The organism is Bacillus sp. PK3-037, assembly GCF_054161355.1.
Genome location: NZ_CP096408.1, coordinates 2,301,421 through 2,416,763 on the forward strand (window position 1 = coordinate 2,301,421; position 115,343 = coordinate 2,416,763).

General features: G+C 41.8%; 124 protein-coding genes and 3 pseudogenes (2 of these 127 only partly in view). 10 read left to right on the forward strand and 117 right to left on the reverse strand.

What is annotated here, in order from left to right; genetic code table 11:
• Together fabD (M1D69_RS11695) and M1D69_RS11700 are read right to left on the reverse strand one after the other, a co-directional pair.
• Nucleotides 1-1,430 carry the 5' portion of an ACP S-malonyltransferase gene (fabD, locus tag M1D69_RS11695; protein ID WP_458106004.1) on the reverse strand. Its footprint begins 874 nt before the window's first position, so the window shows 1,430 of its 2,304 coding nt (coding positions 1-1,430); the start codon lies at nt 1,428-1,430; the stop codon falls past the left edge of the window.
• A 5-nt stretch (nt 1,431-1,435) separates the two neighbouring features.
• Nucleotides 1,436-2,401 (reverse strand): acyltransferase domain-containing protein, encoded by a 966-nt coding sequence (locus tag M1D69_RS11700; RefSeq protein ID WP_458106003.1) that lies wholly within the window; start codon nt 2,399-2,401, stop codon nt 1,436-1,438.
• Nucleotides 2,402-2,498: 97 nt separating this feature from the next.
• Here M1D69_RS11700 and M1D69_RS11705 point away from each other — a divergent pair, with 97 nt between their 5' ends.
• Nucleotides 2,499-2,642 (forward strand): hypothetical protein, encoded by a 144-nt coding sequence (locus M1D69_RS11705; protein ID WP_458106002.1) that lies wholly within the window; start codon nt 2,499-2,501, stop codon nt 2,640-2,642.
• A gap of 208 nt (nt 2,643-2,850) precedes the next feature.
• Here the strand turns inward: M1D69_RS11705 and fabD (M1D69_RS11710) are convergent, their stop codons facing one another.
• The 3 genes from fabD (M1D69_RS11710) to M1D69_RS11720 all read right to left on the reverse strand — a co-directional run bounded on the left by fabD (M1D69_RS11710) (nt 2,851) and on the right by M1D69_RS11720 (nt 5,546).
• A complete protein-coding gene (fabD, locus tag M1D69_RS11710; RefSeq protein WP_024121471.1) occupies nt 2,851-3,717 on the reverse strand; it encodes an ACP S-malonyltransferase in 867 nt (288 codons plus the stop codon).
• Nucleotides 3,718-4,089: 372 nt separating this feature from the next.
• Nucleotides 4,090-4,764 (reverse strand): MBL fold metallo-hydrolase, encoded by a 675-nt coding sequence (locus tag M1D69_RS11715; RefSeq protein WP_458106158.1) that lies wholly within the window; start codon nt 4,762-4,764, stop codon nt 4,090-4,092.
• A 191-nt stretch (nt 4,765-4,955) separates the two neighbouring features.
• The gene (locus M1D69_RS11720; protein ID WP_458106001.1) at nt 4,956-5,546 is read right to left on the reverse strand and encodes a TetR/AcrR family transcriptional regulator; all 591 of its coding nucleotides are present in this window, start codon (nt 5,544-5,546) and stop codon (nt 4,956-4,958) included.
• A 119-nt stretch (nt 5,547-5,665) separates the two neighbouring features.
• Between M1D69_RS11720 and M1D69_RS11725 the strand changes: the two genes are divergently transcribed.
• Both M1D69_RS11725 and M1D69_RS11730 read left to right on the forward strand, forming a co-directional pair.
• Nucleotides 5,666-6,223 carry a hypothetical protein gene (locus M1D69_RS11725; protein ID WP_458106000.1) on the forward strand — a complete coding sequence of 186 codons (558 nt, stop codon included), beginning with the start codon at nt 5,666-5,668 and terminating at the stop codon, nt 6,221-6,223.
• A 262-nt stretch (nt 6,224-6,485) separates the two neighbouring features.
• On the forward strand, nt 6,486-6,932 hold the full coding sequence (locus M1D69_RS11730; RefSeq protein ID WP_458105999.1) for a YrvL family regulatory protein: 447 nt from the start codon (nt 6,486-6,488) through the stop codon (nt 6,930-6,932).
• Between the two features lie 419 nt (nt 6,933-7,351).
• On the opposite strand, the gene M1D69_RS11735 is transcribed toward M1D69_RS11730, so the two are convergent.
• Both M1D69_RS11735 and M1D69_RS11740 read right to left on the reverse strand, forming a co-directional pair.
• On the reverse strand, nt 7,352-7,828 hold the full coding sequence (locus M1D69_RS11735; RefSeq protein ID WP_458105998.1) for a hypothetical protein: 477 nt from the start codon (nt 7,826-7,828) through the stop codon (nt 7,352-7,354).
• Between the two features lie 163 nt (nt 7,829-7,991).
• Nucleotides 7,992-8,180, reverse strand: coding sequence for a hypothetical protein (locus M1D69_RS11740; protein WP_458105997.1), 189 nt, complete (start codon nt 8,178-8,180; stop codon nt 7,992-7,994).
• An 898-nt stretch (nt 8,181-9,078) separates the two neighbouring features.
• Between M1D69_RS11740 and M1D69_RS11745 the strand changes: the two genes are divergently transcribed.
• The 3 genes from M1D69_RS11745 (at nt 9,079) to M1D69_RS11755 (ending at nt 10,208) form a co-directional block, all read left to right on the forward strand.
• Nucleotides 9,079-9,267, forward strand: a complete 189-nt coding sequence (locus M1D69_RS11745) for a hypothetical protein (protein ID WP_458105996.1) — start codon at nt 9,079-9,081, stop codon at nt 9,265-9,267.
• A gap of 208 nt (nt 9,268-9,475) precedes the next feature.
• Entirely contained in the window at nt 9,476-9,988 is a 513-nt protein-coding gene (locus tag M1D69_RS11750; RefSeq protein WP_458105995.1) for a hypothetical protein, read from the forward strand.
• A 19-nt stretch (nt 9,989-10,007) separates the two neighbouring features.
• The gene (locus tag M1D69_RS11755) at nt 10,008-10,208 is read left to right on the forward strand and encodes a hypothetical protein (protein WP_339237236.1); all 201 of its coding nucleotides are present in this window, start codon (nt 10,008-10,010) and stop codon (nt 10,206-10,208) included.
• 38 nt (nt 10,209-10,246) lie between these two features.
• Here the strand turns inward: M1D69_RS11755 and M1D69_RS11760 are convergent.
• Nucleotides 10,247-10,348, reverse strand: a pseudogene (locus M1D69_RS11760) (peptidoglycan-binding domain-containing protein); the annotation flags it as partial.
• A 138-nt stretch (nt 10,349-10,486) separates the two neighbouring features.
• Between M1D69_RS11760 and M1D69_RS11765 the strand changes: the two are divergent.
• From M1D69_RS11765 to M1D69_RS11775, 3 genes are all read left to right on the forward strand, one after another.
• Nucleotides 10,487-12,334, forward strand: a complete 1,848-nt coding sequence (locus M1D69_RS11765; protein ID WP_458105994.1) for a T7SS effector LXG polymorphic toxin — start codon at nt 10,487-10,489, stop codon at nt 12,332-12,334.
• A gap of 6 nt (nt 12,335-12,340) precedes the next feature.
• Nucleotides 12,341-12,640 carry a contact-dependent growth inhibition system immunity protein gene (locus M1D69_RS11770; RefSeq protein ID WP_458105993.1) on the forward strand — a complete coding sequence of 100 codons (300 nt, stop codon included), beginning with the start codon at nt 12,341-12,343 and terminating at the stop codon, nt 12,638-12,640.
• 118 nt (nt 12,641-12,758) lie between these two features.
• Nucleotides 12,759-13,900 (forward strand): IS3 family transposase gene (locus M1D69_RS11775; protein ID WP_458105992.1). Its coding sequence is split into 2 segments (ribosomal slippage): nt 12,759-13,032 and nt 13,032-13,900, totalling 1,143 coding nucleotides; the frame shifts between segments, so codons are not numbered across the junction.
• 79 nt (nt 13,901-13,979) lie between these two features.
• Here the strand turns inward: M1D69_RS11775 and M1D69_RS11780 are convergent.
• The 15 genes and pseudogenes from M1D69_RS11780 to M1D69_RS11850 form a co-directional block, all read right to left on the reverse strand.
• Nucleotides 13,980-14,087, reverse strand: coding sequence for a phage holin family protein (locus M1D69_RS11780; protein ID WP_458106157.1), 108 nt, complete (start codon nt 14,085-14,087; stop codon nt 13,980-13,982).
• Nucleotides 14,085-14,909, reverse strand: a pseudogene (locus M1D69_RS11785) (terminase large subunit domain-containing protein); the annotation flags it as partial. The pseudogene M1D69_RS11785 and the gene M1D69_RS11780, both read right to left, overlap by 3 nt.
• Nucleotides 14,909-15,442 carry a phage terminase small subunit P27 family gene (locus M1D69_RS11790; protein ID WP_024571571.1) on the reverse strand — a complete coding sequence of 178 codons (534 nt, stop codon included), beginning with the start codon at nt 15,440-15,442 and terminating at the stop codon, nt 14,909-14,911. The pseudogene M1D69_RS11785 and the gene M1D69_RS11790, both read right to left, overlap by 1 nt.
• Nucleotides 15,443-15,513: 71 nt before the next feature.
• Nucleotides 15,514-15,855, reverse strand: coding sequence for a transglycosylase (locus M1D69_RS11795; protein WP_458110413.1), 342 nt, complete (start codon nt 15,853-15,855; stop codon nt 15,514-15,516).
• Complete coding sequence (locus tag M1D69_RS11800; protein ID WP_458105990.1) at nt 15,824-16,198, reverse strand: HNH endonuclease signature motif containing protein; 375 nt, start codon at nt 16,196-16,198, stop codon at nt 15,824-15,826. Before M1D69_RS11800 ends, M1D69_RS11795 begins: the two co-directional genes overlap by 32 nt.
• Before the next feature lie 353 nt (nt 16,199-16,551).
• On the reverse strand, nt 16,552-17,661 hold the full coding sequence (locus M1D69_RS11805; RefSeq protein ID WP_458105989.1) for an AAA family ATPase: 1,110 nt from the start codon (nt 17,659-17,661) through the stop codon (nt 16,552-16,554).
• Between the two features lie 3 nt (nt 17,662-17,664).
• A complete protein-coding gene (locus M1D69_RS11810) occupies nt 17,665-18,450 on the reverse strand; it encodes a DUF6414 family protein (RefSeq protein ID WP_458105988.1) in 786 nt (261 codons plus the stop codon).
• A 208-nt stretch (nt 18,451-18,658) separates the two neighbouring features.
• Nucleotides 18,659-19,201 carry a tyrosine-type recombinase/integrase gene (locus M1D69_RS11815; protein WP_458105987.1) on the reverse strand — a complete coding sequence of 181 codons (543 nt, stop codon included), beginning with the start codon at nt 19,199-19,201 and terminating at the stop codon, nt 18,659-18,661.
• Nucleotides 19,198-19,650, reverse strand: coding sequence for an ArpU family phage packaging/lysis transcriptional regulator (locus M1D69_RS11820; RefSeq protein ID WP_458105986.1), 453 nt, complete (start codon nt 19,648-19,650; stop codon nt 19,198-19,200). The genes M1D69_RS11815 and M1D69_RS11820 overlap by 4 nt, the downstream gene beginning before the upstream one ends.
• 16 nt (nt 19,651-19,666) lie before the next feature.
• Nucleotides 19,667-19,794, reverse strand: a pseudogene (locus M1D69_RS11825) (hypothetical protein).
• A gap of 98 nt (nt 19,795-19,892) precedes the next feature.
• Nucleotides 19,893-20,441, reverse strand: coding sequence for a hypothetical protein (locus tag M1D69_RS11830; protein ID WP_458105985.1), 549 nt, complete (start codon nt 20,439-20,441; stop codon nt 19,893-19,895).
• Between the two features lie 424 nt (nt 20,442-20,865).
• The gene (locus M1D69_RS11835) at nt 20,866-21,030 is read right to left on the reverse strand and encodes a hypothetical protein (protein WP_458105984.1); all 165 of its coding nucleotides are present in this window, start codon (nt 21,028-21,030) and stop codon (nt 20,866-20,868) included.
• 32 nt (nt 21,031-21,062) lie between these two features.
• The gene (locus tag M1D69_RS11840; protein WP_458105983.1) at nt 21,063-21,227 is read right to left on the reverse strand and encodes a hypothetical protein; all 165 of its coding nucleotides are present in this window, start codon (nt 21,225-21,227) and stop codon (nt 21,063-21,065) included.
• Nucleotides 21,224-21,604, reverse strand: coding sequence for a YopX family protein (locus M1D69_RS11845; RefSeq protein WP_458105982.1), 381 nt, complete (start codon nt 21,602-21,604; stop codon nt 21,224-21,226). The genes M1D69_RS11840 and M1D69_RS11845 overlap by 4 nt, the downstream gene beginning before the upstream one ends.
• Nucleotides 21,601-21,732 (reverse strand): hypothetical protein, encoded by a 132-nt coding sequence (locus tag M1D69_RS11850; RefSeq protein WP_458105981.1) that lies wholly within the window; start codon nt 21,730-21,732, stop codon nt 21,601-21,603. The genes M1D69_RS11845 and M1D69_RS11850 overlap by 4 nt, the downstream gene beginning before the upstream one ends.
• A gap of 167 nt (nt 21,733-21,899) precedes the next feature.
• Between M1D69_RS11850 and M1D69_RS11855 the strand changes: the two genes are divergently transcribed.
• Complete coding sequence (locus M1D69_RS11855; protein ID WP_458105980.1) at nt 21,900-22,166, forward strand: transcriptional regulator; 267 nt, start codon at nt 21,900-21,902, stop codon at nt 22,164-22,166.
• A 35-nt stretch (nt 22,167-22,201) separates the two neighbouring features.
• Here M1D69_RS11855 and M1D69_RS11860 read toward each other — a convergent pair whose 3' ends face one another.
• The 94 genes from M1D69_RS11860 to clpQ form a co-directional block, all read right to left on the reverse strand.
• Nucleotides 22,202-22,465: a hypothetical protein gene (locus M1D69_RS11860; protein WP_106020751.1), complete on the reverse strand. Its 264-nt coding sequence runs from the start codon at nt 22,463-22,465 to the stop codon at nt 22,202-22,204.
• 348 nt (nt 22,466-22,813) lie between these two features.
• Nucleotides 22,814-23,050, reverse strand: a complete 237-nt coding sequence (locus M1D69_RS11865) for a hypothetical protein (RefSeq protein WP_458105979.1) — start codon at nt 23,048-23,050, stop codon at nt 22,814-22,816.
• A 42-nt stretch (nt 23,051-23,092) separates the two neighbouring features.
• Nucleotides 23,093-23,290, reverse strand: a complete 198-nt coding sequence (locus tag M1D69_RS11870) for an XtrA/YqaO family protein (RefSeq protein WP_458105978.1) — start codon at nt 23,288-23,290, stop codon at nt 23,093-23,095.
• Nucleotides 23,291-23,330: 40 nt separating this feature from the next.
• Nucleotides 23,331-23,480 carry a hypothetical protein gene (locus M1D69_RS11875; RefSeq protein WP_458105977.1) on the reverse strand — a complete coding sequence of 50 codons (150 nt, stop codon included), beginning with the start codon at nt 23,478-23,480 and terminating at the stop codon, nt 23,331-23,333.
• 186 nt (nt 23,481-23,666) lie between these two features.
• The gene (gene mutL, locus M1D69_RS11880) at nt 23,667-25,547 is read right to left on the reverse strand and encodes a DNA mismatch repair endonuclease MutL (protein ID WP_458105976.1); all 1,881 of its coding nucleotides are present in this window, start codon (nt 25,545-25,547) and stop codon (nt 23,667-23,669) included.
• Nucleotides 25,548-25,562: 15 nt separating this feature from the next.
• Nucleotides 25,563-28,139, reverse strand: coding sequence for a DNA mismatch repair protein MutS (gene mutS / locus M1D69_RS11885; protein ID WP_458105975.1), 2,577 nt, complete (start codon nt 28,137-28,139; stop codon nt 25,563-25,565).
• Nucleotides 28,140-28,270: 131 nt separating this feature from the next.
• Nucleotides 28,271-28,816, reverse strand: coding sequence for an outer spore coat protein CotE (cotE, locus tag M1D69_RS11890; protein WP_024121461.1), 546 nt, complete (start codon nt 28,814-28,816; stop codon nt 28,271-28,273).
• Between the two features lie 255 nt (nt 28,817-29,071).
• Nucleotides 29,072-29,503, reverse strand: a complete 432-nt coding sequence (locus M1D69_RS11895; RefSeq protein WP_024121460.1) for a RicAFT regulatory complex protein RicA family protein — start codon at nt 29,501-29,503, stop codon at nt 29,072-29,074.
• A gap of 1 nt (nt 29,504) precedes the next feature.
• Complete coding sequence (miaB, locus tag M1D69_RS11900) at nt 29,505-31,034, reverse strand: tRNA (N6-isopentenyl adenosine(37)-C2)-methylthiotransferase MiaB (RefSeq protein WP_024121459.1); 1,530 nt, start codon at nt 31,032-31,034, stop codon at nt 29,505-29,507.
• Nucleotides 31,035-31,177: 143 nt separating this feature from the next.
• Entirely contained in the window at nt 31,178-32,356 is a 1,179-nt protein-coding gene (locus M1D69_RS11905) for a glycine C-acetyltransferase (protein WP_458105974.1), read from the reverse strand.
• A 13-nt stretch (nt 32,357-32,369) separates the two neighbouring features.
• Complete coding sequence (gene tdh, locus M1D69_RS11910) at nt 32,370-33,413, reverse strand: L-threonine 3-dehydrogenase (protein WP_458105973.1); 1,044 nt, start codon at nt 33,411-33,413, stop codon at nt 32,370-32,372.
• A gap of 262 nt (nt 33,414-33,675) precedes the next feature.
• On the reverse strand, nt 33,676-33,936 hold the full coding sequence (gene spoVS / locus M1D69_RS11915) for a stage V sporulation protein SpoVS (RefSeq protein ID WP_003154135.1): 261 nt from the start codon (nt 33,934-33,936) through the stop codon (nt 33,676-33,678).
• 199 nt (nt 33,937-34,135) lie between these two features.
• Nucleotides 34,136-34,930: a 2',3'-cyclic-nucleotide 2'-phosphodiesterase gene (ymdB, locus tag M1D69_RS11920; RefSeq protein ID WP_003245138.1), complete on the reverse strand. Its 795-nt coding sequence runs from the start codon at nt 34,928-34,930 to the stop codon at nt 34,136-34,138.
• Nucleotides 34,931-34,991: 61 nt separating this feature from the next.
• Nucleotides 34,992-36,554 (reverse strand): ribonuclease Y, encoded by a 1,563-nt coding sequence (gene rny / locus M1D69_RS11925; protein ID WP_010334309.1) that lies wholly within the window; start codon nt 36,552-36,554, stop codon nt 34,992-34,994.
• Nucleotides 36,555-36,840: 286 nt separating this feature from the next.
• Entirely contained in the window at nt 36,841-38,019 is a 1,179-nt protein-coding gene (locus M1D69_RS11930) for a serine hydrolase domain-containing protein (protein WP_458105972.1), read from the reverse strand.
• A gap of 173 nt (nt 38,020-38,192) precedes the next feature.
• Nucleotides 38,193-39,239, reverse strand: coding sequence for a recombinase RecA (recA, locus tag M1D69_RS11935; protein WP_099042952.1), 1,047 nt, complete (start codon nt 39,237-39,239; stop codon nt 38,193-38,195).
• Between the two features lie 172 nt (nt 39,240-39,411).
• Entirely contained in the window at nt 39,412-40,662 is a 1,251-nt protein-coding gene (locus tag M1D69_RS11940; RefSeq protein ID WP_059352925.1) for a competence/damage-inducible protein A, read from the reverse strand.
• Between the two features lie 18 nt (nt 40,663-40,680).
• Nucleotides 40,681-41,262: a CDP-diacylglycerol--glycerol-3-phosphate 3-phosphatidyltransferase gene (gene pgsA, locus M1D69_RS11945; protein WP_010334305.1), complete on the reverse strand. Its 582-nt coding sequence runs from the start codon at nt 41,260-41,262 to the stop codon at nt 40,681-40,683.
• Nucleotides 41,263-41,311: 49 nt separating this feature from the next.
• On the reverse strand, nt 41,312-42,226 hold the full coding sequence (rodZ, locus tag M1D69_RS11950) for a cell shape determination protein RodZ (protein WP_024121453.1): 915 nt from the start codon (nt 42,224-42,226) through the stop codon (nt 41,312-41,314).
• Nucleotides 42,227-42,244: 18 nt separating this feature from the next.
• Nucleotides 42,245-43,036: a DUF3388 domain-containing protein gene (locus M1D69_RS11955; RefSeq protein WP_024121452.1), complete on the reverse strand. Its 792-nt coding sequence runs from the start codon at nt 43,034-43,036 to the stop codon at nt 42,245-42,247.
• 129 nt (nt 43,037-43,165) lie between these two features.
• Nucleotides 43,166-43,423, reverse strand: coding sequence for a DUF3243 domain-containing protein (locus tag M1D69_RS11960; protein WP_044155842.1), 258 nt, complete (start codon nt 43,421-43,423; stop codon nt 43,166-43,168).
• A gap of 79 nt (nt 43,424-43,502) precedes the next feature.
• Entirely contained in the window at nt 43,503-44,231 is a 729-nt protein-coding gene (gene ymfI / locus M1D69_RS11965; protein ID WP_458105971.1) for an elongation factor P 5-aminopentanone reductase, read from the reverse strand.
• A gap of 51 nt (nt 44,232-44,282) precedes the next feature.
• Nucleotides 44,283-45,569 (reverse strand): EF-P 5-aminopentanol modification-associated protein YfmH, encoded by a 1,287-nt coding sequence (yfmH, locus tag M1D69_RS11970; protein ID WP_458105970.1) that lies wholly within the window; start codon nt 45,567-45,569, stop codon nt 44,283-44,285.
• Nucleotides 45,566-46,843, reverse strand: a complete 1,278-nt coding sequence (gene yfmF / locus M1D69_RS11975; protein WP_458105969.1) for an EF-P 5-aminopentanol modification-associated protein YfmF — start codon at nt 46,841-46,843, stop codon at nt 45,566-45,568. The genes yfmH and yfmF overlap by 4 nt, the downstream gene beginning before the upstream one ends.
• A 239-nt stretch (nt 46,844-47,082) precedes the next feature.
• Entirely contained in the window at nt 47,083-48,291 is a 1,209-nt protein-coding gene (gene bcbE, locus M1D69_RS11980) for a bacillibactin exporter BcbE (RefSeq protein WP_458105968.1), read from the reverse strand.
• Between the two features lie 135 nt (nt 48,292-48,426).
• Nucleotides 48,427-49,152, reverse strand: coding sequence for a GntR family transcriptional regulator (locus M1D69_RS11985; protein ID WP_059292764.1), 726 nt, complete (start codon nt 49,150-49,152; stop codon nt 48,427-48,429).
• 133 nt (nt 49,153-49,285) lie between these two features.
• On the reverse strand, nt 49,286-51,655 hold the full coding sequence (gene spoIIIE, locus M1D69_RS11990) for a DNA translocase SpoIIIE (RefSeq protein ID WP_458105967.1): 2,370 nt from the start codon (nt 51,653-51,655) through the stop codon (nt 49,286-49,288).
• 129 nt (nt 51,656-51,784) lie between these two features.
• Nucleotides 51,785-51,997, reverse strand: coding sequence for a YlzJ-like family protein (locus M1D69_RS11995; RefSeq protein WP_024121444.1), 213 nt, complete (start codon nt 51,995-51,997; stop codon nt 51,785-51,787).
• Nucleotides 51,994-52,731, reverse strand: coding sequence for a translocation-enhancing protein TepA (gene tepA, locus M1D69_RS12000; protein WP_105954253.1), 738 nt, complete (start codon nt 52,729-52,731; stop codon nt 51,994-51,996). The genes M1D69_RS11995 and tepA overlap by 4 nt, the downstream gene beginning before the upstream one ends.
• 115 nt (nt 52,732-52,846) lie before the next feature.
• A complete protein-coding gene (gene rnjB, locus M1D69_RS12005) occupies nt 52,847-54,514 on the reverse strand; it encodes a ribonuclease J2 (RefSeq protein ID WP_458105966.1) in 1,668 nt (555 codons plus the stop codon).
• Between the two features lie 177 nt (nt 54,515-54,691).
• Nucleotides 54,692-55,564: a 4-hydroxy-tetrahydrodipicolinate synthase gene (gene dapA, locus M1D69_RS12010; protein ID WP_024121442.1), complete on the reverse strand. Its 873-nt coding sequence runs from the start codon at nt 55,562-55,564 to the stop codon at nt 54,692-54,694.
• A gap of 30 nt (nt 55,565-55,594) precedes the next feature.
• Complete coding sequence (gene dapG / locus M1D69_RS12015; RefSeq protein WP_024121441.1) at nt 55,595-56,809, reverse strand: aspartate kinase; 1,215 nt, start codon at nt 56,807-56,809, stop codon at nt 55,595-55,597.
• Between the two features lie 90 nt (nt 56,810-56,899).
• Nucleotides 56,900-57,940, reverse strand: coding sequence for an aspartate-semialdehyde dehydrogenase (gene asd, locus M1D69_RS12020; RefSeq protein WP_458105965.1), 1,041 nt, complete (start codon nt 57,938-57,940; stop codon nt 56,900-56,902).
• A gap of 125 nt (nt 57,941-58,065) precedes the next feature.
• Entirely contained in the window at nt 58,066-58,668 is a 603-nt protein-coding gene (gene dpaB / locus M1D69_RS12025) for a dipicolinate synthase subunit B (RefSeq protein WP_069486540.1), read from the reverse strand.
• 2 nt (nt 58,669-58,670) lie between these two features.
• Entirely contained in the window at nt 58,671-59,564 is an 894-nt protein-coding gene (dpaA, locus tag M1D69_RS12030; RefSeq protein ID WP_458105964.1) for a dipicolinic acid synthetase subunit A, read from the reverse strand.
• Between the two features lie 191 nt (nt 59,565-59,755).
• Nucleotides 59,756-60,013: a YlmC/YmxH family sporulation protein gene (locus M1D69_RS12035; RefSeq protein WP_010334291.1), complete on the reverse strand. Its 258-nt coding sequence runs from the start codon at nt 60,011-60,013 to the stop codon at nt 59,756-59,758.
• A gap of 78 nt (nt 60,014-60,091) precedes the next feature.
• Nucleotides 60,092-61,321: a M16 family metallopeptidase gene (locus tag M1D69_RS12040; protein ID WP_458105963.1), complete on the reverse strand. Its 1,230-nt coding sequence runs from the start codon at nt 61,319-61,321 to the stop codon at nt 60,092-60,094.
• Between the two features lie 38 nt (nt 61,322-61,359).
• Entirely contained in the window at nt 61,360-62,319 is a 960-nt protein-coding gene (locus M1D69_RS12045; protein WP_458105962.1) for a polysaccharide deacetylase family protein, read from the reverse strand.
• Between the two features lie 115 nt (nt 62,320-62,434).
• Nucleotides 62,435-64,552, reverse strand: a complete 2,118-nt coding sequence (gene pnp, locus M1D69_RS12050) for a polyribonucleotide nucleotidyltransferase (protein WP_458105961.1) — start codon at nt 64,550-64,552, stop codon at nt 62,435-62,437.
• Between the two features lie 174 nt (nt 64,553-64,726).
• The gene (rpsO, locus tag M1D69_RS12055) at nt 64,727-64,996 is read right to left on the reverse strand and encodes a 30S ribosomal protein S15 (protein WP_003154182.1); all 270 of its coding nucleotides are present in this window, start codon (nt 64,994-64,996) and stop codon (nt 64,727-64,729) included.
• A 156-nt stretch (nt 64,997-65,152) separates the two neighbouring features.
• Nucleotides 65,153-66,103, reverse strand: a complete 951-nt coding sequence (gene ribF / locus M1D69_RS12060) for a bifunctional riboflavin kinase/FAD synthetase (RefSeq protein ID WP_458105960.1) — start codon at nt 66,101-66,103, stop codon at nt 65,153-65,155.
• An 18-nt stretch (nt 66,104-66,121) separates the two neighbouring features.
• Nucleotides 66,122-67,051, reverse strand: a complete 930-nt coding sequence (truB, locus tag M1D69_RS12065; protein WP_458105959.1) for a tRNA pseudouridine(55) synthase TruB — start codon at nt 67,049-67,051, stop codon at nt 66,122-66,124.
• A gap of 84 nt (nt 67,052-67,135) precedes the next feature.
• Entirely contained in the window at nt 67,136-67,489 is a 354-nt protein-coding gene (gene rbfA, locus M1D69_RS12070; RefSeq protein WP_010334286.1) for a 30S ribosome-binding factor RbfA, read from the reverse strand.
• 16 nt (nt 67,490-67,505) lie between these two features.
• Nucleotides 67,506-67,784, reverse strand: coding sequence for a DUF503 domain-containing protein (locus M1D69_RS12075; RefSeq protein WP_003220950.1), 279 nt, complete (start codon nt 67,782-67,784; stop codon nt 67,506-67,508).
• Nucleotides 67,781-69,931 (reverse strand): translation initiation factor IF-2, encoded by a 2,151-nt coding sequence (gene infB, locus M1D69_RS12080; protein ID WP_024121430.1) that lies wholly within the window; start codon nt 69,929-69,931, stop codon nt 67,781-67,783. The genes M1D69_RS12075 and infB overlap by 4 nt, the downstream gene beginning before the upstream one ends.
• A gap of 19 nt (nt 69,932-69,950) precedes the next feature.
• Nucleotides 69,951-70,253 carry a YlxQ family RNA-binding protein gene (locus M1D69_RS12085; protein ID WP_024121429.1) on the reverse strand — a complete coding sequence of 101 codons (303 nt, stop codon included), beginning with the start codon at nt 70,251-70,253 and terminating at the stop codon, nt 69,951-69,953.
• Between the two features lies 1 nt (nt 70,254).
• Complete coding sequence (rulR, locus tag M1D69_RS12090; RefSeq protein WP_010334283.1) at nt 70,255-70,530, reverse strand: glucose-induced regulator RulR; 276 nt, start codon at nt 70,528-70,530, stop codon at nt 70,255-70,257.
• A gap of 13 nt (nt 70,531-70,543) precedes the next feature.
• Nucleotides 70,544-71,662: a transcription termination factor NusA gene (nusA, locus tag M1D69_RS12095; protein WP_458105958.1), complete on the reverse strand. Its 1,119-nt coding sequence runs from the start codon at nt 71,660-71,662 to the stop codon at nt 70,544-70,546.
• A gap of 33 nt (nt 71,663-71,695) precedes the next feature.
• Entirely contained in the window at nt 71,696-72,166 is a 471-nt protein-coding gene (gene rimP / locus M1D69_RS12100) for a ribosome maturation factor RimP (RefSeq protein WP_024121427.1), read from the reverse strand.
• Nucleotides 72,167-72,500: 334 nt separating this feature from the next.
• Nucleotides 72,501-76,814 (reverse strand): PolC-type DNA polymerase III, encoded by a 4,314-nt coding sequence (locus tag M1D69_RS12105; protein WP_458105957.1) that lies wholly within the window; start codon nt 76,812-76,814, stop codon nt 72,501-72,503.
• Between the two features lie 107 nt (nt 76,815-76,921).
• The gene (proS, locus tag M1D69_RS12110) at nt 76,922-78,616 is read right to left on the reverse strand and encodes a proline--tRNA ligase (RefSeq protein WP_458105956.1); all 1,695 of its coding nucleotides are present in this window, start codon (nt 78,614-78,616) and stop codon (nt 76,922-76,924) included.
• A gap of 32 nt (nt 78,617-78,648) precedes the next feature.
• Entirely contained in the window at nt 78,649-79,917 is a 1,269-nt protein-coding gene (rseP, locus tag M1D69_RS12115) for an RIP metalloprotease RseP (protein WP_458105955.1), read from the reverse strand.
• Between the two features lie 6 nt (nt 79,918-79,923).
• Nucleotides 79,924-81,075, reverse strand: a complete 1,152-nt coding sequence (gene dxr / locus M1D69_RS12120) for a 1-deoxy-D-xylulose-5-phosphate reductoisomerase (RefSeq protein ID WP_024121423.1) — start codon at nt 81,073-81,075, stop codon at nt 79,924-79,926.
• A gap of 60 nt (nt 81,076-81,135) precedes the next feature.
• Nucleotides 81,136-81,945: a phosphatidate cytidylyltransferase gene (gene cdsA / locus M1D69_RS12125; protein WP_458105954.1), complete on the reverse strand. Its 810-nt coding sequence runs from the start codon at nt 81,943-81,945 to the stop codon at nt 81,136-81,138.
• Nucleotides 81,946-81,948: 3 nt separating this feature from the next.
• Nucleotides 81,949-82,731 (reverse strand): isoprenyl transferase, encoded by a 783-nt coding sequence (locus M1D69_RS12130; RefSeq protein ID WP_458105953.1) that lies wholly within the window; start codon nt 82,729-82,731, stop codon nt 81,949-81,951.
• A 130-nt stretch (nt 82,732-82,861) separates the two neighbouring features.
• Nucleotides 82,862-83,419 carry a ribosome recycling factor gene (frr, locus tag M1D69_RS12135; protein ID WP_024121420.1) on the reverse strand — a complete coding sequence of 186 codons (558 nt, stop codon included), beginning with the start codon at nt 83,417-83,419 and terminating at the stop codon, nt 82,862-82,864.
• A 1-nt stretch (nt 83,420) separates the two neighbouring features.
• Nucleotides 83,421-84,143 (reverse strand): UMP kinase, encoded by a 723-nt coding sequence (pyrH, locus tag M1D69_RS12140; RefSeq protein ID WP_010334275.1) that lies wholly within the window; start codon nt 84,141-84,143, stop codon nt 83,421-83,423.
• A gap of 145 nt (nt 84,144-84,288) precedes the next feature.
• Entirely contained in the window at nt 84,289-85,170 is an 882-nt protein-coding gene (gene tsf / locus M1D69_RS12145) for a translation elongation factor Ts (protein WP_024121419.1), read from the reverse strand.
• 99 nt (nt 85,171-85,269) lie between these two features.
• On the reverse strand, nt 85,270-86,010 hold the full coding sequence (gene rpsB, locus M1D69_RS12150) for a 30S ribosomal protein S2 (RefSeq protein ID WP_024121418.1): 741 nt from the start codon (nt 86,008-86,010) through the stop codon (nt 85,270-85,272).
• Nucleotides 86,011-86,153: 143 nt separating this feature from the next.
• Nucleotides 86,154-86,657, reverse strand: coding sequence for a Swarming motility protein SwrB (locus M1D69_RS12155; protein ID WP_458105952.1), 504 nt, complete (start codon nt 86,655-86,657; stop codon nt 86,154-86,156).
• 29 nt (nt 86,658-86,686) lie between these two features.
• A complete protein-coding gene (gene sigD, locus M1D69_RS12160; RefSeq protein ID WP_010334270.1) occupies nt 86,687-87,451 on the reverse strand; it encodes an RNA polymerase sigma-28 factor SigD in 765 nt (254 codons plus the stop codon).
• A gap of 22 nt (nt 87,452-87,473) precedes the next feature.
• The gene (gene cheD, locus M1D69_RS12165; RefSeq protein WP_458105951.1) at nt 87,474-87,974 is read right to left on the reverse strand and encodes a chemoreceptor glutamine deamidase CheD; all 501 of its coding nucleotides are present in this window, start codon (nt 87,972-87,974) and stop codon (nt 87,474-87,476) included.
• Nucleotides 87,971-88,600: a CheY-P phosphatase CheC gene (gene cheC, locus M1D69_RS12170; RefSeq protein WP_024121415.1), complete on the reverse strand. Its 630-nt coding sequence runs from the start codon at nt 88,598-88,600 to the stop codon at nt 87,971-87,973. Before cheC ends, cheD begins: the two co-directional genes overlap by 4 nt.
• 18 nt (nt 88,601-88,618) lie before the next feature.
• Nucleotides 88,619-89,089: a chemotaxis protein CheW gene (gene cheW / locus M1D69_RS12175; RefSeq protein ID WP_458105950.1), complete on the reverse strand. Its 471-nt coding sequence runs from the start codon at nt 89,087-89,089 to the stop codon at nt 88,619-88,621.
• Nucleotides 89,090-89,110: 21 nt separating this feature from the next.
• Nucleotides 89,111-91,129, reverse strand: coding sequence for a chemotaxis protein CheA (gene cheA, locus M1D69_RS12180; protein WP_458105949.1), 2,019 nt, complete (start codon nt 91,127-91,129; stop codon nt 89,111-89,113).
• A 5-nt stretch (nt 91,130-91,134) separates the two neighbouring features.
• Nucleotides 91,135-92,202 (reverse strand): protein-glutamate O-methylesterase CheB, encoded by a 1,068-nt coding sequence (gene cheB, locus M1D69_RS12185; protein WP_215510539.1) that lies wholly within the window; start codon nt 92,200-92,202, stop codon nt 91,135-91,137.
• Nucleotide 92,203: 1 nt separating this feature from the next.
• Nucleotides 92,204-93,100 (reverse strand): MinD/ParA family protein, encoded by an 897-nt coding sequence (locus M1D69_RS12190; protein ID WP_458105948.1) that lies wholly within the window; start codon nt 93,098-93,100, stop codon nt 92,204-92,206.
• On the reverse strand, nt 93,091-94,188 hold the full coding sequence (locus M1D69_RS12195; protein WP_458105947.1) for a flagellar biosynthesis protein FlhF: 1,098 nt from the start codon (nt 94,186-94,188) through the stop codon (nt 93,091-93,093). The genes M1D69_RS12190 and M1D69_RS12195 overlap by 10 nt, the downstream gene beginning before the upstream one ends.
• Nucleotides 94,188-96,221: a flagellar biosynthesis protein FlhA gene (gene flhA / locus M1D69_RS12200; RefSeq protein ID WP_458105946.1), complete on the reverse strand. Its 2,034-nt coding sequence runs from the start codon at nt 96,219-96,221 to the stop codon at nt 94,188-94,190. The genes M1D69_RS12195 and flhA overlap by 1 nt, the downstream gene beginning before the upstream one ends.
• A gap of 32 nt (nt 96,222-96,253) precedes the next feature.
• Entirely contained in the window at nt 96,254-97,336 is a 1,083-nt protein-coding gene (gene flhB / locus M1D69_RS12205) for a flagellar biosynthesis protein FlhB (RefSeq protein ID WP_458105945.1), read from the reverse strand.
• The gene (gene fliR / locus M1D69_RS12210) at nt 97,336-98,115 is read right to left on the reverse strand and encodes a flagellar biosynthetic protein FliR (protein WP_024121407.1); all 780 of its coding nucleotides are present in this window, start codon (nt 98,113-98,115) and stop codon (nt 97,336-97,338) included. The genes flhB and fliR overlap by 1 nt, the downstream gene beginning before the upstream one ends.
• 7 nt (nt 98,116-98,122) lie before the next feature.
• Nucleotides 98,123-98,392: a flagellar biosynthesis protein FliQ gene (gene fliQ, locus M1D69_RS12215; RefSeq protein WP_010334259.1), complete on the reverse strand. Its 270-nt coding sequence runs from the start codon at nt 98,390-98,392 to the stop codon at nt 98,123-98,125.
• A 14-nt stretch (nt 98,393-98,406) separates the two neighbouring features.
• Nucleotides 98,407-99,072 (reverse strand): flagellar type III secretion system pore protein FliP, encoded by a 666-nt coding sequence (gene fliP / locus M1D69_RS12220; protein WP_202853053.1) that lies wholly within the window; start codon nt 99,070-99,072, stop codon nt 98,407-98,409.
• Nucleotides 99,065-99,724, reverse strand: coding sequence for a flagella biosynthesis regulatory protein FliZ (gene fliZ / locus M1D69_RS12225; RefSeq protein WP_458105944.1), 660 nt, complete (start codon nt 99,722-99,724; stop codon nt 99,065-99,067). Before fliZ ends, fliP begins: the two co-directional genes overlap by 8 nt.
• Before the next feature lie 14 nt (nt 99,725-99,738).
• Nucleotides 99,739-100,101: a chemotaxis protein CheY gene (cheY, locus tag M1D69_RS12230; RefSeq protein WP_010334256.1), complete on the reverse strand. Its 363-nt coding sequence runs from the start codon at nt 100,099-100,101 to the stop codon at nt 99,739-99,741.
• Between the two features lie 27 nt (nt 100,102-100,128).
• Nucleotides 100,129-101,265, reverse strand: a complete 1,137-nt coding sequence (gene fliY, locus M1D69_RS12235) for a flagellar motor switch phosphatase FliY (RefSeq protein WP_458105943.1) — start codon at nt 101,263-101,265, stop codon at nt 100,129-100,131.
• Nucleotides 101,255-102,253, reverse strand: a complete 999-nt coding sequence (fliM, locus tag M1D69_RS12240) for a flagellar motor switch protein FliM (protein WP_458105942.1) — start codon at nt 102,251-102,253, stop codon at nt 101,255-101,257. The genes fliY and fliM overlap by 11 nt, the downstream gene beginning before the upstream one ends.
• 33 nt (nt 102,254-102,286) lie before the next feature.
• Nucleotides 102,287-102,709 carry a flagellar basal body-associated protein FliL gene (gene fliL, locus M1D69_RS12245; protein WP_458105941.1) on the reverse strand — a complete coding sequence of 141 codons (423 nt, stop codon included), beginning with the start codon at nt 102,707-102,709 and terminating at the stop codon, nt 102,287-102,289.
• On the reverse strand, nt 102,706-102,921 hold the full coding sequence (locus M1D69_RS12250; protein ID WP_010334253.1) for a flagellar FlbD family protein: 216 nt from the start codon (nt 102,919-102,921) through the stop codon (nt 102,706-102,708). Before M1D69_RS12250 ends, fliL begins: the two co-directional genes overlap by 4 nt.
• Before the next feature lie 39 nt (nt 102,922-102,960).
• Nucleotides 102,961-103,755 (reverse strand): flagellar basal body rod protein FlgG, encoded by a 795-nt coding sequence (gene flgG / locus M1D69_RS12255; protein ID WP_458105940.1) that lies wholly within the window; start codon nt 103,753-103,755, stop codon nt 102,961-102,963.
• Between the two features lie 21 nt (nt 103,756-103,776).
• Nucleotides 103,777-104,202: a flagellar hook assembly protein FlgD gene (gene flgD / locus M1D69_RS12260; protein WP_458105939.1), complete on the reverse strand. Its 426-nt coding sequence runs from the start codon at nt 104,200-104,202 to the stop codon at nt 103,777-103,779.
• Nucleotides 104,199-105,665 (reverse strand): flagellar hook-length control protein FliK, encoded by a 1,467-nt coding sequence (locus M1D69_RS12265; RefSeq protein ID WP_458105938.1) that lies wholly within the window; start codon nt 105,663-105,665, stop codon nt 104,199-104,201. The genes flgD and M1D69_RS12265 overlap by 4 nt, the downstream gene beginning before the upstream one ends.
• An 11-nt stretch (nt 105,666-105,676) precedes the next feature.
• On the reverse strand, nt 105,677-106,294 hold the full coding sequence (locus M1D69_RS12270; RefSeq protein ID WP_458105937.1) for a MotE family protein: 618 nt from the start codon (nt 106,292-106,294) through the stop codon (nt 105,677-105,679).
• An 11-nt stretch (nt 106,295-106,305) separates the two neighbouring features.
• The gene (fliJ, locus tag M1D69_RS12275; protein WP_010334249.1) at nt 106,306-106,749 is read right to left on the reverse strand and encodes a flagellar export protein FliJ; all 444 of its coding nucleotides are present in this window, start codon (nt 106,747-106,749) and stop codon (nt 106,306-106,308) included.
• A gap of 3 nt (nt 106,750-106,752) precedes the next feature.
• Nucleotides 106,753-108,069 carry a flagellar protein export ATPase FliI gene (gene fliI, locus M1D69_RS12280; RefSeq protein WP_095713837.1) on the reverse strand — a complete coding sequence of 439 codons (1,317 nt, stop codon included), beginning with the start codon at nt 108,067-108,069 and terminating at the stop codon, nt 106,753-106,755.
• The gene (gene fliH / locus M1D69_RS12285) at nt 108,066-108,818 is read right to left on the reverse strand and encodes a flagellar assembly protein FliH (RefSeq protein WP_458105936.1); all 753 of its coding nucleotides are present in this window, start codon (nt 108,816-108,818) and stop codon (nt 108,066-108,068) included. Before fliH ends, fliI begins: the two co-directional genes overlap by 4 nt.
• Nucleotides 108,811-109,827 carry a flagellar motor switch protein FliG gene (gene fliG, locus M1D69_RS12290; RefSeq protein WP_003231981.1) on the reverse strand — a complete coding sequence of 339 codons (1,017 nt, stop codon included), beginning with the start codon at nt 109,825-109,827 and terminating at the stop codon, nt 108,811-108,813. The genes fliH and fliG overlap by 8 nt, the downstream gene beginning before the upstream one ends.
• A 12-nt stretch (nt 109,828-109,839) precedes the next feature.
• Nucleotides 109,840-111,450: a flagellar basal-body MS-ring/collar protein FliF gene (fliF, locus tag M1D69_RS12295; RefSeq protein ID WP_458105935.1), complete on the reverse strand. Its 1,611-nt coding sequence runs from the start codon at nt 111,448-111,450 to the stop codon at nt 109,840-109,842.
• A gap of 45 nt (nt 111,451-111,495) precedes the next feature.
• Nucleotides 111,496-111,816: a flagellar hook-basal body complex protein FliE gene (gene fliE, locus M1D69_RS12300; RefSeq protein WP_024121395.1), complete on the reverse strand. Its 321-nt coding sequence runs from the start codon at nt 111,814-111,816 to the stop codon at nt 111,496-111,498.
• Nucleotides 111,817-111,826: 10 nt separating this feature from the next.
• Nucleotides 111,827-112,279 (reverse strand): flagellar basal body rod protein FlgC, encoded by a 453-nt coding sequence (gene flgC / locus M1D69_RS12305; RefSeq protein ID WP_458105934.1) that lies wholly within the window; start codon nt 112,277-112,279, stop codon nt 111,827-111,829.
• Nucleotides 112,279-112,668: a flagellar basal body rod protein FlgB gene (flgB, locus tag M1D69_RS12310; protein ID WP_458105933.1), complete on the reverse strand. Its 390-nt coding sequence runs from the start codon at nt 112,666-112,668 to the stop codon at nt 112,279-112,281. The genes flgC and flgB overlap by 1 nt, the downstream gene beginning before the upstream one ends.
• 378 nt (nt 112,669-113,046) lie before the next feature.
• A complete protein-coding gene (codY, locus tag M1D69_RS12315; RefSeq protein WP_174228131.1) occupies nt 113,047-113,826 on the reverse strand; it encodes a GTP-sensing pleiotropic transcriptional regulator CodY in 780 nt (259 codons plus the stop codon).
• Between the two features lie 38 nt (nt 113,827-113,864).
• Complete coding sequence (hslU, locus tag M1D69_RS12320; RefSeq protein ID WP_044155901.1) at nt 113,865-115,268, reverse strand: HslU--HslV peptidase ATPase subunit; 1,404 nt, start codon at nt 115,266-115,268, stop codon at nt 113,865-113,867.
• A gap of 16 nt (nt 115,269-115,284) precedes the next feature.
• Nucleotides 115,285-115,343: the 3' end of an ATP-dependent protease subunit ClpQ gene (gene clpQ / locus M1D69_RS12325; RefSeq protein ID WP_014663962.1), read on the reverse strand. 487 nt of this gene lie beyond the right edge of the window; the window shows 59 of its 546 coding nt (coding positions 488-546); the start codon falls outside the window, past its right edge — the gene reads right to left on this strand; the stop codon is at nt 115,285-115,287.

The following is a 115,343-nucleotide window of genomic DNA, read 5'->3' on the forward strand; positions in this document are numbered from 1 at the left end:
ATATTCTCCGGCGCAGGACTCATAAAGGATTCGGCAACCTCCGGCCTTGAGATTTTCGCTATCATTCGATTGGTACATGTCACTTCACCGTTTGGACGCCGTTTCAATCCTTTGGCGCGATATCTTACTAAAGCAGGCGTGACACTTAGAAATGCGGAGGCTTCCAAATGTCTCACATTATGTTTCAATAAAAGATCAATCATTTTTTCTTCTGATTGGATATGCTTCATATTGTGCACCAGGTTAATGCCATAGGCTTGTCCCTGCCCCAATTCGCCTTGAATAGACAGAATCGCATCCTTAACGTCATTCAGATCCAAACCGCCCGTGCCAAAGAACCCCATCATCCCCGCTTTTGACATCTTTACAACCATTTCTTTCGAAGCAATTCCGCGGTACATTCCTCCTGCAAGATAAGCATATGTAAGTTGATAGTCTTTTTTAAACTCGGCACTTCCTAATGAATGAGCTGTAATTTCAGCAGACATTCGAGCTGAATGGGCGTCAGTTTCTGCTTGTTCATTTTGCTGGCCGGGAAAGGCCTTTTTCTCTGTTGAATCAGCATGATGTGTTAACGGCTCCGCTTCATTTTTTATGCGGGTAATTAAGCCGGTTAACACCTTTCCAGGACCGATTTCTTCAAACTCCATTGCTCCTCTTCCCATAAGAAAACGAATGCTTTCTGTCCATCTAACCGTGCTGTTCATTTGTTGAGACAGGGTCTCTTTCAGCCTTTCCTGTTGATAAGGCTCTGCATAAACATTCGAGATAACCGGAAAAGATAAAGGCGCGAAATGGAATGTTTCTATAAATTGCTTAAATTCTTGTTTTGCTTCATTCATATACCTAGAATGAAAAGCTCCGCTTACGTTTAACGGGTGGAACAGCTTTACATCCTGGATGGTTTCAAAAACAGCTCCCGCTTTTTCAATATCTTTTTTTTGTCCGGAAATCACAATTTGCCGAGGTGTATTCTCATTTGCCACATCAATCGTATGTATATGATGTTCTTCTAATACGGCTGCAACTTGTTCCTTATCTAAACCGATCACCGCAGCCATACCGCCTCCAGTAATCCGTCCCATCAGCTCGCCTCTTTTTTTCACCAGCTTTAAGCCTGTCCCAAAGTCAAATGCGCCTGCTGCAAACAGCGCGTTGTATTCTCCTAAGCTATGTCCCGCCGCAAAATCAGGTTTTTCGCCGGTCTCCTCCAGCTTTTTCAAATAACTGAGTGCATTGACCACGTATAAAGCCGGCTGAGTATATTGAGTATGATTGACATCGAAATAGCCTTTTTCAGTACAGAGTTTTTCGATTGAATACCCAAGTATTTGATCTGCTTGGTCCGTCAAATGCTGATATTGCTCTAAAAGTCCTTGTCCCATTCCTTTTTGCTGGGAGCCTTGTCCCGGAAAAACATATGTAATCATCTTGTTTACTTCCTTTCTAGTTTCTGTAAACGCTCAACCATCTCCAGATTTTTCAGCTCCTGATGAAATGGTGTGATGATTGAATAACAGCGATTCGCTGAATCTCCCGAGATTAATTGTTTAACAAACGCTGCTAAGGTTCCTGAAGGCCCCAAATCAATGAAATGGCACGTATGCTGACTTTCCAAAAAATGAATAGCTTCTCGAAATCTCATTGGTTTTCTTACAGTATCCCAGAAGAAATCGTTATGAATCTCGCGAATGCTGCTTCCCGTTAAACAGGATACCAACGGGATTGAAGGATGTTTAAAAGATTTTGAACTTAATAATTCTTTATATGCATTTTCTGCAGGATCAATAAGGGAAGAATGAAATCCGTAGGATACAGGCAGCGGCTGGCAGAGAATCTCGTTCTCTCTCAGGACATCAGTGATCTGCTGTATGTTTTCACTTTCTCCCGAAATGACAAAGTGCAAATCATAATGAATGGAGGTTAATTCACTATTTTCAAATAGCTGCGGATGATCTAGTAATAGTTGCGGTTTGTCGAGTATAGCCAGCATTTTTCCTTTATCGCAGTATGTTTCGATGACGGCAGCCTGTTCAAGTATGCATTCCAGTATCTCTTTTGCGTCTAAAACACCGGAAGCAGCAGCTGACGCGAATTCTCCCAGACTTGTCCCCAGCACGTAATCAGGCTGGATTCCCTTTTCTGCGAAAACCCGATATAAAGAATACTCAACCATAAAAATAGCGGGGTGCGTATAAAGGACACGGTCAAACGGATCCGATACACGCTTAGCGGGATGATACATTTCATTGACTATAGATATGCCGATTTGCCGAGAAACAATGGCATCCATTTCAAGCATACATTGGCGAAAAACGGTGTTTCCGCTGAATAATTCTTTTCCCATATGATAGTACTGAGAGCCTTGTCCGGAAAACATAAAAACGAGTGGTTCATTCATTTGTATAACCTTCTTTTTTTATGTATTTAAAGGTGAGTTACGGAAATATGATGATGCTGGCTGTGAGAAAAGCCTCGTTATATGGTTTATAACATGAATGGAAAAAATCAATTTCGTTTTGTTGTTCTGGATGTGGAAGCTCGTTAATGAAGTGATGTTGGAAGTATCTGAATTTGATGTGAATCATTTTGGCATCGCCAAAAACATCGACTCGATTATGACTTGGATGTTTTTTAAATAAAGGGCGGTTCTCTTGAAAGGAGAGCGATGGTTTATCGTCATATAAAAACTGACTGCGATAGTGCAAATGTCCGCTAGAGAGCGAACTTTTTTTATCAGCCTCTTTATGTAACAGTATATAAATTCTTTCAGTTTTAACAGTGTCTATCGAATCATGCATCACGTATACTTTAGACCCGAATTTGAGGCCTTTTGGTATAGAAATCGGTTTAGCGTGTCATAGGTTCCGCATCTGTTTCAATGCGGCGGATCAATCCTGTTAACACATTTCCCGGTCCTATTTCCTCAAACTCCATTTGACCTTTTTCCATTAAAAAGCGTATACTTTCAGTCCATTTTACCGAATGGTTGATTTGATCCGCCAGTGTCGGCTTAATTACTTCAGAAGAGTACGGTCTGGCATATACATTAGAAATAACCGGAATAGACAAAGGAGCAAAATGAAAAGTGTCAAGAAACTGTTCAAACTCCTGCTTTGCATGATTCATGTATCTGGAATGAAACGCACCGCTGACGTTTAAGGGGAGAAACATCGTAACGTCTGTTTTGGCTTCAAAGATGGATGCGGCTTTGTCAATATCTTCTTTTTGACCTGAAATCACAATTTGATAAGGAGCATTTACATTCGCGATGTCAATCGCATGTAAATGATGATCTATCAAAACCTCTGAAACCTGTTCTTCATTTAGTCCCATAACGGCCGCCATACCGCCGTTGCTTACCATGCTCATCAGCTCGCCTCTTTTTCTGACAAGCTTTAACCCCGTCTCAAAATCAAAGGCTTCAGCCGCAAATAGCGCATTGTATTCTCCAAGACTGTGCCCGGCAACAAAATCGGGTTTTATGTCTGTTTCCTGTATTTTTTTCAGGTAGCTTAATGCGTTCACTACATATAAGGCCGGCTGAGTAAATTGCGTTTTGTTTAAGTTTGAATAAGGATTTTCTATGCATAGGCGTTTGATAGAATACCCTAAGATCTCATCTGCCTGTGCCGTCAGTTCTTTAAACTCATCAAATAACTCACTGCCCATTCCCTGTTTCTGTGAACCCTGTCCCGGAAAAACATATGTGATCATTCTATTAAAGCCACCCTTCCCCGCATTATAATTACCTGCTGACAGACGTTATAGAAAATATAAGTATTGCCCCGGATAAATAGTAGCATGTTCAAGTTGATGGTAACCTCTGTAAATATTATCCGTCAAGTTAATTTTTCCTACACTTTCCATCGTTTTTTCTCTGCATTTTTCCATAAAGGTATAAAGAATCAGGACACGCTGTAAAACGCAAGAAATTAGACCCGCATATCATTTGTGCCAAAAGATGATGATACATAAGCTTCATTTCATTACTTAATAAAATCAACCCGTGCTTTGTCATCATTTTTCAAAAGGCAAATCTTTCGGTTGCAGAAAGAAAATAGTCTAATAGAATGATTTCGGGAAACACTATTTAAAATCAAAAATACCTCTTTGGTTTTTTCTATTGCGAAATTTCACAAAATATTCTTTTTTATCAATCTGAAAATAAATATTATGTTTTAAAAGCTCACCTATGGTTTGCCCTGGCGCTTGACCAAATGAATGCCCCGGATAAACCCGCACTTCTGGGGAAACGATGGATTTTATCCTCTGGACACTGTCGAACATATCATCTGCGGAACTGCCATGATCTTCACATATCCCGCATCCTTCCGTAAAAATCGTATCTCCTGTGAATATACTTCCTGAAAACAAATAACACATCCCGCCGGCTGTATGCCCAGGGGTAAGCAGACATTGCGCTTTCGTCATTCCTATGCTGATGGTTTCAAGGTCTTGAAGAGCAATTAAGTTTTTGCATCTGAATTGGTAAAAGTCGATTTCTGTTTTCGACATATACACTTGAGGATGAAATAATGCCGAGAGCGGCTCAACAAGATTTACATGATCATAATGAGAGTGCGTTAAAAGAATTGCTGATAAATCAACCTCCAGCTCAGAAAGTTTATTAGTTATTTTACTCAATTCCCATGATGGATCAACAACTATCGCAGATCGGCTTACAATATCTTCAATGATGTAACAATAGTTAGTCCACCTGTGATGAAATGTTTTGATCGTATGTACCGCATAAGTAACCATTTTCACCATTCCTATCAATATGAAGTTCTTTCATTCTCTCTTCCATTCCCACTTTACCAAACGGCATGCGGCTTTTCCATTCTTCAATTCATTCTTGCAGTTACGGCTTGATTCTCATAAAAAAAGTTATTCTTTTTGGAGACTTGTCCATTAAGAATAACTTTTTGGGAGTGACCTATTCACTCTTGGGCTTATTCATCCACGCATATAGATTGTAAATGCTGCATAATCACACGTTTGATCCGTTCTTTATTCACACGGCGAGGGTCAAACATCGCATGTAAAGCCAAGCCATCAATTAAGGCATACAGCCTTTCTCCTTCTATTTCTTTATCAGCATGTTTTTGCAATAAATGAAGCTGGTCCAAGTAGTCAATCAGATTTCGAATTGCTTTGTAAATTTCATCATGTCCCGCATCAAACATATTGTCTTTATGTCTCGCATAAACAGTAAAAGCAAACCATACCTCCATCTCTCTAATCGTTTCAGCATTTGTCGGGACAATTTCAAGCAGTATGTGTAACACTTTTTCTTTAGGCGGCAAATCATGGGCAGCAATTTCATTAATGCGGGCTGTCACCTTTTCTTTCACAAGTTTCATTGCAAAAACAAGCAATTCATCCTGAGTTGAAAAATAATGGCGAAGCGCACCTAACGACAGCCCTGCTTCTTTGGCAATGTTTCTGACAGAGGCCCCCTCCATCCCTCGTTCTAAAATCACCCGCCATGTCGCTTCTGCAATGTGTTTTCTTCTTTTTTCATGGTCAATTTGTTTTGGCATATCTTTATTTTACCAAGAAAAAAATCAAAGAGCAATTTTTATAATACAGTTGTTTTATAAAAATGCAGATGGTAAAATCATATTAAATAATACAACTGTATTGGAAAGAGGGGAACAGATTGAACAGTGTCGCTTGGATGATTGTCTTCTGCGAAATAGGATTTTGGGTTGTAATAGTGTTAGGCCTTGTCGTACGCTATCTATTTAAACAAGATAAATTAGGGCTGCTTCTTTTTGCCTTAACTCCTGTCATTGACCTGATTTTGTTAATAATGACGTCTGCGGACTTATACCGCGGAGCCGTTGCGACTACTGCACACGCGATTGCTGCAGTGTACATCGGCGTATCGATTGCTTTCGGCAAGCAAATGATCCAATGGGCGGATGAAAAATTCCGTTTTTATGTAACAAAGCAAGGCTCAAAACCGCTTGTGCGCTATGGAATGGATCATGCGAAACATTATGCGAAAAGCTTGATCAGACATGTGCTCGCTTATCTTATTGGTGCCGGGCTGCTGGCCGGGATGATTTATTTTATTAATGATGCTGCCCGTACCGAAGCGCTGAGCAGTATTTTAAAGCTATGGACAGTCATTCTGGGCATTGATTGCCTGATCACCGCCAGTTATTTTATCTGGCCGAAAAAAGCGAAAGCTTCAAAAAATCTCAGAAGTTAAAATAAGTCTCACTAAAAAATCCTTTTTCAATAGAAAAAGGATTTTTTCACTTTTGTAAATATATGTTACACTTTATGCAAGTCATCTAGATAAGGAGCTTATATGAAAAAAGCCTCTGCTCTCTCAGTATGCCTGTCCGATTTTCGCTTTTTTCATTAGGCACTTGCCTAGGAGTTCATATCCTGTTTTTATTATTATTTTAGTATATTCGGAAGTGAGTTCCGCTGTATTGTGAATCACTAACATGTAAGGAGTGTAATACGTGAGCCAGAAAGAACACGACACGCCATTTAAAGACTTAAAACCAAGCTCAAAAATAATTGTGATTGTATCCATTGGCCTCCTTATCACAATTGCAGCTGCTGTGATCTTCGGCGGTTATTTCTTCGGCATGAAAGGGCTATTTGCCATTCTCGGCATCACATACGATTCTAATCAAACCTTATTGTTTTTTATATTGGGATGCTTTGCTGCCGGACTGGTTATAGACCCTCTAACAAAAGCCGTTTCTTTGATCATGATCCATTCACTTTCTATCAGAAAAACAGCACTTTTCACATTTGTTTTTTATTTCGTCGCTAATTTCATCACAATTTGTTTAGTAGATTACTTTATGGATTCTATTTATATCCCGGGCGCATTACTCTTTGTCATATCAGCATTTATGGCGTTCACTGAACTAGCATTTGATGATCAGCCTAAAACATAAATCGATAAAAAAACCGCTTGTGGTTGTTTCAAGCGGTTTTATGCTATAGTGACATGTTCGTCGCCTCACTTTCCTATCTGGTCAACGAGAAAGTGTAAAACAATTTGAGGAATGAGGAATGAAACCTGGAATGCAAAACAAAAATCAAAATATGTCTAAAAACTTGTTATTGTTTCATTTCTTTTTGTTGCTGTGTCTAGTGTGCATCATAGCCCCGGCTACGGGTGAGGCAGGATCGGGCAATCAAAGGCGGTTCATATTCTCATAGCCCCCTCACTCTCTGTCCTCATTCGCGAGTGAAGATACATATGATATCTTTTTGATGAATTGTTTAGTCATTTTTAATTCTCCTTCGAATATTTTGTATCCTATTCATAATCTCTCCTTTGCCAATATAAAAAGACACCCAATCGGATGTCTTACTCTCTTTCTACTAGAACGCCTGTAATCACCGGTGTCTCTTCACCTTCTTGCACAGGTCCGTAAGCTGAAACCTTATCACCCTTAGTTAATGTTAAGTAACTCATGTTCATCACTAAATACAAACACTTTTCACCGTCTTCTTTCTGAGAAATTATAAACGAATCTTCATCCGTTACACTCTCGACTGTGCCAGTTATCTTCACAACTTTATCAACTGGTGGATCGTTTACATTTAATTCTTCGTATGACGCTTGAGTAGCAATTTCCTTTACTGTTTCGTTAACTTCTGTACGTGCTGTGTCTGTAGACTCGTCTTTTTGAGTAACACCAGCATCATCTATAGACAACCCATCTGTGTTTGATTCCTTGTTTATTTCATTCTGTTTCGCAGTGTCATTGTTTTTCGTTTCATTGCTGGTTGAACAGCCATCAAGTAATCCAATAGATATCAAAGTAATTATTATGTATTTCATGTAACTCCCTCCATTATAAGAAGAGTATACCTTACATGATTGTTTCAAACTACTTTTTAATAAACAAAAGTTACTCCCTCCCCCATACGTTCCTTTCCTCCGTTCACATCTGCACCTGCATCGCGCAACTACCAAAATAAAAAAGCACCCAGAGGGATGCTTTTTATTTTCTTTTCACATCAAATTGAGTGACAAGTCGCATATTAACATTTGCTATACGCTTACCATCTTCAAACTCATACCAATGTTCACATTCTTGCAATTCTTTTATAAGTGCTTTCTCAGATTCTGCAATTACTTTAGCTGTTCTTACATTTTCATTATCAAACCAAAAAACAACTTCAAATTTCATAAACTTTCACCTCTAGATTTATTATCAGACAAGAGGACTAGAAATGAAACAGTTCGCAAAATTTGTCGAACGATTCCCTTTTAATCACATATTTATTCTTTCTAAGCTGCCACCGTACCGCCAATTGTCTATCCTGAGATTTACCGGACGCAGTTTAAAGCACTTTCACAAAAGCAAAGTGCTTGTACAATTAATTTAAATCCATTAATTTACGTAATTCTTCAGCAGCTTCTTTGACACCTATTTCAACAGCAGTTCTTTTATCAATTTCCAATTTCTTACCCCTTTCTCTTGTTTAACTCTATTTCCTCAGCTCCCCATACGTTTTATACTGTGCAACTCGTCATACTGTTTCAATTCCTTATCGTCTCTGTTTAAAGCCATATCCCTAAAATGAATTACATACCTGTTACTTTTGAAAAATTGACGAAGAATGCAAAGAAAAAGGCCCATCCTTGTTGTTATGGGATGAGCCGGGTTATATTTTGAATTTCTTCATTGCGTCTTAACTGATTCCGATATAACGAGCGTTGTACGCTGGTCCGAGTGGTTAAATATCTCAGTTTGTAAAAGTGATAGCAAATGTTTCCTCAACGGATGGGTTTCAATTTCGTCTATACCTACATAATCAGCTATTGGCTTGCCTTCAACATAAGCAAAGGGTATATTCCCTTCGCCAAACCCGCTACATCACACGTTCAAACATCTTTTCCATCTCATACGTGGTGTTATTTTATATTCCGATATAAACACTCAACCCTAGCGAAAACCTTGGTATTTCAGTGTTTTCTTAGTCCCAACATTTACGATAATTGTAGTGAATTATCATGATTATTCATAAAATATGGGCAAAATCATTTGATTATGATTTTGTCCATTCGTTTTATCAGGGTTGTGAATGAGCGATTTCGAAAGAAATTTATATCAAATCATTGTGAACATGCATTTATATAGAAAGAATCCGACTTTACCAGAACTAAAAAGAAAGACCGGGAAAAGCGAACAAGAAATACGAGAGGCCACAAAAAGCCTGATCCGCAAAGGCGTTCTTTCACGGGATAAAGAAAAGAAAATATGGATTATCTAAAGTCCTGCTCAAGAGTAGGGCTTTTTATATATCGAAGCGATTTTCTCTTAGTCAATATGTCAATTTTAAGTTCATAAGAACACAACTAAAGATATCCTTTTCCATTATGTTCATGATACCTTATTACCGAATTTGTTGTAAATATAGAAAATTATGTATGTTATGTTAGACTCTAATTGCTTAAATATTAAAGGGAAGGAGAACCAAAATGAACAAGGTAATCGGTAGTTTCAAGAGTAAGTTTGCGATTGTTTTGGCGTTGGTTTTAGCTTTAGGTTTTGCAACAATCTTTGGCACTCCCCAAGCTCAAGCTGCACAAGCAAATAATGATTATCAAGACAAAAAAGCAGCTGAACAGTTGGCATTAGCTTTTTATGAAGCGTCTACATTTGACAAAGAGACAAGTAAGTACAGTTTTGATGTTGAAAAAGCTATTGCATCCGGAATCAAATTGGCTGATGCTGTCCAAATGAAAAATTATTTAGAATCGTTGTCACCTGATCAAGCTAAAGAAACATATGATCAACAAGTAAGCGCCATAAAAGAAATGAAAAATAATCCAACAATTGCTCCTATTATTTGGTGGGCTGTGAAAGTTCTTGCTGGTGCTGGCTTAGCTTGGTTAGGTAAAAAACTTTTAGATATGGGTGGATATGAGTTTTGTAAAAGATATGAGGATTATAACGACGTTACAAAGTATGTATGTAAATTTATCGGATAACATCTAGGAGTGATCAATATTGAAAGCATGGTTTGTATATGTCTTTATTGCGACATTGGTGTCAATGCTAATTCAATCAGGATTAGATAAGGCTGGTATGTTAAACTTGAACAACATATGGGCTGATTTTATCAGCTGGATTATCATTTTCTTTGTCGTTTATATTTTGGTTGACTTGGCAGGAAGATTCCTCTTACGCTCGAAAATCGAAAAGCAATAGTTAAAAAATCCCCTCCTATAAGGAAGGGGTTTTCTTTTTCATTTCAATAGCGCTTCCAGTTTTGCTTTTGTAGCTGGCCCGTAAATACCGTCAGCCTTTAATCCATTCATTAGTTAGAAGCGTTTCACTGCGTCATCAGTTCCTAAACAAATAAGTCAGATAGGAAAATTGACACAGATCAAATGATTCATTTCGCACTTTTGAATCACATCGTGTCTTTTTCTTCATTACCCCATGGTAAAATCTAGTTGAAGCTTTTTAAATGAAAGGATATGATCATGAAAGTATTTGAAGCCAAATCACTGCTTTCAGAAGCAGATAGACGCGCAAAGGAATACAAGGAATTAAGAAGTCAGATGGTCAATCTAAAAAAGGCTTTTAAAGCTGTAGCTGATTTAGATGACAGTGAGTTTTCCGGCAAAGGTGCCGACAACATTAAAGCATTTTACCAAGATCACGCAGGTGTAGCTGACAATTGGATTGACTTACTTGATATGAAAATTGCTTTCTTGACAAGCATTTCAGGCGCTTTAGAGGACGCCAGCTTAGCTGATGCATACATAGAAGAATCCTTTTTAGAACATGAGCTGGCTAACGCCTACACAAAATCAAAATCTATTATGTCAGAACAAAAGAAAGCCATGAAAGATATCTTACATGATATTGACGATATCCTTCCGCTTGATTTGTTCTCGACAGAAGACTTCAAAGACGAACTCGCCGATGCGGAGGACAAACGCAAAAAAACAGTCGATAAACTAGGCAACTTGGACGAAGCACTTGTTACTGAATATGCCCAGTCAGAGCCAAACGAGCAATTCATCAAGAAGGACTTCCAAAAGCTTGAGGAATCCACAGGCAAAGGAAAGAATGCCACACCCATCCATTACAATGCCAAAGCTTATCGAGAAAGTGATATACATAAGAAAAAAGGCGATATCGAGAAACAGACTGAAGCTTATTTGAAGATCAAGAAAGATGAAGCGAAAAAACGAGAAATCATAGATTTAAAGAAGAAGCTAGCTGACGGAGTCACGGATCCGGATGAATACTTAGAAATTGCCAAGAAGGTCGGCTATAAAAACCTTACCCATGAACAGCTTGAATTTGTTTCATTTCTTGAACAGCGTAAAGCTTTCATGGATAACGGAAAAGAAGTGTTGCAAATCATAGGCGATGGCGCCAAAGGTGCAATTGTTGGTGTATACGATCTTGCCAAGGATGCCGGTGAAGGAGCCATTCAATTTGGATGGAATATCGGTTGGACAATTGACAACTTAAACAAGGATCCTCAAAAAGTGTTGGATACAGTTCTGGAATACGACTATCAAGCTGCCTTTCAAAGTATGGTTGACACATTGAAGGATGATTGGGACAAAAAAATGATTCACGGGGATGCATATACACGGATGCACTATGTTACTTATTTGGGCGGAAGTCTTCTGTTATTGAAAGGTGGAAAGTCCTCTGTCTCAACAGGATCGAAGGATCTTGCTAAAGTTGGGAAAGCAACTAGTGGCACAATTAAAAAAGGCGGAAAATCTGTAAAACAGTTTGTCAAATCTCCTGTTAATCGGTATACTCCTGCATTAGAAGGAATCCTTCAAGATGCTGAGAAGACCATTAACGTTAAAAATACTCCACTGCTAAAAAGTATTGCGGAAGATAAAAAAGAGAGTTTTCTCAGAAGATCTGAAACTTCTAACAACACGGGTATAGGTAATGTCAAACAAGGTGATAGTACCCCTCTCGCACCTGGCGGAGGATTAGCTGCTCATGAAGCAAAAGGCGGGCATCTAATTGATAGACATATCGGTAAGACTGATGAAGAGTTATTACAGAGACTACAGAAAAATAAGAAGATACGTGCCTCTTCTAGTTTCACTGATAGGCCAACTGCAGAAAGAGTCGCTAATCAAACTTTAACTAAATATAAAAAGGAAATTGAAGAGTGGTTAAATAGTGATATTGACGATACATTACCGTTGCCTTATAGAGGAACCGAAGTTATAGGTAGAGGAGTTCGTAAAGGTTCAAATGAAGTTAAAGATATGACTAACGCTAGAATAGTATTAAGGAAAAATGAAGATGGTAGCTTTATACTAACAGGCTACCCAACGAGGTGATATATAATGATTGAAATTAAAGTTTCTGATCCTGTATTTAGATTTCTCGGTGGACATTTCCACCAAGATATAGAGTCTCCGGAAAATGCCCTTCATAAATATTTAAATGAAGCATCACAAAAACTAAAAGAAAGAGATTTAATAGCACTAACTGAGTTTGTAAATAGTGATTATTCTGAAGAAGATAAGAATGATTTTATTGAGGAAGCAGCTGATGGTATATATTTTCCTGAAGATGATATAACTCCATTGGAATGGCTTAAGCAAGTTACTGAACAAATTAAACAACACCTTAAAACAATATAGTTATAAAAGAAGCCCCTCTCTTCGGGACTGACCCCATAAGATGAGACAAATAAAAAACACCTTCAAGTTTGAAAACGGATCGTTGTTATCCGAAATAAGACTTGGAGGTGTTTTTTGTATGGGAACAAGAATGAGTTATCCGATTGAAGTCAAACAGAAGGCTGTAGAAATGAGATTGGCAGGCGTGCCTATGAAAGAGATCATGCAGGAATTGAATATCAAGAATAAGACGCAGGTTCAGAAATGGGTTAGATGGCATAAAGCTGGAGATACACATCGATTTGAACAGCCTGTTGGTAAGCAATACACTTACGGAAAAGGTCCGGAGTATTCTTCCGAATTAGAGAAACTGCAGGCAGAGAACCGTTATCTGAGACAACAAAATGAAGTTTTAAAAAAGTACAACGAATTGGAAAGGAAGTTGATAGCCAAACGTCAGTCGAACTTGTAGAAGTATTGCACGGCACAATGACCGTACAGAATATCTGTGTTCATTTAGGTATCTCACGAGCGTCTTATTATCGTTGGAAGAAGAACCTGATGAAAGATCATCCCAAGCGCCATTTGGAAAAACAAATCGGCACGTTGTGCCGAGAGCACAAGTATCGATATGGATATCGAAAAATTACAGCTATATTAAAAAAGGAAATGCGTTTTAACCATAAAACGGTTCAGCGTATCATGCAGAAAAATCAGTGGCAGTGCCGGGTTAAGGTGAAAAAGCGCAAGAAGAATGGGCAGCCATATGCCGTGGTTGATAATATATTAGATCGGAACTTTCAGTCTGATCATCCTCTTGAAAAACTAGTAACGGACATCACATATTTGCCTTATGGACAGAAACAATTGTACCTTTCCAGTATATTGGATGTATACAATGGAGAAGTAATTGCTTTCACGATTGGAGATAAGCAGGACACAGACTTTGTCTTAAACACACTTGATCAGCTGCCAACACTGCCTCAGAACTGCGTGTTACATAGTGACCAAGGATCTGTGTACGAGTATCAAAAAGCTGTTAACACAAAAGGCATTACCATGAGCATGTCCCGCAAAGGGACGCCCGCTGATAATGCCTCCATCGAATCGTTTCATTCCTCACTAAAGTCTGAAACGTTCTATCTTAACAGCATTGATCGAACCACGACCGCCATCGTAGAACGCACTGTCAAAGAATACATTTATTATTATAACAATATTCGCATTCAAACGAAACTAAACAGCCAATCACCGATAAGCTATCGGCAATTGGCTGTATAAAAGGTGTTTTGATCCCTGTCTCAAAAACAGGGGTCAGTCCCCTTCTAAGAAGGGCTTCTTTTATTATTTCAATAAGTCTTCAAGTTTCGCTTTCGTTTTCAATTACGTGCAAAGAGTCCGTGATAAATCCTGAAACCTTAACGCCAATCTGAGCTAGGTTCTCCGTGATGGAAAGCCCCTCATTCATAACAAAATAATCATCATTCTCCGTGTCAATGTCTGGATCAAGTATTTTACTTGTATATTGATATTCCCTGAAACACGGCCTTTCCATATGAAAGCCGGCTGTCGTAATAACAGCCATTAACGGGCTGCGGCGGGCGACCATACCACTATCAAGAACATCATAAATTTCACTTGTTTCATGAGCATGATATTCGTCCACTATCCCAATAGATGGGTTTTTCCCGTCCCCTAACTTCCGGGCTTCCCGAGATAAAGGCTGAATGATGGAGTTTGTCTTGTATTTTTTCACTCGCCCATTGGCTGAGGAGTATTTCCCTTTCAGTATGGGCGCATGATGCAGCTGTTCGAGTATGGCTTGATAAACCTCATCGGATTGTTCTCTGGACCAGCCAGCGATAAATACCCGGTGTTTTTCTTGCGTTGGAAAAATCTCGTATGACGCCACTAAAGCAAGAAACTGTGATTTCGCATTTTTCCGGGCCAACTGGATATAAACTTTTCGAAATCGCCGAGCACCGTTTTCTTTTTTATAAAAACCGTAGATATTAGCCGCTATAAAAAGCTGAAAGTCTGTAAGCTCAATCGGCTGTCCTGCAAGAATCCCCTCGACGTGTCTGAATTGCCGCGCCCATTCATAAAAATCGACAACAGCCTCAGCATCAAAATAATAAGGGCAGCCATCATCTGCGAGGCGTTCAACATCTCGAAAAAAGCGTTCAACTGCCCATCTGTGTTTTTTGCTTGCCTTGATTTCACCGGAACGGATTTTCTCAGCGTATGACCATACCCGTTCTATGAGAATTTCGGCAGTAATTTCTTGCATTACATGCGGCCCCCGAACCGTTCTTCCTCTTTTGACTTCGGTTTCCCATCATCTTTTTTCGGGATAACGAGTTTACAGCGAGAGGAAATGGTCAGCCCTAAATCACTTGAAGCTTGCCGGCATTGTTTAAACAACTTGTCTTGGTTTATCAATAGTTCAGAATAGTCATCATTGGGAACAAGTTTTTCTTCTTCTCCTATTACATTCCCTTCATCGTCAAATTTTCTAACGATCACTGTTTTCATCGGACCCCGTTCAAGCAATTGCTCTGTTACTTGCAAATATAATTTCCGGGCAAACAAAAAACGGGCAAGCGCATCAACATCTAAATTCGTCATAATCCCGATGTTTTTCAGCTCGTCCGCTATCTTTTTAAACTCTCTTTTTAAGTCTTTTGGTAAATATGACGGAGCTTTCACTTTGTCGTTTGGTGCCTTTATTTCCTGTGCTCGACGCTCCTCAATCTCTTGCTGTGTCAGGTGTTTCTTCCCTTTCACCAGTAGCAAGTCAACTGGTTGCCGCGGTCTAGCCATTCCCTCACCTCCTTCCGAATTTTCATTTAGGGAATTTTTCAAAATGGGGAGGGGAGCGCGGTCTCCGGCGTTCAACCCTCAGAGATTTTAGGGTGGGGGGTGCTCATTTCCTCTTTCAACTGCAGCATTGCGGCTTCTAATTTCTTTTGTTCTTCTTTGATTTTCTTTGTATACAGATCGAAAGCTGTTTCCTTTTTCATCGTAGCACGAAGAGCAAACAGTTTCTTTACCTTCTGTTGCATACGTCTTATGTCAGCATTGGTATAATAGGATGTATACTCAGTCCGACACCGAGGACACTTGATATAATGCTCACGGATTCCATCATCATGCTTCCTGACCTTCGAGCATCCTTTGACGAGGATCATTGTTCCGCATTCATCACACATGCATGTTTGATGTTCTGTTCCCAAATCCTCCATCCTCCTTCGCTGTCTTCCTGCTATGGCATGGCGCACATAGTGGTTGCCAGTTGCTTGAGTCCCAAAAAAGTTTCATGTTACCTTTATGAGGTTTGATATGATCTACCACTGTTGCCGGCACTCGTCTACCTTCCATCATGCAAGATACACAGAACGGATGCTTTGACAGGTAGCCAAGACGCGCCTGCCTCCACTTGCTGTTGTACCCTCGTTTGGCAGCGGACTCCCGGTATTGATCATAGGCCGGCTTGGTTCGCTTGTGCTGTTCGCAATAGCCCTCTCGTGTCAGGTTAGGACAGCCGGGTTCATTGCAAGGTTTTAATGGTTTTTTCATGAGTAAGACCACGAGCTTTTATATAAAACTTCTCTCAAGGCTTCTCCTAAAGAATATGAATAAAGAATATTATACAAATCATTCTCTGGCAAAGTTAGTCCTCCCAAAACAAAAAACGCCCTCCCGATTGGGAAAGCGAAGTTTTTGCTGATTTCATGCCTATTACCATAATAACTCACCTTATACAAAATAGCGTGCCTTTAAAGTGTCATTTTTCTGCCAAATATGTATGCTGATTCTATCGATTTATTGCACCATCCTTGCCACATTAGCACTTAAATATGTAAATGCAATTTTCTAAAGCAAAAATAAATGCTTATAAAAAAGATTTCACCTTTTCTCAAATAATAATTTTATAACTCTTCAAAAAAATCCTCACATATTTTTCTTGACATAAGGGTCTTCATTTCATTTCTAATGTTTCTTACGTTAGAAAACTTGTATGCTTGTTCTTTAAGGGTATATAATAAGTTGCTTTCCTCTATAATCTTAATTTCATCTTCGTCCCATAGTTTTAGTTGCTGTTCATAGATTCTAGAAATAAGTTGAGATTTCACTTCAGTAGATAGTGGATTAAATTTTATAAACCCATTAAACCTAGAGTATATAGGTTCCCCTAAGTAACTAAGCATTTGTTGTCTTGACTCAAAGTTGGATGTACAAATAATAATTGTGTTTTTTAAGTTCACAGTATAATTTTTATCAACATAAACCCCCTCATCAAACATTTGATAGAAAGCGCTATATATAATGGAATTACACTTATCAAACTCATCTAATAGGATAACGTTTGATTCTCGTTCTAGTAAGTCTCTCCCAAAAGAATTTTTATTTATACTATCTCCTAAAAAGTATTGAACTGACTCGCCAGCCTGTATCATCGATAGTTGTTTTCTGAATAATTTCCCAGCAAATAAACGTTCACTCAAAAAATTTCCGGTCTCTGTTTTACCAACCCCTGCTGGTCCATAAAACATTATGACAATTGGGCTTTCATGCTTTTTAGAAGTTAAAGGATAAATTGTTGAAATAGCATTTTTAATTGCTTCATCTTGTCCCAAAATTTTATCTTTATAATTAATAAACAAATCCGTAATTTGAGATTTCTTAACATGTTCAAATTCATGCTGTTTAATTTCTATTTCATCTTCATTAAAGACACGTTTTAAACCTGTTAGAAAAAAGTTAGGAGGATTCTGAATATAACAATGCTGTAAATACCCATTATATACTAATTGTTTGAGTATAATTGGTAGTTCTCCTAAAAAACCTTCGGTAATTGCAGCATATCCTTCCGAAAAACAAACTAAATCTTTTTTATTATCAAAAATATTTTTTTCTTCTTTATCAATCCCTTTATCAATCCAGTTTACTAGCGTTCTTAATTGAATTAAATTTGTTTCCTCTATACCTTTAATGAATTCTCTTGTGGGACCAAAATAAATAACAATCTTTGCTTCCATTATTTATTCAACTCCTGCCAGAATAACATCAATTACTTCTATTTGGTTTTCTTCTTCTCCATTATTTTGGTTTAATAGTTCCTCAGCTGTTACTCCTATATTTCCTTCTCCATCTGTCGTACTACTTTGAATTTCATTATCAATATCTAGACTCTCAATGGAGCACTTTCCAACAGGTATACCATAGACAGTAAGATTCATCTTCTGAAGATCGGATAACTTATAATTATTCCTTAACCCTTCAAGATTAAATCTGAGTACTTTTTTCCCGTCGCCTTTAGTGGCTAGCACTTCATAGTACCCTTTTGCAGTTGTTAAAATCTCATCAAACTGAGATACATCTATGTTGTTTTCTGTCAAGTTTTCATCTACTTCTCCTTCGCTACTGTCATTGTTAGTATATAACTTAATGAATGGAGCCAATGTTTTCAAGAATGTCATGGAGTTATTTGGAATAGTTAATTTATAGTTAGTTATTTTTGAAAAATTAAAACCTGAATCCTTTTTATCCAATTCTTTTATAAAATCAGTTAATAAAGTATTTGTAATTGTTTTTGTTATTATATTGGACCCACTTCTCTCATAATTTCCTTTCAAGTTTGCTTTTGCTCCCATTTTAAATAAATCTAAGAATGCACCTCCTATACTAAGGGACCCATCAGTCGAAAATCCTTTCGCTTTATTCAGCATCGATTGAACCAATTCTTCAGATCTTCCATTAGAAATTTGGTCAAGGCAGTCTAACGCTGAGGCTTCATCGAAATAGATAATTTTTCTCATTTTAACCATTAATCTCTCCTCCTTATAGTACATTGTTATTTTATCACATCTATTACACATAACTTATATACTGTGCAACTCGTCGAACTGAGCCAACCCCTTGTCCTCTCTGTTTTTAACCAATATCCCTAAAATGAATTACACACCTGTTATTTTTGAGGAATTGACGAAAAATGCAAAGAAAAAGGCCCATCCTTGTTGTTTTGGATGAGCCGGGTTATATTTTGAATTTCTTCATAGCGTTGTTCATGGCGTCTTGATTGATTCCAATATACCGAAGGGTTGTCCGTTGGTCCGAGTGATTAAATATCTCCTGCAGCATGGCGACATCCTTTGTTTGTTTGTAAAAATGATAGCCGAATGTTTTCCTCAATGTATGGGTTCCAATATCGTCTAAACCAACATACTCAGCTGCAGCCCTGAGAATCTTGTATGCCATCGACCGGGATATTGGCTTGTTAATCCCTTCACGGCTTTTAAAGAGAAACTCATGATCCTCTTTCCCTTCGACATAGGCTTTAAACTCTCTTTGAAGAGCTGGCGTCATGTCAATCCTCTTTTTCTTTTTCGTTTTCTTCTCTATGAGATTGAAGTATGGCCGTTTAGCGTCTCTCACTCTCAGCTGCAGAATATCTGATATCCGGAGCCCTGAATTGATACCGGTCACGAATACCATATATTTCCTCATGTTTTGTTCTTTTAAAAATCTCTTGATGTAGAAGATACATTCCGGATCACGTATAGGCTGAACAAAATTCATTCAGTAGTTCCCCCATCCTTATATACTTCTTCTCTCAAAGCGAATGCCAACCGATATAGAGCCTTTGCCTTCACACGATAATAGCTGCTCTGGCTCAAGTCCATTTCTGCATACACTTCATAATCATACATTTCTTCCGGCTGCATATAGAGCATGACGATGATCTGCCGTTCTCTTTGAGAAAGCCGGTTAACAGCCCTTTGAATCCTTTTTAAGAATTTGTCACGCTGAATCTCCCAATCAAGACGCTTTAATGCTGCATCTTCCGTCGATGAATGAAATTCATTCGTAATGCTCGGCGGAACAATGCTATAAGTTGGTGTAACCTTTGGCAAAAAATCATCTGGCACCTGTAAGAGATATAACCGGTATTGATCAAGCAGCTTCTCTGCTTTTAATTTAGTCGCTTCTTCGTCAATCTGAGGAATATTTAATGTTAATTGATTCATAGTTTTACCCTCCCGTTTATTTGCGTCTTAATGCCCCGCCTTTGCCTCTTTTCAGCGTTTGCCTATCTTGCACCCATCATTTGCCGCTAAAACCGCAGAACGCTCCTGTGCGTTTTTATTGGGCTTTTTCTTCCTCTTCTTCATGCCATCCCTCCTTTCAAATAAAAAACGGACACCAAACAAACAGCTTTAATGCTGTAAGTTCAGTGTCCGCAGGCTTTCCGTCTTGGACTTATAATTATCTAGTAACTATCACAATCTCTCCCTAGATCTATTTTTATATTTTGACCAAGGAATTTAAATTTTACCTGTCCACGTAAACATAGTTCACTGTTGGTATTTTCAATCCAACCATTCAGTTTAGCCCTTACTCTGACTCCTCTATAAACTATCTCTACAGTAAGGTTTGTCAAATCTTGTCTCGGTTCATCCTGATGGATACTCCCTCTATAAAAAGTTCCAAGCCTTGAATATATCTTAAAGTCAATTATTTCAGGATTTTCCGAGTTTCTAGAGGCATCTATACTTAGTAATCTTCCGTATCCAATAAACTCTTCTGCTTCTTCAAATACCTCTGCTTCTTCAAATACCGGCTTCACAATAAAATATTTTGGCCACTTCATGCCCTGATCAGGGACAAAATTATGATGTGAGTGGTTTACATTAACAGGCGGATGATAATTTGTATAAGATGGGTAGGCTGGATAAAAAGCTGGATAATACCCACTGATTCCAGATCCATTTTGACTTTGATACATTAGTTCCTGATTGTCTTTTTTCAATTTCATCATTTCCTTCCGATTCCTTTTATTGACAATTACAGTTATATGCCTAACCCGCATAAGGGTCACACCGAAAGGTAAAAATAGGAAATTAATCACAAAAGAGTTTCAAACTGTAACCACAATCATCGTTTTGTCATTTCCTGATCTTTCCCCTCACTTTTAACAATACGCACATTTTAAAACTCTTCTTCTCTCGCTTCTTCCGCGTTTTGTTTTTCGTTATCGTAACTCTCCTCATAAAAATGGCGTTCATCCTCATAGAACCGAATACTTTTTCACTCCGCGCCCCCCTTAAAAAATTCCTTCTCGAGCTCTTCGCATAAAGGCGGATGAATAGGCAGCCCTTTACAACCGCACTCGTAACAGTCACAGCACATAGTCATGTCTGCATCCGTCGTCTTTCCGCATTGGATACACGGTACTGTTTCGTTCATTCCGCGCCCTCCTGATTCAAAATGATCTCTTTCAGATCATTCAATTCAACGACAAAATCATTGAATGCATCGTGCAACGGATTTTCCTTATGCGAGATTCCATCTGCTCTTCTCCCATATACACTTATCAGCCTTTCAACTTCTTCTAATGGTGTTTTCAACTTTTGAAAATTCTCTTTCACTACCGCTTCAATTAATGAATAGCGAGGAATATGTTTAAAGGGGAATATTCCATATTGCCAGTGTCTCCCCATATTCCGTGAAAATGAATGATTTCAGAAATAATCACATCTTTATTTCCTATTCCTAACAATGTACAGAATGCATTGTACTGCTCAGTTGTCAATTTAAGCATCACTCTGCGCCCTCCAATAACTCAGGATTTTGATAAACATCGCCGATGACTTCAAGATCGCCCACAATAAAAGCGCCGCCGATTCCTAAATCAAGATAAAATCCAGCTTGTTCATTGTCATACCTAATAATTGATCTTGTATCAGTTCCATGATCTAAAATTGAATCCTTGTCATAAATCACCTTTCTGTTCTTATCCTTCAACCCTGTTCCCCACATGAGTACCGATCCTTTTTCATGACTTCCTGTAATGCAATTCTTGAAACCATGTCTGTCATTACGCCATAAAATCCACTGAGTTCCTATAATTTCTAAACTTAGCCCTTCATCATCCCAATAATGCATCTGCTCGCCGTCCCAAACTCTGTATGCTGTGTTCATTTGTTTTCGCCCTCCTTTTCCTTTTCATAAGACTCAATTCGGTCGTTAACCAGATCCAAGACACTCGGCTGACCCTCGTTCAGCTTTTTGATCATCGCTTTCCAATTGTTATAATCGATTTCATTCACGCTATTTCCTCCTCAACGCCCATGCTGAAGCCGCATTTCGGGCAGCTGGCATCTGGGCGGATTTATATATTTAAACTAAGTTCACAAATTACTAACAAAAATCCCCTTGGATATTTTTTCATTTCATGTAATAATACAGTTGTACTAAAACAAAAGGAGTGTTTAAAATGAAATTGAAAAAAGTTATAACTGGTTCTGCATTGTCCCTTGCTTTACTCGTTTCCGCTGCTCCTGCCTTTGCTGCAAGCCCTACTAATACTCATTCTGAAGAAAGTACAACAAAGGAAGTATCTGCATTAGGAACCCTAGTTGTTCGTGGATTACCTTCTGATCCAGAGCCAGGTCCAACAATCACTATAAACGGAACAACATATTATTTAGACAATGTTACTTTTTATCCTGATGGATCTTATACCGCCTACTATTCAAGTTAACTATGAGGAGGCTATGAGCCTCCTCTTCCCCTAGCCTAGTTACTCCCAATCACTCCCGGTAGAACGGCAATCGTAAGGAATAAAACCACTGCAATCACCCCAATCAGCCAGCCATTTGTCTTGTCTCTTTTTGCAATAATTGCGTCCTTACCAACCATTTTCAGATCGTCAGCCTGAGCAACGATCATAGGCACTTCCTCGACATTAACCTTTAAGTGTTCGGCCGCCTCGTAAATGGTCATCGCTTCGTCCTTCGTAGCTTTGACTGCCCGCTGAAGCTCTACTTGTAAAGGAATCATTCAGCAGCACCATCCTTTTTCCAGTCAGCAATGATCTTTTTAGACTCCTCAGATATTGAATACAGAACAGCATTTGTACAAAACGTTCTTTTGTTTCAAAGAAAGCACGGTCAAATCCAAATTGTGAGAAATGAACCGGTATGTCCTGACCCTCGGAATGCTTACCGATTTTAAAGGCCTCTTCTTTTGTATAAAGCCCCGCACGCTGTAGAATCGCTGTATATCCGCTACTGTTGATTCCCCAAAACAAATGAACACTGCCGCCGAAAGTCATATCGCTATGTCTAGTGGTTAAAATCAGATACTCTTTCATTTCGCATTTCTCGTGAGCTTGCTTTAATTCTCCTTTTAGCCGCTGAATCTCTTCCTGAGCCGCCGGAATTGATGGACCATTATCTCCTGCTGGCGCTTGTTTTCCTCGATGATTGCCTGCTGCTTTTTCATGAAGCCGATCATAATTTCTTTGACATATCTCTTTTCGATGATGTAGCAAGGCCCTGCGTTTATATCACATGGCTGCAGCTCCTCCTCAGAAGCTAATTGCCACAATGACAAGTCACTTATAATTTCCTGCAATTTATCCATGTCCGTTCCTCCCATATTGCAGAGAGGACCGGCCCCTCTGCGTCACATTTTATATCCGATCTCAAAATCAATTCTGGAAAGATTGCCTTTTGACGTTTGCACGATGGTTTTCCAGTGCTCTGGCATTTCCGTTAACTTGAATGATTTATTGTTTCCGTCAATCACAATGACGTAATTTTTGTCATTTTCAATTTGATTAAGTACCTGTTCCAGGTTTTCTATATGTTTTGGACAGTTCACTGTAAACGCCCCCGTATGGTATAATAGAAATGTCGAGTTTTTATTTTCCATACGGGTGACGTCTACTAATGACTGTCATCACATCCAATCGTTCATCGGGAAAACTTGCAGCTTTGTCTGTGGTTCTTCTGTTGGAATGATTGGATGTTTTTTTATATACTCCAAACGCTCCTCTTTCGTTATAATCCATGTAATGACTTTCCCTATGCTGACGTAAGTTTTTATTTTCTAAAGTCAAGATGACTTCAAATGTTTAAATTCATATTACTGAAAAAACACAATAAAAAAAGCATTGAGCGATTCCGAAGAATATCTCAATGCTTGAAATGTATGACCAAAATATAGAAAATGATATATTCCCCTTCGCCACCCCCCGCTACATCACACGTTTAAACATCTTTTCCATCTCATACGTGGAATGATGAATCATAATCGGACGGCCGTGCGGGCATGTAAATGGGTCTGATGTGCTTCGGAGATCGTCCAGAAGCGCTTTGATCTCGTCGTTTCTGAGGTGGCGGTTTGCTTTGATTGAACCTTTGCAGCTCATCATAATCGCCGCTTCTTCGCGCAGTTTTTTGATATCAATGTTTTTCGAATCGAGCACCTGCTGAATGATTTCTTCTATCAGCTCGGCTTCTTCTCCTTTTGGAAACCAAGCCGGGTGGCAGCGAACGATGTAACTGTTCGAGCCGAAAGACTCTAAAAAGACACCTACACTTTCGAGCTCTTGTTGATGCTGTTCAATAATGAGTGCCTCGTTCGTGGAATAATGGAACGTGAGCGGCACAATCATGTCCTGCACCTCAGGCTCAACCTCCCCGACCTTTTCACGAAAATATTCGTATTTAATACGCTCTTGGGCGGCATGCTGGTCGATAATATATAAGCCGTTTTCGTTTTGCGCCAATATATAGGTCCCATGCATCTGGCCAATCGGGTACATGATCGGCACACGTTCAGATGATGTCTGCTGAAGTTCCTGAGCGGGCTCCTGTTCGAATGCTTCAGGCAATTCCTCTGAAGCAGGCTCCGCAATATCTTGTTTTGTTTCAGCCACAGAATGAGTTTCAAGCTGCTCTGAAGGCAATTCGTCTTCTATCTCAACTTGTTCTTTGACAACTGAACTGAGCTTCATTGGTGAATACGAAGGCATAGGCGCTTTTTCCGGCACTTTTCTTTCAGCATGTTTTTCATCAAAGGTCATGAACTGCTGCTCATTTTTGATCACAGGTGCTGACTTTTTCGGAAGCTGTGCGCTCGGTATCAGCTGCTGCTGTTTAAATACATCTTTTATGCCGTCACGAATTAAGTCGTGCAGCTCTGTTTCCTTGCTGAGCCGTACCTCAAGCTTCGAAGGGTGCACGTTGACATCGACTAAAATCGGGTCCATGGTGATTTCTATAAATGTGATCGGATGGCGTCCGATTGGCAAAAGTGTGTGATATCCTTCGTGCACCGCCTTAACGAGCGGGAAATTTTTAATATAACGGCCATTGATGACAGACGACATGTAATTTCTCGATGCCCGTGTAATCTCTGGCAGAGCGATATATCCCTTCACTTCAAAATCCAGTGAGCTGACATGAAGCGGCAGCATTTTTTTAGCGACAGCCGTACCGTAAATCGCGGCAAGGACATGGCGCACGTCTCCATTTCCGTTCGTTTGGAGAAGATTTTTTCCGTGATGGCGAAGGCGGATCGATACCTCCGGATGTGCCAGTGCAATCCGGTTGACCACATCCGTAATATTCCCAAGCTCTGTATGAACGGTTTTCATATATTTCAAGCGGGCCGGTGTATTAAAAAACAGATTGGAAACGACAATTTCGGTTCCCTTCCTGCTTGAGGAACGCGATTCAGAAATGATGTTTCCGCCTTGAAGCATGAGCTTCGTTCCCGCTCCTTCTCCCGTGCTTGTCGTAATCTCCAGATGGGAGACTGACGCAATACTCGGCAGTGCCTCTCCCCTGAAGCCAAGTGTTCTCACTCTGAATAAATCATTCTCATCTTTTATTTTACTTGTTGCGTGGCGGCGGAAGGCACGCTTGCAATCTTCATTTTCCATTCCTTCTCCATTATCCAGAACACGAATGGATGCAAGACCCGCTTCCTCAATGTCGATTTCAATGACTGTGCTGTCAGCGTCGATGGCATTTTCCACCAATTCCTTCACGACTGAGGCGGGCCGTTCCACAACCTCGCCCGCCGCAATTTTATTTGAAAGTTCATCTGACAGCTGGATGACTTTTGCCACATTCATCACCCCGTTTTAATGTAATTTCTTTTGCAGCTTGTACATTTCATTCATCGCTTCCAGCGGTGTCATATCAAGTATATTCAGAGATTTAAAGATATCAAGTACTTGCTTTTCTTTTTTAGAAAGCTTTGGTGATGCAGCCGGTTTATCCGATTCGTCAAAGAAGGACAACTGTGCCGGCTCTTCTTTTACCTCAGGTTTCTGTACTGGCACTTCCGGTTTGTTCCCAGAATGCTCAAGTTCTTTTAGAATGTCTTGAGCGCGCGAAATTAAATCTTCCGGCAGCTCAGCCAGCTGGGCAACATGGATACCGTAGCTTTTGTCAGCGGCCCCTTCTTTAATTTGATGAAGAAAGACAACCGTTCCATTATATTCCTCAGCACGAACATGGACGTTTTTCAGCTGCGGAAGCTTTTCTTCAAGAACCGTCAGCTCATGATAGTGCGTACTAAACAGCGTCTTGGCGCCAATATGGTCATGAACATATTCAATAATCGCTTGTGCAAGGGCCATGCCATCATATGTGGACGTTCCCCGCCCGATTTCATCAAACAAAATGAGGCTGTTTTTGGTTGCATTTACAATCGCATTTTTGGCTTCAAGCATTTCCACCATAAATGTACTTTGTCCCGAAATCAAATCATCCGCCGCGCCGATTCGGGTGAAAATTTGATCGAAAATCGGAAGCATAGCTTTTTTCGCGGGCACAAAGCAGCCAATTTGCGCCATAATGGAGATGAGCGCGATTTGTCTCATGTATGTGCTTTTCCCCGACATGTTCGGACCGGTAATGAGCAGCATCTGTCTGTTGTCGCCCATCACACAGTTGTTAGGCACGTATTCCTGGCTGTCCATTACTTTTTCAACAACCGGGTGTCTGCCCTCTATGACCTCAACTTCATCTTTAGAAAACTCAGGTTTCGTGTAATGACGATTTTCACTGATTGTCGCAAAGCATTGCAGCGCATCGAGCTCACTCATCTGTTTGGCGAGCTGCTGCAAACGCGGAATATACAATTTCACTTTCTCACGCAGTTCGGTGAACAGCTCGTATTCCAGCTCGCAGATGTTATTTTCCGCTTCCAAAATGAGTGCTTCTTTTTCTTTTAATTCAGGTGTAATATAGCGTTCTGCATTCGTTAGCGTCTGTTTCCGCTCATAACGCCCTTCTTCAAGAAGGTGCAAATTCGCCTTTGTCACTTCAATATAATAGCCAAATACTTTATTGAAGCCGACTTTTAATGACCGAATGCCTGTATATTCACGTTCCTGCTGTTCCAGACGGGCAATCCAATCTTTCCCGTTTCTGCTAGCATCGCGGTATTCATCGAGTTTTTGATTGTACCCGTCTTTGATCAGGTTTCCTTCTTTTACTGATATCGGAGGGTTTTCGTACAGGGCTCCTTCCAGTAATTCTAGAACATCACCGCACGGGTCAATCCGCTCCGCACGTTCCTTCGCTTTCTTATGAGCCAGTGAAGCAACAAGCTGTTTAATGCCAGGCACTTGCTTTAATGATTCCTTCAGCTGAATGAGATCCCGTGCATTGACATTTCCGAATGCGACACGGCCTGCAAGGCGTTCTAAATCATAGACTTCCTTTAAACGCTCACGCAGATCTTCCCGTTCAAAGAAATGGGACATTAATGTTTCCACCATTTCTTGACGCTCTTGAATTTGATTCACTCTGATAAGCGGACGGTCAATCCACTGTTTCAGCAGCCGCCCTCCCATCGCAGTCTTTGTTTCATCAAGCAGCCATAACAGGGAGCCTTTTTTATTTTTTGAACGGATCGTTTCAGTCAGCTCCAAATTCCGCTTCGAGTATAGGTCGATTTTCATGGCTTCTTCAAGCTCATACACTTGTACAGGCTGAAGGTGATCTAAGCTCCGTTTCTGAGTTCTTTTCAGATACGTATATAAACGGAGAAACGTTTTCGTTACGTCCGGATTCTGCAAATGCTCAATAATCTGAACGTGCTCATCCGTTTCCCCATCTTCAATTGAAATGGTAGCGCCGCACCGCTCCTTCAGCTGAGCAACCGTCTTTTCATCAAGGCTTCCCGCTACGACAATTTCCCGCGCGCCGACTGAATAAATTTCTGATATGACGTCTTCCAGCCGTTCAATTAAAACAGCCAAATTTTCACCCGTTGTTAAATCGGACAGCGCCAGCCCGTATCCGTTTGAGCAGGCCGAAACTGATGCAATAAAGTTGTTTTCTGATTCATGGATGCCTTTTCCGTCCATTACAGTTCCAGGCGTAATCAGCTGAACGACTTCACGTTTGACGACGCCCTTTGCAGCCTTCGGATCCTCCGTTTGTTCGCATATGGCTACCTTGTATCCTTTTTTAATAAGCTGTTCGATATATGCCGAAGCAGAATGATAAGGAACACCACACATCGGTATTTTTTCAGCGGCGCCTCCTTCTCTGCTTGTTAACGTAATTTCCAGCTCTTGTGACGCTTTTTTAGCGTCCTCAAAAAACATTTCGTAAAAATCACCGAGACGAAAAAATAAAAAGGCATCCTGGTGCTCTGCCTTTATTTTTAAATATTGCTGTATCATAGGCGTATAAGTAGCCATTGTTTAATCCCTCACTATGTATCAACGTTTCTATTTGCCAGCCTTCATTATAACATAAACAGAAAGTGTTAAAAGAATGATATGTCTATATAAAAAAGAGACTTGGGGTACCGACTCCCCTAGTCTCTTTTTTATTCTTCAGGATCTCCAACTAAAAATTCAGGATTGATGTCCTCCAGCTCTTCATCAAGTTCGTCTTCCCAATCCTCTTCGTCATCCTCTTCCCAATCAGAATTCACTTCTACAACAACCTTTGTTTCCCCTACCACTTCCGCCAAAAATTCCCTCTCCGCTTGCACAACAATTTTATTGCCATTTGGAGATATGGTGACTTCAAGGCAGTTTGGCTGCTGAAGCACTTTTGCAATCACTTCATGCTCATCGTCTAAGTAATTGTTATCTCTGTATCTGAGTTTAATCACATCGACGTACTTCACTCGTTCTGTGACAACCTCTGTTTTTGTATTGTCTGCGTAAGAGTACCATACGTTTATATCATAATACCCTTCAATTTCTACGGTTTTTCCGATTTTTTCTGCGTCATACTTGTGATTGATAATCCAACCGCCCAAAATGCTGCTCGGTTTTTTCTCAGGGGAGATGGTATTGGTGCACTGTGTAAATTTTCTGCCTTTCGCTACTACCGCCTTCGTGATAATTTCCCTGTATTCAGACATTCCGGCATGCCTCCTTGTTCTTCTTCGTGTTATCTTATGCTGGGCATTCGTCTAGTGTGCATTTTTATAAATAAAATATAAAAATACAAAGTTTCTGTTCCATTGTATGCAGGGGTGCCTAGAAACTTTACTCATAAGTGCGATAAAGTTTATTTGGCTAAAGGCGGCAAAACGGATTGAATATTTAGTACATAGTTTGTTTAGTTCTGTTAATAGTTTAACATAAAAAAACACGGGCCTGAAAAGGCACCGTGTTTAAAGAGAACAGCTGTTATTTGAATGTTTCATCTTCGAACCGGTTTCTCCTTTTAGAAGGTCGCCTCCGGTTGATGTAATGATTTCATTTGTGACCTGATTGGAAATGGTGGTCGCCACGAGCTGCAGAAGGTCATTCACCTCAACCTGAGAATCTCTGAATTCCTGGATGACAGGAATGTCTTCGAGCTCCTCTTGCAGCGCATCAATTTTTTCTTCTACTTGTTTGAGCGCTTCGAGTTTTTGGTAATGCTTCAGATTAACAGCTTGTTTTTGCAGGGCTTTAATCTGATTAATGATTACAGACACTTTTGCGTTCTCATTAATTTGCGCTTCAGCCCGTTTGAAAAAATCAACCTCTTCTGTTTCAGAGATCATTTTTGCAAGGTTTCGTGCTTGCTGCACAATGTCTTTTTTAGAGTAGAGCGTCATCTTATTTCACCTCGATTGCTTCTCCTGCCATTTCTCCGTCAAGCGACCACGTTTTCGCTTGCTGGATTTTCACGCGAACGATTTTGCCGATCGCTTCCTTTGGTCCTTTGAAATTCACAAGCTTGCTTTTTTCAGTGTAGCCGGCAAGAACCTCAGGGTTGTTTTTGCTTTCGCCCTCAACTAATACTTCGACAACTTTGCCTTCATATTCCTTCATTTTTTTAGCAGAAATTTCATTAACCAATGCGTTCAGACGCTGCAGGCGTTCTTTTTTCACTCTCATCGGAACGTTATCTTTCATTTTTGCTGCAGGTGTGCCTTCACGCGGAGAGTAAATGAACGTATAGGCGCTGTCAAATTCCACTTCACGGTATAATGACAGCGTTTCTTCAAACTGCTCGTCCGTTTCGTTAGGGAAGCCGACGATAATGTCAGTTGTTAAAGAAGCGTTTGGCATAGCCGCTTTAATTTTTCTGACGAGCTCCATGTAACGCTCTCTGTCATATTTGCGTGCCATCAGTTTCAAGACCTCTGAGCTTCCTGATTGGACCGGCAGATGAATATGATCGAGCAGATTGCCGCCTTTTGCAAGCACTTCAATGAGGTGATCATCAAAGTCACGCGGATGACTCGTTGTGAAACGGATTCTCGGGATATCGATTTTGCGCAGCTCATCCATCAAATCACCAAGGCCGTAGTTCATATCTTCAAAGTCTTTTCCGTACGCGTTTACGTTTTGGCCTAAAAGTGTAATTTCCTTATAGCCTTCGCTTGCAAGTCTTCTTACTTCCTGAATGATCTCTTCCGGACGGCGGCTTCTTTCTTTTCCGCGTGTATACGGGACGATGCAATACGTACAGAACTTGTCACAGCCGTACATGATGTTGACCCAGCCCTTAATTTTTCCGTTGCGGACTTTCGGAAGGTTTTCAATGACATCGCCTTCCTTGGACCAAACTTCTATGACCATTTCTTTTGAAAGGTATGCTTCAGACAAAAGCTCCGGCAGACGATGGATATTATGCGTACCGAAAATCATATCGACAAACGGATGTTTTTTCAAAATCCTGTTAACGACTGATTCCTCTTGTGACATACAGCCGCAAACGCCTAAGATAAGATCCGGGTTATTTTTTTTGAGTGCTTTTAAGTGTCCAAGCTCACCGAATACCTTGTTTTCCGCATTTTCACGGATTGCACATGTATTTAACAGAATGACATTGGCATCGTCAACAGAGTTTGTCGCTTCATAGCCAAGAGCCATAAAGATCCCTGCCATTACTTCTGTATCATGTTCGTTCATTTGGCAGCCGTACGTCCGGATGTAGAATTTTCTTCCTTCACCCATGCCTTTGAATTCTTCAGAAATTTTAAAGTCATTATGATAAGTAACGGCTTCTTTGCCGCGTTTTTTCGCATCTTTTAAAGAAGGCGGAATGTAGACAGCTTCAAAGTACTTGCTGTAATCCTTCTCGGATTTTTTGTCCGATGGATTCACTTGTCCGCTCTCTAATTTTTGCTTTTCATTCATATGATATTTCTCCTTTCAAACCAAACTTCCACCCTCCAGTATAAAGGTTATTGAAGCTCTGCACAACTGGCAACCTATCATTGTACACTCATTGAGAATAATAATCAATAAGGAATGAAAGGGAGAAGAGTGTTCCCTTCTCCTTACAATAGCTGAAGCTCCTTTGCTGTCTTTTCGATGGCATCAAGGGCCTGATCCAGTTCTTCTTTGGTGTGCTCGGCTGTAATAATTGTGCGTATTCTGGCTTTTCCTTTTGCAACAGTCGGGAAAACGATGCTTTGGGCAAAAACACCTTGTGACAGAAGCTGATCAGAAAATTGCTTCGCTGCCCCCTCATCACCTATTAAAATAGGCAAAATCGGCGTCTCGCTCTGTGTAAGAGTAAAACCCATTTGGACAAGCATTGATTTAAAATAATGTGTATTCTCCCACAGACGCTCCATATGCTCCGGCTCTTCCAGCAAGACATCAATTGCTTCCATACAAGCTGCAGTTACAGCCGGAGGATGTGACGTGCTAAATAAAAATGGACGGCCTTTATGACGCAAATAGTCGATTAACACCTTTGAACCGGCAGCGTATCCCCCTAAAACTCCGATTGCCTTGCTTAACGTTCCGACTTGAATATGAACCCTTCCGTCAAGACCAAAATGATTTACCGTCCCTCTGCCGTTTTCGCCAAGCACTCCGGATGCGTGGGCGTCATCAACCATCACAAAAGCGTCATATTTCTCAGCGAGCTCCACAATGTCAGGCAGAGGAGCAATATTTCCATCCATTGAAAATACGCCGTCAGTGACAATCAAGCGCATGCGGTAATTCATTGATTTTCTCAGCACCTTCTCTAAATCACTCATATTTACATGCTGATAAACCTTTTTATCCGCCTTAGTCAATCTGATTCCATCAATGATAGAGGCATGGTTCAATTCATCGGAAATGACAATATCGTCTTTTGAAAGAATGCTGGAAAGTACACCTTGGTTTGTTGTAAAGCCTGATTGGAAGACTAGTGCCGCCTCTGTTTTTTTAAAGGCTGCCAGTTTTTTCTCCAATTCTTGGTGCATGGTAAACGTTCCCGCGATTGTCCGGACTGAACCGGTTCCGGCTCCAAATTGCTGAGCAGCTTCCTGTGCAGCTTTGATGAGTCTTGGGTGTGTAGTAAATCCGAGGTAATTATTAGAAGAAAGCTGAATAACTTTTTTATGATTCACTGTAACAGAAGGGCCCTGCATTGATTCAACCTGTTTAACGTCTTGCCATGTATGGTTTTCTTTCATTCTTTCAAGCTCTGCTTTTAGAAACTCAAATTCTTTTGTCATGTTGATCCCCCTTTTATGGAATTAAAATAACCTTTCCGCACTGTCCGCTTCTCATCAGTTCAAACCCTTTCTCAAACTCTTCTAATGGAAACTGATGGGTAATAATAGGTGAAAGATCCAGTGTGTTTGATCCAAGCAATTGTGAAACCTGCCGCCATGTCGTAAACATCTTTCTCCCTGTGATCCCTTGGATGGTAAGGCCTTTAAACACGACTTTATTCGTCAAGTCGATGGTAACCGGATGTTCCGGCAGGCTGAGAATATGAAATCTCCCGCCATTTGCAGCCATTGCTAGGCCTTGCGCGATAGCTGAAGGGTGACCCGACATCTCACAAACAAGATCAGCTCCTTCTCCACTCGTTAAAGCGCTTACAATTTTGAGCGGATCTTCTTTTTCGGCGGAGACCGTGCTTGTGGCTCCCATTTGTTTGGCGAGAGCTAATCTGTACTCATTTTTGTCAATGGCGACCACCTGCGCTGCACCTGCTGCTTTTGCGACCGCTACCGCCATAAGTCCGATCGGCCCGCATCCGATAATGGCAGTCGTTCCTCCGGCGTTCTGACTCTCAAGAACTGTATGAACGGCATTTCCTAAAGGCTCTTGAATGGAAGCAATCGCCGGGTCCATATCCGCGGGATTCCTCCAAACGTTTTCGGCCGGCACTTTGACATACTCCGCAAAACAGCCTGCCGTGTCCACTCCGATAATGGCTGTATTTTTACATACATGAGGCTTTCCTGTTAAACAAGGGACGCATGTGCCGCATACAATGTGTGTTTCCGCAGAAACATACTCCCCGATTTTTACACTGCTGACATTCTCGCCTACAGCCTCGACAATGCCACTGAACTCATGGCCGAAGACACAAGGAGTTTTTATTCTCTGCCGTGCCCATTGGTCCCAATTATAAATATGCACATCCGTGCCGCAAATGGAAGCTGCCTTAACTTTTATAAGAACTTCATGCTTATCGATTTCAGGAATGGGAACTTCAGCCAGCACAGCGCCGAAAGCACCGTGTTTTTTCATTACAGCTTTCATCTTTCCACTCTGCATGTACAATCCTCCTTTAAAAGTCTTGCTACAACCGGATTGTACCATGATCTGGAATCACCGTAAATAGCTGTGTCCTCCTAGTAAAGACAAAAGTATCCGTCTTGAAAAATGGGCAAAATTTTTTTAATAAAAAGCCGGAATCGTTTTTACACATGACATATGGTTCATTTATATTATAAAAATACTATTGAGAGAAAATATCACAATAAATGAAAAACAACCTGCTTGCATATGCAAACAGGTTGTGAATACTTTAATTTTCTTAGCGAGGCTCCACGATTAATTTAATCGCTGTTCTTTCTTCACCATCGATCTGAATATCAGTAAAAGCCGGAATACAAATCAAATCGACCCCGCTTGGCGCCACAAATCCTCTGGCGATTGCCACAGCTTTTACAGCTTGGTTCAAAGCACCCGCTCCAATTGCTTGAATTTCGGCGGCCCCGCGCTCTCTTAACACACCTGCAAGCGCACCTGCCACTGAATTTGGACTCGATTTTGCTGAAACTTTTAAGATTTCCATTTCTGCTCCCCCTTAGTTTTACAATGGATAAGTGAGTGTTCATTAGAACAATCATTATTAGATGTTGCTATCCAAAAAGCCATCCCCACAATGCTTTTCAAAAATAGCGGGCTACCTTCCATTTTTACTATATTCACTAAGGAGTTGCTATATTCCTGCTTTTCTTTTTAATATTTTTATAAAATAACCATGTGATCAATTATTCAAAGAACATGTGATCATCATTGATTAAAATACGTTCGATTTTAACGGCTTTTTTCGTTTGATCGTCTATATCAATGACGACACCGCTCAGGGTTGTTTTTCCTTCAGCGACAGTAAAGCGCACAGGAAGGTTTGTTTTGAAACGTTTGATAATCGTTTCTCTGTCCATCCCCAGTATACCGTCATATGGACCGGTCATTCCTACATCAGTAATATATGCCGTGCCCTTCGGCAAAATGCGGTTATCCGCTGTTTGCACGTGAGTGTGAGTTCCTACTACAGCAGATGCCCGTCCATCCGTATACCAGCCGAGTGCGAGCTTTTCACTTGTCGCTTCCGCATGGAAGTCGATAAAAATGTACGGTGTTCTTTTAGCAGCTTCGGCAATTAATTCATCCGCTTTTAAAAACGGATCATCGAGCGGCGGTAAAAACGTACGGCCTTGTAAGTTGATAACAGCAAGTTCTTTACCGTTTGCTTTCACATATGTGATCCCTTTTCCCGGTGTTCCTTCCGGAAAGTTTGCGGGACGGACTAAGTTCGGGACATCGTCGATAAAATCGAAAATTTCTTTTTTGTCCCAGGTGTGGTTTCCCATCGTGATTGCATCTGCGCCAGACTGTATTAAACTGTGATAGATTTTTTCTGTTAAGCCTTTTCCATGTGCGGCATTTTCGCCATTTATAATGGTAAAATGCGGCTTGTATTTTGTTTTCAGCTTTGGCACATACTCTTTTACCATGTCGCGGCCCGGTGACCCGACAACATCTCCGATAAATAAAATTCTCATTTTGTAAATCCTTTCTATTCCTCAGCCGTCAAAAAAATAAAGTGATGCTTAGCGCATCACTTTATTTTGCATACTCTACGGCTCGAGTTTCTCTAATGACTGTCACTTTAATATGACCTGGATAATCGAGCTCGTCCTCAATTCGTTTTCGGATATCTCGCGCCAGGCGATGAGCTTCAAGATCATTTATTGAATCCGGCTTCACCATAATACGCACTTCACGTCCAGCCTGAATCGCAAATGATTTTTCAACACCTTCGTAGGACTCAGAAATTTCTTCGAGCTTTTCAAGTCTTCGAATGTAGTTCTCGAGCGTCTCACTTCTTGCGCCAGGTCTTGCAGCGGAAAGCGCATCTGCTGCAGCTACCAGCACAGCGATAATAGAAGTCGGCTCCTCGTCCCCATGGTGTGATGCAATACTGTTAATTACGACTGGGTGCTCTTTATATTTAGTCGCAAGCTCGACTCCGATTTCAACGTGGCTTCCTTCTACTTCATGGTCAATCGCTTTTCCGATGTCATGAAGTAATCCTGCCCGTTTAGCAAGCTTTGCATCTTCTCCAAGCTCCGATGCCATCAGCCCAGCCAAGAATGCGACTTCCATGGAATGCTTAAGCACATTTTGACCGTAGCTTGTACGGAACTTTAAGCGGCCGAGAATCTTGATCAGATCTGGGTGGAGGCCATGAACGCCAACCTCAAATGTCGTTTGCTCACCCATCTCACGAATGTAGTCATCGACCTCGCGGCGAGATTTTTCAACCATTTCTTCAATCCGTGCCGGATGAATACGGCCATCCTGAACGAGTTTATCAAGAGCAATCCTTGCTGTCTCACGTCTGATCGGATCAAATCCGGACAGAATGACAGCTTCAGGGGTATCATCGATAATCAGGTCAATACCTGTCAGCGTTTCAAGCGTACGAATGTTACGCCCTTCCCGGCCGATGATACGTCCTTTCATCTCATCATTTGGAAGATTGACAACTGATACCGTTGTTTCGGCAACGTGGTCCGCTGCGCAGCGCTGTAAGGCGAGTGAAAGAATGTTTTTCGCTTTTTTATCCGCTTCTTCTTTCGCACGGTTCTCAGTTTCTTTTGTCATGATGGCGATGTCATGTGAAAGCTCGTTTTCAACCCGGTCAAGAATGATTTGTTTCGCTTCGTCACGAGTCAGACTCGAAATTCGTTCCAACTCTGACTGCTGCATACGAATCATCTCATCCACTTTGCTTTCCATCTCTTCAATATGTTGTTGTCGTTCATTCAGAGAATGATCTTTCTTCTCCAACATCGCTTCCCGTTTATCAATTCCCTCATGTTTGCGATCAAGGTTTTCCTCCTTTTGGAGTAAACGGTTTTCTTGTTTTTGAAGCTCATTTCGTCTTTCACGAACTTCTTGTTCAGCATCTATTCGAAGTTTGTGGATTTCATCCTTTGCTTCAAGCAGAGCTTCTTTTTTCAGTGCTTCAGCATCACGCTTTGCATCTTCAAGAATTTGCTCGGCTGCACCGCGTGCGCCTGCAATTTTCGCTTCGGCAATGGTTTTACGAACATAGTAGCCAACAACTAAACCGAGTAGAATCAGCAAAATGGAGATGAGAACCATCATAATTGGGGTCATACTTTCACCTCCTCTTGCTATGAACTTGGTTGTTGCTCAAAATAAGTGTCGGCATGTACATTGTCTAGTTTTCTCAACATACAGAACCTTCACAGGGAATGAAAGTTTCATCGCCCTTGTCAAGTTTAAATGGTTTAACAATCATGTTAAAAAAACAAATGTTACAACTTCATTGTAATTGTGTCGGAAATACTTGTCAAGCTTGCCAGCTTAACGTTTGCCGAGCCGCCCCCATTTATCGTGCCGAACGTGAATCCGCCAATCTTTTGAAAAAACAGATCGTAAATTACTCTTGATTTAGAAGCTGGTATATTTTATTGTTCACTTGTCCAAGTTTAGCGTTATTTTGAATGTTTGACAACAAAACAACAACGGTTTGTCCGGATTTGCTGAAGCTGTTCAATACGTTGAAGCCCGGCATGACTCCGTGGTTTGAATAGCTTCCGGGGGCAACATAAAATCCCATTCCGTATGTGGAACTGCTCCCTGGTGTGAACATTTTTTCATAGCTTTCTTGCGAATAGAGCTTGCCGTCTATCAGTGCTTTGTCAAATTTGTACATATCGGCAGCACTCATATATATATCGCCTGCTCCATACATCTGAGATAAATCGAGCATATACGGTGTAATGGCCCTGCTGCCTTTCAGCTTATAGCCGACAGCTGGATAAGGCTGCTTATCATATGTCTTGTAAAAACCCGAATGCGTCATCTCTGCCGGCTTAAAAATATGATTGTTTATGTATTGTTCATAAGACTCACCGCTCACTTCAGCAACAATATAAGCGAGAACTGAATAGTTAGAATCTTGATAGTCCCATATTCCAGGCTGGCGTTTGATTCCTTGCTGTTCTATGTCTTTTATTAAGTCATCCGGAGTGATCTCGCCATTCCCTTCAACATGTCCGTTTATTCCCGATGTGTGAGTAAGCAGATTCTTTAATGTAATATTCTTTCCATTGGGAAAATGGGGTAAATACGCGCTGACCGGATCACTTGTCTGAAGCTTTCCCTTTTCCTCAAGCTGCAAAATAGCGGTTGCTATTAGCGCTTTTTGTGACGAACCGACATAAAAAGATGTCGCAGGATTGTTTTTTATGTGATGCTCGCGGTCCGCGTAACCAAAACCTTTATTGATTACGACTTCTCCATTTCTGACGATCATGGCTGTCCCGCTGAAGCCGATCTCTTTTAAATAACTGCTGATTTTTTCATTGCGTTCCACTTCTTTGATTTGTTCCTCTGTTTTTTTGGCTTTGTTTTTCTTCTGATCAGCTTGCTTCTGACCGGTATCAGAAACCGCCGCAGCTTCTTGAGATGGTTCGGCTTCTTCATCCTCTCGATGAACAGCATTCCAAATCATGAAACAAATGATTGCCGCCAACATACCAAACAAAAATTTTCCTCTTTTATTTAGTTTTCTGCGTCTGCGCTTCGCGGTTCTTCTGTGAGTGGGGCTTGTCATCCATTTTATCCTCCCAATCTAATTTCAAATACACACGTTTTGTTAGACGTATGAAGCACTATAAAAGTTGTCAAAAAAACCAATTTATTTATCATTATTTTGCAGAAAATATAAAAGAAAAAAAAGCAGAGTTTTCACTCTGCCTTTTTTATCATTTCAAATTCATTTTATTTTTATTCTTCAAATTCGAGTTCTTCCTGTGTCTCTTCCGTCTGCTGCTGTACTACTCCGTTATTATCTAAGCCGTAATGTTCACGAATTTGCTCCTGAATCATCAGCATGATATCTTTATTTTCTTTTAAGAATTGTTTGGCATTTTCACGGCCTTGGCCAAGACGCTCTTCTTCATAAGAGTACCATGAACCGCTTTTTTGCACGATATCAAGTTCAGTTCCGAGATCAATGATTTCGCCTTCTTTTGAGATACCTTCTCCATACATAATATCAACCTCAGCTGTACGGAACGGAGGAGCCACCTTGTTTTTCACGACTTTAATTCTCGTTTTATTCCCCATAACGTCGTTGCCTTGTTTCAGCTGTTCAGCACGGCGTACCTCAAGACGAACGGAAGAGTAGAATTTCAGCGCACGACCGCCGGGAGTCGTTTCCGGGTTTCCGAACATAACGCCGACTTTTTCACGAATTTGGTTAATGAAAATCGCAATTGTTTTCGATTTGTTGATAGCCCCTGAAAGCTTACGAAGCGCTTGAGACATTAAACGTGCCTGCAAACCGACATGTGAATCTCCCATGTCGCCTTCAATTTCCGCTTTCGGAACGAGCGCCGCTACAGAGTCGACAACAACGATGTCAACTGCACCACTTCGAACCAACGCTTCTGCAATTTCAAGCGCCTGCTCGCCTGTGTCAGGCTGAGACAGTAAAAGCTCTTCGATATTGACACCGAGTTTTTGTGCGTATACCGGGTCTAGCGCGTGCTCCGCATCGATAAACGCAGCTTGTCCTCCCTGCTGCTGAACCTCAGCAATTGCATGAAGCGCCACAGTTGTTTTACCTGAGCTTTCAGGACCGTATACTTCAATAATCCGTCCGCGGGGATACCCGCCTATTCCCAGTGCCGTATCAAGAGCGAGGGAGCCGCTTGGGACAGTAGAAATTCTTGTATCTGTCTTTTCTCCCAGTTTCATAATGGAACCTTTGCCGAACTGCTTTTCTATTTGTTTAAGAGCCATATCTAAGGCTGCCTGACGATCACTCATTCTATTTTTTCCTCCTTTATGTTACCACTACATATACTATACCCTGTTTGAAGGGATTTGCCAAGAAAAAAGCGAACGCATATTCGGATTTTTTCTTGGCCTGATTTCTACCAAAATATCATAATGAGTCAGAGAAATCATGTTTTTTGAGGAGGATAGTGTGCTGAAAACATTATTTTTGCTCTAACAGTTTTAAAATTAAATGGCAGCCATATTTAGCAGCACGTTTTCTGATTCCTGTTCTGGAGCCTGCAAAATGAAACTCGTGAACCTCTTCTTTTCCGTTTGCAGAAATACCGATAAACACATGTCCAGGTGCATGGCCTTCTTGAGTATCAGGGCCGGCAACACCGGTAAAGCTAATGCCAATATCGCTTCCAGTGAGCTGCTGAACACCCTTTGCGAGCTCAGATGCGCATTCCTCGCTGACTGCGCCGAAACGGTCCAATGTTTCCTTTTTGACGCCGAGCACATTTTGCTTCACTTCGTTTGAATAGCAAACAACGCCGCCGGAAAACAATGCTGAAGCGCCGCTAAGGTCTGTCAGCCATTCAGAAAACAGACCGCCGGTAAAGCTTTCTGCGGCAGAAAGCGTGATGCCTTTTTCCTTGCATGCTTTAGATAGCTCTTTCACAAGCGATGTATCGTCGTAGCCATAGAAAAATTCACCGACACGTTCTAAAATAACGGCTTCTGTTTCTTTTAACAAACGCTCTGTTTCTTTTTCATCGGCATGTTTTGCTGTCAGGCGAAGCGTCACCTCTCCGTCCGCTGCCAACGGAGCGATCGTCGGGTTCGTCTGTGCATCAATGATATCTTCTAAATCAGCTTCAAGCTGAGATTCTCCAATACCGAAAAAGCGAAGAACAGTTGATACAATTTTTTCATTGGAGCCCATCTTTTTAAGAAGAAGCGGTTTTGCCTCATTTTCAAACATCGGACGCAATTCGCTCGGCGGCCCGGGAAGAAGCATATAAAAGCGCGAATCATGCTCTGTAAGCATTCCCGGCGCCATTCCAAAGTGATTCGCCAGTACGTCAGATCCTTCGATGACAAGCGCCTGTTTTCGGTTATTAGGTGACATCGTGCGTTTTGTTCGTTTGAAATAATCCTCAATGGATTGAAACGCCTCATCATTTAAAACGAGCGGACGTCCCAGCACATTTGCTATCGTCTCTTTTGTTAAATCATCTTTTGTCGGTCCGAGCCCTCCTGAAAAAATAATAAAATCAGAGCGCTCTTCAGCAATGCGGATGACCTGCTTCAGCCGCTCCGGATTATCACCGACTGCTGTATGGTAAAATACGTTTACTCCGATTTCTGCCAGCTGTTTGCTGATAAATTGAGCATTTGTATTAGCAATCTGACCAAGTAAGAGCTCTGAACCGACTGCAATAATCTCTGCTTTTTTTGGAAATTCCATCACGTATGTCCTTCTTTCTTAGTTAGATGTTTTTAGCGCTTCCCAGTTTTTAGCGAAATAGTCCCAGCCTGATACAACGGTAAAGAATACGGCTACCCATAACGCCAGGTCAGCGAACGGAAATGACACAAGCTCAAACGGAAGATTGTGAAGAAGCAATGCAGATACTGCAATGATTTGTGCCCAGGTTTTAATTTTACCAAGCATATTGGCAGCGACTACTTCTCCCGTTCCGGCTAATACAAGCCTTAAACCTGTTACGGCAAACTCCCGGCTGATAATCACAATGACCATCCAAGCTGGAGCAAGATCAAATTGAACAAGGATAATTAACGCTGCTGATACGAGAAGTTTGTCCGCAAGCGGATCGAGAAATTTCCCAAAGTTTGTAACAAGGTTCAGTTTGCGGGCATAATAACCATCTATCCAATCTGTCGTCGATGCAATAATAAATAAGATAGCGCCCGCCAAGTGTGTGACCGGAATGGATTCGTCTCCAAATTCGAGCCTGCCCCAGTCAAACGGCGCCAGCATGATAATCATGAAGATTGGGATTAATGCAATTCTTGCTAGTGTGATTTTATTCGGTAAGTTAAACATAAAGCCCCTCCAGTTTCATACTCGGACGTGAAGAAAAGTCATCTGGTGATTAAGATGACTTTTCTTCCTTTTTATTTACAATCTTTATTGTTTGTGCCATCACTTCTTTAGGATCAAGTTTATATGAAAGAACCTCACCGTTGATTTTTATTTTCAGGTTAGGTGCATATCCTGTGCGGATTTCAACTTGTTTCTGATCAGTTATGTCTTTTTTATACGTTTCGTCTTTTTTCAGTGTACCCTCTTTAAGAGAGCTGCTGTTTTCATCGCGCACTCGAATCCAAGAGCTGTCTGAAGCCTTCAGCTCAAGTTCGATTTTGTCAGCGCCGGACACTTCATAAGTTGTTACAGATCCTTCAGTGCCAGTTGCTTTCACCTCTAGTTTGTCACTGTCACTGTCTTCTTTTTTATCTTCTTTGTCTTTCGTTTCTTTTTTCGTGTCTGTCTCTTTTTCAGAGCTGTTGGTTTGATTCTCTTTCAGCGTTGAATCTTTAGGGATCTCATACTTGCTTTCACTTTTCGCGATTGATTTTTCTGATGCCGCATTGCTATTATCATCGTTTTTATGATTCGCAAACTGAATTATAGCGTAAACAATGGCGATCACGACAATCACGCCGAGAATCACAAGTATTGTAGGCAGCAATTCCAGCGCCTTAGAAGCAGGCTTTGGCATTTCCTTCTGCAGATTCATGCCGGAGATTTTTTCAGACACATCGTCATGATACGTATTCGGGATATCTTTTTTATGCTCCTCAAACAATTGGTCAGCATCAAGCCCAACGGCTTCCGCATATTGCTTGATGAAAGCCCGGACATAAAACTTACCCGGAATAATGTCATAATTTCCTTCCTCCAAGGCGGTTAAATACCTTTTTTGAATCTTAGTTGCCGCTTGGAGATCATCCAATGACATTGCTTTTTCCTCTCTGGCTTCTTTCAGCCGGATTCCTAGTTCAGTCACAACAAACACCTTCCAATTTTAAAAATCAAAGCTTGAAAACCCGGATTGATCAAACATTTGGGGTTCTTCAGCATGTTCATATGTAATAACCTCATCAGGATCATTTCTCAGTTCAATAATATAATCAAAGTCATCTAGTGTATACTCTGTATTTTGAACGAATATGTCCGGATGCTCCACCACTTTTGTAGCAGGCAGCCTCATGATTTCCCTCACCAGCTGCAGGTGGCGTTCTGATCCTCTTCTTGTCGATACAATGCCGTCAATGATAAAGACATTTTCAGTACTGTATTCATCGGCAATCAGCTGGCTTCTGATTGTCTGTTTCAGCAAGGTAGATGACACAAACAGCCACCTTTTGCTGGCGCATACGCTGGAAGCTACGATTGACTCCGTTTTCCCGACGCGCGGCATTCCCCGGATCCCGATTAATTTATGGCCTTCTTTTTTGAACAGTTCGGCCATAAAATCGACTAATAAGCCCAGCTCGTCCCGTTCAAAGCGAAATGTTTTCTTATCATCGGCATCCCTCTGGATGTACCGGCCGTGACGCACGGCGAGGCGGTCGCGAAGCCTTGGTTCTCTCAGCTTCGTTACTTTAATTGTTTCCATCGTTTTTAAGATTGATTCTAATCGTTTAATTTGATCTATATGGCGGCACCTGAGCAGCATTCCCCTTCTGGAAAGATCGACGCCGTTTATCGTTACGATGTTAATAGAAAGCATCCCGAGAAGAGATGAAATATCCCCGAGCAGTCCGGGGCGGTTCACTTGAATTTCATATTCAAAATACCATTCGAGCTTTGCCAAATGATATACCCCCTTCATTGTGGCAAAATTTTACCTTCCTTTATCATAAAGCATTTTTCTCTAATTAGAAAGAAGAATGTTGCTATGATGGGGAAAACATAAAAAAGAGAGGAAGAATCTCCTCTCTTCTTAATGAGTGCTGTTATTTTCAACAAGCTTAACCATCATATTGGCAATGGCGTGCTGTTCTTCTTTAGATGCTACGCTCCAAAGATCTGCCAGCACTTTTTCCTGCTCGTTCTTAGAATCCACTTCATTAGCCAGGTAACCGCCGATTTCTGTAGCAAGGTCAGTGATGGTATCCTGACTCATGCCTTTATCTTGCGCATAGTTTAAACGATCACCAAGGAAATTCTTCCAATTATCCCAGTTTTCTAATACTGACATGTGAGTTTCCTCCATTTCATGTGAAGTTACAAAATTATTTTGTCCTTCTTAAAAGAAACTATACACATTTTATTTTGCATCAGCAGTGCCAGCCGCCGTTAACTGACAGAATCTGTCCAGTAATATAGGAAGCTTTTTCAGACAGGAGAAATGCTGCCGCCTCGGCAACTTCTTTCGGCTGTGCAAGCCTGCCGATCGGGATTTCATCAGCGATCTCTTCTAATTCATCCGGATTGAATTGATTCATCATGTTTGTATCTACAGCACCCGGCGCTACTGCGTTGACCCTGATACCGCTTGGGGCCAGCTCCTTAGCCAGTCCTTTTACAAACGAGTGCTGCGCTCCCTTTGCCATGCTGTACAGCACCTCACACGATGCGCCAGTCTCTCCCCAAATAGAGCTGACTGCCACGATCGCTCCCGATTTGTTACGGATCATGCCTGGAAGAAGGTTTCTCGTCAGCATGTAAGGACTTGCCACATGCAGCTGAACCATTTCCTGTACCGTAGCATTATCTACATCAGTAATCAGCCCGAAATGGCTTCTGCCGCTGTTTAAAACGATCGCATCAACCGGCTGAACAATTGATTTTGTTAGTTCATCAGCGCCAGTGGGAGTGGAGAGATCTCCTTGCAACATATCAGCATATATGCCAAATGACCGTTTCAGTTTTTCAGCAAGCTCTGCTGCCGCGCTTTCATTCTGATTGTAGTGCAAAAGCAGATCATATCCCTCTGCTGCAAGCGATTCACTTATGCTTTTGCCGATACCGCCGCTCGCCCCGGTCACTAATGCTGTTTTTTTCATCCTCTTTCCTTCTTTCCGCAGAAAAACACCCCTCACTTGGAGGGATGCATGTTAAGATTTAGGAACCACTTTGCAGACAGTCAGTCTGTCCTCAGCAATTTCCTCTTGTATGATTTGCTGCACATCCTCAAGGGTGATCTGCTCGAGAACAGTTACGATATCAAACAGGCTCATCTCCAAAAATGCATAGCGAGTGAATTGGTTGGCGATGTATTCAGGTGAGTTTAATGCCTTTAAAAATGACCCGATTTTTTTCTTTCTGGCAAGTTCAATCTTCTCAGCGGTGATGATTTCACCGGCACGAAGCAGCTTGCCTGAAATGTCTTCAGCCAATTTATCCGGTTCAGGCGTGTCTCCGCCAATGGCCGCAAAACCGAACCCATATTCAGCCGTAAAATCAAAGCTGAACGTTTCATCTATATACCCTTTTTCATAAAGGGACTCATATTGGGCAGAGCTTTTGCCGAACAAAGATTCAAGCAATAGGTTCATTGTAAGTTCATGCTTGAGCAGCTCTTTCCCTAATTTATACGGATGCTTTGATTTCAGCCCGACGAGACATTTCGGTCCCTGAACATTCATTTTAATTTCTTTTTCTTTCCGGAAAACAGCTTCTTGTTCTTTTACTTCTTCCCGTTTAATTTCCGGCTGATCTGTATACGGTTTTCTTTCCTGATTTTCTCTTACCTGAGAAATGATAGCTTCAGGATCAACAGGGCCGACTATAAAGAGAAGCATATTGCTCGGATGATAAAACGTCTCATAGCATTCATAAAGAAGGTCCTTTGTGATATGGGATATACTTTCTACCGTGCCGGCTATGTCTATTTTAACAGGATGATCTTTGTACATGTTTTCAATCACCCCGAAGTAAAGCCTCCAGTCAGGGTTATCATCATACATGTTAATTTCCTGGCCGATAATACCTTTTTCCTTTTCCACCGTTTTTTCTGTAAAATAAGGATCCTGCACAAAATCAATCAGTGTCTCCAAATTGCGTTCCACATTAGAGGTGCTTGAGAATAGATAAGCCGTTCTTGTAAATGACGTGAACGCATTGGCAGAGGCACCCTGTTTACTGAAATCTTGAAAAACATCTCCATCAGCTTTTTCAAACAGCTTATGTTCAAGAAAATGGGCAATCCCGTCCGGAACTTGAACCATCTCGTCTTTTCCAAGAGGGGCAAACTGATTATCTATAGACCCGTACTTTGTTGTGAATACCGCATACGTCTTGTTGAAGCCTTTTTTCGGCAAAACGTATACGTCCAGGCCGTTTGACATTTTTTCATGATACAGCGTCTCCTGAAGCTGTTCAAATTCGATTGGTTTTATCAAGATGCACCCTCCGTCCCTTTTAAGAAATAAGTCGTATCAAGCTGAATCTTTTCGCCGACTTTTATGATGTCCTCTTTTGTCACCCGCTCAATATTGGCAAGGAAATCTTCGATCGGAATATCGACTTGGGCAGCGGCCTGCTGATATAAAAATTCAGATAAACCGTACGCAGTATCAATTGTTTCCAGCACCTGATTCCGAATCATGGCTTTCGTCTGTGAGATGTCTTGCTCACTGAACTCCCCGTTTTTCATAGCCTGAAATTGCTCGGCAATAATAGAGACGGCTTGTTTGTAGTTTTTTACTTCAATTCCTGACATCACCATTAATAAACCTTTAAAGCTGTCGATACGCGAGGCTGCGTAATAAGCGAGACTGGCTTTTTCCCGAACATTAATGAAAAGCTTTGAATGAGAAAAGCCGCCGAACATTCCGTTAAAAACTTGTAAAGCTGAATAATCCTGATCTGTAAAGGTAATATTGGTCCGATAGCCAATATTCAGCTTGCCTTGTTTGACGTCTTCTTCATCAATGACTTCTTTGGGCTCAGGTTGTTCAGTATGATTGTTTGCAAATGTTTCCAGGGTGCGTTCCTCTGTTTGAAAATATTGTTCAATAGCAGCTTGCACTTGTTTACTGTCAACATCGCCGACAACATATAAATCAAGCTGGTCTTTTTGGATCGCGTGTCGGTATGTTTCATATAATTGATCGGCCGTAATGGCATCAACATCGTCGATCTCACCATTGACGTGCAGCGAGTAAGGTTCGTTTTTACACATTTCCTGTATAAGCCTTAGATTAGAGTAACGCATTTTATCATCATAAACTGCTTGAATTCTTTGCTTCAGCGTTCGTTTTTCTTGATCCACATATTGCGATTGAAAAACGCCTGCTTCCAAAGCAGGTGAAAAGACGATTTCTGCGAGAAGCTGCAGCCCTTTTTCAAGGAGCGGCGTCTGATCTTTTAAATATTTTTCATTCGGAATTTCAAGTCTGAATGTAATCACATGCTGTTCACCTTTTTTCGAGAGATCAGCCGAAACAGACGTGCCGTAAAGTTCATCCAGATAAGAACGCAATTCTGCAGTTTTCGGACGGCTTTCTGTTCCTCGAAGCAGCACATGCGGGAACAGCGCTCTTTTCGTAACTTGCTCCTTTGTTAAAGGCGCCAGCATTTTAAAGATAAGCGAGACGGTTTTAAATTTTTCTGTTTCTACAATATGTGCGGTTAAACCGCCGTGCTTTGTTTTGACTTCATTGACATATGACATGTGAAACCTCCTTCGTTCATTTCTTATTAGTATGTATTATGACCAAATTTCAGCATTCGCAGAAACACACTTTCATGTAATTATAGCAACTGTAGGATTTATAAGGAAACAATAACCTCTTACGTATTAATTGTTCGTCCGCTATTGGAAATAAAAAAGAGCTTTTCCTGCTTGATGCCTCTTAATCACAAGTTTTCTGCCGAGATTCGCTATTTTTCTCAGCAAAAAAAGACGGTGTGTCAAACCGTCCCTAAGTTTTTTTCTTCTTCACTTTTTTTAGCATCTACATTAAAGAGCACCAAAAATAAGGAAACAATCCCGCAAAACGCGGAAAGAATGAAGATAAGCCAGCTTGCATTAGACATCAATGCCGCAAACACAGGCGGCCCGAGAGCTACTCCAATAAAGCGCATACTATTATAAAATGAGGAAATTGTTCCGCATTCCTCACTCTCAATCCCTTCTGTTATCAGCGCATCTAAAGCAGGAAGCGCCATTCCGATTCCAATTCCCCCAAAACTCAAAAAGATAAATAAAAAATAAAAACTGTGGTTCCACCACAAGCCGATAAAAGACAGGCTTAACATAATCATCCCTGTAACGACGCAAAATTTCATTCTTGCCTTATCTTTGCCGATCTTTTTACCCGCTATAAAAGAACTGCTGGACAGGAATAAAAGAGGTATCGCCAGCAGCCCGCCTTTGGCCACTCCGTCAATTGTATATTTATTCTCAAGCGTATCTGATAAGTAAAATAATACGCCAAATAATAAAAACATAATGACGCATCCAATAATAAAAACTGTGTAGAGCCATCGTCCATCCTGTTTAAAGATTTTTCGCACATTCTTGAGGAACTCTGAAATTGTAGGTGCATCCTCATCTTCTTCAGGCTTTTCGACCAGAAACAACACGAGCAAAAAGCTGATCAAACAGAAAAACGGAATAAACCAAAACGGGACGAACCAGTACCAGGAGGCAAGTAAGGCGCCCAGTATGGGACTCAGCACTTTTCCGGAGGTGTTAGCGGTCTCAATATCGCCAAGACCGGCACTGACCTTTTCATCATCTCCCTTAAACAGATCGCCGATAAACGGCATGACGATGGGAGCTGCACCCGCTGAACCGATGCCTTGAAGAACCCGTCCGGCCAAGATCATTGCGTAAGGATTGTCTATATATGTCGAAGCAAAAGCAGCCACAGCTCCCCCTATTCCCGCAATAAGAAGGCATGGGAGCAGCACTTTTTTTCTGCCAAATCTATCCGACAGGTACCCCGCGATCGGAATGCAAATGATCGCTACCACCGAATATACAGTGATAATTAATGACACTTGAAATGAACTGACCGACAGCTTTTTCTCCATCATCGGAAGCACGGGAATCAGCATGGAGTTCCCTAATGTCATAACAAGCGGTACGGAAGCCAGAGCAATAATATTTTTCATTCCTATTTTTTCTTTCAACATTTTCACCCATTCACTTTGTCATCCTTTATATCTTGCGTTAACCGCAGTGAAAGTATGTACAAAGAAACATAAACCAGGCAAATAAAAAAACAGACACATCACAGGCGTCTGTTTTTAGAATCGTTTACGCAAAACATGGAATCTGAATTTATCGGCTCTGAAATAATTTAATGAATAAAGCACCGGTTTATCATGCTGATCGTAATGCGTTTGTTTTAACAGCAAAAGAGCTGTTTCCGGATCGCATTCCAGCACTGGAGAAATCGTATCATGATAGCCGATCGGCTCAATATCAGTTACAGCGTAGCTGATCACAGAGCCTGAATTTTTCTCAAGCAGGTCAAACATAGACTCTTGCTGGTGAGAAAAAGAATCCGGCAATATATCCATCGGAATTTTGTCAATACAATACACAATCGGCTGTCCGTTTGCCGTTCTGACACGTTCAAGATAAAAAACTTCCTGGCCTGATGTCAGATGAAATCTCTTGATATCATCATCAGACGGCATAAGCACTTGAGATGAAAGAAAAATCGTTCCTGGAATCATATTAGCCTGTTCAATCATCTTGGTTACACTGTTCAGCTGTTCAATGCCCGAAAGAAATAACGGCTTAGAATGGACAAAAGTTCCTACACCATGCCTTCTGATAATCACATGCTCTTCTTCCAATATCCGCAGTGCTTCACGCAAAGTCGCCCGGCTGACACCAAGCTTTTTGGAAAGCTCAAATTCAGAAGGGAGCTTTTCTTTCTCAGTGTAGATTCCATTTTTAATATCCTCTTTTATTCGTTCAATCACTTTTAAATACAAGTGCCGATTATCAGCTTTTGTAGACATGTTTCCCCTCCGTAAACCACTTTCGATAAAAATTATTGAACAATTGGGACAACTATATCATGTTTTGTCGAAAAAATAAATAAAAAGGTGTACAGTTTACATAATGTTATTATTGTTATTGAACTCCCTTCATTTAAGAAGAGAGCTCATCATGTTTTTCTTTTGATATTAAGACTTCCCTTGGTTTGCTGCCTTCATACGGGCCAACTACGCCGCGTTCTTCCATTGCATCAATCAGGCGTGCCGCTCTCGTATACCCGATTCTGAACCTTCTTTGCAGCATCGATACGGATGCAGTCTGCATGCCGACGATTAATTCGACGGCTTCATCATAAAGGTCATCGGTAACCTCAGTATGGGTTTCCGTTGTTTCCTCAGGAATCATTTCTTCCTGATATTGAGCTTTTTGCTGCGTAATGACATGATCCACGACCTGCTCCACTTCTTCGTCTGACAAAAAGGCTCCTTGTACACGGACAGGTTTATTAGCCCCGACAGGTAAAAACAGCATATCTCCTCGTCCTAAAAGCTTCTCAGCGCCCCCCATATCCAGAATGGTCCTTGAGTCCGTCTGTGAAGAGACACTGAATGCGATTCGTGACGGAATATTTGCCTTGATGACCCCTGTAATGACGTCAACTGACGGACGCTGTGTCGCAATAATAAGATGGATGCCGGCAGCCCGTGCCATTTGGGACAATCTCGTAATCGAGTCTTCTACATCAGATGAAGCTACCATCATCAGATCAGCTAGCTCGTCCACAATGACCACGATATATGGAAGCTCCGGCTGTTTTGCCTCTCCCTCATTATTGGAGCGTTTTATATAATCATTGTACCCTTCAATATTTCTTGTTCCTGTATGAGAAAACAATTCGTATCGACGTTCCATTTCATTGACAACCTTTTTCAAAGCTTGTGATGCTTTTTTCGGGTCAGTTACCACCGGAGCAAGCAAATGCGGAATCCCATTGTACACATTCAGTTCAACCATTTTTGGGTCAATCATCATCATTTTCACTTCATGCGGTTTAGCGCGCATCAGAATACTTGTAATAATGCCGTTGACACAGACACTTTTTCCGCTCCCGGTCGCGCCTGCGACAAGCAAATGAGGCATTTTGTTTAATTCAGCAAGCACAGCTTCACCCGAAATATTACGGCCAAGTCCGATTAACAGTTTTGCATCAGGTCTGTCATTAAGTTTTGATTCAAGCACTTCCTTCAGCGATACCATAGCCACTTCCGCGTTTGGAACTTCTATTCCGATGGCAGATTTACCTGGAATAGGCGCCTCAATCCTGATGTCTTTTGCAGCTAACGCAAGCGCTAAATCGTCACTTAGGTTGACTATTTTGCTTACCTTTACTCCGACATCCGGATACACTTCATATTTCGTGACAGCCGGCCCAAGATGAACCTGTGTCACTTTCGCCTTTACGCCGAAGCTTTGGAAGGTGCGTTCCAGCTTTCTGGCATTTTCATAAATATTTTTTTTATCAGCCTGCTGGCCGGTATGCTTCGGATCAGCTAATAAATCTAATGACGGCATCTCATAATCTTTATTTTCAAGTTCTGTAAAAGTCATTGGCGGAGCTGCAGCCGTTTCATTAAGGTCAGCCTCGGACTGATTTTCCTGAAGCGGTTCTGCGGCCGGCTCAATTTGTTTTACTGCAGCTGCCGGAGGCTCTTCCGTTTCATTACGGTCTGAAAAGCTTGAGATAATCGGCTCTGAATGAATGAGAGGCGATACCATTTCCTGCTCCTCTTCTTCAGCAGCGGGCTCGGGCTCCATTTGCTGTTTTTTGCGCGCCGGCTTTTGTTTTTTACTGGTATTGGCTTTCACTTTTTTCGATGATTTCATATTTGTTTTGACTGATTTCATATCATCAATAAAAGCAAACCATTGTTCTTTGATGAAACGGCCGATCGGGCTCATCCACTTTTTCAGCGTTTCTTGAAGAGAACGCCCCGTGACCAGAATCATTCCGATCAAAATCATTACAATCGCCATAATTTGAGAACCTGTTGATGCAAACAAAAAGTGTGAAGCCGCAAACAGAAGCGCCCCGATCATCCCCCCGCCTAAATCAGGTGAAGCAGAGCTCCCATTCATGTCCATTAAAAATAATTCCCATGTATTGCGGATCACGCTGGCAGACTCAATGGATCCTCTGTTCGTCAAATTTTTAAACAGCTGTACATGAGAAAGCAGCAAAATGCTTGCAATGATGCAGTACAGCCCCGCCTTTCGTCTCGTTAAAAGACTCGGTGTTTTTTTCTTCCAAAATAGTGAAACCCCTAAAACGAATAAGCCTAACAAGCATAAAATAAACCACTCACCAGCGAAAAAACGGAACAAGTAGATAAAGGTTTGTCCCACTACACCAAGCTGTAAAATGGCGATAATTGAGATAGCAATGCACAGCAATCCGTTTAATTCAAATTTTATGTTGAGCTGTTTTGCCTGTTTTTTTCTCGATTTTCTTTTTTTCTTTGCCACACTCATCACCTTACTGCGTTAAAAAATGTAAGTTCATACATAATGAAGAAAGCAGCCGTTTACTGGCTGCATTTTTCTGTAGGATTCCCCTATTATAGCATATTTTGCCCTTAAAAAAGGGATGGAATCTTATACGTTTAATTTTAGCTTTTGTCCCGGAGAAATATCCGGATGCAGAAAGTGCATAGGATTAGTGCTCATGACTTGAATCACCTCTGCTTCATTACCTTTCATCTCGACAAGAAGCGGAACACCTCTATATTCAATTTGCTCGTGTGCACTTGGCTGTTGGTTCTGTTCCGCGAAAACAATTTCCTGCGGCATCGTGGTATACAAAATCATTGAATCATCCGTCCTTCTTCTTCTCTCGCTTCCTCGATCAGCTCATTTAATTTATGAATCGCTTGTCCGACTCCGCCGACGTGATCGATCAGTCCATACTCGACGGCATCCTTGCCGACGACATTTGTTCCAATATCGCGTGTTAAGTTTCCTTTTGAAAACATCAGCTCTTTAAACTTATCTTCATCTACATTTGAATGGCTTGTTACAAAGTTAACGACTCTTTCTTGCATCTTATCCAAGTACTCAAAGGTTTGAGGCACACCGATCACCAGTCCCGTCAGACGAACGGGATGAATCGTCATGGTAGCTGTTTCAGCGATATAGCTGTAATCACAAGATACCGCAATTGGTACACCGATGGAATGTCCTCCGCCAAGTACGATGGAGACGGTCGGTTTTGATAAAGATGCAAGCATTTCAGCAATTGCAAGACCCGCTTCTACATCTCCGCCGACTGTATTTAATATAATAAGCAAACCTTCAATTTTTGGATTCTGCTCAATGGCTACGATTTGCGGGATTACATGTTCATATTTTGTTGTTTTGTTTTGCGGAGGCAGCTGAACATGGCCTTCTATTTGTCCGATAATGGTCAGACAATGGATATTTGTATCTTGCGGCAGCTGCGGAAGTGTCGTTTCCCCTAGCTGCTGTATTTTATTCATAATGCTGTCTTTCGCATCATTTTTTTCGGGACGTTCTTCTTCTGTATTTTCCATACGATGATCCATTTCGCTTTCACCCTTTCCGAGTTTCTCTTTGTATTATGAACAAAGATCTTCAATTCAATCCCGGCTTAACAGGCAAAAAAATAAAGACCGGAACAGGTCCGGTCTTACGTTTACATTAGACTTCCATAATAATTGGGATGATCATCGGTTTACGTTTTGTTTTTTCATATAGGAATTGGTTCAAAGCATCTCGCATTGCCTGCTTAAGCGTTGACCATTCAACGTTTGATGTTTCAGTTGCTTCTGTCACGATAGAGCGTACAAGCTCAGTAGCCTGTACGATAAGGCCTTCAGACTCTCTTACATAAACAAAACCGCGTGTGATAATCTCAGGACCTGATACAAGATGTTTCTTTTGTTTATCAAGTGTAATGACAACAATCAGTATGCCGTCTTGTGAAAGTAAGCGGCGGTCTCTCAGCACAATATTTCCGATGTCGCCTACACCTAAACCGTCGATTAAAATATTGCCGTATGGCACTTTGTCACCGATCTTTACGTTTTGGCCGCGGAACTCGACAACGTCTCCTTTTTCAATTAAGAAGATATCACTGCGCTTCATGCCGATTTCTTCAGCGATTTTCGAATGAGCCTTTTGCATTCTGTATTCGCCGTTTACAGGAATTAAATATTTTGGTTTAAGCAGATTGATCATCAGCTTTAACTCTTCCTGTGAGCCGTGTCCAGATACATGCACACGCTTTTGGGCAAAAATGACTTGTGCGCCGGCTCTGGCAAGCAAATCAACTGTTTTAGAATAAATGAGTTCCTGCCCAGGGATCGGAGTGGATGCAATGACAACTGTATCCCCTTCTTCGATATTCAGCTGCTTATGAGCTTTGTTTGCCATTCTTGTCAGAGCTGCCAACGGTTCACCATGGCTGCCGGCAGTTACAATCGCTACTTCACGCTTCGGATATTTTTTGACGTCCTGAATCGAAATAAACAGTTCATCATCTGCTTCAATATATCCAAGCTTTCTTGCAAGCTGAAGGATCGATTGAAGGTTTTTTCCGGCAATGGCAATCTTTCTGCCATTTTGAGCCGCTGCATGAATGACTTGCTGAATCCGGTTAATATTGGATGCGAAAACGGCAATGATTACCCGGTTCTCTGAATTGTACAGCGCGTCCGAAATCTCTCCGCTGACAGCAGCCTCCGAAGGGGTGTAACCCGGACGTTCTGCATTAGCACTGTCAGAAAGCAGAGCAAGGACGCCGCTGTTGCCAATTTTGGCAATCTCGCCAATGTCGCACGATTGATTAAGTGCGGGTGTTTGGTCAAATTTGAAGTCTCCCGTGCATACAATAGATCCAAGTGATGTTTTTAAACTGACGCCTACTGAATCAGGGATACTGTGGATCGTATTAAAGAACGATACCTTTGTTGATTCAAATGTAATGACAGATTTTGAGTGAATTTCTCTTAAATCAGCTTTTCGGTTATGTCCGTATTGTTTTAATTTTTCTCTTAATAGTGCAAGCGTTAGCTTTGTTCCGTATACAGGAACAGACAGCTTGTTTAATAAGTAAAAAACGCCGCCGATATTCTCATCATGCCCATGTGTTAAAAAGATAGCCTTAACGCGTTCAGATCGTTCAATCAAATATGATATGTCAGGAATCACCACATCAATACCGAGCATTTCGTTTTCTGGATGCATAAGGCCGGCATCAACGACAAATATGTCTGAATCAATTTCAATGACATAAAGGTTCTTCCCAATCTCTCCGACACCGCCAAGGGCGATAATTCTAACGTTTTCTGTATTTTTCTTTTTCAAAATCTATATCCTCCTAGTCTCATACCCGTCCATCATCACTTGTTCCTATTATAACTGAAAGTAAATTTAGAAAACAAGATAAAGCAGAAGGTTTAGGGAAAACCAATATGTATAAGAAACGGTCAAACTCAGGTGGAATGAGAATGACCGCGTTTGTTTCACTGTATGAAATTTTTCTTACAGTTCGCTGATCGCGCTGCTTAAGCTCAGACGTTCATCTTCGTTTAATGGGATGAGAGGAAGACGCACTGAACCGACATCAAGGCCTTTCAGCTGAAGAGCTGTTTTCACAGGAGCCGGGTTAGGCGCTTTAAACAGTTCCTTCATAATCGGCAGCAGTTTCTGGTGAATCAGTGCCGCGTTAGCTGTTTGCCCATTTGTATAATTTTTGATCATTTGCTGCATATCAGAGCCTACGATATGGCTTGCGACTGAAACGACACCTCTTCCTCCTACTGACAGAACAGGAAGCGTCAAGGCGTCATCCCCAGAATAAACGGAGAAATCTTCAGGCGTTTCCGCAACAATTTTTGTAATCGCTTCGAGATCTCCGCTCGCTTCTTTAATCGCAACAACATTCGGAATATCCGCCGCCAAACGGATTGTTGTCTCAGGAGCAAGAGAAGCAACGGTGCGGCCCGGCACATTGTACAGCATAACCGGAAGAGATGTTTCAGAAGCAACAGCTTTAAAATGCTGATACATTCCTTCTTGTGAAGGTTTATTATAATACGGCGTAACAAGCATCACTGCATCCACGCCTGCTTCCTCAGCTTTTTTGGTCAGCTTAATGGAATCTTTCGTATTGTTGCTGCCAGTACCCGCAATGACAGGCACCCGGCCGTTCACTTCTTTGACCGTATATTCAAATAACGCTATTTTTTCTTCTGTTGAAAGGGTTGGCGATTCTCCTGTTGTTCCCGCTACTACTAAAGAATCTGTTCCATTTTTCAACAAGTAATCAATCAGTGTAGACAATTTTTGAAAGTCTACATTTCCTTTATTGTCAAAAGGTGTAATCATAGCTGTAGACACATTTCCGAAATTCATTTTTTTCACCTCATCATGATTCAATCACATTTACTTAGAAAGTTCAAACACTTCATGCAAAGCGTTTACAGCAGGAACCATGTCCTCTTCATGGACAAGCACCCAGATGGTCGTGTGGCTGTCCGCCGACTGCAGAATAGGAATCTCTTTCTCTGATAGAGCTGTCACAATTTTAGACGTTACACCCGGGACGCCCATGATACCGGCACCGACCGCCGACACTTTTGCGCAGTTTTTCGTCACCATCGGGTCATAGCCCATATCCATTAAGATGCGCTGAGCTGTTTCCGTCTTGTTCCCAGCCACCGTATAAACGATTTCACTAGGTGTAATGTTAAAGAAATCAACGCTGATCCCTGCACTCGCCATCGCTTTAAAAACTTCCGTCTGAACGTTATACTGACCGATTTTTGAAGGCACTTTGAACTGTGTGACATCTTTGACATGGGCAATTCCGGTAATCAGCCGTTCAAAAACATCACTGCCGACATTGGAAGAATGATGTGATGTCACCAATGTGCCTTTATCTTTGGAATATGTTGAGCGGACGCGAATCGGAACCTTAGCCTGCATCGCAATCTCCACAGCTCGCGGATGAATCACTTTCGCTCCCTGGTACGCCAGGTTGCAGATTTCTGTATATGTTACCACAGGAAGCGGTTTCGCGTTTTCCACTACTCTCGGATCAGCAGTCATCACACCTTCAACATCTGTAAAAATATCGATGTATTCAGCGTCAATTGCCGCCCCAAGTGCAGCTGCAGATGTATCGCTGCCCCCTCTTCCGATCGTTGTTGTATCTCCCTTTTCAGTAGCGCCTTGGAATCCTGCGACGACTACTGCGTCATGATTCGCAAGCACACTGAATAAACGCTCCGGTTTCATTTCAAGGATTTTCGCATTTGTATGCTGATCATTCGTTAAGAACCCAGCCTGAGCCCCTGTCAGCGCAGATGCTTTTACACCGTTATCCAGCAGCATGCTCGTAAAGACGACAGAAGAAATCGTCTCTCCGCATGATAAAAGCAGATCCTGCTCTCTCGGGGAAATCGCAGACTGGTCGCCGTAAAGCAGTCCCAACAGAGAGTCTGTTGCGTACGGATCACCCTTCCGGCCCATCGCAGAAACGACAACGACAACCTTATATCCTTCACTGATTGCTTCTTTAATGTGCTCTAAAGCCAGTTTACGGCCTTTGTCATCTTTTACAGATGTCCCGCCAAACTTCTGAACAATTATCTTCACTGTTTTCACTCCAAATTATTCGGACGTAACAGAAGAGAGCAGGCTATTTGCGCCTTACTCTCTTCTATTCGTCTTGGGAAATTCTTTCTTTTATACGAGGTTTAGTTTTTTCAGGCTTTCTGCAATTTGAACAGAGTTCCATGCCGCGCCTTTTAATAGGTTATCAGAAACTACCCATAAATGAAAACCGTTTGCTCTGTCCAAATCTTTGCGGATGCGGCCTACAAACACATCGTTTTTGCCGACTGCATCGGCAGGCATCGGATAAAGCTGCTGGCTTGGGTCGTCCTGAAGTGTAATGCCAGGAGCTTCTTTTAATAGATTTTTAATATCTTCCACAGTAGCGTCATCTCGGTCTACTTCGATGTAAACGGACTCTGAATGGCCGGTTTCAATCGGAAGTCTCACACATGTAGCCGCTACTTGAAGCTCAGGCATGTGCATGATTTTTTTCGTTTCATTTATCATTTTCATTTCCTCAAACGTATAGCCGTTATCTTGGAATTTATCAATTTGCGGAACCGCATTGAAAGCGATTTGATAGTGTTTTTTATCCCCTTTTACAGGCATAATCTCTGGTTTGATTTCTTCGTTGTTCAAAATCGCCTCTGTTTGGCTGTACAGCTCTTTTACAGCTTCATTTCCCGCTCCTGATACCGCTTGGTAAGTTGATACGATAACTTTGTTTAAGCCGTAAGCTTTGCGGATCGGTTCCAGCGCAGCCACCATTTGAATTGTAGAGCAGTTAGGGTTGGCAATAATGCCGTTGTGTTCGTGTAAGTCTGCCTCGTTAACTTCAGGCACAATAAGCGGTGTATTTTCGTCCATGCGGAACGCACTTGTATTATCTATAACAATAGCGCCGCGTTTTACAGCTTCGGGTGCCAATGCCTGTGATACGCTTCCGCCGGCGCTGAACAAAGCAATATCTACTCCTTCAAAGCTTTCAGGAGAAGCTTCCTGTACAGTCAGCTCTTGGCCTTTAAACGTGACTTGGGTACCAGCAGAGCGTTTTGAAGATAGCAATGTAAGTGTGTCCATTTCAAAATTTCTGTCTTCAAGTGTTTTAAGCATTTGTTGTCCTACAGCTCCTGTCGCTCCGACAACAGCTACGTGTAAACCTCTTCCCATCTGTAAAACTCCTTCCGCCAATCAGCTTCATTGAATTGATTTGACTATAATTTTACGTTTTATTTTACCATAGAATATGCGGGTAATGATCGAAATTTTTTGTTTGGGAAAGATTTTCTGTATATTTAGTCATTTCCCTGATAATTATCAACGAGAATCGGCTGAAGCTGCTGATGCATCAGCGCCTTTTGAACGGTTTGAGGAAGCAGATCCATTTTGGCAACCATTGAATTCGGTTTTTTGAAGGGATCGTCTTGCCCAAATGGAATAAAGAAGATATTTTTGGTAGACATGAGCCTCATTAGGTTTGAGCCGTTTAAACCGAGAGCGTCATTTGTTGATATACCGAGAACGACCGGCCGATTGTTTCTGATTGTTGCTTTTGCAGCCATCAGTACAGGGCTGTCTGTCATGGCGTTGGCGAGCTTGCTCATCGAGTTTCCGGTTAAAGGAGCAATTACCATGCAGTCCAGCGGAAGCTTTGGCCCGAGGGGTTCAGCCTTTACAATTGAATCAATTGCCTCATATCCGGTAAGGTCTTCAATCTTTTTAACCCATTCCGCTCCTTCTCCAAAGCGTGTATCAGTCGATTTTACAGTAAATGTGACAACCGGCCGGACTTCCGCTCCTTCATTGACTAGCGCCTCAATTTGCGGAAACACCGCTTCATATGTGCAATGCGAGCCTGTCAGTCCAAATCCGATTCTTTTCCCTTTTAGTGACGACATTCTTATTTCCCCTCCTCAGCATGTAGTTCAGCCAAAAGCTTGCTCAAGACATTGGCGAGGATCTGCCCGGCTGTTTTAGGAGCGACAATCCCCGGCAAACCAGGGGCAAGGAGTGCCTTAATCCCTTGTTTTTCAGCATATTTAAAATCGGTTCCGCCGGGACGTGAAGCCAGATCCAATATTAAGGTTTTCGGTGTCATGCGAGAAAGCACAGTTTGATTCAAAATCATGCTCGGTATGGTATTAATACAAATATCTATATCTTTGACATGCTCTTTGAGTTCATCAGTGTGAAACGGAACGAGCCCCATTTCGGTGATGCGCGCCAGATGCGCTGAACTTCTTGCCCCGACCTTTACATTCGCTCCAAGCGCGGCAAATGTACGGGCGATCGTCATTCCGGTGCGTCCCAGCCCGAGAACCGCCACCTGAGATCCGTGTATCGTATAATCTGTGTGCTGAATGGCCAGCATGATGGTTCCTTCTACTGTCGGAATAGAATTGTATATCGCAATGTCATCCCGCTCAAACAGCTTAACAAGTTTTCTGTTTGCTTGAGCTGCAATGTTTTCTAAATAGGCGTTAGAAATCCCTGAGAAAATGACACAGTGTGCAGGCGTTTGATTGAGGTGCTCCTGTTTTAAAACAACTTCTTCATTTGAAAATACGGTTGATACGACACCTTCTCCTGTTGTCGCAGACACAGGAAGAATGATACTGTCTATTTGCTGATAAGGAATTTCATCAATGTTGCATTTTACAGCTCCGGTAAAACCGTGATCCAATTGGTCAAAACCGACGAGATAGATGTCAGTCTGCTGTTCAGTGAGCTTTCTAATAATTTCGAGCTGTCTTGCGTCACCGCCGATAACTGCAATTTTCAATCCGGTTAACATGTTAAACGTTCACCTTCTTTGTATATACTGGATCCCTAGCTGTTAAGCTCCCCTTCATCTTATGATCAAAAGGAAATAGCGGTGAATTAAAACATACGCTTTTTTCACACAAAAAAACATCGGCTGATTCAGCCGATGTTTGGATGTTTTCATGAAAGCCCATGACCTGCAGAGTTGGGCTTTTTCTATAGTTACTCTTGGTGAGGAGAAATTTCCTCAGGGACATCTAAAATGATCATATCTGATCCGATCTTTTGAATATGATTCCAGGGGACACGAATGTCTTGACCGTGTTTTCTCAAACCAAACCATTTGACTGTCGGAATGAGGAGCGCTGTGATCTGACCATCCTGTTCATTGATTTCTAAATCGGTCTGACCCAGTACTCCCAGCCGTTCAGCTCTTTTGATGTCGACAATTTCCTTCCCGGATAATTCACTGAGTCGCATCTCTGTCACCCCCTTGTACTATGTATGATCAAAAGGATAAAAAAATGCCTGCTCCGTTTCAGGGCAGGCATTTCAGATTTATGACGGCATATTGCCGGAAGGGCTGATAAGAGCCAGAGAATAGTCATTCGTAAACATTTGTCTGGCAAGACCGTTGACACGTTCTAAGTTTACAGCGTTTAATTCATTAATAATTTCGTCTAATGTTTTGTGTTTTCCGAGCAGCAGTTCATTTTTACCGTTTCGGCTCATTTTGCTGTTCGTGCTTTCTAAGCTCAGCATTAGGCTTCCCTTCATTTGCTCCTTGCTGTTTTCCAGCTCTTTCGGTGTTATGCCGTCGCGCTTTAATGTTGCAAGGGTTTCTTGAATGGTTTCTGACAGCTGCTGAAGCTGATTTGCACCTGTTCCGCCATAAATAGTGAGCATGCCGCTGTCCTCATATGAGCTGTGATAGCTGTAAACAGAATAAGCGAGCCCTTTATCTTCACGAACATCTTGGAACAGGCGGCTGCTCATGCTGCCTCCGAGCACATTATTGAGGACGATCAAATCATAAATCTTTTCATGACCGACTTCCAGCCCTTTAAATCCCAGACATAAATGGGCTTGTTCTGTTTCTTTTTTTCTTGTGAGTTTTTCTGTATGGAATCCGGGCTTCTGTAGACCTGTCGCTTTGCCTTTTGCCTCGTATGATCCGAACCATTTTTCTACATTTTTTATAAAGCTTTCTGAAATATTACCCGCTACAGAAATAACGACACGGTCCGGCGTATAATAATCATGCATGTATTGTCTGAGAGAGTCGCCGTTAAAGGAATCAAGCGTTTCCTCTGTGCCTAGAATCGGATAGCCTAAAGAATGATTCCCGTACGTGGCTTTGCTCAGTAAATCATGGACAATATCATCGGGCGCGTCTTCATACATTTTTATTTCTTCGTAAACCACATTTTTTTCTTTTTTCAGCTCGTTTTCATCAAAAGTGGAATGAAAGAACATATCTGCTAATACGTCAAGTGCGTAATTCGCATGCTCATCAAGCACCTTTGCATAATAGCAGGTATATTCCTTTGAGGTAAACGCATTGACCTGACCGCCAATACGATCAAAAGATTCTGCTATCTCACGTGCAGATCTTGTGCTCGTCCCTTTGAAGAACATATGCTCCAAAAAGTGGGAAATCCCATTTATCTCCGGCGTTTCGTGCCGCGAGCCTGTACCAATCCAAACGCCGATCGCGACAGAACGGACTGTCGGGTTATTTTCAAGCACAACTCTTACACCATTTTGACACGTATATCGTTTAATCAAATTTGTTCCTCCTATTCAAAGACTGGCTGCCTGCCCTGTTACTTCAACAGTCTTGTTTCATCCATTAGTTCAGTGACTGTTCCAAGCGCATATCCTTTATCTTTTATCTTTGTAATCAGCGCTTCAAGACTTTCCGCCGTGGGATCGGTCGGATGCATTAAAATCATGGCACCATTATGTATCTTGCTTAACACCCGCGTTTGAAGTACAGACGGAGCCGGTTTTTTCCAGTCGATTGTATCAACTGTCCACATCACTGTTCCCATATGTTTCTCAGCTGCAATGTCAACAACCGCTTTCCTGAAACTCCCGCTTGGCGGAGCGAACCATTTCGGCTTGACGCCGAGCGTTTTTTCTATTTGCTCATTCGTCTTGTCGAGCTGTTCGGAAATTCTTCCTGTAGTCAGTTTGCTCATATCCGGATGATTGTATGAATGATTTCCGATTTCATGTCCTTTTTCCGCAATCTTTTTAGCCAGCTGTTCATTGTTTTTCACCCAATTGCCTTCCAGAAAAAACGTAGCCTTCACGTTATGCTTTTGAAGGATAGGGAGCATTCTTTCCAAATATTCGTTTCCCCATGCCACATTAATTAAAAAAGCCACCATCGGTTTTTCCGGATTCCCTTTGTAAATAGGCTCTGGCTGAAGAGACTCAAGATGAACGCTTGGTTTTACTTGACTGTACACTAAATCGTTTTCCCGAAACTCACCGTGCTTTTTCATTTTTTTATATGATTTTTCAACATTGACCTTTAAACCATTGTAACCGGGAATGCTTTTCCACACCTTGTCTATCCTTGCATTCTGAGGCTTTACTTCATAATCTGGCGCCTTTTGAAGCAATTCTTCATATAACGGGTCTTTGGACGCCGAGACGGTCACCGTATCTTGTTTCATTGCCCCTATATAATCAAGTGTGTGCGGATTTTTCATCATCTCGAATGAAACAAAAAAAAGAAATAAAAAAACGGCAAACGGTACAAATTTTTTGTACATGTTCTGTCCCCCCTCACCTCACATTATGAAGGAGAAGGACAAGGTAGAACCCGCTTGCTTTTTAAAGCGTCAAAATAAAGAAGCCGGGTCTCCCAGGCTCCTTTTATGTTTTCATTTAAGATTTTTGTTCTTCTTTTTCTTTCTCTTCACGGAGCACTGCTTTACGAGACAAGTTGACCCGTCCTTGCTTATCGATTTCTGTAACCTTCACAAGAATCTCGTCTCCGATTTTGACAACATCTTCAACTTTTCCTACGCGCTCAAGCGCAAGCTCTGAAATGTGCACCAAACCATCTTTTCCGCTGAAAATTTCAACGAAAGCACCGAACTTTTCAATTCGTTTCACTTTACCTAAGTAAAGCTGGCCGACTTCAACCTCTCTGACGAGGTCTTCGATGATTTTCTTCGCTTTTTGGTTGCTGCTTTCAACTGTCGATGAAATAAAGATTGTGCCATCCTGCTCGATATCAATTTTAACACCGGTCTCTTCGATGATTTTATTGATTTGTTTTCCGCTAGGTCCGATGACATCGCGGATTTTATCAGGATTAATAGCCATTGTTAAAATCTTAGGCGCATATTGAGAAAGCTCTTTTCTTGATTCGCTTAAAGTAGCAAGCATACTGTTGAGGATTTCCATTCTTCCTTTTTTCGCCTGCTGAAGCGCTTCTTCAAGAATCTCTCTGGAAAGGCCTTCAATTTTAATGTCCATTTGCAGCGCCGTTACGCCCTTTGCAGTTCCGGCAACTTTAAAGTCCATGTCTCCAAGCGCATCTTCCATGCCTTGAATATCAGTCAGAACAGTATAATGCTCGCCTGATTTGACAAGTCCCATTGCAATACCTGCGACTGGTGCTTTAATCGGTACACCGGCATCCATCATCGCAAGTGTGCTTGCACAGATACTTGCCTGAGAAGTGGAACCGTTTGATTCAAGCACTTCAGATACAAGACGGACAGTATAAGGGAAGTCTTTTTCAGACGGAATAACAGGCTCAAGCGCACGCTCACCAAGAGCTCCATGTCCGATTTCACGGCGTCCCGGTCCGCGCATCGGTCCGGTTTCCCCGACGCTGAATTGCGGGAAGTTGTAATGATGCATAAATCGTTTCGATTCTTCGACACCTAAACCATCAAGGATTTGCACATCTCCGAGAGCACCTAACGTACAAACGCTGAGAGCCTGAGTCTGTCCTCTTGTGAACAATCCGGAACCGTGTGTTCTCGGCAAGAGGCCAACCTCAGAAGAAAGCGGGCGGATTTGATCGACTCCGCGGCCGTCAGGTCTTACTTTCTCTTCAGTAATCAGGCGGCGCACTTCATTTTTGACAAGCTTGGACAAAATCTGTTTGACTTGTTTAATTGTTTCCTCGTCATGCTCATCATCCTCGAATTTTGCCACAACTGTGTTTTTCACTTCATTAATGGCATCTTCACGGGCATGTTTTTCATGAACCTGGATTGCTTTCAGCAGATCTTGCTCTGCTAAAGCCTTAACTTTTTCACTCAGCTCTTCATCAATTTCATAAAGCTTAATTTCTGATTTTTCTTTGCCGACAGCTGCAACAATTTCTTCTTGGAATGCAATCAGGCGTTTAATCTCATCATGGCCGAACATAATCGCTTCTAGCATCGTTTCCTCAGGAACTTCGTCTGCTCCTGCTTCCACCATGTTAATTGCATCTTTAGTTCCGGCAACGACAAGATTGATATCACTTTTCTCAAGCTGATCAACCGTCGGGTTAATAACAAATTGATTGTCAATGCGTCCGACAGTTACCCCTGCAATCGGTCCTTCAAACGGGATGTCTGATACAGAAAGTGCAAGCGATGAACCGAACATAGCAGCCATTTCTGAAGAGCAGTCTTGATCAACACTCATGACGATGCTGATGACTTGAACTTCATTACGGAATCCATCGGCGAACAAAGGCCGGATCGGACGGTCGATTAAACGGCTCGCCAAAATGGCTTTTTCACTTGGACGTCCTTCTCTTTTAATAAACCCGCCAGGTATTTTACCTACCGCATACAATCTTTCCTCGTAGTTTACAGTAAGCGGGAAGAAATCAAGCGGTTTCGGTTCTTTTGAAGCGGTTGCTGTACTGAGTACTGCTGTATCGCCGTAGCGAACCATAACAGCACCATTTGCCTGTTTGGCAAGCTGGCCGGTTTCAACAGTAAGCGTTCTTCCGGCCCAATCTATGGTAAAGACGTGTTTTTCTTGTCCCATACGATTACGAACTCCTCTCTTCGTTGTGTGAAATAATCAATTACTCCTATTATGAACGAAATGGATTGAACATATCAATGTCAAAGTAGTATGTAAAAGGATTTCAATGATTGGTTATAAAAATTTTTTCGCTTTTATACGATAAAAAAGCGGGAATCCTCCCGCTTTTTACGATTATCGACGTAAGCCTAGTTTGTTAATTAACTCACGGTAACGAGTTACGTCTTTATTACGCAGATACGTAAGAAGATTACGACGCTTACCTACCATTTTAAGAAGACCGCGACGTGAATGGTGGTCTTTCTTGTGAGTACGTAAATGCTCGTTCAAGTTGTTAATTGAATCAGTTAGGATAGCGATCTGAACTTCTGGAGATCCAGTATCAGATTCGTGTGTTTTAAACTCGCTGATGAGTTGGTTTTTACGCTCTTGAGTAATTGCCATCCTGTTTCACCTCCAAATAATATTTAGCCCCAGTTACCTAGCAACCGTCGGTGACTTCGGATTGCCAAGCAAAGGTTTTAAGACTACGAAAACTATCATACTAAAAATCGAGCCTATATGCAAATATTTTAGAATAAAATTTGTGTGCGCTGCATGTTATTTCCGCAAATTGCTGAAATAACGGATCGCTTGCTGCTTATCTTTCTCAATTTGCTCTGTTAATTCTTGAATGCCGTTGAACTTGCGCTCGCTCCGAATTCGTTTATACCATTCAATTTTTATCGCGGCTCCGTATACTTCTTGATCAAAATCAAATAAATTGACCTCAATTGAAGGCTGTTCCGGTCGTTTTTCAAAAAACGTCGGCTTATAGCCGATATTGCAAACGCCGTTGTAAATCTCGCCGTTTATTTCCGCCTTGACGGCATATACACCGGTCGGCGGGACAATATAGCTGTTATTTAAGCCAATATTGGCCGTCGGAAACCCGATTGTCCGCCCTCTTTTATCTCCGTGAATGACAATTCCTTTAATAAAGTAGGGCTGTCCAAGCAAGACATTGGCCAGTTCAACGTCTCCGTTTTGAAGTGCAGTCCGAATATAACTGGAGCTGATTTTTTTATCCTGCTCCGTCAATTTTTCCACCATTGTGCAATCAGCTTTTCCATCTAAGTCAATCGGCATCGTTTCCATTGTTCCTTTGCCGTATTTTCCGTACGTAAAATCAAAGCCTGCCACTGCATGCTGTACATGAAGGCCTAAAATGTACTGATCGACAAACTGCTTAGGAGTCAGAGAAGCAAACACTTCATTGAATTTAACGACATACAGAATCTCCGTGCCTAATTGTTCAATTTGGCTGATTTTATCTTCAAGAGGGGTAATCAGATCCTTTGGTTCCTGATCCCTGCCCAGCACATGGGAAGGATGGGGATGAAAGGTCATCACGGCTAATGTCAGATCCTTTTCTTCAGCTATCTGTTTAGCTGTGCCGATTACCTTTTGATGCCCTAAATGAACGCCGTCAAAATAACCTAACGCCATCACAGACTTTGGCTGCTCCTCTTTTATTAAATGATGCGGATGTGTAATATGTATCGTCTTCACAGAACGGTCACCTTTTTTCTATTGTTCGCTTTTTTGCATCAATACTTTTGCCGGCTTTAACAGCCCGTGTTTTGTAGGATGAGGGAAATAAATCGCCAGACAGCTTCCGGATTCCGTATAGACTGCGAGACGGTCGTCACTTGTCAGATCCGAGAATTGTTCTGGTGTTTCAAGCAAAGCCCCATTTTCTACTTTCTTAGCTAATGTATCACTTATGATCCATTTCGGCAAATGATTGAGCGCACGTTCAATAGAGACTGTATGGTCTGCTACAGTTCCGGACTCGGCTTGAGCTTCCAGCTCTTCAAACGTAAAGCATTCATCAAGAGAAAAGTCACCGGATGCCGTACGGATCAAATGAGACATATGAGCCGGATATCCAAGCTTTTCGCCAATCATAACCGCTAATGTCCGCACATAGGTTCCTTTTGAACATGTTACTGTAAACCGGAAACTCGCTGTCTCTCCATTATGTTTAACCCCTGTAGTGAGCACAATATCTTCAATTGTAATAAGACGTTTTGGCCGTTCTACTTCAAGTCCCGCTCTTGCATATTCATATAATTTTTTGCCGTTTACCTTTACTGCGGAATACATCGGGGGAATCTGTTCTTGTTGTCCCTTTATACTGTTTAAAACCTTTTCTACTTCTGCTTCATCAACAGCTTGATCTACTGGCTTTGTTTCAACGGTTTCTCCGGTTTGATCCTCTGTCGTCGTTGAAACACCAAGCGTAATTTCAGCATCATATGTTTTAGACTTCTCAGTTAAATATTCGACAATTTTTGTAGCCCGGCCCACACAAATCGGAAGCACACCTGATACCTCAGGATCAAGCGTTCCCGTATGTCCGACTTTTTTTGTTTTAAGCAGCTTCCGGATCTTCATGACACAATCATGCGATGTCATGCCGACCGGTTTATGTAAAAGGAGAACTCCGTTAACCATATGTCTTTCACTCCTTCTGTTGTGAGGATTTTCTTCAAAACGCAGAAAAGAGGACAGACGACGAACGCCTATCCTCTTCATTTGTTATTCAGACGGGTTCTCTGAATTCAATTGGTGAATCAATGTTTCGATTCGATTTCCGTAATCAATTGATTCATCGAACTCAAATTCAATTTCAGGCGTTTTACGAAGTCTGATGCGGCTGCCGATTTCAGAGCGAATAAATCCTTTCGCCTTAGCAAGCCCTTTCAGTGCTTCCTCCCTTTTTTTCTCGTCTCCGAGAACGGAAATATACACCTTTGCAATTTGTAAATCACCTGATACACGTACATCCGTTACTGTCAGAAAACCAATTCTCGGATCCTTCAGCTTTCGGCTGATAATATCACCGAGTTCTTTTTTCATTTGCTCGCCGACACGGTTTGCTCTCATACTCAATTCAATCACCTCTAAGTTAAAACCACTCTGTTCTAGTGATCGTCCGTTCAATTTCAGGAAAAGAATCAATAAACGCAAGAACACGCTGCAATTCTTTTTCTGTCTGAACGCGAGAGGAAGAAACAGCGGCGATTCCAAAGCTGGTTCTTTGCCATGTGTCCTGATAGCCAATCTCCGAAATCGAAACATTGAACTTATTTTGAACCCTGGTTAAGATCCGCTTCAGAACGGCGCGCTTTTCTTTTAACGATCCTGCATCATAAATGATGCATTCACATTCCGCAAATCCGATCACGTTCTTTCAATTTCTTGCATGACATACGCTTCAAGGATGTCACCTTCACGAATGTCATTGTATTTCTTAATCGTTATACCACATTCGTAGCCTTGTGAAACTTCTTTCACATCGTCTTTAAAGCGTTTCAGAACGTCCACTTCGCCTTCGAAGATGACGACGCCGTCACGAATTAAACGGAGGCCGCTGTCGCGCGTAATCGTTCCTTCAGTAACATATCCGCCGGCAATCGTACCGATTTTAGATACTTTAAATGTTTGGCGCACTTCTACTTGACCAATTACTTTTTCTTCATATTCAGGATCAAGCATACCTTTCATAGCTGCTTCAATCTCGTCGATTACTTTGTAAATAATACGGTGAAGACGAATATCTACGTTTTCAGCTTCAGCCGTACTCTTAGCATTACCGTCCGGTCTCACATTAAACCCGATAACAATTGCATTGGAAGCAGATGCTAAAATAATGTCAGATTCTGTGATGGCACCAACGCCTGTGTGGATGATTTTCACTTTAACGCCTTCAACTTCAATTTTTTGAAGTGCGGCTGTTAAAGCTTCGGCAGATCCCTGAACGTCAGCTTTTACGATAAGATTGATGTCTTTTACATCACCTTGTTTAATTTGCTCGAATAAGTCGTCAAGACTCAGCTTTGCTTTATCGCTGCGCTGCTCTTCAAGCTGTTTGGAAGCACGGGCTTCTCCAACAGAACGAGCTGTTTTTTCATCTTTAAAGACAAGGAATTGATCTCCCGCTTGAGGCACATCATTTAGACCCGTAATTTCAACCGGAGTAGACGGTCCCGCTGTTTTTACACGGCGACCAATATCATTGACCATTGCACGGACACGGCCAAATGTATTGCCGACTACAATCGGATCACCGACATGCAGTGTTCCAGTCTGTACGAGCAATGTCGCAACTGACCCTCTGCCTTTATCAAGTTCCGCTTCAATAACCGTTCCTTTTGCCTGGCGGTTCGGGTTCGCTTTCAGTTCCTCTACCTCACTGACAAGCAAAATCATTTCAACGAGTTCATCAATGCCTTTTCCAGTTAAAGCGGAAAGCGGAACAAAAATCGTTTCTCCGCCCCAAGCTTCAGGCACAAGTCCGTATTCTGTCAGTTCTTGCATCACACGGTCAGGGTTTGCAGCTTCTTTATCAACTTTATTCACAGCAACGATGATCGGCACTTCAGCCGCTTTCGCGTGGTTGATCGCCTCTACTGTTTGCGGCATTACACCGTCATCCGCAGCTACAACCAGGATCGTAATATCGGTTACTTCCGCACCACGTGCACGCATTGTTGTAAATGCGGCGTGACCCGGGGTATCCAAGAAAGTGATTTTCTTGCCGTTTTCTTCGATTTGGTAGGCTCCGATATGCTGAGTGATTCCGCCAGCTTCTCCTTCAACAACCTTTGTTTTACGGATGCTGTCAAGAAGCGTTGTTTTCCCATGGTCAACGTGACCCATGATTGTAACGACAGGAGGACGAATTTCAAGATCCTCTTCTTTGTCAGGCTCTTCGTATTTCTCTAATTCAGTTTCTTCAAGGACAATAACTTCTTCAGTTTCAACACCGTATTCTGATGCAATCAGTTCGATTGTGTCTTTATCGAGCTCTTGGTTAATGGTCGCCATAACTCCAAGAAGCATCAGTTTTTTGATGAGTTCAGAAGGCTCTTTGCCAAGCTCTTCAGCCAGCGCGCCGACTGTTAAAGTGCCTGAGAACGTAATTTTTTCAGGAAGCTCTTTTTTCGGCTTCACAGGCTTTTGCTGATGTTGGTTTCTGTTGTTGTTATTGTTGCGTTTATTTTTTTTGTTGTTGTTATTCTTCTTGTTTTTGTTAAATTGATTATTCTGCACGTCATTCTTCTTTCCGTCTCGAATTTTATTTGGTTGATTTCCAGCAGACTGCTGATTTACCCCTTGCGGCTGTTTGTTTTTGTTCGTTTCCGCAGGCTTTTGAGATTTAACGGCTGCGCCGCCTTTTTTAAATTTGGCATCAAGCTGTTTAATGGCCTTTTCTTCAAGCATGGCCATATGATTATTCACTTCTAAATCCATGTTCTTCAGTGCGGTCAAAATTTCCTTACTTGAAACATTTAACGCTTTTGCATATTCGTATACTCTCATTTTAGCCATTCGTTCACCCCCAAAAATATTAATCGAGCAAGCTGATCAGCTTATTCGCAAAACCTTGGTCAGTGACGGCGACAACGACACGGGATTCTTTACCGATAGAGCGTCCAAGAATCGCGCGATCCGCGACTTTTTTATAAGGAACTTTATAATAATTGCACTTGTCGGTTACTTTCTTTGCTGTGTTAGATGATGCATCCTCTGTAAGCAGGACAAGCTTCGCACGCGCATTCCTGATTTCTTTAATAACCAAGTCCTCGCCTGACACGACCTTACGAGCTCGATTGGCCAGACCCAGCAAGGGAAACCATTCCATTCCAGACATTTTATTTTTTCACCTTTTCCGCCAGTTCCAGCAATTCTTCGAAAATCTGGTCATCGATTTGTGATTGAAATTGATTTTGCAAAGTGTTTTTCTTTTTTGCTGCTAAGATGCACTCTTTATCCAGCGTTAAATAAGCACCCCGGCCGTTCTTTTTCCCGGTCGGATCTACTGAGATTTCGCCTTCTTTTGAACGTACAACTCGGATTAGTTCCTTTTTAGGCTTCATTTCTCCAGTCACTACACACTTGCGTAACGGGATCTTTTTGTGTTTATTCACCTAAGGTCACCTCTTATTCATCCGATTCAGCAGTTTCAGGCTCCGTAAAGAGCGGCTCTTCGTCGTCTTCTTCAAGTTCTCTCGGATAGATTCCAATATCTCTTGCGTCTGTTTCGCTCTTAATATCAATCTTCCAGCCTGTCAATTTAGCAGCTAAGCGTGCGTTTTGTCCTCTTTTGCCAATCGCCAGAGACAGCTGGTAATCAGGTACAATAACAGTTGTCGCTTTTTCTTCTTCATTCACGATGACATCCAGCACTTTCGAAGGGCTGAGCGCATTCGCGACAAATTCTACAGGATCATTCGACCAGTTGACAATGTCAATTTTTTCACCTTTTAATTCATTGACAATCGCCTGAACACGCTGGCCTTTAGGGCCGACGCAAGAGCCCACCGGATCCACATCAGGATCATCAGTGCGAACAGAAATTTTCGAACGGTCGCCTGCTTCTCTGGCAACAGATTTCAGCTCTACAGTTCCATCATAAATTTCCGGCACTTCGATTTCAAATAAACGCTTCAAGAGGCCTGGGTGTGTTCTTGACACATAAATCTGCGGGCCTTTCGTCGTTTTTTCTACTTTTGTGATATACACCTTAATGCGGTCATGAGGCTTATAGCTTTCATTCGGCATTTGCTCATTAACCGGCAGCAAAGCTTCAATTTTGCCTAGAGACACATAGATAAATTTATTGTCCAGGCGCTGGACGATACCAGTCATGATGTCTTCTTCACGGTCAATAAACTCAGAATAAATCACACCGCGCTCAGCTTCGCGCACACGCTGTGTCACGACCTGCTTCGCTGTTTGGGCCGCAATGCGTCCGAAATCCTTAGGCGTTACTTCAATCTCTACAACATCGCCTACCATATATTCGGGGTGGATGCTTTGCGCCTCTTCGATTGAGATCTCCAGTCTTTGATCGTATACCTCATCAACGACATCTTTTCTTGCGAATACACGGATTGTACCTGTTTCACGGTTCAAATCCACCCGTACATTCTGCGCCTGATTAAAATTTCGCTTATAAGCAGAAATTAAAGCAGCTTCGATTGCTTCAATGATAATTTCTTTGCTGATGCCTTTTTCTTTTTCAAGAATGGTGAGAGCATCTAATAATTCACTGCTCATGTTAACGGTCTCCCCCCTTAAAACTTGTATTCATTAGAATGTTACAGCTAATCTTGCGTTAGCTATTTTTTCATACGGAATATCGATCCGTTTCTTTCTTGTTTTGATTGTCATCTCAACTGTCACTGTTTGTCCATCGAATTCAGCCAGCTGTCCTTCAAACACTTTTACGCCATCAATCGGCTCATAGGTCTTAATGTATACATTTTTCCCAAGTGATTTTTCGAAATCGGCTTTTTTCTTTAATGGACGCTCAGCTCCCGGGGATGAAACCTCAAGAAAGTAATTTTGGCTGATTGGGTCTGCCTCATCAAGCTTCTCGCTTAGAGCTTCGCTTACTTTGGCACATTCCTCAATATCCACACCGTCATCGGAATCAATAAACACGCGAAGGAACCAGCTTTGACCCTCTTTGACAAATTCAATGTCAACGAGTTCAAGCTGAAGGCTGTCTACGATTGGCTGAGCCATTTCTTGAACGGTGTCAGTCACTTTTTTGCTCATGTTCTTCCTCCTTGTGCTGTCGATATCATATTCGTCTCGTCACTCTGCATAAAAACCCTGCTTCAAAAGAGCAGGGGCTTTAAAGTAAACGATGAACATGTCGAGACAAAATTCTCTTGTTCAATACAAAAGAGCGGGTTTCCCCACTCTTTGCCTCGGTAATCGTTAGCATTTCCAATAAAACTATACCATAACCATATTTTTATTGCAAATGGATATACGTTTACCTTTACGCTGTTAAGCTGATCACAGGGGCTTCTACTCATACGATTGCACTTTTGCCGCTCATGTATGCATAAAAGCCGAACTTCTTAAGAAATTCGGCTTTTATATGCTAAAACAGCGATAATTGGTTTTGATCCGGCAATGACTCCAAACAGCCGTGACGATCTAAATACTCTAAAATCGTTTTTGATACTTTCCCTCTCTTTTGCAAATCTTCTTTTGAGAGGAATTCGCCTGCTTCACGGGCCTTTACAATATTTAGAGCGGCGTTCGTACCTAATCCAGGAATAGAATTAAAAGGAGGGATCAGGCTGTTGCCGTCAATAATAAATTCCGTTGCGCTGGAGCGGTATAAATCGACTTTTTGGAATGAATAGCCTCTTTCACACATTTCCAGCGCTAATTCTAATACTGTGAGAAGGTTTTTTTCCTTCGGCGACGCATCAAGCCCTTTGGAGTTGATATCCTCCATTACGGCTTTGATTGCCGTGGAGCCTTTGATCATTGTATCAATATCAAAGTCGTCTGCACGAACCGTAAAATAAGCCGCATAATACAGAAGCGCGTGATGCACTTTAAAGTAAGCAATACGGACCGCCATTAATACATAAGCCGCGGCGTGGGCTTTCGGGAACATGTATTTAATCTTTTTGCAGGAATCGATATACCAGTCTGGAACATTGTTATTTTTCATTTCTTCTTCCCATTCAGGCGTTAAACCTTTTCCTTTACGGACAAATTCCATAATTTTAAACGCCAGTGACGGCTCGAGCCCTTGATAGATTAAATAAACCATAATGTCATCACGGCAGCCGATCACCTCACTCAGCTCACAAATATTATTGTGAATGAGCTCTTGCGCATTGCCGAGCCATACATCTGTTCCGTGAGACAGCCCTGAAATCTGAACGAGCTCAGAAAACGTTGTCGGCTTTGTGTCTTCAAGCATTTGCCGGACAAAGCGGGTTCCGAATTCAGGAATTCCCAGAGTGCCTGTTTTACATCCAATCTGTTCCTGTGTGACACCGAGTGATTCGGTTCCTTGGAAGATTTTCATTACTTCAGGGTCATCCGTCGGAATCGTTTTCGGATCAATTCCGCTTAAATCCTGAAGCATACGGATTACCGTCGGGTCATCGTGCCCCAGAATATCAAGCTTCAGCAGGTTGTCATGAATGGAATGGAAGTCAAAATGAGTCGTTTTCCATTCAGAACCTGTCGCATCTGCCGGAAACTGAATCGGAGAGAAATCATAAATATCCATATAATCCGGAACTACGATAATACCGCCAGGGTGCTGTCCAGTTGTCCGTTTTACACCTGTACAGCCCTGCACAAGCCGGTCGATTTCGGCGCCGCGCATATGGAGATTATTGTCGCCGGCATAGCCTTTTACGTAACCGTAGGCTGTTTTTTCTGCAACCGTGCCGATCGTTCCCGCACGATATACGTTGTCTTCTCCGAACAATACTTTTGTATAATTGTGGGCCTGCGGCTGATATTCCCCTGAGAAGTTCAAATCGATATCAGGTACTTTATCGCCTTTAAATCCCAGGAACGTTTCAAACGGAATATCGTGCCCGTCTTTTTTCAAAGGCGTTCCGCAATGAGGACACATTTTGTCAGGCAGGTCAAAACCTGAACCGACAGATCCGTCATTAAAGAACTCAGAATGCTGGCATTCAGCACATATATAGTGCGGCGGCAGCGGGTTCACCTCTGTGATCTCAGTAAGTGTCGCAACTAATGAAGAACCTACCGATCCCCGTGACCCTACCAGATACCCGTCATCGAGAGATCTCTTTACGAGTTTATGAGAGATCAAATAAATAACAGCAAAGCCGTGGCCGATGATACTTTTCAGTTCTTTTTCAATACGCGCTTCAACGATTTCAGGGAGCTGCTCTCCGTAAATGCTACGTGCACGCTGATAGCTCATTTCCCTGATTTCTTCATCAGCGCCTTCAATTTTCGGCGTATATAAATCATCTTTAATCGGCTTGATGTCTTCAATTAAAGATGCAACCTTTTGTGTGTTGGTGACAACGATTTCCTTCGCTTTTTCTTCCCCTAAGAAGGAAAAGGCTTCAAGCATTTCATCTGTCGTTCTGAAATGCACTTTCGGAAGTTCGTGTCTGTTCAGCGGATTCGCGCCGCCCTGAGAGGATACTAAAATTTTCCTGTAAATTTTGTCCTCATCATTCAAATAATGAACATTTCCTGTTGCGACAACAGGTTTATTAAGCTTTTCACCGAGTTTAGTAATATTCGTAATGATTTCTTTCAGCGATTTTTCATCGCGAACCAGTTCTAGCTCAAGCAAGTGGCGGTACACCTCAGGCGGTTGAACCTCGAGATAATCGTAGAATGACGCAACATCCTCCACCTCTTCCGGCGACTTTTGCATCATGCCTTCAAAAACCTCTCCTCTGTCGCAGGCTGAACCGACCAGAAGGCCTTCCCTGTATTTCTCAAGCTGAGACCTTGGAATACGCGGCACTCTGTAAAAATAATGAATATGGGAAAGTGAAACGAGCTTAAATAAGTTTTTCAAGCCTGTGCTGTTCACCGCCAGCACTGTTGCATGATACGGTCTTGACCTTTGATAAGCGTTGGACTGACCCATATTTTCATTCAGCTGGTCATGATACTGAATGCCCTTTTCAGCAGCATCCTCCAGCATTTTCAAAAGCAAATAAGCGGTTGCCTCGGTATCGTAGATCGCACGGTGATGCTGTGTAAGTTCAATGTTAAACTTTTTACACAGCGTGTTCAGACGGTGATTCTTAAATTCCGGATAAAGAAAACGGCCGAGCTCCAGTGTATCAATGACAGGATTTTTTGCTTTTTCAACTTGGAGAAGCTTTTTGAAAGCAACGTTTAAAAATCCCATATCGAAGCTTGCATTATGGGCGACAAGAATATCATCGCCAATCCATTCTCTGAAATCTCTTATCACGTCTATTACATCCGGCGCGTCGACCAGCATATCATCAGTGATGCCTGTCAGTTCAATGATTGTCGCCGAAAGCGGACGATGCGGGTTGGCAAATGACTCAAACTTATCAATGATCTCCCCGCCTTTCACTTTTACAGCCGCCAGTTCAATAATCGTATCATACACAGCGGAAAGTCCGGTGGTTTCGACGTCAAAAACGACATATGTTTCTTCATCAAGCAAACGGTGTGCGGGATTGTAAGCAATTGGCACCCCGTCATCCACGATATTGGCTTCCATTCCGTAAATCATTTTAATTCCATGTTTTTGGGCAGCAGAATACGCATCTGGGAAGGATTGAACGACAGCGTGGTCAGTCAAAGCGATCGCCTCATGCCCCCATTTTTTCGCCTGTTCAACAAGCTTTCCGATGCCTGTTACAGCATCCATTTGGCTCATTGGGGAATGCAGATGCAATTCTACCCTTTTTTCTCCTTCTGGCGCCGTGTCTTCACGGTTTTTTGCTTTTATCTCATTTACATCGTTTGCAATCATGACCAGATCTCGGACAAAGGTGTCGTTTTGAATGCTTCCGCGCGCTTTTACCCACATGCCCTTTTTCAGAGACTTCATCAGGGCCGCATCTTCTTTTTCTCTTGCAAACATTTTAATTAAGATACTATTTGTGTAGTCAGTAATTTTGAAGATGCACAGCGTGCGCCCGCTTTTCAGTTCTCTGGTTTCCACATCAAACACATAACCCTGTACCGTAATTCTCCGTTCCTCGTCCATTATGCTGTCAAGTGTTCTGATTTCCTCGTTATCTTTAATTTGATAGCCGATAACAAGAGGCCCTGAAGGAGCTTGATCTTCATCACTTTCTTTATCTTTCTTCTCCATTTCAATTAAAGCCTGCATCGCCCGTTCTTGATCTTCAGCTAGCTTTTGTTCCCGAAACTTTTGCACTTCTTGATCAGATACAAATATTTCAGCATCAAGCTGAAAATCCGGAAACCCAAATTGACGGTATCCCGCTTGAATCATCGCACTGTATTTGTTCTTGAGAGCAGATGCTTCTGTATCCGTTTTTGTTTTGACAATCAGTTTGTTGCCCTTCAGCTTCGGTTTTTGCTGGCTTAAGAGACTGATAATCGGCGGTGAAATGCCTTGCAGCTCTTCAATGCAGCGTGTCCAGTAATCCTGCACGAGGCCTTCATCAACCTCGGCATCATGCACTTCGATTGAAGACGTCACTTTTGCAATATGGGCAAACGATTGCGTCAGCCTCATGGTTAACATGTCATATATTTGATAAGGCAGCAAAGATTTAAATTTAAAATGAAAATGCCAAGATTTAGACGCTTTGTGTATCGTCAGCTTTTTAATCTCGCCATCTTCAAAGTATGTCATGAAGGTATCATCTGTCATATTAATCTGCTGCAGAAGAATTTGAAACTGCCTTCTGTTTACTGATAACTGTTCCATTAAGACAGTATCCCCCCTAAAAACATCATAAGTGAAGGTACCTCAGGCAATGAGGTACCTTCTATTATTTCTATTTTAACATGTTTTTTGATAAATCGTTATGGTGTTTACTGCTTGCTGATAAAAGCAGATAACTCATCAACAGAAACTTCTGTTGACTCACCCGTTTTGCGGATTTTCACTTCCACAATTCCTTCATCAGCCCGTTTGCCGACAGTAATACGGATTGGAAGACCGATTAGATCCGAGTCAGCAAATTTTACGCCGGCGCGTTCCGCACGATCGTCATACAGCACTTCATAGCCTTTCGCCTTTAAATCAGCGTACAGCTTTTCAGCCAATTCTTTTTGCGCATCGTTTTTGATATTCAGTGCAAGAATATGAAGATCATACGGCGCGACGCTTTTTGGCCATATTAAGCCTTTTTCGTCGTGATGCTGTTCAGCAATAGCAGAAAGGGTTCTGGAAACACCGATTCCATAACAGCCCATCAGCATTGGCTGTGCTCGTCCGTTTTCATCTAAATATGTCGCATTCATCGCTTCAGAATAACGAGTTCCAAGCTTAAAGACTTGTCCGACTTCGATTCCTTCTGCAAAACGGATCGTGCCTTTGCCGTCTGGTGACGGGTCGCCTTCCTTAATAAAGCGAAGATCGGCAAATTCTTTAATTTGCGCATCACGGCTTACGTTGACATTTTTATAATGATAATCTCCTTCATTTGCACCGGCAACAGCATTAACCATTGCTTTCACAGCTTGATCGGCATATACTTCCACATCCTTATGAATACCTACAGGGCCTACAAAGCCTGGCTCTGTTCCGAGCTGCTGAATGACCTCTTCATGTGTGGCAAGCTCTACAACTTCTGCATGAAGCAAGTTTTTCACTTTAATATCGTTAACTTCATGATCCCCTCTTACAAGCACTAAGACAAAACGGTCATCAGCTTTAAACAGTACTGACTTAATGCACGCTTCAGCCGAAACCTGTAAGAACGCAGTCAGTTCTTCGATTGTTTTCACGTTAGGCGTATGAACCTTCTCTAGAGCTTTAGGCTCTTCATCTGAAGGGACTTCCTGATAAAGAACTTCAGCCATTTCGATATTGGCTGCATATTGTGATTCATCAGAGTACGCGATGGTATCCTCTCCGATTTCAGAAAGTGCCATAAACTCATGTGTATCTTTTCCACCCATGGCACCTGAGTCAGCGATAACAGGTCTTACATTAATGCCGCAGCGGGCGAAAACATTAGAATACGCATTATACATTTTTTGATATGTTTCATCCAAGCTCTCTTCAGAAGCATGGAAAGAATAAGCATCCTTCATAATGAATTCGCGGCCTCTTAATAAACCGAAGCGCGGGCGTTTTTCATCCCTGAATTTAGACTGGATCTGGTACAGAGTCAGAGGGAGACGCTTATAGGATTTAACCTCATCGCGAACGAGTGAAGTGATCACTTCTTCATGCGTTGCCCCTAAAGCAAATTCACGGCCGTGACGGTCTTTAAGTCTCATCAGTTCAGGACCGTACGTATACCATCTGCCTGATTCCTGCCATGTCTCAGCCTGCTGCAGCGCGGGCATAAGCATTTCTACAGCGTCGATTTTTTCCATTTCCTCACGGACGATCTGCTGAATGTTTTGAATAACCTTATACGCAAGAGGCATATAGCTGTATACCCCGCTCGTATTCTGTCTGATAAATCCTGCTCTCAGAAGAAGCTGATGACTTTTTGCTTCGGCATCAGCTGGAACTTCACGGAGCGTAGGAATAAGCGTCAAGCTTTGTCTCATTTCTTCGCACCTCTGATTGATTTACTTTTCATTTACAAAAACAGCCGCTGGATATCGTTCCATGTAACGACCAGCATAAGAAGCATTAGGAAAGCGACTCCGATAAACACCACAAAGGCTTCTTTTTCTCTGTTGATCGGTTTGCCCCGAATGGCTTCTATAAATAGAAACAACAGTCTTCCGCCGTCAAGAGCCGGAATCGGAAGCAGGTTAACGATACCAAGGTTAATACTTAAAAACGCAGCAAACTGGAATAAATTAATGATTCCCGTTTTTGCCACTTGGTCTGTCATATCGTATATGCCGACAGGACCTGAAAGCATATCAATTTTAAATTGTCCTGTCACTAATTTACTGAGATTTGTTAATATCGCTTTTGTCACATCAACAGTTGATGTTGCACCATAAGCAACTGCTGAGAGAACGCCTTTCTCAGTTGGCGCGTAAGAACCAAAGCGGCCGATTGTTTTTTTGTTCTCATCTTTAACGGCTTCCGGAGTAACTGAAATGTGGAGCGTTTTGTTATCTCTTTTTACCTCAACGTCAATTTCTTTTTCCGGGTTTTCTTTTACCGCAGAGACAATGTCGGTCCAGGACCTCATCTTCTCTCCGTTAATGCTTTGAATGTAATCTCCTTCTTTTAGCCCTGCTTCGGCTGCCCGTCCGTTGTCTGTCAGCTGTCCAAGCATAGGCTCATTTGACGGAACACCCTGAATCAGCCCAAGCATCACTAAAATGACATAAGCCAATATGAAATTCATAATCGGACCTGCGGCAATCGCCTTAATTCGCTGCCACACAGGTTTGGAACCAAACTGGCGGTTATACGGCGCGATCTGAACTTCATCTCCGTCTACAATGAAAAAGGAGGTTTCACTCACACTAAAGCTGGAAAGCTCATCCTCTTTCCCCTGTTCATAGCCGGTGATCTTCATGTCATGCTCTAGGTCTGCCGTTTCCACCTCGATGATTAAAGCATCCGGGTATTTTTCCTTTTGATTGATGATGACTTTTTCAACCTGATCCTCTTTGTTAAAAAGAAGCCCGATCGTGTAGCCGGGTTTCACCTCAATCATTTCCGGATCTTCGCCGGCCATGCGGACAAACCCGCCGACCGGGAGAAGTCTGATCGTATACACTGTTTCATTTTTTTTGAACGAAAAGATTTTTGGACCAAAGCCGATCGCAAATTCACGGCACAGAATTCCCGCTCTTTGGGCTAACAGCAAATGGCCCAGTTCATGGAAGAAAACGAGCGTTCCGAAAATAATGATAAACGCTATAACTGTATTCACGAACATACCACCTTATGTGAGTATTGAATTGACGTATCCCCGGGTATCTTTGTCCACTTCCTGAATGTCTGCCAAGCTAGGCTTTTGAATAAGCTGATGGCGGTTTAATGCCTTTTCGATACAGTCTTCAATCGCTAAAAACGATATCTTGCCCGCTAAAAATGCGGCGACAGCCACTTCATTCGCCGCATTTAGCACAGTCGGCATTGTTCCTCCTATTTTACCTGATTCAAAGGCAAATTGTAAGCAGCGGAACCTGTCAAAGTCAGCTTTCTCAAAATGAAGACTGCCGATTTCCCACAGCTCGAGCCTTTTGGCGTCTGGCAATGGCAATCGGTCGGGATAGGTGAGCGCATATTGAATCGGAACCCTCATATCAGGAGTGCCGAGCTGTGCAATCACACTTTTGTCATGAAACTCTACCATGGAATGGATGATGCTCTCCTTATGTAAGACCACATCGATTTGTTCATATGGAATATCAAAAAGCCAATGCGCCTCAATCACCTCTAATCCCTTATTCATCATTGTAGCCGAATCAATCGTAATTTTTGCACCCATTGACCAATTCGGGTGCTGTAATGCATCTTCAATTGTAACTGATTCGAGCTGCTCCCGCGTCTTGTCCCGAAAACTTCCGCCGGACGCCGTAATGATAAGGCGATCAATGTTTTTAGCCTGTTCGCCTTGTAGGGCTTGAAAAATGGCTGAATGCTCACTGTCAACGGGCAGCAGCGGAACATTGTATTTCTTAGCATGTTCTTTAACTATATGCCCGGCAGTGACAAGAGTTTCCTTATTTGCAAGCGCAATTGTTTTTTTCTGTTCGATCGCCTTTAACGTAGGAATGAGACCTACACTCCCAAGCAAGGCATTGACAACAATATCGACTTCCTCCATAACTGCCGCTTCAATCAGGCCTTCTTCTCCAAGCCCGATCTGGCAATCAAATGAAAAAGAAACTTGTTTTAATTTGTGATATGTATCCAGATCACCGACAGATACAAACTTCGGCTGAAAGGCCTCTATCATCGGCACGGCCTTATCAATATTTTTGCCGAACGACATAGATACCAGCTGAAATTGGTCTTGGTGCGTACGCAATACGTCAAGAGTCTGTTCGCCGATTGATCCTGTTGCTCCTAAAAGACAAATATTTTTCAAAGTGCCACTACTCCTATTCTTTTTGCTGCATAATCAGTCTCTAATTCATATTAGACTTTTTTATGAAAAAAGGGCAAGCAGAAAGTACAAGAAAGGCATGACAAACAAAAAACTGTCAAAACGGTCTAGCACACCGCCATGCCCGGGAAGGATCTTCCCAGAATCCTTTACATCGTAATGTCTTTTCAGAGCGGATTCTACTAAATCCCCAATCTGTCCGAAAACAGACAAAAACAGTGTGATCAAAAGCAGATAGAAATATGGGATTGGCAGGTTTGCGACAAGCTGAAAAATCGTCGAAAGTACAAGTGCAATGACGATTCCGCCTACAAATCCCTCAACTGTTTTATTAGGGCTGATTTCAGGCCACAGTTTTCGTTTCCCAAGCGATTTCCCGACAAAATATGCACCGGAATCAGTCGACCAAATCACGACACAGGCATAAAAAATGTATGTCAGCCCGTGCTCATCAAGGTTTCTGATTTCAATAAAATAATGAAAACACATTCCGATGTAAATCGTTGCAAGGGTAATAAAGCCGACTTCATCAAAGGTAAAAGTGTTCTTCACCAATACTGTGTACGTCAGTAAAATCAGTACTGCGAACAAAGCCGTTTCAATTTTCGAGATACCATTCGCTTCAAAAAAAGAATATTGGCTTGGCATTAAGAACATCCATAACAATAAAAGACTGATCAATCCAGGCAGTGAAACAAGCTTAAGTTTTTTCATCCGCAGAAGCTCAAAAAGCGCTACACTGCCCATTGCATAAACTAATATGGTGAACGGCAAATTCCCGACAATAACTAAAAATAAAAATACAATTGCTGCCAGAACACCTGTCAAAATTCTTTGTTTCATGTCCACCATCCTCTAAATTCCGCCAAACCTCCGGCCCCGTTGCTGATATTCTCCTAACGCCTGCAAGAAATGATTTTCTTTAAAGTCAGGCCACAGAACGTCAGTAAAGACAAATTCACTGTAGGCAACCTGCCAAAGCATAAAGTTGCTTAGTCTAATCTCGCCGCTCGTTCGAATTAAAAGTTCAGGATCCTGCAAAGATTCAGTCATTAAATGATTAGAAAAAAGCGATTCATCAATGTCTTCTATTTTCAAAGAACCATCCTTCACTTTTTCCGCGAGTGTTTTTGCAGCAGTGACAATTTCAGTACGGCTCCCATAGTTGAGAGCAAAATTAAGGATCAGCCCGTCATTTTGCGCCGTATCCTTTACAGCCTTTTCAATGGCTCGCATTGTGTGCGGCGGCAAGGCTGATTTTTCTCCTATAATCCGGACCTGCACATTCTCCTCAACAAGTTCCGGTAGATACGTATTTAAGAACTCTTCAGGAAGCTTCATCAAAAAATCAACTTCCATTTTCGGCCGCTTCCAGTTTTCTGTTGAAAATGCGTACAGGGTCAGTACCTTGACACCCAATTCGTTAGCAAGCTTTGTTGTCCTTTTAACCACCTTCATTCCTTCGTGGTGGCCTGCAATTCGGGGGAGAGAGCGTTTTTTAGCCCAACGGCCATTTCCATCCATGATAATGGCGATGTGTTCGGGGATTTCCCCCTTAAGTATGTCTTCTTTTGTATAGCGTTCTAAGTTGGAAGCCGCAGTTTGCTGGTTCTTCCAATTTTTGAGTATGTTGAGCATGAGATTCCTCCGTCACCCAAAAAGGTTGCATTCCCTGCTGATAACCAATGTAATCAACAGTATTAACAAAAAAACCCCCTGTAAACATGAGAGGGTCTTTTCACTATTATCTATTGTACATAGTTTTTCATTAAACTTCCATGATTTCTTTTTCTTTGTCTTTTGTGACACTGTCAATTTTTGACACATATTCATCTGTCAGTTTTTGAACATCTTCATTGGAAGCACGCAGCTCATCTTCCGTGATGTCTCCGTTTTTCTCAAGTTTTTTGAGATCATCGTTCGCATCACGGCGTACATTTCGTACAGCTACTTTTGCGTCTTCAGCATATTTTTTTACTACTTTGACTAATTCTTTACGTCTTTCTTCTGTTAGCGCAGGAATCGCAATGCGAATCATATTGCCGTCGCTCGTTGGCGTTAAGCCTAAATCCGCTTTTAAAATTGCTTTTTCGATATCACCGATTGCTGACTTGTCGTATGGTGTTATGACCAGCATACGAGCTTCAGGCACGTTAATAGAAGACAGCTGATTTAAAGGTGTCTGCGCTCCGTAATATTCAACTGTTACTTTATCTAATAAAGATGGGTTCGCACGGCCTGCGCGTACAGTAGCCAATTCACGCTGATAAGCAGCAATTGCTTTTTCCATTTTTTCTTTCGTTTGTGTTAATACTTCTTTTGACACGTTATTTCCCCCTCACGATCGTTCCGATTGATTCGCCTGTCACGGCGCGTTTAATATTTCCTTCTTCCATAATAGAAAAGACGATTAGCGGAATGTCATTATCCATGCATAAAGATGATGCTGTTGAATCCATCACTTCCAAGCCGTCTTTTAGAACGTCAAGGTAAGAAAGTGATTCATATTTTACAGCTGATTCATCTTTTCTAGGATCAGCATTATACACACCGTCAACATTGTTTTTAGCCATTAAAATAACGTCTGCTTCAATTTCAGCAGCGCGCAGTGCAGCTGTCGTATCAGTTGAGAAATATGGGTTTCCTGTACCCGCAGCAAAAATAACGACACGTTTTTTCTCTAAGTGGCGTATCGCTTTTCTTCTGATATACGGTTCAGCAACTTGTCTCATTTCAATGGATGTTTGCACTCTGGACTGGATTCCGAGTGTTTCCAAGCTGTCTTGAAGAGCAAGCGAGTTCATCACTGTCGCCAGCATCCCCATATAGTCTGCAGTTGCGCGGTCCATGCCCAGGTCACTTCCTGTTTTTCCGCGCCATAAGTTGCCGCCGCCTACTACAACAGCCACTTCGACTTCAAGCTCAGCGATTTCTTTCACTTGCTTTGCAATGGATTGAATGACAGTAGGGTTAATTCCATTACCCTGTTCCCCTGCCAATGCTTCCCCGCTAAGCTTTAATACGATACGTTTGTATTTTGGTTTTTCCATAATAACCTCCAAGTGTAAACATTGCCGTTTTCTATTATGCAAGAGAAAAAAAGGTTTGTAAATATAGTTTTAAAAATAGGGAACACAAAGTGTGTCCCCTATACTGCCTGAAAAGACGCGACTTGATCGCGACATCTTTTCACCATTATTTTTTCACTTGGTTCATTACTTCTTCAGCAAAGTTTTCTTGACGTTTTTCGATACCTTCGCCAACTTCATAGCGAACGAAAGTTTCAACAGTTGCGTTTTTCGCTGCAACAACTTGTTTCACTTTTTCATCTGGGTTTTTAACGAATGCTTGGTCTAAAAGACAAATTTCTTCGAAGAATTTGTTCAGACGGCCTTCAACCATTTTCGCTACGATGTTTTCAGGTTTTCCTTCTTGAAGAGCTTGCTGAGTTAAGATTTGACGCTCATGGTCTGTTTCTTCTTCTGATACTTGGTCACGAGAAATGTAACGAGGGTTAACCGCAGCAACATGCATTGCGATATCTTTCGCAGTTTCTTCGTCAGTTGTACCGTTAAGAACAGTTAATACGCCGATGCGTCCGCCCATGTGAAGGTAAGCACCGAATGCAGAGCTGTCATCTTTTGTAAGAACAGCAAAGCGGCGAAGCGTGATTTTCTCACCGATTTTAGCAACTGCACTTGTAATGTACTCTTCTACAGTAGAGCCGTTGTCCATTTTTTGGCCCATTGCTTCTTCAACATCTGCAGGAGTGTTTGCAAGAAGGTGGTCAGCTAATGTGTTAAGAAGCTCTACGAAGCCTTCGTTTTTCGCAACGAAATCAGTTTCAGAGTTTACTTCTAAAATAACACCTTTGTTGCCGTCAGTTTTAATCAGAGTTGAACCTTCTGCTGCGATACGGTCAGCTTTTTTCGCTGCTTTTGCAATTCCTTTTTCTCTAAGAAGGTCAATTGCTTTGTCCATATCTCCATCAGTTTCAGTTAACGCTTTTTTACAATCCATCATACCCGCGCCAGTTTTTTGACGCAGTTCTTTTACTTGCTGTGCAGTAATAGCCATTTGTATTCCTCCTTATATGTTTAAACAAGATATGTATCATGACATTTTTCTTGAAAAAAGGTGATAAAAGGCAGTCCCTCTTATCACCTTTTGAATAGGTTACGCAGTTGTTGTTTCAGTTTCTGGTGCAGTTTCTTCAGCAACTTCCGCTTCTTCTTCGCCTTGCTTCGCTTCTAAGATTGCATCTGCCATTTTAGAAGTTAGAAGTTTAACAGCGCGGATAGCGTCATCGTTCGCAGGAATAACAACATCGATTTCATCAGGATCACAGTTAGTATCTACAATTCCGATGATAGGGATGTTTAATTTGCGAGCTTCCGCAACAGCGATGCGCTCTTTGCGAGGATCGATGATGAACAATGCATCAGGAAGATCCTTCATTTCTTTAATTCCGCCTAGGAATTTTTCAAGACGCTCTAATTCTTTTTTCAATTGAACGACTTCTTTTTTAGGAAGTACTTCAAACGTACCGTTTTCTTGCATTTTTTCAATGTCTTTAAGACGTTTAATACGTTTTTGGATTGTTTCAAAGTTTGTTAATGTACCGCCCAACCAGCGTTGGTTGACATAGTACATGCCAGAGCGTTGAGCTTCTTCTTTAACAGAATCTTGAGCTTGTTTTTTTGTGCCGACGAAAAGGATTCTTCCGCCTTCAGCAGCAAGATTTTTAGTGAAGTTGTAAGCTTCCTCTACTTTTTTGACTGTTTTTTGAAGGTCAATGATGTAGATTCCGTTACGCTCCGTGAAAATGTAACGCTTCATTTTTGGGTTCCAACGGCGTGTTTGGTGACCGAAGTGAACACCAGCTTCAAGCAATTGCTTCATAGAAATGACTGACATGTTATTTCCTCCTAATATAATGGTTTTTTTCCTCCGCTTAGGTCATTTTTGTGCAGAACTGCCGCCTGCAGCACCCTCTGCATAAATCGTTAAGCGTGTGTATTTAACACCAAGACATAATATAACACAGCTTTATGCGACAATCAAGAATCCTTTACAGCTTTGGAGCGAAATTTTAAAAATAGCTCGATTTCTGTCTTTCCGCTCTTCAATTTCTGAGCAATTTCACCAGCTGAATATCCCTGTTCATATAATGCCATAACTTCATCTTCAAATGATCGGGCATCGCTGTTTACGTTCTCTTCCGCCCTCTCAACCTCGTTGATCAGACCTTCGATATGCTCGGGAAGAGTGTTGTTTTCTTCCTGAACAGCACCTCGCTCTGAATGTTGTTCAGCCTGCTGATGCTCTTCCTTCGGTTTTTCTTCAGTTTGAACAGAAGGTACATCCAAGTTGTCTATCAACTTCTCATTTTCTTCTTTTAGTTCAAGAAGAAATGCCGCAAGTGTGTTCTCCGTCTCTTCCAGCAGCTTCTTTTGCTGTTTTTCTGTTTCTTTCACAGTTGCGAGCCTCATATACAGAATAATGACAGCGTACAGAAGAACGCCGTGAAGCGTGAAGCTTAAAAGCCATAATAGTGTTGACATGTTTTTCACTCGCTAATCATGAGAATTCTTTATTGAATTACTTTTTCCAGCAGATTTTTTAATTTAAATAGTGCCTTTGAATGTATTTGTGATATACGGGACGTAGAAAGATTCAATACCTGTCCGATTTCTGTCAATGTCAATTCCTCTTTATAGAACAAACTGACCACAAGCTGTTCTTTTTCAGAGAGTTCGTGAATTTTGTCCGCAAGCTGCGCAATCAGCTCATCTTTCATGATCTTTTCTTCCGGCGGGACATTTTTGTCATCTCTGATCATGACCTGGATGTTTTCCCCGTCATCCTGATCATGAAGCTTTTCGTCAATTGACAGCAGATTTGCAAAAAAACCTTCATTCATTGTTGACACTACATCCTGTTCCGTCATTCCGAGTTCCTCTGCAATTTCTGCGGGCGATACATTCCGAAGATAGCGCTGTTCAAGCTTTTCAATCGCCGCTTCAACCTTCTTTGTTTTTTCACGCGAGGTTCTGGGCAGCCAATCCTCTTTACGAAGCCCGTCAATAATTGCACCGCGAATTCTAAACGAGGCGTAGGTATCAAATTTTAAGTCCCGGCTGGGGTCAAATTTTTCAAGGGCATCATATAAACCAAGCATACCAAGGCTCATAAGATCGTCTTTATGCACTGATTTTGGCAGTCCGACAGAAATTCTGCCTACATGATATGTGACAAGCGGCATGTAACGGCGCATTAAATCATCACCGGCCTTAGGATCTTTCCACTCTTTCCAGCGCGACCAAAGCACCTGATCTTCATAATTCAAGGATTGCATTGTTATCCCCCTAATACCTTAATTAAATCGTTTTTTCACCTTGTTTAACAGTTCGAATATGCAGCATACAGGACTTCGGTTCAAATTCTATCGTCCGGCCGCTTGAGCCTCCCGTATCTTCACTGATAATCGGAATATGATATAACGACAGCTGTTCCTTTATCGCCAAGACATTTCTCGGGCCGATCTTCATCAAATCATTCGTCATTTTAAATTTAAACATCTCTGATCCGCCGGCGAGCTTTGCTTTTAACGCAAACTTTCGGCAGCCCGCTTCTACCAGCATATCAATCGTAGCTTTTACAGCGGTATCGGCATATTTTGCCCGATTGAGTTCAGCTGTTTTTGATAACGTCGAATCCGGCAGCATGACATGGACAAGCCCCGCCGTTTGCTTTTCTTTATCGTAAAGCACCAGCCCTACACACGATCCTAAGCCAGACGTCCGGATCGAATCCGGGAAGCGGGCGATCTTCACGTCCGCAATTCCAACCTTTACAACAGCAGCCTCAGTTGTACTCATAATGAAGCACCCAAGGCGACAAAGAGCTTTTCAAATGAATCATAGTCCGGCAGCATAAACATATGCGCTTTTAGCTCCTGCTGATGGCTTTGGTCAAAAATTGACGTATCAACAACAATTGCATGTTCCCCAACCTGACTGAGCTCCATCAGACCTTCACTGATGACAGCACCGAACATATCCAGTGAAACTTCTGGAACACTCGGGTAAAGCTGGAGTTTCGTCAAATCAGCCAATGCCGTTAAATATGATCCTGCTAAAATATTGCCCAGTTCATGCAAAGCGGAAGAACTCATATGATCTTCACCCAGGTTTTCTATATCAAAATCCGGGTTGCCGATCAGCTCTCTGATAAACTGCTCCGCCTGATAAAAAGGCATTATAAAGAACATCGAGCCCGTCAAATCGCCTTCCATTCTTAAAAAGATGCTGGCGACCGGCATTTCTGCTCCGCCGAAAAAGTCTACAAGCTCATCAAACGATAGTAACTTTGCAAACGGGACTTCCATATCAATCTTTCTATTTAACAGCTGGGCCATTGCAGAAGCAGAGTGGCCGGCTCCGATATTGCCGACTTCCCGCAAAATGTCCATCTGCTCTTCTTTGATTCCATTAAAAATACTCATGTCATAACCCCTTTAAGATTAAGCTTGATCGGGCACAGCGGACTGAGATGATTCTTTATCCAAAACCGCATTTGCATCAATAATATTTAAGAGCCTGTTCTCTTGTTTTACAATCTGTTTAATTGACACATACGTGTCTTTTTGAACACTTTCCGGAGCGGATTCTATTTCACTTTCATGTACTGTTATGACATCATTTGCTTCATCCACAATCCAGCCGACTTCAATATCACGATAAGCAATAATGATAATTCGTGTTTCATCGGTAATTTCATACTCAGGCAAGCTGAGACGCTTTCTTAAATCAATAACCGGAGTCACCACGCCGCGCAAATTGATCACTCCGCAAATATAAGATTCAACGCCTGGCACTCTCGTTGGCTTTTGCCATTTCTCAATTGATTTCACCTGAGAGACAGAAATGGCATATTCTTTGCCATTTACCATAAAGACAATCATTTTTTCACCTGTTTTAATTTCTGCAGTCATGTGAGACACCTCCTCGTATGGTTAAATAATCAGTGCATTACAATCGATAATGAGCGCTACTTCTCCGTCTCCTAAAATAGTAGCTCCGGAAATTGCAAAGACGTTTGTTAAATAATCTCCGAGTGATTTCAGCACAACTTCCTGCTGGCCAATAAAGGAGTCCACCACAAATGCAGTAGGTTTGTCGCCTTTTTTCACGACAATGATATGGAGCTGTTCCGCATCTTGTCTTGTATCTTCTATTTTAAACTCTTCTTTTAAATAAACGACAGGGACAATATGCCCTCTAAAATCGATTACTTCACGATCATGCGTTTGCAGAATATCTTTTCTGTCTATAACTGCTGTTTCAATTATAGAAGAAATCGGAATCGCAAATGTCTCTTCTTCCAATTTGATCAGCAGAACTGAAATAATGGACAATGTAAGCGGAAGCTGAATGCTGAATAGTGATCCTTGTCCTTCTGCAGATCTCACACTGACTGAACCGCCGAGTGACTCGAGTTTATTTTTCACAACATCAAGCCCGACACCCCGCCCGGAAATATCCGAAATTTGATCAGCTGTAGAGAACCCCGGAGCAAATATCAATTCATAAATTTCATTGTCTTCTAAAGTTTCAGCTTCTCTTTCTGTAATGACACCGCGCTCAAGCGCTTTTTCAAGGATTTTTTTGCGATTAAGGCCTGCCCCGTCATCCTCTACTTCAATAAAGACGTGATTTCCGCTGTGATAAGCTTTCAGCACAACTTTTCCAGACTCAGGTTTTCCTTTTTGTAAACGTGTTTCCGGAGACTCAATTCCATGGTCAATACTGTTTCTGATTAAGTGAACGAGCGGATCTCCAATTTCATCAATTACTGTTCGATCAAGTTCTGTTTCCGCGCCGATGATGGAGAGTTCGATTTTTTTATTCAGCTCTTTTTGAAGCTGGCGAATCATTCTTGGGAAACGGTTAAAAACGGTTTCAACCGGAACCATTCTCATATTGAGAATAATAGATTGCAAATCGCCGGAAATTCTCGTCATTCGCTCGACTGTTTCAGTCAATTCATTGTGCTCAAGCTCTTTTGCAATCTGCTCAAGACGCCCGCGGTCAATGACAAGCTCTTCAAATAAGTTCATTAAAGAATCAAGCCTGTCGATATTGACACGAATTGTTTTAGACCCGCCTGATGTATGCTTCGACTGTTCATCATTTTTAGCAGGCTGCTTTGGTTTATCCTGCTTAACAGGTGCCTGTGCAGCAGCTGGTGTATCCGCCTGAAGCTCCTCCGGTTTTTCAGCTGGTTGTATAGGTGAGCCCTGAATAACTTCAACATGCTCGACCTCTGAAACTCCGTTGATGATCTGTTCAACGTCTTCAGCCGTTTGATTCGTTAAGAAGCAAACCTGGAAGTCAGTGCCGAAATCTTCCGTCTCAAGCACTTCCGCACTCGGTATTGTTTTGGCTACTTCTCCGATCTCATTGAGCTTCTCAAAAACCATATATACACGAACCGCTTTTAACATACAGTCTTCTTTCAGAGAAATTGTGATTTCATACCGTTTGAAACCTTGCTCCTCCGCTTCTTCTATCACTGTTCGTTCAAACTCATCATATCCCCAATCAGATGCTGAACCCTTCGATACAGCAGTTTCCGCCGAAGCAGCAGTCTCAGCATGCGAACCGTTCACGTCAAGCTTTGCGCTCACTTCAGAGATGTCTCTTTTACCATCCCCGCCGTCAATAATAGACTGAACCATTGCTTCCAGATGATCTAGGGCTTCAAACAAGATATCCATCCAGTCTGATGTAACTGCCATATCTCCGTTTCGAAAAGCATCCAATACGTTTTCAAGCAGATGGGTTAAATGGGCTAAATCCGTATACCCCATCGTTGCGCTCATACCTTTTAGTGTATGGGCAGCCCTGAATATATCGTGGACGAGCTGAAGATCTGTCGGGTCTTTCTCTAAAAGGAGAAGCTTTTCATTACATGTTTGTAAATGTTCTTTACTTTCATCAATAAAGACATCTAAATATTGATTCATATCCATTTGAATCACACCCTCTCTTTTTTCACACAGCTTGTGATGGATGCTGCGATATCTTCCACATGTTTAATTTCATGAATAAGGCCCGCCTTAACGGCTGCTTTCGGCATCCCAAATACAACACAAGATTCTTCAGACTCTGCAATGGTTTTCACATTGCCGGACGCAAGCATGTCCTTAAGACCGGCAGTACCGTCACTGCCCATTCCGGTCATAATGACCGCTACTTTTTCATAGTCTGCAAGTTTGCCGACAGAACGGAACAAGTAGTCTGCTGATGGTTTATGACGGCTTGGCGTATCGTGATTATCAAGAACGATTTTAAGACCGCCGCTGTTTTTGATAACGGATATGTTTTTTCCCCCCGGAGCTATGTACACACAGCCGTTAAGAGCTGCTTCGCCATCTTTTGCTTCCTTTACATGAATGTCAGACAGATGGTTCAGCCGATCAGCCAGAGAAGCAGTAAAGCCTTCAGGCATGTGCTGTACAACGACTACAGGCGCGTTTAAATCCTTAGGAAGCTTTGGTATCACCTTTTGAAGCGCCCTTGGTCCGCCTGTTGACGTGCCGATACAAACAATATGTCTGCCTGTTCCAGATTTTGACTGACTCAATGCAGGCTTAGCGATACGTTTAGGCTCAGGCCGAATGACCGCCGGAGCCGCAGCTTTTTGCTGGCCGGAAAGCCCAGCTGCGATGACCCGCTCAACTAACTGTTCTTTAATTTTGTATAAATCTAAAGATATAGAACCAGATGGCTTTGTGATAAAATCAAAGGCGCCTATCTCTAAACAGTTAATCGTACACTCTTTTCCTTGCTGGGTCTGGCTTGAAACCATAATGACCGGCAGCTGGTAAAGCTCAATAATTTTCCGCAGTGTGTCTGTTCCATTCATCACCGGCATTTCGATATCAAGTGTGATAACATCCGGTTTCAGCAATTCTATCTTTTTAAGTGCCTCTTCTCCGTTTCTCGCAGTTCCGATTACTTCTATCTGCTTTTCCTCGGTTAGAAAATCACTTATCATTTTTCTCATAAAAGCCGAATCATCAACTACAAGCACACGAATCAAATTAAGCCCTCCTCATTAAAAAAGAAGATAATTTCTCAATAAATGTCTGTTTTTCTTCTTTGTGTCTAGTTTCTTCTCTTTCAAACAAGGCGTCCGCTAGAAGACGGACTGACCGGCTGGCTTTTGCCTGAGGACTTTTTAATAAAAAAGGAACCTGTTCGACAACTGCTTTGCTCACGATCTCGTCGTCAGGGACTGAACCGGCAAACTGAACCGCTTCGCCTAAAAACATGTGAATGGTCCGGGAAAGGCGGGTAAAAGCGTCAAGCCCTTCCTTTTGATCACGGCACCGATTGACAGCTACTTTCATTGAAAGCTGATTTCCTGTCAAAGCTAAATGTTTGACAGCACTGTATGCATCCATAATGGCTGTAGGCTCGGGGGTTGTTATGATCAAAATGTCTTCTGCTGATAAAATAAAAGGCAGCTGGTCTTTTGATAGGCCCGCCCCCATGTCAAACAGTACATAATCGAACTGACCTAACGCATGAGAAAGCTCATTAGCAAAAAAGGTCCATTTTTTCTGGTCCAGCTGAAATATCATATCCAGCCCAGTTCCGCCAGATATATACCGAAGACCCTTTGGCCCAGTAGATATGGATTGCATAAAAGGCTTGCGCTCAGTTAGAACGTCACTAATAGTCGCGGAAGACGAGTTTCCCATTAATATATCAATGTTCCCCATTCCGATATCAAGATCAATAAGCAGTACCTTCTTGCCTTTATCCTGCAGCGCAAGAGCCATATTTAAAGTGATGTTGGATTTTCCGACACCGCCCTTGCCGCTGATGACTGCAAGTGTTTTAGCTTTCTGTGCAAAAACAATCGGCAGATCGCGCTCACGCTTCTTCATTTTCGCCCGTAAAGTTGCTGCTTGGTCAAATCTGTTCATCTGCACAGCATCCCTACAAACTCCCGCGGCGAGACTGTCTGTATATCCTCCGGCACATTCTGGCCGTTTGTGATAAACCCGGCGCCTATCTTTGATTCTGCCAGTATACTGAATACAGAGCCTAAGGAAGCAGTCTCATCTATTTTCGTAAAAATAAACTGATTGACAGGAACAGATGAAAAACGTCTGACAATTTGTTTCATATCTTCATATTTTGCAGTCGCTGACAAAACGAGAAATGACTGAATGCTGCTTTCAAAAGGAATCGTCTCTTTCAGTTCATCGATATATTGCTGTTCTCTGAAGTTTCTTCCTGCTGTATCGATAAATACATGATCATATTCAGCAAATAATTCTTTCGCCCGCTGAAATTCCTCTTTTGTATAACAGACTTCCAGAGGAGCCTGCAGCAGCTCGGCATATGTTTTCAACTGTTCAACTGCTGCAATCCGATAAGTATCTGTTGTAATAAAAGCAATTTTTTTCTGTTTTTCAAGCAGAGAAGACGCTGCTAGTTTTGCAAGCGTTGTTGTTTTACCCGCGCCCGTCGAACCAAACAGCACGATATACTTCGAACGAATGGGCTCCTGCCACTTGTCTGCTGGAGGTAGTGCCCCGCACAGTATATCCTGAAGTTTACCGGCCACGTTTTCTTCTGTCAGTCCGCCCGATTCAACAGAGAATCGCAGTATTTTTTTCATAGTACTGGTCTTAATTGATTCATTAACGCCGGTGTCTCCCAAAAGCTGTTCGGCTATTCTGAGCGGTTCAGGAAGTACGGATTGATATGCTGAAAAATCACCTGGCTCAGATTGAGCCGGAATTTGAGGGATTATCCTCTCCTCTATTTTCGGACTGCTGACAGAAGGTTTTGACGTTTGTTTCGGCTCTGCTGCCTTTTCAGCTGTTTTTTTCTCGAGAAAATCTTGATCCAATACGGCAATCACTTCAACAGCCGGTTTTTTTAAAAGCCCGAACCATTTACGCTTATTGATTTTTTTGGAATTTAGTATAACCGCTTCATTGCCTAGTTCTTTTCTGATAAGCTGTGCCGCTTCTTGCATTGAAGCAGCAGTAAATTTTTTGATTTTCATTAAATATCCACCACTCCAATGCTTTGAACTTCAACATTAGCCTCAAGCTCGTTATAAGAAAGAACAGGAAGATCCGGAAAATATCGTTCCAGAAGCTGTTTCACATACATCCTTACAGGAGGCGAGCAAAGAAGAATCGCAGTCTCTTGCCGTATTGAGAGCTGTTCGGCTTCTTTTGCAACAGAGCGCACAATGCTTTCCGACACATCTGGTTCAAGCGACAAATAGTTCCCATGTTCTGTTTGCTGTACACCGTCAGCAATTGCCTTTTCTACACGGCCGGAACAAGTGATCACTTTTAACACTTCATTTTCTTTGGCAAACTGGGCAGTAATTTGCTTAGCAAGTGCCTGTCTTGTGTACTCTGTTAAAAGATCAGAGTCCGTTGTCAGTTTTCCGTAATCGGCAAGCGTTTCAAAAATGGTTACCAAATTGCGGATTGAAACTTTTTCTTTTAACAGTTTAGCCAGCACTTTCTGAATATCTCCGACAGATAATGGATTTGGCGTAACCTCTTCCACCAGGACCGGATACGTTTCTTTCAAATGATCAATAAGCTGTTTCGTCTCCTGTCTGCCGATTAATTCATGAGCATGCTGCTTAATTTTCTCTGTAATATGTGTTGAGACAACTGAAGCCGGATCTACAACTGTATAGCCCAGCATGTCAGCTTCATCCTTCACCGATTCGCCAATCCATTTGGCTGGAAGCCCAAACGACGGTTCTACTGTTTCGATCCCTTCAATCAGGTCGTCTTCAGGCGTAGGCGACATTGCTAGATAATGATCTAGTAATAGCTCGCCTTTTGCTACTTCATTTCCTTTAATTTTCAATCGGTATTCATTAGGCTGCAAAGCGATATTGTCTCTGATACGCACGACAGGAATGACAAGCCCTAGTTCAAGCGCCAGCTGACGGCGAATCATCACAATTCGGTCTAATAAATCCCCGCCCTGATTAGCATCCGCCAGCGGAATCAGACCATAGCCAAACTCGAATTCTATCGGATCTATATGCAGAAGCTGCACAACACTTTCGGGGCTTTTGAGCTCGTCAACTTCAGCCTCCTCCTCAAGAATCTCTTCCACTTCTTCTTTTTCCTTACCTGTTTTAGATAGCGTATAACCGCCAAAAGCAAGCAGCCCTGCAAGCGGCCCTGTTAGGAGAATACCAATTGGAGTAAACAAGCCAAGAAGCAAAATAGTTGCTGCTGTAACATATAAGAGCTTTGGATAAGCGAACAGCTGGCCTGTGATGTCATGACCTAAGTTTCCTTCGGAGGCTGCTCTTGTCACGACAATACCTGTAGCTGTAGAAATTAACAGCGCCGGAATTTGCGATACAATTCCATCTCCTACAGTCAGCATCGTAAAACGAGAGGCTGCCTCTTGTATCCCCATGCCTTGCTGCAGCATACCGATAATGATTCCGAAAATGATATTGATCATCACAATAATAATTCCGGCAATTGCATCACCTTTCACAAATTTGCTGGCACCGTCCATCGCACCGTAAAAGTCTGCTTCTCGAGATACTTTTTCACGGCGGTGTTTCGCTTCCTGTTCGTTAATCATGCCTGCGTTTAAATCAGCATCAATACTCATCTGCTTCCCTGGCATTGCATCAAGCGTAAATCTTGCCGCAACCTCGGAAACACGTTCCGCGCCCTTTGTGATGACGATAAACTGAATAATAATTAAGATAATAAATACAACAAGTCCGACTAAAACATTTCCGCCGACAACGAAGTTACCGAAGGTCTCAACAACCTTTCCTCCTTCGCCGTGCGAAAGGATCGAACGCGTCGTTGACACATTCAAGCCCAGACGAAATAAGGTCAAAAGCAGCAACAGTGACGGAAAAATCGAAAACTGCAGCGGTTCTTGCATATTCATTGTGGTGAGAAGCACGATCAACGCAAGAGAAATATTAATAATGATCAAAATACTTAACAGCCATGGAGGAAATGGTATCACCAGCATTGCCACAATGAGGACAACACTTATTAAAACGGATAAATCTCTTGTTGACATGCTGTTTTTTCTCTCCTTTTGAATCGTAAAATTCAATTTACTTTTTGTTTCGTTTTAAATACATAAGCCAAGATTTCTGCCAAGACTTTAAAAAACTCTTCCGGCACTGCCTGGTCAATTTCAACCTGATCATATAACGCACGGGCAAGCGGCCTGTTTTCTACCATCATGACATCATGCTCTTTAGCAATCTTCCTTATTTTTAATGCAAGGTGGTCAACACCTTTTGCAACAATGTAAGGGGCGTCCATTTTTTCTTCGTCATATTTAAGTGCGATCGCATAGTGAGTCGGGTTTGTGATGATGACATCAGCTTTCGGCACTTCCTGCATCATCCGCCTCATCGCCATTTCCCGCTGTCGTTGCTTAATTTTAGACTTAATAATCGGATCTCCCTCAGATTTTTTGTACTCATCTTTTATATCCTGCTTTGACATTTTGATATTTTTCTCATAGTCAAATCTCTGATACAAATAATCGAGTCCGGCAAGAATCAACAAAGCCCCTGCTCCGCTCAGCCCCATCCACAGGGTGAGTTTTGAAACAAAGGAAAGTGCCTCTTCAGGTGTCAGAAGCGGGAGGCGGAGAATTTCTCCATAGTGCATCCAAAGCACAACAAACGCCGCAAACCCTACAACAGCAATTTTCAAAATCGATTTAAGCAGCTCTACAATCGCCCTCATGCTGTATATCCGTTTAAAGCCTTTAATCGGATCCAATTTTTCAAGCTTAGGCTGGATCACTTCCGTAGAAAATAAAAATCCCACCTGCATATAGTTGCTTACAACTCCTGCAACAAGGGCAACAAGCAGAATCGGAGCAAGTACGATGCCAGTATCCTTTAATAAGCTGATAAACAGGATGTGCACATTTGATTCTGAGAGCTTCATTGTGAGTGACTCCGTGTAAAATGTCTCTATAAATGACAGCAGCCTGTTTCTCATATACGGGCCGATCGCAATAAACGAAAGGAAGATGACTAATAATGAAACGGCGGTATTCACATCAGAGCTTTTTGCAACCTGCCCTTTTTTTCTAGTATCCTTCCGTTTTTTCGGAGTGGCTTTCTCTGTTTTTTCTCCCGCAAAAAATTGGAGGTCAATTCTTAGCTTCATTAAGAAACACCGACCAATGCTAAAAGATTCCGCATCGTTTCAATCGTTAAGCCGAAAACATTCCGAACAACGACGAAGATAACGGACATACACACGATGAGCATGATAAAACTGACAGCAATCTTTAAAGGCAGACCGACGACAAATACATTTAATTGCGGAACTGTCCGGGCCACGATGCCTAATGCAAGATCCACAAGAAACAAACTGGCCACAACCGGCGCCGACATTTGAAATGCGATAATAAACATTGCATTAAAGCTTTTGGCGATAAGATAAGCAAACTTTTCATCGCCAAAATTCGGAAATGCCTGATCAACCGAAATATACTGAAAGCTGTAATAAATACCGTCCAGCAGCAAATGATGCGCATTGACACTCAGCATAAACAAAAGAGCCATCGTATAGATAAACTGGCCGATCAATGGACTCTGTGCGCCCGTTTGCGGATCGATAACATTCGCAATTGAAAAACCCATCTGAAAATCAATAAACGAACCGGCTATCTGAACAGCAGCAATCATCATATAAGCAATCAAACCAAGACACAGACCCACCAAAGCTTCTTTAAACGCCAGCAGCATATATTGCTCGTCAACCTCCAAAGACGGAGGTTTATCAATCGTGCTGAAGCAAATGACTGCAAGAAAAAAAGCGAATCCGATACGATGAACAGCCGGAACGTTTCTGTGGCCGTATAGCGGAACCGTTACAAAAAAAGCAGAGATTCTAATAAAAACCAATAAAAAAGCAGGAAATAAATCAATAATCGAATTCATCACTGTATTACCCTGCAAAACGATTTAAATTAGAAAACAGCTCTGTTGTGAACGAAAGGATGGTCGACAGCATCCATGGCCCGAAAAAAATCAGTGCCAAGAGGACTGCCACGATTTTGGGAATAAACGCCAAAGTCTGTTCCTGGATTTGAGTTGTCGCCTGAAAGATGCTGACGATTAATCCGACCAATAAAGCGATCGCAAGCAGAGGCGCGCTGATCATCAGCGTTACATATACGGCTTTTTCCGCCATAGAAATTACAAATTCTGAATTCACGTTTAGCACCTACCCTAAAAGCTCTGAAGCAAAGATTTCACAATTAAATACCAGCCGTCTACTAAAACAAAAAGTAAAATTTTAAAGGGCAGAGAAATCATTACTGGAGGGAGCATCATCATCCCCATTGACATCAGAACGCTCGCCACTACCATATCAATAATTAAAAAGGGGATAAAAATCATAAAGCCTATTTGAAACGCTGTTTTGAGCTCCGAAATGGCAAAAGCGGGAACCATCGTTGTAAGAGGAATATCTTTTAATGATTCGGGTTTATCCATTTTCGCGTAATTCATAAACAGTGCCAAATCCTTCTGCCTTGTGTGCTTACTCATAAATTCTTTAATCGGTTCCTCAGCTTTTGTATACGCTTCGTCCAAACTGATTTTATTGTCCATCAATGGTGTCAGCGCTTCTTTATTAATCTCTGAAAAAGTAGGAGCCATAATAAAAAATGTTAAAAATAGCGCGAGGCCGATAAGGACCTGGTTGGGCGGCATTGATTGCGTCGCCAGTGAAGTTCTGACAAACGACAGAACGATGACGATGCGGGTAAAACAAGTCATAAGAATCAATATTCCAGGCGCCACTGAAAATACAGTTAACAATAATAGTAATTTAACAGTTGAACTGACGTTATCCGGATCGCTTGAACTGAAAATATTTATAAACTCATTCATAATGACGTGGGCCTTTCTTTTTTCCTTCTGAACGGTTTTGCTTTAACTCTTCAAGCTGCTCTTTTAATGCTTTTGAAAATGAAGGCAGCTTTTGCTGCGGCTGATTCTCAGAACCCTTTAGGGGTTTGACAAGCTTTTGCCACTCTATTTTGCTTGACATCGCCTCTTCATGCTGGCTGAGTATGTCTTCGATTTCCTTCTCATCCTCAATTTCTTTAAGGAGCTGGATCGTCTCTCCTACCCCAACGACGAGAACACTGTTGCCGACTTTAATCAATTGAATAGATCGGTTTTGGCCAACCGATGTTCCGCCGATATTTTCAACATATTGAAAAGGCTTTAGCAGCCGGTTTCTTTTGTTCATAAGCTTAACAAGCCCGTAAATCAGCGCGATGACAAACAATAAAGCGAAAATCATCTTCACAAAGTCAAAAGCTGAAACAGAAGGAGCAGCAGCTCCCTCCGTCTCATCAGCAGTTTGTGTCGTTTTTTCTTTCTTTTGCTCTGGCTTATCTGCGGTCTTTTCCTCTTTCTTTTGAAACCATTCGTTTACAGTTGAATCATCAGATGCCGCCGCATCAGCAGCAAGCGGATGCACACTGAATAAAATGAAAAAACATATAAAAGCAATGAAACATTGACTCTTTTTCAACAGTCGTACACCCTTTAGCTTAATGTTTTGTTGATTGCTTCAAGCACACGGTCCGCCTGGAAAGGTTTTACGATAAAATCCTTAGCGCCGGCTTGAATAGCATCGATAACCATTGATTGCTGTCCCATGGCAGAACACATAATAATTTTAGCTTGAGCATCAATTTGTTTAATTTCTTTTAGTGCAGTAATACCGTCCATTTCTGGCATTGTGATATCCATTGTAACTAAGTCAGGAGAATGCTCTTTAAATTTTTCTACAGCCTGAGCGCCATTTTCGGCTTCTGCCACTACGTCAAAACCGTTTTTTACCAAAATATCTTTGATCATCATTCTCATAAATGCTGCGTCATCTACAATTAAAATTCTATGTGCCATAATTTTTTTCTCTCTCCTCGTGTTTCTTTATTTTAAATTATTAATGCGTTCTGCCTGGCTTAATATGTCAGTGACCCTTACTCCGAAGTTTTCCTCAATGACCACGACTTCGCCTTTGGCGACGATACGCTGATTCACTAAAATATCTACCGGCTCACCGGCTAATTTATCAAGCTCAATAATACTTCCGGCTGAAAGTTCTAAAATTTCTTTTACGCTTCTTTTCGTTCTGCCGAGTTCAACAGTGATTGAAAGCGGGATATCCAAAAGCATATCCAGATTGTTTATAGGAGCCTGTGTGCTCTCATTTGGATCAAATGATGAAAATTCCACTGGTGAAACTTGAACAGGCGCGGCTTTCTTCGGTTTCCCCTGCCTTTTAGCCGGCGCTTGCTGCTGCGGTTCGTTCCGCGGCTCGGGCATCACAGGCTCTTTCGGCTGTTCATATGTAACCTCAGGCTCCGGCGTTGTTTCTTCAACTGGACTTTCCTCCGTGTTCATAAGGCTCGATATCAAATCTTTAGCAAATGTCAGCGGATATAGCTGCATGATGTTAGAGTCTATTAACTCGCCCACCTTCAAGCGGAAAGAAACTTTAACCAGCATTTCATCAGCAGGAATACGGTCTGTTCCTTTTTCTTCATTTACATCAAGCAGTTCTACACGCGGGGGTGAAATATCAATTTTTTTACTGAATACAGTAGACATTGACGTTGCTGCCGACCCCATCATTTGGTTCATCGCTTCTTGAACCGCGCTCAAATGGATCTCTCCAAGTGAAGGATCTGCACCTTTCCCGTCTCCCCCGATCATTAGGTCCGCAATAATCGCTGCGTCACTTTGTTCGACGACTAGCAGGTTGCTGCCGCTGAAACCTTCCGTATAATTCACTTCAATTGCAACATACGGTTCAGGAAACGCATCACTGATTTTGCTTCTTGGGATGACGGTTACGTTTGGAGTCGTAATATCAACTTTTTGATTTAAAAGCGTGGATAAAGCTGTCGCTGAACTGCCGAATGAAATATTTCCGATTTCACCGATCGCATCACGCTCCATGTCCGATAAGTCATGCACTTCCGTAGCCTCAGGCTCGTCAGGTGTGCTGCTCGTGCCGTTAAGAAGCGCGTCAATCTCATCTTGAGATAATCTGTTATTCTCCATCTTGTTCACCTCTTATGTCGTGGTCTAAAATTTGCACTGCCTGTTTTCGATTCACCCGGCCGGCTTGTCCTAAAAATTTCGGCTTATCTCCGACCAATACAGTAAGAGGATCTGTTACTGATTTGTCCAAAGTTATGCAGTCTCCGACTTCTAAACTTAAAAACTCTTCTATTGTCAGTTCAGATGTGCCGAGTTCGGCCACGACAGGTATTTGTGCTGTCATGATACGTTTTTCAAGCGACTTTGTTTCCTCAGGTTTCGGTTCATTTCTTTCTGATTGCATCCAATAATGGACCGAAAGCTTTGGTATGAGCGGCTCGAGGACAATATGCGGGATACAAAGATTAATGACACCGCTGATTTCGCCGATTTGTGTGTTGAGTGAAATAACAACAACCGTTTCGTTAGGAGATACCATCTGAACAAATTGCGGATTCACTTCAAACTCAGTCATTTCGGGTTCAATATCAGCAATGGACTGCCAAGCTTCTTTATAATTTCCCAGTGCATTTTCGAATAAATTAGAAATAATTTTTGTTTCAATTTCTGTTAAACTATCAACCTTATTATGACTGATCCCGATGCCCCCCAACACACGATCCATCATCGTATAGGCAATTGTCGGGTTAACCTCCATCATAATTCTGCCTTCCATCGGATGGACATCGAATAAATTCAGGATCGTCATATTCGGTATGGATCGGATAAATTCTTCGTATGGAACCTGATCAACAGAGCTGACCGATATATGGATATACGTTCTGAGCTGAGCAGAAAAGTGAGTTGTAAGAAGTCTTGCAAAATTGTCATGAATTCTTGTTAAACTGCGGATTTGGTCTTTAGAGAACCGCAGCGCGCGTTTGAAATCATAAACCTTCACTTTTTTCTCTTTTTCTTCTTTTTTCAGCTTTTCAGCATCCATTTCACCCGTTGATATTGCAGAAAGCAGTGCATCTATTTCATTTTGGGAGAGAACTTCTCCTGACATTTTCCTCACCTCCGTATTCTGTCAAATTATGCTTTATTGCAGATTAAAAGAGGTAATATACACTTTTTCTACTTTTCCTTCTTGGAGGTAGCTATTCACTTTATCTTTTAGTTCCTTCTTAAAGGTTTCTTTTCCCTTGTCTCCCTCAATCTCATCAGCATTCGTATCAGCCAGCAGTGATATAACAGCATCTTTCACTTGAAAATCACGTTTTTCAAGCTCTTCTTTTGATTTATCAGAGTCAGTTTCTAGTTTAATCGCTAAGCGAATAATGTTATCGGACTTTAAATTCGTTGTGATTTCTGCTACATCAACAGAAGATGCAACGATTTCATCAATACTTCGTTTTGCCTCACTTTTTTCGGACTTTCCGCCTAAAATAAAATAAGCCGCCGCCCCGAGAGCACCAATTACGATAAGAATAATTAGTAAAATGATCAATAATTTTTTCTTCATTCCGGTTCCTCTATTCCATGGTCCATTGAAAATATTTGTATTTTTTGATAGAAAGACACAATCTTCTCCAGAACAGCTTCTTCATCTTCTTTTACTACAAACTTCTTACCGTTCGACAGTGTGATTGTAGTATCCGGAAAGCATTCAATCTGTTCAATAAATAACGCATTCAGCGTAAAGGGCTGCCCATTTAAACGGGTTACTTTAATCATAAAACAGCGGAGAAGCGATTACTCGCCTCCCCTCCCTCCTTAACGTTTAAGGTTAACCAGCTCTTGAAGGATTTCATCCGATGTCGTAATAATCTTGGAGTTTGATTGGAATCCGCGCTGAGCAACAATCATTTCAGTAAACTCGTCTGTTAAATCAACGTTGGACATTTCTATAAATCCTGACTTCAAGGCACCTGTACCGCCATCACCAGGCTGATTAGCTGCACTAGCAGTTCCAGAGTTCAAAGATTCACGATACAAGTTGCCTCCGATTTTATCTAAACCGTCACTGTTTGCAAAAGTAACAATCCCGATCTGACCGCCATCTTGTGGTTTACCGCCAGCATCAACAATTGACACTTTTCCATCAGATCCGATACTAAAGCTTTGAGCATCTAGAGGAATTTTTATTGTTCCTCCCGTCATATTTAACACATGGTAGCCGTCACCAGTCACCAATGTTCCGGTATTATCTAAATAGAAGTTTCCGGCTCTTGTGTAAGCCGTTCCATCACCTGTATCGATTTGAAAATAACCGTCTCCGTCAATCGCTAAATCAAGCGTTCTTCCTGTGCTTTGTGTCGCGCTTGTTGAATGGATGGTATCAATTGTGCCAGATGATGAACCTAAACCGATCTGCTTAGAGTTTGTTCCGCCGATTGTTGCACCAGCAGCAGAACCGCCGGCAATCGTTTGACTCACCATATCTTTAAAGGTAACCCGGCTCTTTTTGAATCCCACTGTATTTACGTTGGCAATGTTATTGCCGATAACATCAAGTTTTGTTTGAAAGTTTTTCATACCGCTGATTCCAGAATAAAGTGAACGTAACATAATATATTCCCCCAGATGTTTTTATTTAGATGATTGTCCCACAGACATGACATTCGCCGGACTGATCTCGGTCCCATCATCAAGAACGAGATAATAATTTCCTTTAGAATGTTTAACAGAGTTTACGGTGCCTGTTTTATCTGTTGCACTTTTACCATCAGTCCAAGATACTTCTTTTCCCATCCAATCAACATACGTTGTAAACGGATCTTGGTTTTCAACGAATTTAGTCATCGTCGTATTCAGATTCATCATCTGTTCCAGGCTTGAAAAAGTCGCCATCTGGCTGATAAATTCTTTGTCATCAACCGGATTAAGCGGATCTTGGTTTTGGACTTGAGTCATTAATATTTTTAAAAACTCGTCTTTTCCCAGGCTGCTGTTGCTTGCAGCGGCAGTGTTGCTTGTTTTTTCAGGCAATTTATATTCTGAGCTTATTGATGTCATTCTTCTTCCTCCAATTCAACCATTGACACTTCATCAAGCAAGTCTCCAAACTCGTTTGATTGCTTTTTCTGTCTTTGCTGCTTCTGTCCCTCTTGCTGCTGTTTCTGTTCATCAGCAAGCTGGCCATATATCGGCTGGTCTCCGCTTTGAATCGGCAATGTAAAACGGTCAACTTGGACAGCCATATTAGGCAGTGATTGCTTCAGCTGGGGCAGATGTTGTTCGAGCAGCTCTTTTGCGGATTGGCTGGATGCAATGATTTTACTCTGGAACATTCCATTTTCATTTGTCAGTTTAATTGTGACAAATCCTAAATGTTCAGGGTTCAGCCGAATTGTAAAACTGCCGGTTGACCTCCCAAAGGGTGTATATTTCATCTGCTTCCATGCACTGATCACTTGATCAGCAACGGTTTTCGTTTCGGCTGCATGCAAATCAGATGAGAGCTGCAAATCGAGTGTCTGAACTCCTCCGGTGCTCCGGTAGCCTGAAAACATCATTTGAATTCCTGACTTACTATCTATAGGCTGAATACTTACAGAGGAATCTGCCGTACTTTTATTACCTGACGTCAGAGTGTCCGGTGTAAGGGCACGTTTTGCGACATCTTGTGACGATTCGGATGATTTCGATAACAAGAAAGCTTTCAGCTGACTTTCAGCTATATTCCATTCCTTCGTCCCTTTTTGAGGAAGCACTGACATCTGTTCCATTAAGCTTTGAAAACTTTTCAGCTCTGACTTTGACATCTTATAAAGCTTTGAACTTGACTCATCTTTTGTAAATATCTGCTGTTTAAGATCCTGAATAAGCTGTTCTGATATGCCCTTTTTATCTAATGCAGAGAGAAATTCATCTCCATTTTTGTAGACAGTATGAGCTTGATGATCACGGTCAGTCATTTTATTTCCTTCTAAAAGCTGACTGATAAGCATTTGGATATGAATAAGCGTTTTATCATCTTCTGCTGATGCTTCATTTTCCTGAACTTCTTGTTCTCTATCAGACTTGAGTTCATCAGTAGCGGCATCACCAGCTGAATTCTTTGCAGTCAGAGCAGTTTTCTCTTCAGAAATGGTTTTGTCTGCAAGTATTGGCCCCATGTGCAGTTGATCAGTTCCGTCAGCCAATTTTAATTCAACTGCTTGCAGAAGATTCTGCAACATTTGCTGAGCGGATTCATCCAGTTGCTTTCCTGTTAGTTTACTTAACGTTTGCAGAAGATCGGCTTTTTGCCTGTCTTGGTTTTCAGGAGTTGCATTTAGCCAATCACTGATCTTTTTACATGCATCTTTTAAAAGCTGATCGTCAGTCAGAGTCCCATTTCCTTGTGATGAAGGTTCTTTCGAGCCGGCTTCAGACATAAGCCAATTTTGAAAAACTCCCTGGCTATTTTTGATTGTTTTAGCAGCTGTCCCTGCTGTAGTTTGCAGCCGAGGTCCGGCTAATTCAAGCAGCTTCACCTTTATTCCCCCTATTCTTGGCTGGCAGCAATTTTTTCTGTATATGTTGCCGCTTGCTCAGGAGTCATTTTTGCCAAAATTTCAGCAAGCTGCTTTTTGCTCAGTCCATTCAATATTTTCAGCGCTTCTTTTTCCTTTAATTGGGCAATGATTTTAGCAGCCTTTCCGCTGTCCATGCTTTTATAAACACTGATGACTTTATCATCAGAAGCTTTATCAGAACTTGATGAACCTTCTGTGTTATCCTTCGATGTCTTTTGTTGGTCGTCTTCCGCTGTTTTTTCAAGAGAACGAATCTTTTGATTCAGCCTGTCTATTTCAGATTTGCTTGTATCCAAATCTTTATTCAATATACTGATCTCACTTTTTTGATCCTTAATGGTTTTTTCCAGAGCCGCCGTATTACTGTTATTCTTAGCTGCTGATGATGTATCTTTTTTATCTTCGGACTCAGGAACCAATTCTTTAAGAACTGGCGTTTTGGCTGCAGCTTCCTGTATCGGCTTTAAGACATTGACACCAGCCGCCCAGAGAACAATCCCCCCTGCTATAAGCAGAAATATCAGCGGAAGGATAATGATCAGCAAAACCGATCGGAACTTACCTGATTCTTTCTTTTTGCCGGACATTACATTCGCTCCTAATGGCCTTGAATCATAAACTGCTTGATCGAAATATCGTCCATTTCTTTCATCTCTGCAGCTTTGTCTTCAAGAGCAAACATTTTAAACTGTTTTTCACGCATCTTTTCAAACTTCTTCACTTCAATATTTTTTTCTGTTAACACTTCTTGCTTTTGGTTCATTTGATTCCTTTTCATAATGACGAGCTTTTGGTAGTGATAAATGGTGTTTTCAAGATTTGAGACAAATTGCTGATAATGCCTCATCTCTTGAACGCTCATCCCGCTTTTCAGTTTGTTTTCTTTATTTTGCTCAAGCAATTCCTTTTTGCTCATATTCTCATATAGTTTCTCCGCTACAGTTTCAAATTCAGAAACTGATTGCTGATACTCAGACAAAGACTGGTCTTTTTCGTTCTCTTTTAGTTCCAGCAGCTTTTGGAATCTAAATTGATAGGCCACGTTCTATTCCTCATTTCCTGTCAAACTAGTTAATGCAGCAATACTTTCTTCCAATGATGCTGATTCTTCTGTTCCCTGCTTCAGAAATTGAATAAGCTGCGGATAAAATTGTATTGCCTCATCAATTTCTCTTGAGGACCCTCTTTTGTAAGCTCCAATATTAATGAGATCTTCAGAATTTTGATACGTTGATAAAAGTTCACGGAATTTATTCGCTGCGTCTAAGTGCTGTTTTGTCGAGATGTTTGACATCACCCTGCTGATGCTTTTTAACACATTGACGGCAGGAAACTGGCCTTTATTAGCAAGAGCCCTGTCTAACACAATGTGTCCGTCTAAGATTCCGCGAACAGTATCAGCAATAGGCTCATTCATGTCATCGCCGTCGACTAACACTGTATAAAACGCTGTGATTGTTCCGTGTTCATTTGCACCTGTTCTTTCTAGTAAACGAGGTAAAATAGCGAACACAGAGGGTGTATATCCTTTTGTCGTCGGGGGCTCTCCAGCGGCAAGTCCGATCTCCCTCTGAGCCATCGCCACCCTTGTGACAGAATCCATCATAAACATGACATTTTGCCCTTTATCACGAAAGTACTCAGCAATGGCTGTCGCCGTATATGCGGCTTTCAACCTCGTTAATGCAGGCTGGTCTGAGGTAGCAACAACTACAATTGACCGCTTCAGACCCTCTGCTCCCAAGTCTTTTTCAATAAACTCCCGAACCTCTCGACCGCGTTCTCCGACGAGTGCAATTACGTTCAAATCAGCTTCGGTCTGTTTAGCGATCATTCCCATTAACGTGCTTTTTCCGACGCCGCTTCCTGCGAAAATACCAATCCGCTGGCCTTTTCCGACAGTCAGCAGACTGTCAATAGACCTGACGCCGACACCCATTTTTTCACGGATAGGCGGGCGTTTCATTGGGTTAGGAGGTGATTGCTCCGTCGATACAGGTGAAAGTCCTTTCGGCAAAAGTTTTCCGTCGAGCGGTTCGCCAAACGCATCAATGACTTGTCCGATCAGACCGGCTCCTACCTTTACACGAAGAGATTCACCAGTGGCTTCAACAATGCTCCCAGGGGCAATGCTAGCGGCCTCTAAATAGGGCATTAACAAAATATTTTCTTCCTGAAAGCCAACAACTTCAGCTTTGATGACTTTACCTGATTGACCTTTTGCATAAATCAGGCACAGGTCGCCAATTGAGCTTGCCGGCCCCTTTGATTCGATCATCAGGCCGATCACCCGTTTTACTTTTCCATAACGCTTATACGAGTCTGTCATTTCTATGCAATCTATCAGACTCTGTGTCTTCATTGATCCGCACCCGCTTCCAGTGCTGTAAGGAGCTTATGCTTCAGTTGCACCAGCTGGGTATCAACGCTTGCATCCACTCTTCCAAAAGGAGTTTCTATATAGCATGATCCTTTTTCAGCTTTTTCATCGGCGTATAAACCTAGCCGGCATTCTTTGTAAAGAAGCTGCTGGATTTCGTCTTTATGCTGAAAAACTGTTTCATAGTAATAAGGGTCCACATATATTGATATATCGTCATATTCCTTTACTTCGTTTACCACCTGTTTCACAAGCAGGATAAAGGCCTCTTTATCATCAGATTTTTGCTGCCATACTTTTTTAGCTAACGCAACGGCAAGCTCAACGATTTCTCCGGAGGCATCTTCAAGCTTATCCTCTACAGCTTTTCTGGACATCTCTGTTATGCTGTTTGCCTGATTGAGCAGCTCAGCATACTGTTGCAAGGCTTCAGCTCTCCCTAATGCCACACCTTGTTCGAAACCTTCTGTTTTCGATTCTTCAATAAGCTGCTGTTTTTCAGCCGCCCAATCATTTTTTTCCTGCTCAATTTGACGGCGGATATCTTCCATTTGGCTGTTCGCTTGCTCGGAAATCCGATCAGCTTCTTCTTTGATCCGAGCCATTAACGCTTCCGGATTTTCTTCAGTCTGTAAAAGATGTGAATGATCGATCCGAACCTCTTGTAAAGAAAGCTTTCTTCTTTCCTGCTGTGGGGAAAAAGATGATTCTTGTTTAATGATATTAGACAATAATATCGTCTCCTCCGCCTCTTGCTATTACAATTTCACCGGCTTCTTCAAGCTTTCTGACGATGCTTACAATTCTTGATTGAGCCTCTTCTACATCCTTCAAACGTACAGGGCCCATAAATTCCATTTCTTCTTTGAATGTTTCAACCATACGCTGTGACATATTGTTGAATACAATTTCTTTGACTTCCTCGCTTGCCACCTTTAATGAAAGGAGCAGATCGTCGTTTTCAACATCACGTATAACCCGCTGAATGGCTCGGTTATCAAGGGTAACAATATCCTCAAAGACAAACATACGCTTCTTGATTTCTTCAGCAAGATCAGGATCCTGGATTTCCAAGGAATCCAATATCGTCTTTTCTGTTCCTCTGTCTACACCGTTTAACACTTCAACAACAGCCTCGATTCCGCCGGTTTGTGTATAATCCTGAGTAAATGCGGAGGATAATTTCTGTTCCAGAATCCGTTCTACTTCATTAATAATTTCAGGTGACGTTCTGTCCATTACCGCAATCCTTCTTGCGACTTCTGCCTGTACCTCAGGATTCAGCTCGGATAAAATTTGTCCGGCCTGCACAGGATCAAGGTAAGACAAGATTAAAGCCATCGTTTGCGGATGCTCTTGTTGGATAAAATTTAAAATTTGTTCAGGCTCTGCTTTTCTGGCAAAATCAAATGGTTTAACTTGCAGAGAAGAAGTCAGCCTGTTTAGTATGTTTTCAGCCTTATCTTCTCCCAGCGCCTTCTCAAGAACTTGTCTGGCATAGCTTAAACCGCCCTGAGAAATATAATCTTGGGCAATCGCTATATTATGAAATTCCTCTATAATTTCATCCTTTTTTTGATGATCGACACTTCTAACTCCTGATATTTCAAGGGTAAGCCTTTCAATTTCTTCATCGGTTAAATGCTTATATACAGAAGCTGACACATCTAAACCTAAGGAAATCATGAGAATGGCTGCTTTTTGTTTTCCTGTAAGCTTGTCTTGATCACGTCTCGCCATTTCTAATCCCTCCTAATCCTCGGCCAGCCAGCTTCTCAGCAGTTTTGCAAAGTCTTCAGGCTTATCTTTCGCCATCTTTTCAAGCTGTTTTCGTCTGACTGTTTCCTCTGTTTCATTTTCCTCTTCATTAATATCAGGCAAATTGATCGGCTCCTGAGGCACTTCGTACGTGTATTCCTCAAATTCATCCTCTTGAGCGCGTTTCTTTCTGATAAACATAATGATCAGAATGATGATAACTGCGATCAATACGCCCCCTACGATATATACCCACATTGGGATACCGGAGGATTTTTCCGTATCAGTATCAAGACTTACTTTTCCGTCAAAAGGCTGAACGGAGACAACAATTTTATTATTGATATCTTCATCAGAAAGGTTCTGGTTCTGTGTTTCATCCTTATCCAATGATGTTCTGACAACAGTTGAAAGGATTTTTTGTATATCATCCTGTCTTTCAGTTGATAGCGACGCTGTGTTTTTGGCATCAGGCGGCTCTACCATTACCTGAATCCCTAAATCCCTTACCTTATAAGGGCTTTCAGCTATTTCTTTATGGATTCGGTTAACCTCGTAATTGATTTTATTACTGCTTTTTTCGTAGTTCCCACTTTCGGTATTTTCGCCGTCAGCCTGATAGTTTGTTACATCTTCATCACCGGTTCCGGCAGTTCCGCCATTAGCTGCGCCGTCTCCCTGATATGTTTCCGATACTTTTTCAGCACTGACCGCGATGCCTTCCATGTTTTCTTTGTCAACAGGCTCGACGATGTCTTCTGTGCGATTTTCTTTTGTAAAGTCAATATCAGCCGTGACAGAAACAACAACTTTGTCCTGCCCCATCATCGTTCCGAGCAATGACTGAACATGCTTTTGAATGTCTTTTTCAACTTGGGATTTAACTCCCTGCTGCGAAGAATAACTATCAGCGTAGGACCCTGAACCGCTGTCTGTTTTGTCATAGTATGTAGAGTTCTGGTCCATGATGACGATGTTATCTTCTTTTAAATTCGGCACACTTTTTGATACCAGATGATATAATCCGTTGACCTGGCTTTGGTCCAGAGTGTATCCAGGCTGAGTCTGCAGGACGATTGAAGCAGATGCTGCTGATTGCTCTTCACCGACAAAGACAGCGTCTTTCGGAAGGTTAATCATTACTTTTGAATTTTTGATACCGTCCATTTCATTAATCAGATTGGATAGTTCCGTTTGTGTGGCTTTGACTTTCACCATATCAAATTCATTATCTGTTAAACCAAAGCCGGCGTTCTGTCCAAAAAATGAGTAATCAATTGATCCGGTTTTAGGAAGCCCTTCTGCCGCCAGCTGAACTTTCAGTGAATCAACCTGATCTTCCGGAACCTTAATGACCGTACCGCCATTTGAAAGTTCGCTAGGCACTTTTTTTGCATCCAATTCCTCTTTGATCTGTCCGGCTTCTTCAGCTGACAAATCTTTGTACAGCGGCGCCATTTTCTGATTAGAAGAAAAAATACTGATAATAATGGCAAGAATGATAATTGCCGCTAAAGCACTCATCATTAAAACCTTTTGTAATTTAGATCTGTTTTTCCAAAACTCACTCGTTTTGTTTTTCATTTGCATTAGAGTACGATTCATGTTAACCCCCGGTCATTCCACTCTTTCTCTTTCTCGTCAGACCCCCTACATTTGCATTCTCATAATCTCCTGGTATGCTTCCACAGCTTTGTTGCGGAACTCAGTTGCAGCAGTCAGAGAAATGCTTGCTTTTTGAGCGGCGATCATGACCTCATCAAGATTCACATCTTTTCCTGCAGCCAAGGCATTAGTCATATTGTCAGAAGCTACTTGGGACTCATTTAACGAACTTATAGAGTTTTTTAAAAGCTCCGAAAAGCTTGTTTGATTTGAAGAGTCTGTTTTTTGGCTATTGTTTAATTGATTTGTTGCATTTTGAGTGTTTTGAGTATTTTGAACCTGAAAAGGAGAAATTGCATTGATCACATTCATCACCTTACTTTCCGATTTCTAGAGCCTTCATCAGCATTCCCTTTGAGGCATTCATCGCTGTGACATTGGCCTCATATGATCTCGTACTGCTGACAAGGTCTACCATTTCTTTTAATGGATCAACATTCGGCTTTTGCACATATCCTTCATCGTTTGCATCAGGGTCAGTCGGATCATAGACCAGATTAAAATCAGAGTTATCTTCAGTGATTTTTGTAACCTTTACCCCATTTCCGACATTGCCGCTTCCGCTCATTTTAGAATTCAAAATCGACGAGAACGATTCACCTTTTGACTGAAGCGAAACCATTTTCCTTCTGTAAGGCACCCACTCACCGTTTACCTGCTTGGCTCTTGTCGTATCCATATTCGCCAAGTTAGACGATACAGCATCCATTCTGAGGCGCTGAGCTGTTAAAGCTGATGCTGAAACATTTAAGCTTTGAAAAGCTGTCATTATTTTCCTCCTGTTAGCACGGTCTTCAGAGAATTGAATTTGCCGTTCATTCTTTCAACTAAAGCTTGATAGTTAATCTGATTTTCAGCTAGTTCTGTCATCTCTTTGTCAACGTCAACGTTATTTCCGTTTTGCTGATAAGATGTATCTCCGCTCGTTACAATTGAATAATTTGAATCAGAATCAGAAAAATCAACATGCCGATAGTCTGTTTTTATAGATTCGAGACGAGAGGATTCTTGATCTAATAAATTTTGGAAAGAGACTTTTTTTGCCTTATAGTTCGGTGTATCTATATTAGCAATATTATTAGTTATGACTTTTTGCTTAATATTCGCTCTGCCCAAGGCATTTTCAAGATTTTGTATCGTTCCAGAAAATAAGCTCAAATCCACTTACCTCCATTTCAGTTTTTTTCACCCTCAATATCCTTGTCGAGATTTGTAAAACCATATGCTTATTGTAAGAAATAACAGGCATAAAGTCTATGAAGTTCGTGTAAAAAAATGTCCTCATATATATCTATTTTACAACTAGGTACATAGTCCTAGATTATTTGAACTATGTTTTTTACATTTATATAAGGCTGAAAATAGCTTAATTTCTGTATTTTCCCCATTTATTTCGTCATTTTTCTGTTTTTATGAAGAAAATAATAAACTTTATTAAAATTATTACAAAGAAAGACTTTTCGCCCAGGAAATAAAGCTTATTGATTTCCTTTATTTGAATGAAAAAAAGAACCCCTTAAAAAGGGGTCTTTTTTATTAATGGGATTTCAGATTTTCTAATTCAATGAGGAATTTGTTGTTGAGCACTTTGATATAAGTACCCTTCATTCCTAATGATCTTGACTCAATTACACCGGCGCTTTCAAGCTTTCTGAGTGCGTTAACAATAACTGAGCGGGTAATGCCGACACGGTCTGCAATCTTACTTGCAACAAGGAGACCTTCGTTTCCGTCAAGCTCTTCAAAGATGTGTTCAATTGCTTCAAGCTCACTATAAGAAAGAGAGCTGATTGCCATTTGTACGACTGCTTTGCTTCTTGCTTCTTCTTCAATTTCTTCTGCTTTTTCTCTCAGAATTTCCATTCCGACAACTGTAGCGCCGTATTCAGCAAGAATTAAATCATCATCATTAAATTGATCCTGTAGACGTGAAAGAATGAGTGTACCTAATCTTTCTCCGCCTCCGATGATCGGCACAATTGTTGTTAAACCAGCTTGGAACAAGTCTCTGTTTTCAACAGGGAAAGCAGTATACTCACTGTTGATATCCAGGTTAGAAGATGTTTCAGGGATGTTGAACAGATTCTTCGTATATTCCTCTGGGAATTGACGATCCTCAAGCATTTTTTTCATACGGTCATTTTCAATTTGCTGGTTGATAGAGTAGCCGAGAAGTTTTCCTCTGCGGCTTACAACGAAAATATTGGAATCAATTACATCCCGAAGCGTTTCCGCCATTTCTTTAAAGTTAACCGGTTTCCCTGCCGCAGCTTGCAGCATGGAGTTAATAATTCTTGTTTTTTGTAATAAAGCCATGATAAATGATCCTCCTAAACATTCCTCTTATTAAATTTTCACAATATAAATTGACTTAAATCTTTGTTTTTAGCTATCGTTCCGAGTTTTTCTTCCACATACTGCGGTGTAATCGTTATTTTCTCCATTGTTACATCCGGAGCTTCAAAAGAGAGATCTTCTAACAGACGTTCGAGTATTGTATGAAGGCGTCTCGCACCGATATTATCTGTTTCCTGGTTCACATGATAGGCGACTTCAGCAATCTTATGAATAGCTTCGTCAGAAAATTCAAGAGATATACCCTCTGTCTGCAATAATGCCTGATATTGTTTCAAGAGCGCGTTATCGGGTTCAACCAAAATTCTCACGAAATCGTCAACCGTCAGTTTGCTCAGTTCTACACGAATTGGAAAACGCCCTTGCAGTTCAGGAATCAGATCAGACGGTTTGGCCATATGAAATGCTCCCGCTGCAATAAACAATACATGGTCTGTTTTAACTGAACCGTATTTAGTGACAACGGTAGAACCCTCAACGATTGGGAGAATATCACGCTGAACACCTTCTCTTGATACATCAGCTGAAGATGACGCGCCACCGTTTTTTGCAATTTTATCAATCTCGTCGATAAAGATAATTCCGCTCTCTTCTGCCCGATGGACAGCTTCCTGGCTGACTTCATCCATATCGATGAGTTTGCTTGCCTCTTCATTCGTCAGGACTTTTCTGGCTTCTCTGACTGTCATTTTACGGCGTTTCTTTTTCTTTGGCATCAATCCGCTCAGTGCATCCTGCATATTCATGCCCATCTGCTCCATACCCGAGCCCTGCAGCATGTCAAACATAGAAGGCTGCTGCTCTTCAACTTCTACAGTAACATAGTGGTCTTCGAGCTCTCCTAATGCCAGCTGATGAGCCATGCGTTTTCTTTTTTCTTCAATGTTTGCTTCTTCCTGGCTTTCCGTTTCGTCCTCGCCGTTTGGCTGGCTGCCGCCGAAAAACATTTCAAACGGGTTTTTAACGCCTGATTGTTTTTTCTTCCCTGGAACTAACAGGCGAACAATGCGTTTGTTTGCATTTTCTTCTGCCTGCTCCTTCACTTCGTTGATTTTTTCTTCCTTTATAAGACGAACAGAAGTTTCCACAAGGTCTCTGACCATTGATTCAACGTCTCTGCCTACATAGCCGACTTCTGTAAATTTTGTTGCTTCAATTTTGATAAATGGCGCACCTGAAAGCTTAGCGATTCGTCTGGCAATTTCAGTTTTCCCTACCCCGGTAGGCCCCATCATTAAAATGTTTTTCGGAACGACCTCGTCTTTCAGCTTTTCATCCAGGAGACTTCTTCTATAGCGGTTTCTTAATGCCACGGCGACAGCTTTTTTAGCGTTTTGCTGACCGACAATGTATTGGTCTAACCGATCTACAATCTGTCTTGGTGTTAACGGTTTTTTTTCCATGCGCCTCAAGTCCTTTCTATTCAAGCTCTTCCAGTATGATTTGATCGTTCGTGTATACACAAATTTCGCCCGCTG

Coding starts and splice junctions, on each gene's coding strand:
- truB (WP_458105959.1), bottom strand. CDS start 67,051: ATGGTTAACGGAGTTCTCCTTTTACATAAACCGGTCGGCATGACATCG.
- M1D69_RS11770 (WP_458105993.1), top strand. CDS start 12,341: ATGATTGAAATTAAAGTTTCTGATCCTGTATTTAGATTTCTCGGTGGA.
- tepA (WP_105954253.1), bottom strand. CDS start 52,731: ATGGATCATCGTATGGAAAATACAGAAGAAGAACGTCCCGAAAAAAAT.
- mutS (WP_458105975.1), bottom strand. CDS start 28,139: ATGGCTACTTATACGCCTATGATACAGCAATATTTAAAAATAAAGGCA.
- M1D69_RS11790 (WP_024571571.1), bottom strand. CDS start 15,442: ATGGCTAGACCGCGGCAACCAGTTGACTTGCTACTGGTGAAAGGGAAG.
- fliG (WP_003231981.1), bottom strand. CDS start 109,827: ATGGCGAGACGTGATCAAGACAAGCTTACAGGAAAACAAAAAGCAGCC.
- sigD (WP_010334270.1), bottom strand. CDS start 87,451: ATGCAATCCTTGAATTATGAAGATCAGGTGCTTTGGTCGCGCTGGAAA.
- M1D69_RS11800 (WP_458105990.1), bottom strand. CDS start 16,198: ATGAAAAAACCATTAAAACCTTGCAATGAACCCGGCTGTCCTAACCTG.
- codY (WP_174228131.1), bottom strand. CDS start 113,826: ATGGCTTTATTACAAAAAACAAGAATTATTAACTCCATGCTGCAAGCT.
- dpaA (WP_458105964.1), bottom strand. CDS start 59,564: ATGTTAACCGGATTGAAAATTGCAGTTATCGGCGGTGACGCAAGACAG.
- infB (WP_024121430.1), bottom strand. CDS start 69,931: ATGGCTAAAATGAGAGTATACGAATATGCAAAAGCGTTAAATGTTTCA.
- ymfI (WP_458105971.1), bottom strand. CDS start 44,231: ATGAAAAAAACAGCATTAGTGACCGGGGCGAGCGGCGGTATCGGCAAA.
- flhA (WP_458105946.1), bottom strand. CDS start 96,221: ATGTCAACAAGAGATTTATCCGTTTTAATAAGTGTTGTCCTCATTGTG.
- M1D69_RS12085 (WP_024121429.1), bottom strand. CDS start 70,253: ATGTCTGGAATGGAATGGTTTCCCTTGCTGGGTCTGGCCAATCGAGCT.
- fliI (WP_095713837.1), bottom strand. CDS start 108,069: ATGAAGACACAGAGTCTGATAGATTGCATAGAAATGACAGACTCGTAT.
- M1D69_RS12250 (WP_010334253.1), bottom strand. CDS start 102,921: ATGATTAAAGTAACCCGTTTAAATGGGCAGCCCTTTACGCTGAATGCG.
- fliM (WP_458105942.1), bottom strand. CDS start 102,253: ATGTCAGGAGAAGTTCTCTCCCAAAATGAAATAGATGCACTGCTTTCT.
- M1D69_RS11820 (WP_458105986.1), bottom strand. CDS start 19,650: ATGAATCAATTAACATTAAATATTCCTCAGATTGACGAAGAAGCGACT.
- M1D69_RS11995 (WP_024121444.1), bottom strand. CDS start 51,997: ATGATTTTGTATACCACGATGCCGCAGGAAATTGTTTTCGCGGAACAG.
- M1D69_RS12155 (WP_458105952.1), bottom strand. CDS start 86,657: ATGTCAACACTATTATGGCTTTTAAGCTTCACGCTTCACGGCGTTCTT.
- M1D69_RS11745 (WP_458105996.1), top strand. CDS start 9,079: ATGAGCGATTTCGAAAGAAATTTATATCAAATCATTGTGAACATGCAT.
- fliR (WP_024121407.1), bottom strand. CDS start 98,115: ATGAATTCGATTATTGATTTATTTCCTGCTTTTTTATTGGTTTTTATT.
- cheY (WP_010334256.1), bottom strand. CDS start 100,101: ATGGCACATAGAATTTTAATTGTAGATGACGCAGCATTTATGAGAATG.
- fliY (WP_458105943.1), bottom strand. CDS start 101,265: ATGGAGAATAACAGATTATCTCAAGATGAGATTGACGCGCTTCTTAAC.
- M1D69_RS11830 (WP_458105985.1), bottom strand. CDS start 20,441: ATGATGAAATTGAAAAAAGACAATCAGGAACTAATGTATCAAAGTCAA.
- cheC (WP_024121415.1), bottom strand. CDS start 88,600: ATGAGTATTTTTAATGGAATCAAAGAAGAGCAGATGGACATTTTGCGG.
- tdh (WP_458105973.1), bottom strand. CDS start 33,413: ATGCAGAGTGGAAAGATGAAAGCTGTAATGAAAAAACACGGTGCTTTC.
- cdsA (WP_458105954.1), bottom strand. CDS start 81,945: ATGGTGGACATGAAACAAAGAATTTTGACAGGTGTTCTGGCAGCAATT.
- flgG (WP_458105940.1), bottom strand. CDS start 103,755: ATGTTACGTTCACTTTATTCTGGAATCAGCGGTATGAAAAACTTTCAA.
- cheD (WP_458105951.1), bottom strand. CDS start 87,974: ATGAGTACAACTGAGGCTGCTGTTGTAAAGGTTGGAATTGCGGACGTG.
- M1D69_RS11845 (WP_458105982.1), bottom strand. CDS start 21,604: ATGAACACAGCATACAGAGTTTGGGACGGCGAGCAGATGCATTATTGG.
- tsf (WP_024121419.1), bottom strand. CDS start 85,170: ATGGCTATTACTGCACAGCAAGTAAAAGAACTGCGTCAAAAAACTGGC.
- M1D69_RS11780 (WP_458106157.1), bottom strand. CDS start 14,087: ATGAATGAGGGGCTTTCCATCACGGAGAACCTAGCTCAGATTGGCGTT.
- M1D69_RS12130 (WP_458105953.1), bottom strand. CDS start 82,731: ATGCTCAACATACTCAAAAATTGGAAGAACCAGCAAACTGCGGCTTCC.
- M1D69_RS11855 (WP_458105980.1), top strand. CDS start 21,900: ATGAAATTGAAAAAAGTTATAACTGGTTCTGCATTGTCCCTTGCTTTA.
- M1D69_RS11865 (WP_458105979.1), bottom strand. CDS start 23,050: ATGGATAAATTGCAGGAAATTATAAGTGACTTGTCATTGTGGCAATTA.
- M1D69_RS11895 (WP_024121460.1), bottom strand. CDS start 29,503: ATGACGCTCTACTCTAAAAAAGACATTGTGCAGCAAGCACGAAACCTT.
- proS (WP_458105956.1), bottom strand. CDS start 78,616: ATGAGACAAAGCTTGACGCTTATTCCTACGCTCCGTGAAGTTCCAGCT.
- M1D69_RS11715 (WP_458106158.1), bottom strand. CDS start 4,764: ATGGTTACTTATGCGGTACATACGATCAAAACATTTCATCACAGGTGG.
- M1D69_RS11940 (WP_059352925.1), bottom strand. CDS start 40,662: ATGGAATTTCCAAAAAAAGCAGAGATTATTGCAGTCGGTTCAGAGCTC.
- flhB (WP_458105945.1), bottom strand. CDS start 97,336: ATGAAGCTAAGAATTGACCTCCAATTTTTTGCGGGAGAAAAAACAGAG.
- cotE (WP_024121461.1), bottom strand. CDS start 28,816: ATGTCTGAATACAGGGAAATTATCACGAAGGCGGTAGTAGCGAAAGGC.
- fliL (WP_458105941.1), bottom strand. CDS start 102,709: ATGAAGAAAAAATTATTGATCATTTTACTAATTATTCTTATCGTAATT.
- M1D69_RS11700 (WP_458106003.1), bottom strand. CDS start 2,401: ATGAATGAACCACTCGTTTTTATGTTTTCCGGACAAGGCTCTCAGTAC.
- recA (WP_099042952.1), bottom strand. CDS start 39,239: ATGAGTGATCGTCAGGCAGCCTTAGATATGGCTCTTAAACAAATAGAA.
- M1D69_RS12270 (WP_458105937.1), bottom strand. CDS start 106,294: ATGTCCGGCAAAAAGAAAGAATCAGGTAAGTTCCGATCGGTTTTGCTG.
- ymdB (WP_003245138.1), bottom strand. CDS start 34,930: ATGAGAATTTTATTTATCGGAGATGTTGTCGGGTCACCGGGCCGCGAC.
- M1D69_RS11810 (WP_458105988.1), bottom strand. CDS start 18,450: ATGGTTAAAATGAGAAAAATTATCTATTTCGATGAAGCCTCAGCGTTA.
- M1D69_RS11765 (WP_458105994.1), top strand. CDS start 10,487: ATGAAAGTATTTGAAGCCAAATCACTGCTTTCAGAAGCAGATAGACGC.
- M1D69_RS11740 (WP_458105997.1), bottom strand. CDS start 8,180: ATGAAATTTGAAGTTGTTTTTTGGTTTGATAATGAAAATGTAAGAACA.
- M1D69_RS11705 (WP_458106002.1), top strand. CDS start 2,499: ATGGAAAAAATCAATTTCGTTTTGTTGTTCTGGATGTGGAAGCTCGTT.
- asd (WP_458105965.1), bottom strand. CDS start 57,940: ATGGGAAGAGGTTTACACGTAGCTGTTGTCGGAGCGACAGGAGCTGTA.
- dapA (WP_024121442.1), bottom strand. CDS start 55,564: ATGAATTTCGGAAATGTGTCTACAGCTATGATTACACCTTTTGACAAT.
- nusA (WP_458105958.1), bottom strand. CDS start 71,662: ATGAGCAGTGAATTATTAGATGCTCTCACCATTCTTGAAAAAGAAAAA.
- miaB (WP_024121459.1), bottom strand. CDS start 31,034: ATGAATGAAAAGCAAAAATTAGAGAGCGGACAAGTGAATCCATCGGAC.
- rny (WP_010334309.1), bottom strand. CDS start 36,554: ATGACCCCAATTATGATGGTTCTCATCTCCATTTTGCTGATTCTACTC.
- cheA (WP_458105949.1), bottom strand. CDS start 91,129: ATGGATATGAATCAATATTTAGATGTCTTTATTGATGAAAGTAAAGAA.
- M1D69_RS11985 (WP_059292764.1), bottom strand. CDS start 49,152: ATGTCTACAAAAGCTGATAATCGGCACTTGTATTTAAAAGTGATTGAA.
- rseP (WP_458105955.1), bottom strand. CDS start 79,917: ATGTTCGTGAATACAGTTATAGCGTTTATCATTATTTTCGGAACGCTC.
- fliP (WP_202853053.1), bottom strand. CDS start 99,072: ATGAATGAGTTTATAAATATTTTCAGTTCAAGCGATCCGGATAACGTC.
- M1D69_RS11930 (WP_458105972.1), bottom strand. CDS start 38,019: ATGACAAGCCCCACTCACAGAAGAACCGCGAAGCGCAGACGCAGAAAA.
- rimP (WP_024121427.1), bottom strand. CDS start 72,166: ATGAGCAAAAAAGTGACTGACACCGTTCAAGAAATGGCTCAGCCAATC.
- bcbE (WP_458105968.1), bottom strand. CDS start 48,291: ATGAAAAATATTATTGCTCTGGCTTCCGTACCGCTTGTTATGACATTA.
- pyrH (WP_010334275.1), bottom strand. CDS start 84,143: ATGGAAAAACCAAAATACAAACGTATCGTATTAAAGCTTAGCGGGGAA.
- M1D69_RS11735 (WP_458105998.1), bottom strand. CDS start 7,828: ATGAAATACATAATAATTACTTTGATATCTATTGGATTACTTGATGGC.
- M1D69_RS12105 (WP_458105957.1), bottom strand. CDS start 76,814: ATGGAACAGTTATCAGTAAACAGAAGGCAGTTTCAAATTCTTCTGCAG.
- flgC (WP_458105934.1), bottom strand. CDS start 112,279: ATGACAGCTTTTCAAAGCTTAAATGTTTCAGCATCAGCTTTAACAGCT.
- spoVS (WP_003154135.1), bottom strand. CDS start 33,936: ATGGAAATCTTAAAAGTTTCAGCAAAATCGAGTCCAAATTCAGTGGCA.
- M1D69_RS12045 (WP_458105962.1), bottom strand. CDS start 62,319: ATGTACAAAAAATTTGTACCGTTTGCCGTTTTTTTATTTCTTTTTTTT.
- pgsA (WP_010334305.1), bottom strand. CDS start 41,262: ATGTTTAACTTACCGAATAAAATCACACTAGCAAGAATTGCATTAATC.
- M1D69_RS11750 (WP_458105995.1), top strand. CDS start 9,476: ATGAACAAGGTAATCGGTAGTTTCAAGAGTAAGTTTGCGATTGTTTTG.
- M1D69_RS12195 (WP_458105947.1), bottom strand. CDS start 94,188: ATGAAAATCAAAAAATTTACTGCTGCTTCAATGCAAGAAGCGGCACAG.
- M1D69_RS11815 (WP_458105987.1), bottom strand. CDS start 19,201: ATGAATTTTGTTCAGCCTATACGTGATCCGGAATGTATCTTCTACATC.
- M1D69_RS11720 (WP_458106001.1), bottom strand. CDS start 5,546: ATGCCAAAACAAATTGACCATGAAAAAAGAAGAAAACACATTGCAGAA.
- M1D69_RS11960 (WP_044155842.1), bottom strand. CDS start 43,423: ATGTCAGTATTAGAAAACTGGGATAATTGGAAGAATTTCCTTGGTGAT.
- M1D69_RS11860 (WP_106020751.1), bottom strand. CDS start 22,465: ATGATTCCTTTACAAGTAGAGCTTCAGCGGGCAGTCAAAGCTACGAAG.
- hslU (WP_044155901.1), bottom strand. CDS start 115,268: ATGGAAAAAAAACCGTTAACACCAAGACAGATTGTAGATCGGTTAGAC.
- flgD (WP_458105939.1), bottom strand. CDS start 104,202: ATGACATCAATAAGCTCAGAATATAAATTGCCTGAAAAAACAAGCAAC.
- M1D69_RS11875 (WP_458105977.1), bottom strand. CDS start 23,480: ATGGATTATAACGAAAGAGGAGCGTTTGGAGTATATAAAAAAACATCC.
- M1D69_RS12035 (WP_010334291.1), bottom strand. CDS start 60,013: ATGCGACTCAGTGAATTATCCGGGAAGGAAATTGTCGACATCAAAAGA.
- cheW (WP_458105950.1), bottom strand. CDS start 89,089: ATGACTGCAGAAATTAAAACAGGTGAAAAAATGATTGTCTTTATGGTA.
- M1D69_RS11905 (WP_458105974.1), bottom strand. CDS start 32,356: ATGACAAAAGAATTTGAGTTTCTAAAAGCAGAGCTTGAAAGAATGAAA.
- rpsB (WP_024121418.1), bottom strand. CDS start 86,010: ATGTCAGTCATTTCTATGAAGCAATTGCTTGAAGCTGGTGTTCACTTC.
- pnp (WP_458105961.1), bottom strand. CDS start 64,552: ATGGGACAAGAAAAACACGTCTTTACCATAGATTGGGCCGGAAGAACG.
- fliF (WP_458105935.1), bottom strand. CDS start 111,450: ATGAATCGTACTCTAATGCAAATGAAAAACAAAACGAGTGAGTTTTGG.
- rpsO (WP_003154182.1), bottom strand. CDS start 64,996: ATGGCAATTACTCAAGAGCGTAAAAACCAACTCATCAGCGAGTTTAAA.
- dpaB (WP_069486540.1), bottom strand. CDS start 58,668: ATGTCGTCACTAAAAGGGAAAAGAATCGGATTTGGACTGACAGGCTCG.
- yfmF (WP_458105969.1), bottom strand. CDS start 46,843: ATGTCATATGTCAATGAAGTCAAAACAAAGCACGGCGGTTTAACCGCA.
- M1D69_RS11805 (WP_458105989.1), bottom strand. CDS start 17,661: ATGGAAGCAAAGATTGTTATTTATTTTGGTCCCACAAGAGAATTCATT.
- fabD (WP_024121471.1), bottom strand. CDS start 3,717: ATGATCACATATGTTTTTCCGGGACAGGGTTCACAGAAACAGGGAATG.